Origin of the sequence: Devosia sp. BK (genome assembly GCF_032907385.1) — a bacterium.
GTDB lineage: Bacteria > Pseudomonadota > Alphaproteobacteria > Rhizobiales > Devosiaceae > Devosia.
Genome location: NZ_JAIMBX010000001.1, coordinates 1593977 through 1709319, shown reverse-complemented (window position 1 = coordinate 1709319; position 115343 = coordinate 1593977). Strand labels below are relative to the sequence as shown.

At 60.6% G+C, this 115343-nt stretch carries 101 protein-coding genes and 1 tRNA gene (2 of these 102 running past the window's edge); 56 read left to right on the top strand and 46 right to left on the bottom strand.

Annotation, left to right across the window (positions count from 1 at the left end):
- Positions 1 to 158, bottom strand: the 5' end (the start) of a protein-coding gene (locus DevBK_RS08390) for an ABC-F family ATP-binding cassette domain-containing protein (protein WP_062630996.1). It extends 1714 nt beyond the left edge of the window; the window shows 158 of its 1872 coding nt (coding positions 1-158); it begins with the start codon at positions 156 to 158; its stop codon lies beyond the left edge, outside the window.
- Positions 159 to 372: 214 nt separating this feature from the next.
- On the opposite strand from DevBK_RS08390, the gene DevBK_RS08385 reads away from it, so the two are divergent.
- From DevBK_RS08385 to DevBK_RS08375, 3 genes are all read left to right on the top strand, one after another.
- Complete coding sequence (locus DevBK_RS08385) at positions 373 to 753, top strand: hypothetical protein (RefSeq protein WP_061907139.1); 381 nt, start codon at positions 373 to 375, stop codon at positions 751 to 753.
- 208 nt (positions 754 to 961) lie between these two features.
- Complete coding sequence (gene ndk / locus DevBK_RS08380) at positions 962 to 1384, top strand: nucleoside-diphosphate kinase (protein ID WP_061907138.1); 423 nt, start codon at positions 962 to 964, stop codon at positions 1382 to 1384.
- Positions 1385 to 1716: 332 nt separating this feature from the next.
- Positions 1717 to 3621 carry a DEAD/DEAH box helicase gene (locus DevBK_RS08375; protein WP_317185111.1) on the top strand — a complete coding sequence of 635 codons (1905 nt, stop codon included), beginning with the start codon at positions 1717 to 1719 and terminating at the stop codon, positions 3619 to 3621.
- A 65-nt stretch (positions 3622 to 3686) separates the two neighbouring features.
- Here the strand turns inward: DevBK_RS08375 and DevBK_RS08370 are convergent, their stop codons facing one another.
- Together DevBK_RS08370 and DevBK_RS08365 are read right to left on the bottom strand one after the other, a co-directional pair.
- Positions 3687 to 4901 carry an MFS transporter gene (locus DevBK_RS08370; RefSeq protein WP_317185110.1) on the bottom strand — a complete coding sequence of 405 codons (1215 nt, stop codon included), beginning with the start codon at positions 4899 to 4901 and terminating at the stop codon, positions 3687 to 3689.
- A 76-nt stretch (positions 4902 to 4977) separates the two neighbouring features.
- Positions 4978 to 5592, bottom strand: coding sequence for a MarR family winged helix-turn-helix transcriptional regulator (locus tag DevBK_RS08365; RefSeq protein ID WP_317185109.1), 615 nt, complete (start codon positions 5590 to 5592; stop codon positions 4978 to 4980).
- A gap of 139 nt (positions 5593 to 5731) precedes the next feature.
- Here DevBK_RS08365 and DevBK_RS08360 point away from each other — a divergent pair, with 139 nt between their 5' ends.
- The 3 genes from DevBK_RS08360 (at position 5732) to DevBK_RS08350 (ending at position 10623) form a co-directional block, all read left to right on the top strand.
- Positions 5732 to 7306 carry an MDR family MFS transporter gene (locus tag DevBK_RS08360; protein ID WP_317185108.1) on the top strand — a complete coding sequence of 525 codons (1575 nt, stop codon included), beginning with the start codon at positions 5732 to 5734 and terminating at the stop codon, positions 7304 to 7306.
- Between the two features lie 271 nt (positions 7307 to 7577).
- Positions 7578 to 8195 (top strand): hypothetical protein, encoded by a 618-nt coding sequence (locus tag DevBK_RS08355; RefSeq protein ID WP_317185107.1) that lies wholly within the window; start codon positions 7578 to 7580, stop codon positions 8193 to 8195.
- 322 nt (positions 8196 to 8517) lie between these two features.
- Positions 8518 to 10623 carry a molybdopterin-dependent oxidoreductase gene (locus tag DevBK_RS08350; RefSeq protein ID WP_317185106.1) on the top strand — a complete coding sequence of 702 codons (2106 nt, stop codon included), beginning with the start codon at positions 8518 to 8520 and terminating at the stop codon, positions 10621 to 10623.
- Here the strand turns inward: DevBK_RS08350 and DevBK_RS08345 are convergent.
- Positions 10614 to 11378, bottom strand: a complete 765-nt coding sequence (locus tag DevBK_RS08345; protein ID WP_317185105.1) for a sulfite exporter TauE/SafE family protein — start codon at positions 11376 to 11378, stop codon at positions 10614 to 10616. The two genes, DevBK_RS08350 and DevBK_RS08345, sit on opposite strands and share 10 nt — an antisense overlap.
- A 282-nt stretch (positions 11379 to 11660) precedes the next feature.
- Here DevBK_RS08345 and DevBK_RS08340 point away from each other — a divergent pair, with 282 nt between their 5' ends.
- Together DevBK_RS08340 and DevBK_RS08335 are read left to right on the top strand one after the other, a co-directional pair.
- Positions 11661 to 12101, top strand: coding sequence for a glyoxalase superfamily protein (locus DevBK_RS08340; RefSeq protein ID WP_317185104.1), 441 nt, complete (start codon positions 11661 to 11663; stop codon positions 12099 to 12101).
- A gap of 107 nt (positions 12102 to 12208) precedes the next feature.
- Complete coding sequence (locus DevBK_RS08335; protein WP_061907129.1) at positions 12209 to 12913, top strand: glutathione S-transferase family protein; 705 nt, start codon at positions 12209 to 12211, stop codon at positions 12911 to 12913.
- A gap of 52 nt (positions 12914 to 12965) precedes the next feature.
- Here DevBK_RS08335 and DevBK_RS08330 read toward each other — a convergent pair whose 3' ends face one another.
- On the bottom strand, positions 12966 to 13499 hold the full coding sequence (locus DevBK_RS08330) for a DUF2147 domain-containing protein (protein ID WP_061907128.1): 534 nt from the start codon (positions 13497 to 13499) through the stop codon (positions 12966 to 12968).
- Positions 13500 to 13662: 163 nt separating this feature from the next.
- On the opposite strand from DevBK_RS08330, the gene DevBK_RS08325 reads away from it, so the two are divergent.
- The 3 genes from DevBK_RS08325 to DevBK_RS08315 all read left to right on the top strand — a co-directional run bounded on the left by DevBK_RS08325 (position 13663) and on the right by DevBK_RS08315 (position 17367).
- Positions 13663 to 13752 (top strand) — tRNA-Ser (locus tag DevBK_RS08325).
- 256 nt (positions 13753 to 14008) lie between these two features.
- Positions 14009 to 15040, top strand: coding sequence for a FecR family protein (locus DevBK_RS08320; protein ID WP_317185103.1), 1032 nt, complete (start codon positions 14009 to 14011; stop codon positions 15038 to 15040).
- Positions 15041 to 15072: 32 nt separating this feature from the next.
- Complete coding sequence (locus tag DevBK_RS08315) at positions 15073 to 17367, top strand: EAL domain-containing protein (RefSeq protein ID WP_317185102.1); 2295 nt, start codon at positions 15073 to 15075, stop codon at positions 17365 to 17367.
- A 73-nt stretch (positions 17368 to 17440) separates the two neighbouring features.
- On the opposite strand, the gene DevBK_RS08310 is transcribed toward DevBK_RS08315, so the two are convergent.
- Positions 17441 to 19765 (bottom strand): glucose/quinate/shikimate family membrane-bound PQQ-dependent dehydrogenase, encoded by a 2325-nt coding sequence (locus DevBK_RS08310; RefSeq protein ID WP_317185101.1) that lies wholly within the window; start codon positions 19763 to 19765, stop codon positions 17441 to 17443.
- Between the two features lie 235 nt (positions 19766 to 20000).
- On the opposite strand from DevBK_RS08310, the gene DevBK_RS08305 reads away from it, so the two are divergent.
- The 10 genes from DevBK_RS08305 to DevBK_RS08260 all read left to right on the top strand — a co-directional run bounded on the left by DevBK_RS08305 (position 20001) and on the right by DevBK_RS08260 (position 31307).
- Positions 20001 to 20261: a DUF6894 family protein gene (locus DevBK_RS08305; protein ID WP_317185100.1), complete on the top strand. Its 261-nt coding sequence runs from the start codon at positions 20001 to 20003 to the stop codon at positions 20259 to 20261.
- Between the two features lie 98 nt (positions 20262 to 20359).
- Entirely contained in the window at positions 20360 to 21340 is a 981-nt protein-coding gene (locus DevBK_RS08300; RefSeq protein ID WP_317185099.1) for an SDR family oxidoreductase, read from the top strand.
- Positions 21341 to 21475: 135 nt separating this feature from the next.
- Entirely contained in the window at positions 21476 to 21841 is a 366-nt protein-coding gene (locus DevBK_RS08295; RefSeq protein WP_061907123.1) for a YciI family protein, read from the top strand.
- A 233-nt stretch (positions 21842 to 22074) separates the two neighbouring features.
- On the top strand, positions 22075 to 24762 hold the full coding sequence (locus DevBK_RS08290) for a DUF4344 domain-containing metallopeptidase (RefSeq protein ID WP_061907122.1): 2688 nt from the start codon (positions 22075 to 22077) through the stop codon (positions 24760 to 24762).
- A 180-nt stretch (positions 24763 to 24942) separates the two neighbouring features.
- Positions 24943 to 25323 carry a response regulator gene (locus DevBK_RS08285; protein WP_061907121.1) on the top strand — a complete coding sequence of 127 codons (381 nt, stop codon included), beginning with the start codon at positions 24943 to 24945 and terminating at the stop codon, positions 25321 to 25323.
- A 96-nt stretch (positions 25324 to 25419) separates the two neighbouring features.
- Entirely contained in the window at positions 25420 to 26805 is a 1386-nt protein-coding gene (locus DevBK_RS08280) for a M20/M25/M40 family metallo-hydrolase (RefSeq protein ID WP_317185098.1), read from the top strand.
- A gap of 3 nt (positions 26806 to 26808) precedes the next feature.
- A complete protein-coding gene (locus DevBK_RS08275) occupies positions 26809 to 28608 on the top strand; it encodes an adenine deaminase (protein WP_061907119.1) in 1800 nt (599 codons plus the stop codon).
- A 219-nt stretch (positions 28609 to 28827) separates the two neighbouring features.
- A complete protein-coding gene (locus DevBK_RS08270; protein ID WP_062631017.1) occupies positions 28828 to 29652 on the top strand; it encodes an ABC transporter substrate-binding protein in 825 nt (274 codons plus the stop codon).
- A complete protein-coding gene (locus DevBK_RS08265) occupies positions 29649 to 30485 on the top strand; it encodes an amino acid ABC transporter permease (protein WP_062631018.1) in 837 nt (278 codons plus the stop codon). Before DevBK_RS08270 ends, DevBK_RS08265 begins: the two co-directional genes overlap by 4 nt.
- Positions 30486 to 30551: 66 nt before the next feature.
- Entirely contained in the window at positions 30552 to 31307 is a 756-nt protein-coding gene (locus tag DevBK_RS08260) for an amino acid ABC transporter ATP-binding protein (protein WP_062631019.1), read from the top strand.
- Between the two features lies 1 nt (position 31308).
- Here DevBK_RS08260 and DevBK_RS08255 read toward each other — a convergent pair whose 3' ends face one another.
- The 10 genes from DevBK_RS08255 to DevBK_RS08210 form a co-directional block, all read right to left on the bottom strand.
- Positions 31309 to 32460: a M20 aminoacylase family protein gene (locus tag DevBK_RS08255; protein WP_317185097.1), complete on the bottom strand. Its 1152-nt coding sequence runs from the start codon at positions 32458 to 32460 to the stop codon at positions 31309 to 31311.
- 33 nt (positions 32461 to 32493) lie between these two features.
- Positions 32494 to 33252 (bottom strand): amino acid ABC transporter ATP-binding protein, encoded by a 759-nt coding sequence (locus DevBK_RS08250; RefSeq protein WP_317185096.1) that lies wholly within the window; start codon positions 33250 to 33252, stop codon positions 32494 to 32496.
- Entirely contained in the window at positions 33249 to 33929 is a 681-nt protein-coding gene (locus tag DevBK_RS08245) for an amino acid ABC transporter permease (protein ID WP_317185095.1), read from the bottom strand. The genes DevBK_RS08250 and DevBK_RS08245 overlap by 4 nt, the downstream gene beginning before the upstream one ends.
- A gap of 73 nt (positions 33930 to 34002) precedes the next feature.
- Positions 34003 to 34770 (bottom strand): amino acid ABC transporter substrate-binding protein, encoded by a 768-nt coding sequence (locus DevBK_RS08240; RefSeq protein ID WP_317185094.1) that lies wholly within the window; start codon positions 34768 to 34770, stop codon positions 34003 to 34005.
- A gap of 228 nt (positions 34771 to 34998) precedes the next feature.
- Entirely contained in the window at positions 34999 to 35286 is a 288-nt protein-coding gene (locus tag DevBK_RS08235) for a PRC-barrel domain-containing protein (RefSeq protein WP_061907282.1), read from the bottom strand.
- A gap of 83 nt (positions 35287 to 35369) precedes the next feature.
- Complete coding sequence (locus tag DevBK_RS08230) at positions 35370 to 36449, bottom strand: sn-glycerol-3-phosphate ABC transporter ATP-binding protein UgpC (protein WP_317185093.1); 1080 nt, start codon at positions 36447 to 36449, stop codon at positions 35370 to 35372.
- Between the two features lie 44 nt (positions 36450 to 36493).
- A complete protein-coding gene (locus DevBK_RS08225) occupies positions 36494 to 37324 on the bottom strand; it encodes a carbohydrate ABC transporter permease (RefSeq protein WP_061907111.1) in 831 nt (276 codons plus the stop codon).
- Positions 37321 to 38211, bottom strand: coding sequence for a sugar ABC transporter permease (locus tag DevBK_RS08220; RefSeq protein WP_317185092.1), 891 nt, complete (start codon positions 38209 to 38211; stop codon positions 37321 to 37323). The genes DevBK_RS08225 and DevBK_RS08220 overlap by 4 nt, the downstream gene beginning before the upstream one ends.
- 69 nt (positions 38212 to 38280) lie before the next feature.
- The gene (locus DevBK_RS08215) at positions 38281 to 39570 is read right to left on the bottom strand and encodes an ABC transporter substrate-binding protein (protein WP_062631025.1); all 1290 of its coding nucleotides are present in this window, start codon (positions 39568 to 39570) and stop codon (positions 38281 to 38283) included.
- A gap of 59 nt (positions 39571 to 39629) precedes the next feature.
- A complete protein-coding gene (locus tag DevBK_RS08210; RefSeq protein WP_317185091.1) occupies positions 39630 to 41945 on the bottom strand; it encodes an alpha-L-rhamnosidase in 2316 nt (771 codons plus the stop codon).
- A gap of 234 nt (positions 41946 to 42179) precedes the next feature.
- On the opposite strand from DevBK_RS08210, the gene DevBK_RS08205 reads away from it, so the two are divergent.
- Entirely contained in the window at positions 42180 to 43211 is a 1032-nt protein-coding gene (locus DevBK_RS08205; protein ID WP_061907107.1) for a LacI family DNA-binding transcriptional regulator, read from the top strand.
- 86 nt (positions 43212 to 43297) lie between these two features.
- Here DevBK_RS08205 and chvE read toward each other — a convergent pair whose 3' ends face one another.
- A complete protein-coding gene (gene chvE, locus DevBK_RS08200; protein WP_061907106.1) occupies positions 43298 to 44368 on the bottom strand; it encodes a multiple monosaccharide ABC transporter substrate-binding protein in 1071 nt (356 codons plus the stop codon).
- Positions 44369 to 44999: 631 nt separating this feature from the next.
- Between chvE and DevBK_RS08195 the strand changes: the two genes are divergently transcribed.
- From DevBK_RS08195 to DevBK_RS08155, 9 genes are all read left to right on the top strand, one after another.
- Positions 45000 to 46022 (top strand): LacI family DNA-binding transcriptional regulator, encoded by a 1023-nt coding sequence (locus tag DevBK_RS08195; RefSeq protein WP_317185090.1) that lies wholly within the window; start codon positions 45000 to 45002, stop codon positions 46020 to 46022.
- A gap of 195 nt (positions 46023 to 46217) precedes the next feature.
- Entirely contained in the window at positions 46218 to 47810 is a 1593-nt protein-coding gene (locus tag DevBK_RS08190) for an ABC transporter substrate-binding protein (RefSeq protein ID WP_317185089.1), read from the top strand.
- Positions 47811 to 47951: 141 nt separating this feature from the next.
- On the top strand, positions 47952 to 48926 hold the full coding sequence (locus tag DevBK_RS08185; RefSeq protein ID WP_317185088.1) for an ABC transporter permease: 975 nt from the start codon (positions 47952 to 47954) through the stop codon (positions 48924 to 48926).
- Between the two features lie 3 nt (positions 48927 to 48929).
- The gene (locus tag DevBK_RS08180; RefSeq protein ID WP_244484051.1) at positions 48930 to 49967 is read left to right on the top strand and encodes an ABC transporter permease; all 1038 of its coding nucleotides are present in this window, start codon (positions 48930 to 48932) and stop codon (positions 49965 to 49967) included.
- Positions 49957 to 50928, top strand: coding sequence for an ABC transporter ATP-binding protein (locus DevBK_RS08175; protein WP_317185087.1), 972 nt, complete (start codon positions 49957 to 49959; stop codon positions 50926 to 50928). The genes DevBK_RS08180 and DevBK_RS08175 overlap by 11 nt, the downstream gene beginning before the upstream one ends.
- On the top strand, positions 50910 to 51926 hold the full coding sequence (locus DevBK_RS08170) for an ABC transporter ATP-binding protein (RefSeq protein WP_317185086.1): 1017 nt from the start codon (positions 50910 to 50912) through the stop codon (positions 51924 to 51926). The genes DevBK_RS08175 and DevBK_RS08170 overlap by 19 nt, the downstream gene beginning before the upstream one ends.
- A 159-nt stretch (positions 51927 to 52085) precedes the next feature.
- On the top strand, positions 52086 to 54278 hold the full coding sequence (locus DevBK_RS08165) for a bifunctional diguanylate cyclase/phosphodiesterase (RefSeq protein WP_317185085.1): 2193 nt from the start codon (positions 52086 to 52088) through the stop codon (positions 54276 to 54278).
- A 148-nt stretch (positions 54279 to 54426) separates the two neighbouring features.
- Positions 54427 to 55449, top strand: a complete 1023-nt coding sequence (locus DevBK_RS08160) for a sulfate ABC transporter substrate-binding protein (RefSeq protein ID WP_062631034.1) — start codon at positions 54427 to 54429, stop codon at positions 55447 to 55449.
- A 70-nt stretch (positions 55450 to 55519) separates the two neighbouring features.
- Entirely contained in the window at positions 55520 to 55738 is a 219-nt protein-coding gene (locus DevBK_RS08155; RefSeq protein WP_317185084.1) for a hypothetical protein, read from the top strand.
- 168 nt (positions 55739 to 55906) lie between these two features.
- Here DevBK_RS08155 and DevBK_RS08150 read toward each other — a convergent pair whose 3' ends face one another.
- The 11 genes from DevBK_RS08150 to DevBK_RS08100 form a co-directional block, all read right to left on the bottom strand.
- Positions 55907 to 57196 (bottom strand): amidohydrolase family protein, encoded by a 1290-nt coding sequence (locus DevBK_RS08150; RefSeq protein ID WP_317185083.1) that lies wholly within the window; start codon positions 57194 to 57196, stop codon positions 55907 to 55909.
- A 165-nt stretch (positions 57197 to 57361) separates the two neighbouring features.
- On the bottom strand, positions 57362 to 58309 hold the full coding sequence (locus tag DevBK_RS08145; RefSeq protein WP_317185082.1) for an ABC transporter permease: 948 nt from the start codon (positions 58307 to 58309) through the stop codon (positions 57362 to 57364).
- Between the two features lies 1 nt (position 58310).
- On the bottom strand, positions 58311 to 59384 hold the full coding sequence (locus DevBK_RS08140; RefSeq protein ID WP_317185081.1) for an ABC transporter permease: 1074 nt from the start codon (positions 59382 to 59384) through the stop codon (positions 58311 to 58313).
- The gene (locus tag DevBK_RS08135; protein WP_317185080.1) at positions 59381 to 60922 is read right to left on the bottom strand and encodes an ABC transporter ATP-binding protein; all 1542 of its coding nucleotides are present in this window, start codon (positions 60920 to 60922) and stop codon (positions 59381 to 59383) included. Before DevBK_RS08135 ends, DevBK_RS08140 begins: the two co-directional genes overlap by 4 nt.
- Before the next feature lie 121 nt (positions 60923 to 61043).
- Positions 61044 to 62039 (bottom strand): BMP family protein, encoded by a 996-nt coding sequence (locus DevBK_RS08130; RefSeq protein ID WP_317185079.1) that lies wholly within the window; start codon positions 62037 to 62039, stop codon positions 61044 to 61046.
- A gap of 111 nt (positions 62040 to 62150) precedes the next feature.
- Complete coding sequence (locus DevBK_RS08125) at positions 62151 to 62741, bottom strand: NAD(P)H-dependent oxidoreductase (protein WP_317185078.1); 591 nt, start codon at positions 62739 to 62741, stop codon at positions 62151 to 62153.
- Positions 62741 to 64141: an FAD-binding oxidoreductase gene (locus DevBK_RS08120; RefSeq protein WP_317185077.1), complete on the bottom strand. Its 1401-nt coding sequence runs from the start codon at positions 64139 to 64141 to the stop codon at positions 62741 to 62743. Before DevBK_RS08120 ends, DevBK_RS08125 begins: the two co-directional genes overlap by 1 nt.
- The gene (locus DevBK_RS08115) at positions 64138 to 65451 is read right to left on the bottom strand and encodes a cytosine deaminase (protein ID WP_317185076.1); all 1314 of its coding nucleotides are present in this window, start codon (positions 65449 to 65451) and stop codon (positions 64138 to 64140) included. The genes DevBK_RS08120 and DevBK_RS08115 overlap by 4 nt, the downstream gene beginning before the upstream one ends.
- 363 nt (positions 65452 to 65814) lie before the next feature.
- A complete protein-coding gene (locus tag DevBK_RS08110) occupies positions 65815 to 66684 on the bottom strand; it encodes an ABC transporter permease (protein WP_082511511.1) in 870 nt (289 codons plus the stop codon).
- Positions 66681 to 67445 (bottom strand): ABC transporter ATP-binding protein, encoded by a 765-nt coding sequence (locus tag DevBK_RS08105; RefSeq protein ID WP_317185603.1) that lies wholly within the window; start codon positions 67443 to 67445, stop codon positions 66681 to 66683. Before DevBK_RS08105 ends, DevBK_RS08110 begins: the two co-directional genes overlap by 4 nt.
- 133 nt (positions 67446 to 67578) lie before the next feature.
- Positions 67579 to 68580, bottom strand: a complete 1002-nt coding sequence (locus tag DevBK_RS08100) for an ABC transporter substrate-binding protein (protein WP_317185075.1) — start codon at positions 68578 to 68580, stop codon at positions 67579 to 67581.
- Positions 68581 to 68792: 212 nt separating this feature from the next.
- On the opposite strand from DevBK_RS08100, the gene DevBK_RS08095 reads away from it, so the two are divergent.
- Complete coding sequence (locus DevBK_RS08095; protein ID WP_317185074.1) at positions 68793 to 69182, top strand: RidA family protein; 390 nt, start codon at positions 68793 to 68795, stop codon at positions 69180 to 69182.
- Between the two features lie 8 nt (positions 69183 to 69190).
- Positions 69191 to 69982, top strand: coding sequence for a creatininase family protein (locus DevBK_RS08090; RefSeq protein ID WP_317185073.1), 792 nt, complete (start codon positions 69191 to 69193; stop codon positions 69980 to 69982).
- A 2-nt stretch (positions 69983 to 69984) separates the two neighbouring features.
- Here the strand turns inward: DevBK_RS08090 and DevBK_RS08085 are convergent, their stop codons facing one another.
- Positions 69985 to 70689, bottom strand: coding sequence for a phosphoribosyltransferase (locus tag DevBK_RS08085; protein WP_317185072.1), 705 nt, complete (start codon positions 70687 to 70689; stop codon positions 69985 to 69987).
- Positions 70690 to 70744: 55 nt separating this feature from the next.
- Between DevBK_RS08085 and DevBK_RS08080 the strand changes: the two genes are divergently transcribed.
- Positions 70745 to 71914 carry a M20 aminoacylase family protein gene (locus tag DevBK_RS08080; protein WP_317185071.1) on the top strand — a complete coding sequence of 390 codons (1170 nt, stop codon included), beginning with the start codon at positions 70745 to 70747 and terminating at the stop codon, positions 71912 to 71914.
- Here DevBK_RS08080 and DevBK_RS08075 read toward each other — a convergent pair whose 3' ends face one another.
- The 7 genes from DevBK_RS08075 to DevBK_RS08045 form a co-directional block, all read right to left on the bottom strand.
- Positions 71915 to 72808: a nucleoside hydrolase gene (locus DevBK_RS08075; protein ID WP_317185070.1), complete on the bottom strand. Its 894-nt coding sequence runs from the start codon at positions 72806 to 72808 to the stop codon at positions 71915 to 71917.
- Between the two features lie 37 nt (positions 72809 to 72845).
- Positions 72846 to 74168: an amidohydrolase gene (locus DevBK_RS08070; protein ID WP_317185069.1), complete on the bottom strand. Its 1323-nt coding sequence runs from the start codon at positions 74166 to 74168 to the stop codon at positions 72846 to 72848.
- Complete coding sequence (locus DevBK_RS08065) at positions 74165 to 75226, bottom strand: ABC transporter ATP-binding protein (protein WP_317185068.1); 1062 nt, start codon at positions 75224 to 75226, stop codon at positions 74165 to 74167. Before DevBK_RS08065 ends, DevBK_RS08070 begins: the two co-directional genes overlap by 4 nt.
- 9 nt (positions 75227 to 75235) lie before the next feature.
- Positions 75236 to 76027 carry an ABC transporter permease gene (locus DevBK_RS08060; RefSeq protein ID WP_061907079.1) on the bottom strand — a complete coding sequence of 264 codons (792 nt, stop codon included), beginning with the start codon at positions 76025 to 76027 and terminating at the stop codon, positions 75236 to 75238.
- Positions 76024 to 76848: an ABC transporter permease gene (locus tag DevBK_RS08055; protein ID WP_061907078.1), complete on the bottom strand. Its 825-nt coding sequence runs from the start codon at positions 76846 to 76848 to the stop codon at positions 76024 to 76026. The genes DevBK_RS08060 and DevBK_RS08055 overlap by 4 nt, the downstream gene beginning before the upstream one ends.
- 152 nt (positions 76849 to 77000) lie before the next feature.
- Positions 77001 to 78035 carry a PotD/PotF family extracellular solute-binding protein gene (locus tag DevBK_RS08050; RefSeq protein ID WP_046141457.1) on the bottom strand — a complete coding sequence of 345 codons (1035 nt, stop codon included), beginning with the start codon at positions 78033 to 78035 and terminating at the stop codon, positions 77001 to 77003.
- A 117-nt stretch (positions 78036 to 78152) separates the two neighbouring features.
- A complete protein-coding gene (locus DevBK_RS08045) occupies positions 78153 to 78620 on the bottom strand; it encodes an Lrp/AsnC family transcriptional regulator (RefSeq protein ID WP_317185067.1) in 468 nt (155 codons plus the stop codon).
- 120 nt (positions 78621 to 78740) lie between these two features.
- Between DevBK_RS08045 and putA the strand changes: the two genes are divergently transcribed.
- Positions 78741 to 82112 (top strand): bifunctional proline dehydrogenase/L-glutamate gamma-semialdehyde dehydrogenase PutA, encoded by a 3372-nt coding sequence (putA, locus tag DevBK_RS08040; protein WP_317185066.1) that lies wholly within the window; start codon positions 78741 to 78743, stop codon positions 82110 to 82112.
- A 58-nt stretch (positions 82113 to 82170) separates the two neighbouring features.
- Here putA and DevBK_RS08035 read toward each other — a convergent pair whose 3' ends face one another.
- The 5 genes from DevBK_RS08035 to DevBK_RS08015 are packed head-to-tail and all read right to left on the bottom strand — an operon-like array spanning position 82171 to position 86219.
- Positions 82171 to 82662 carry a GAF domain-containing protein gene (locus DevBK_RS08035; RefSeq protein WP_317185065.1) on the bottom strand — a complete coding sequence of 164 codons (492 nt, stop codon included), beginning with the start codon at positions 82660 to 82662 and terminating at the stop codon, positions 82171 to 82173.
- Between the two features lie 23 nt (positions 82663 to 82685).
- Positions 82686 to 83417 (bottom strand): ABC transporter ATP-binding protein, encoded by a 732-nt coding sequence (locus tag DevBK_RS08030; protein ID WP_317185064.1) that lies wholly within the window; start codon positions 83415 to 83417, stop codon positions 82686 to 82688.
- On the bottom strand, positions 83414 to 84247 hold the full coding sequence (locus tag DevBK_RS08025; RefSeq protein ID WP_317185063.1) for an ABC transporter ATP-binding protein: 834 nt from the start codon (positions 84245 to 84247) through the stop codon (positions 83414 to 83416). The genes DevBK_RS08030 and DevBK_RS08025 overlap by 4 nt, the downstream gene beginning before the upstream one ends.
- The gene (locus DevBK_RS08020; RefSeq protein WP_317185062.1) at positions 84244 to 85146 is read right to left on the bottom strand and encodes an ABC transporter permease; all 903 of its coding nucleotides are present in this window, start codon (positions 85144 to 85146) and stop codon (positions 84244 to 84246) included. The genes DevBK_RS08025 and DevBK_RS08020 overlap by 4 nt, the downstream gene beginning before the upstream one ends.
- The gene (locus tag DevBK_RS08015; protein ID WP_317185061.1) at positions 85146 to 86219 is read right to left on the bottom strand and encodes an ABC transporter permease; all 1074 of its coding nucleotides are present in this window, start codon (positions 86217 to 86219) and stop codon (positions 85146 to 85148) included. Before DevBK_RS08015 ends, DevBK_RS08020 begins: the two co-directional genes overlap by 1 nt.
- Before the next feature lie 129 nt (positions 86220 to 86348).
- On the opposite strand from DevBK_RS08015, the gene DevBK_RS08010 reads away from it, so the two are divergent.
- The 3 genes from DevBK_RS08010 (at position 86349) to DevBK_RS08000 (ending at position 89838) form a co-directional block, all read left to right on the top strand.
- Complete coding sequence (locus DevBK_RS08010) at positions 86349 to 87023, top strand: XRE family transcriptional regulator (RefSeq protein ID WP_317185060.1); 675 nt, start codon at positions 86349 to 86351, stop codon at positions 87021 to 87023.
- Positions 87020 to 88603, top strand: coding sequence for an ABC transporter substrate-binding protein (locus DevBK_RS08005; RefSeq protein ID WP_061907069.1), 1584 nt, complete (start codon positions 87020 to 87022; stop codon positions 88601 to 88603). The genes DevBK_RS08010 and DevBK_RS08005 overlap by 4 nt, the downstream gene beginning before the upstream one ends.
- Before the next feature lie 134 nt (positions 88604 to 88737).
- Positions 88738 to 89838: a M24 family metallopeptidase gene (locus DevBK_RS08000; RefSeq protein ID WP_317185059.1), complete on the top strand. Its 1101-nt coding sequence runs from the start codon at positions 88738 to 88740 to the stop codon at positions 89836 to 89838.
- A gap of 144 nt (positions 89839 to 89982) precedes the next feature.
- On the opposite strand, the gene DevBK_RS07995 is transcribed toward DevBK_RS08000, so the two are convergent.
- The gene (locus tag DevBK_RS07995; protein WP_317185058.1) at positions 89983 to 90456 is read right to left on the bottom strand and encodes an SRPBCC family protein; all 474 of its coding nucleotides are present in this window, start codon (positions 90454 to 90456) and stop codon (positions 89983 to 89985) included.
- Between the two features lie 139 nt (positions 90457 to 90595).
- On the opposite strand from DevBK_RS07995, the gene DevBK_RS07990 reads away from it, so the two are divergent.
- Positions 90596 to 93016 carry a glycosyl hydrolase 2 galactose-binding domain-containing protein gene (locus tag DevBK_RS07990; RefSeq protein ID WP_317185057.1) on the top strand — a complete coding sequence of 807 codons (2421 nt, stop codon included), beginning with the start codon at positions 90596 to 90598 and terminating at the stop codon, positions 93014 to 93016.
- Positions 93017 to 93175: 159 nt separating this feature from the next.
- On the opposite strand, the gene DevBK_RS07985 is transcribed toward DevBK_RS07990, so the two are convergent.
- Complete coding sequence (locus DevBK_RS07985; protein ID WP_317185056.1) at positions 93176 to 94072, bottom strand: N-acetylmuramic acid 6-phosphate etherase; 897 nt, start codon at positions 94070 to 94072, stop codon at positions 93176 to 93178.
- A 191-nt stretch (positions 94073 to 94263) separates the two neighbouring features.
- On the opposite strand from DevBK_RS07985, the gene DevBK_RS07980 reads away from it, so the two are divergent.
- Genes DevBK_RS07980 through nagA form a run of 3 tightly spaced genes read left to right on the top strand, consistent with a single transcriptional unit; the run spans position 94264 to position 97234 of the window.
- Entirely contained in the window at positions 94264 to 95052 is a 789-nt protein-coding gene (locus DevBK_RS07980) for a GntR family transcriptional regulator (protein ID WP_317185055.1), read from the top strand.
- The gene (locus tag DevBK_RS07975; RefSeq protein ID WP_317185054.1) at positions 95049 to 96077 is read left to right on the top strand and encodes an SIS domain-containing protein; all 1029 of its coding nucleotides are present in this window, start codon (positions 95049 to 95051) and stop codon (positions 96075 to 96077) included. Before DevBK_RS07980 ends, DevBK_RS07975 begins: the two co-directional genes overlap by 4 nt.
- The gene (gene nagA / locus DevBK_RS07970; RefSeq protein ID WP_317185053.1) at positions 96074 to 97234 is read left to right on the top strand and encodes an N-acetylglucosamine-6-phosphate deacetylase; all 1161 of its coding nucleotides are present in this window, start codon (positions 96074 to 96076) and stop codon (positions 97232 to 97234) included. Before DevBK_RS07975 ends, nagA begins: the two co-directional genes overlap by 4 nt.
- Here the strand turns inward: nagA and DevBK_RS07965 are convergent, their stop codons facing one another.
- A complete protein-coding gene (locus DevBK_RS07965; RefSeq protein ID WP_317185052.1) occupies positions 97235 to 97975 on the bottom strand; it encodes an SDR family oxidoreductase in 741 nt (246 codons plus the stop codon).
- Between the two features lie 403 nt (positions 97976 to 98378).
- On the opposite strand from DevBK_RS07965, the gene DevBK_RS07960 reads away from it, so the two are divergent.
- Positions 98379 to 99800, top strand: a complete 1422-nt coding sequence (locus DevBK_RS07960) for a hypothetical protein (protein WP_317185051.1) — start codon at positions 98379 to 98381, stop codon at positions 99798 to 99800.
- A 208-nt stretch (positions 99801 to 100008) separates the two neighbouring features.
- Positions 100009 to 101646, top strand: coding sequence for an OmpA family protein (locus DevBK_RS07955; protein ID WP_317185050.1), 1638 nt, complete (start codon positions 100009 to 100011; stop codon positions 101644 to 101646).
- On the opposite strand, the gene DevBK_RS07950 is transcribed toward DevBK_RS07955, so the two are convergent.
- Complete coding sequence (locus DevBK_RS07950; RefSeq protein WP_317185049.1) at positions 101647 to 102573, bottom strand: alpha/beta hydrolase; 927 nt, start codon at positions 102571 to 102573, stop codon at positions 101647 to 101649.
- 239 nt (positions 102574 to 102812) lie between these two features.
- On the opposite strand from DevBK_RS07950, the gene dapA reads away from it, so the two are divergent.
- Positions 102813 to 103688, top strand: coding sequence for a 4-hydroxy-tetrahydrodipicolinate synthase (dapA, locus tag DevBK_RS07945; protein ID WP_156352166.1), 876 nt, complete (start codon positions 102813 to 102815; stop codon positions 103686 to 103688).
- A gap of 6 nt (positions 103689 to 103694) precedes the next feature.
- Positions 103695 to 104195: an SsrA-binding protein SmpB gene (gene smpB, locus DevBK_RS07940; RefSeq protein WP_062631071.1), complete on the top strand. Its 501-nt coding sequence runs from the start codon at positions 103695 to 103697 to the stop codon at positions 104193 to 104195.
- Positions 104196 to 104359: 164 nt separating this feature from the next.
- Here smpB and DevBK_RS07935 read toward each other — a convergent pair whose 3' ends face one another.
- Positions 104360 to 104911 carry an NYN domain-containing protein gene (locus DevBK_RS07935; protein ID WP_061907056.1) on the bottom strand — a complete coding sequence of 184 codons (552 nt, stop codon included), beginning with the start codon at positions 104909 to 104911 and terminating at the stop codon, positions 104360 to 104362.
- A 215-nt stretch (positions 104912 to 105126) separates the two neighbouring features.
- Here DevBK_RS07935 and rpoZ point away from each other — a divergent pair, with 215 nt between their 5' ends.
- From rpoZ to parC, 10 genes are all read left to right on the top strand, one after another.
- Entirely contained in the window at positions 105127 to 105495 is a 369-nt protein-coding gene (rpoZ, locus tag DevBK_RS07930) for a DNA-directed RNA polymerase subunit omega (protein ID WP_061907277.1), read from the top strand.
- A 323-nt stretch (positions 105496 to 105818) separates the two neighbouring features.
- A complete protein-coding gene (locus DevBK_RS07925; RefSeq protein WP_317185048.1) occupies positions 105819 to 108104 on the top strand; it encodes a bifunctional (p)ppGpp synthetase/guanosine-3',5'-bis(diphosphate) 3'-pyrophosphohydrolase in 2286 nt (761 codons plus the stop codon).
- Positions 108091 to 108681 (top strand): orotate phosphoribosyltransferase, encoded by a 591-nt coding sequence (pyrE, locus tag DevBK_RS07920; RefSeq protein ID WP_156352167.1) that lies wholly within the window; start codon positions 108091 to 108093, stop codon positions 108679 to 108681. Before DevBK_RS07925 ends, pyrE begins: the two co-directional genes overlap by 14 nt.
- A 133-nt stretch (positions 108682 to 108814) precedes the next feature.
- Positions 108815 to 109234, top strand: a complete 420-nt coding sequence (gene acpS / locus DevBK_RS07915) for a holo-ACP synthase (RefSeq protein WP_061907053.1) — start codon at positions 108815 to 108817, stop codon at positions 109232 to 109234.
- 30 nt (positions 109235 to 109264) lie between these two features.
- The gene (gene lepB, locus DevBK_RS07910; RefSeq protein ID WP_061907052.1) at positions 109265 to 110089 is read left to right on the top strand and encodes a signal peptidase I; all 825 of its coding nucleotides are present in this window, start codon (positions 109265 to 109267) and stop codon (positions 110087 to 110089) included.
- Entirely contained in the window at positions 110086 to 110793 is a 708-nt protein-coding gene (rnc, locus tag DevBK_RS07905; RefSeq protein WP_317185047.1) for a ribonuclease III, read from the top strand. The genes lepB and rnc overlap by 4 nt, the downstream gene beginning before the upstream one ends.
- Entirely contained in the window at positions 110790 to 111722 is a 933-nt protein-coding gene (gene era, locus DevBK_RS07900) for a GTPase Era (RefSeq protein WP_061907050.1), read from the top strand. Before rnc ends, era begins: the two co-directional genes overlap by 4 nt.
- Before the next feature lie 18 nt (positions 111723 to 111740).
- Positions 111741 to 112346: a Pr6Pr family membrane protein gene (locus tag DevBK_RS07895; protein WP_317185046.1), complete on the top strand. Its 606-nt coding sequence runs from the start codon at positions 111741 to 111743 to the stop codon at positions 112344 to 112346.
- 9 nt (positions 112347 to 112355) lie between these two features.
- Positions 112356 to 113066 (top strand): DNA repair protein RecO, encoded by a 711-nt coding sequence (gene recO / locus DevBK_RS07890; protein ID WP_317185045.1) that lies wholly within the window; start codon positions 112356 to 112358, stop codon positions 113064 to 113066.
- A 284-nt stretch (positions 113067 to 113350) separates the two neighbouring features.
- Positions 113351 to 115343 carry the 5' portion of a DNA topoisomerase IV subunit A gene (gene parC, locus DevBK_RS07885; protein WP_317185044.1) on the top strand. Its footprint extends 308 nt past the window's final position, so the window shows 1993 of its 2301 coding nt (coding positions 1-1993); it begins with the start codon at positions 113351 to 113353; its stop codon lies beyond the right edge, outside the window.

Genomic DNA, 115343 nt, shown 5'->3' with positions numbered 1-115343 from the left:
AGATTGATATGGCCCTGGATCAGGTGAAACAGCGTCGTCTTGCCGGTGCCGTTCTTGCCGACAAAGCCGGTCTTCGAGCCCGTCGGAATAACCACCGACGCGTCCTCGAACAGCTCCCGGCCCTCGATGCGATAGGTAATATTGGTGATGTTCAGCATGGCGGGGAGATATCGATCCGAAATTGGGAAAGGCGCAGGCCAGACCCCAGGATAGGGAAGGGGACGGCAGCAAAGTATTTGGCTGCTGGATAAAGTCCCGATCCGGCCAACGCAACCGGCTTGCGTCCCGCCGCGACATTCTGTCGGCACATTTCATGCATCTTATCGCGCTTTAGGACATTCCTGCATCACATCGAGCCAGAAAGGACGCCCCATGTTAGACGCCCGTATCGCCCTCGCCCTTGTTGCATCCATCGGCCTTGCTGCCCCAGCTTTTGCGCAACAGACCGGCAAGACCCTCGACGATCTTGATGCCACGCGCATCAACCCAAACCAGATCACCATTGATTTCGACTATGATGGCAGCGCCTGCGAACAGGTCGGCCCCGCCGAAATCGGCGACCTCGTCGATGGCACGCTCGCCGTGACCTTCCCGACGATCTCGACCGCCGAAGTCTGCACCCAGCAGATCCAGGAAATCGAAGTCGAACAGACCATCCAGGCCGAAAACATCATCTCGCGCATCGACGTCACCCTGACCGCCCCCGATGGCTCCGTCATCGCCACCGGCACGACAGACGTCGACCACGACTGATCTCCTCTTGCGCCTACAACCGGCCGTCATCCCGGCCTTGAGCCGGGATCCATCTTGGGATCTCAGGATGGGCCCCGGCCTCCGCCGGGGTGACATCGTCAATCCTCCCGGCACCATAGCAAGGCGACAAATGCCCCGTCTTGCCTCCGTCAAACTCTCCCGCTAAAAGGCGCGACCTTTCCCACGCAAATGCAGGATCTTCTCCGCCATGGCGATTGAACGCACCTTCTCCATCATCAAGCCCGATGCCGTCCGTCGTAACCTCATCGGCAAGATCGTGACCAAGTTCGAAGAAGCCGGTCTCCGCCCGATCGCGTTCAAGAAGATCCACATGACGCGCGCTCAGGCCGAAGGCTTCTACGCTGTCCATAAGGAACGCCCCTTCTTCGGCGAACTCGTCGAGCAGATGATCGCTTCGCCAGTCGTCGTTCAGGTCCTCGAAGGCGAAGGCGCTATTCTCAAGAACCGCGAAATCATGGGCGCAACCAACCCAGCCAACGCCGCTGAAGGCACCATCCGCAAGGAATTCGCCCTCTCCGTAGGCGAAAACTCGGTCCACGGCTCCGACGCCCCAGAAACCGCTGCCGAAGAAATCAAGTACTTCTTCAAGGACGAAGAGCTGGTAGGCTAAAGCCCAGCGGCTTTCTATTCCTCTCCCTCTCGGGGAGAGGTGGCCCGGCGCAGCCGGGTCGGTGAGGGGGCCTTGCCGCCAAGCCATGCGATCGGCCGGTGCCCCTCATGCACCGGCTAGCCTTGCGCTTCCGAGGCCCAATCTCTAAAAGCCCATTATCGAGGCCGTCTCGCGAGGCGGCCTTTTCCTATTCCGTGATGCGATCCACCTCGCGCCACGGTTCCGCTCCCGCCAAAGCGGGAACCCAAAAATTGTCAGCCGTTTCGAACGGGAATGTTCCACTTGCACTTGAGGAACGACCGCTCTTTGGCTGCTTGTCTTGAAAGCCAAAGATGGCCCTGCCTGAAACGATTTTCGCCCCGATCGCCGCCACCCTTGCGGCCAAGGGCTATGAAAACCTCACCCCCGTCCAGTCCGCCGTCATCGAAGACGAAGCCGAAGGCCGCGATCTCCTGGTTTCCGCCCAGACCGGCTCGGGCAAAACCGTTGCCTTCGGCATGGCGATCGCGCCGACCCTTCTCGATGGCGCCGAAGTCCTCCCGCGCGCTGAACTGCCCCTTGGCCTCGTCATCGCGCCGACGCGCGAACTGGCCATGCAGGTGCAGCGCGAGCTCGAATGGCTCTATGCCCAGATGGGCGCCCGCATCGTCTCCTGCGTCGGCGGCATGGATGCTCGCACCGAGCGCCGCGCGCTTCAGCATGGCGCCCATATCGTCGTCGGCACGCCCGGCCGCCTCCGCGATCACATCACCCGCGGCGCGCTCGACATGTCCTCGCTCCGCGCCGTCGTTCTCGACGAAGCCGACGAAATGCTTGACCTCGGCTTCCGCGAAGACCTCGAATTCATTCTCGCCGCAGCTCCCGAAGAACGCCGCACGCTCCTCTTCTCGGCCACGGTCGCCAAGCCCATTGCCAAGCTCGCTGAAACCTTCCAGCGCAATGCTCTGCGGATCACCGCCACCTCGTCTGGCGAGCAGCACGCCGATATCGACTATAAGCTCATGGTCGTGCCGGCCGACGAACGCGAAAACGCCGTCATCAACACGCTCCTTTGGTATGAAAGCACCAACACCATCGTCTTCGCTTCGACCCGCGAAGCGGTAAAGCACCTCTCGGCTCGCCTCCACAATCGTGGCTTCGATGTTGTGACCCTCTCGGGCGAACTGACCCAGGCCGAGCGCACCAATGCGCTCCAGGCCATGCGCGATGGCCGCGCCCGCATTTGCGTTGCGACCGACGTTGCCGCGCGCGGCATCGATCTCCCTAATCTCGATCTCGTCATCCATGCCGAACTGCCGATGAATGCCGAAACCCTGTTGCACCGTTCGGGCCGCACCGGCCGGGCAGGGCGCCAGGGCACCTGCGTCGTCATCTCGCCAGCCCATCGCAAGCGGGTCGCGCAGTCGATCCTCCGCACCGCGAAAATCGAGGCCGAACTCACCGCGCCCCCGACCGCCGAGTCCATCGATGCGCGCTATCGCGAGTCGATCCTGACCAACACGCTCCTCAGTGACCCGATCACCGAAGACGAGCAGGTCAGCGTTACCGGATTGTTAACGAAATGGGCGCCGGAAGCCCTGGCTGCAGCCTATCTTCGCATGCAGTTGGCCGCCCGTCCGATCCCCGAAGACGTCTCATCTATCCCCGTCACCGATTTCGACAAGCGCGAGCCGCGCACGCGCGAATCTTTCGCCGGCGGTAGCTGGTTCAAGGTCACGGTCGGCCGCAAGCAGCGCGCCGAGCCACGTTGGCTCCTGCCCATGATCTGCAAGGCCGGTGGCGTCACCAAGTCGGCCGTGGGCTCGATCCGTATCTTCGATACCGAAACCATTTTCGAAGTCGCCGCCGATAAGGTCGATAGCTTCATCAAGAGCGTCGGCAAGAACGGCACCGGCGAAAAGGGTGTCTATATCTCGGCGGTCGATGGCCCCGGCGAACGTTCGGAACGCCCGCAATCCAAGCGCCGCCCGCCCGGCCCACCGGTTGCCTACGATCCCGCCGCTCCCCGCCCGGAAAAAGCCGACCGCAAGCAGCGTTACGGCTCGTCCAACCTCCGCGCCGACGATTTTGCCCCGGCCACGGAAAGCGCCCCAAAGCCGCGCAAGCCCAAGGAAGCCAAGCCCTTCGACAAGAACAAGGGCAAGCCAAAGTGGTCCAAGCCCACGCTTGAAGGCGACGCCCAGCCGCCCAAGCGCCCCAAGGTCAAGGACCACAAAAAGATCCGCGCTCAGGACTGATCCTCAAGTCCATCGCCAATTTATCCCCGCCTCCGGGCGGGGATTTATTCTTGGGTCAAAAACGCCTATGCGGCTTCAACCGGTCTTGGTGCCCCAAGCCGGGACAAATTGCCGAAAGCCATGATCGCGGCACCCAGCAGCGATACGATTGCCCCCACCATCAGCGCGAAGCGATAGTCCCCGCCGGTTGTGAGAAGGCCAAATGCCGTGGCGCCGAGCAGATTGGCTGCGATGGCCACGACATCCATCAGCGACGTCGATAGCCCGACCCGGCCTTTGATCGCGTCTTGGACATAGGCGATATTGACGCTCATCAGCGCCGCGGTGCCAAGGCCATTGAGGATCAGCAGCCAATAGAGCGCTGAAATCTCGGTCAAAATACTGACCATACAGATAAACACCGCCATCACCACGCCCGCCAAAGCGAGCAGCGTTTCCTTGGTCAGCTTGGTCGTGAGATAGGCCAGCAGCAACATGCACGGCGCCTCGACCGCCGCGGTTATCCCGGCATAAAACCCGACATCGCCCACCGATCCGCCGAGATCGCTGACGATGAAAAGTGCAATCGTAAACGTCAGAATGCGCATGGCCGCCGTCATCACGATCAGCCCGACAAGGCCGGCAAGCGTTCCAAACGGCAGAGCAAAGGTCGAGAGCAGTGATGCACCCTCGGCGCGCTTCGGCGCATTGATCTGCACTGCTGTCGCCTCATTGGTCATCAGCGCCGCAAAGATCAGCGCAATCGCCCCGTAGCTCAGTGACGAGGCGAGATAGACGTAGAAAATGCTGAACTGGCCGGCGACCCAACCGGCCACTGGCGGCACCACGATCCAGGCCAGCGTGAACACCGTCCGCAGCGCCGTGACCATAAAGTCCGCCCGCTTCGGATCGCGCGTCACGTAGAAGACGCGGATATAGCCAAAGCACTGCCCATAACAGGCGCCCGCCAGAGGCATGATCAGGCCCATGGCAACGGCAAAGCTCCACTGCGCTGGAAACGCGTAGATCAGGCCATGCGCCAAGACGCCTGCCGCCGCGGTGATCAAAACCAGCAGTCGCCGATCGCGCAATTTGTCGGAGAGAAAGCCGAGCCCGAGCGAAACAAAAGTCCCGATCACTGCGCCAAGGCTCATGATTGAGGCGAACCAGCCCGGCGTCAGCCCCAGCGTGTCGACGCCAACCAGCGACGCATAGGGCATGGTCGCGGCATAGGTCACGCCTGAAAAGAACATGTTTAATCCAAGCAATGCCGTCACCGGCACATGCGAAGTCCCCGCCATCTCATCCTCCCCCGAGAAGGGAAAGACGTAACGTGGCTAGCCGAAAACGTCCATTAAATCGTTTTCATGAGGCCCATCACACATTTTCGGGTTGCGTGACATCCTCTGCGATCGTCTCGGCAATCGCCGCGATCTCCGCACTATGCTTTTCGGTAGCCGGCTCGATACTGTCCATCCAGCTACCGAACCGCTTCAGCAGCGGCACGAAGGCGTCCACCTCCGCTTTCTCCCAGCTCCCAAGAAAATCGCCCATAATCAGATACTTATAGGCCCGCACCGCATCGACCACCGCCTTGCCCTTCGGCGTCAGTTCGATAATCGTCCGCCGTGCATCTGCCTGGCTCACGGCCCGACGCGCAAAACCCTCGTCCACCATATCGCCGACCAGCCGGCTCGCCCGCGACGGATCGATATTGAGCCGTTCGGCCACGGTCGCGACCATCGTCTCGCCCGAAGCCTCGCCATCGAACTCGGAGGAGGGGCCGTCGATGGCAAACAGCACATCGAGCTGCGCCAGGTCGATCCCGATCCTCAGATCCGCGAGTGCCCGATTGCCAAGCTCCCGCTTCATCGCGCGCCGCCGCCATTTCTGCATCAATGCGTCGATATCCATAACCGCCTCCGCGGTGTCATGGGCAATGCCGGCCTTTAGCAGCAGGGCGTTCAATTCGGTCTTGGCGCTGAGAGGCATGGCAGCTTCCATAAAATCGCATGCTTAAGACAATTACATGCTATTGACATGTAATTGTTTGAGGCACATGTGTGCTCTCAGATATCGTTTCGCAAGGGCCGGCTCAATCCCGGACCCGCTTGTTTTAAGGATTGCCTCAATGCCGGACCCCAATCAACCGGACGATGCGATGCAGGACCCATCGACCAAGCTGGTCATCGGGGCCGTCGCCGTCACTCTTCTCCTCGCCTCGCTTGGCCAGACCATCGTTTCGACCGCTCTGCCCTCCATCGTCGGCCAGCTCGGTGGCCTCGATCACCTCACCTGGGTGGTCATCGCCTATCTCCTGAGTTCAACCGTCGTTGCCCCCATCTACGGCAAGTTGGGCGATCTCTTCGGCCGCAAGATCGTGTTGCAGGCCGCCATCGTCATCTTCCTGATCGGCGCCGTGCTCTCGGCCATGGCGACCTCCATGACCTTCCTGATCGCTGCCCGCGCCATTCAGGGTCTCGGCGGCGGTGGCCTCATGGTCGTCGCCATGACTGTCGTGGCGGACATCATTCCCCCGCGTCAGCGCGGCAAGGTCCAGGGCCTTTTCGGCGCCGTCTTCGGCGTCGCCACGGTCGTCGGCCCGCTGCTCGGCGGCTTTATCGTCGAACACCTCTCCTGGCAGTGGATTTTCCTCATCAACTTGCCGGTCGGGGTACTTGCGCTCGCCGTCATCGCCGTGGCTCTCAAGCCCCGCGCTGAACGCGTCAAGCATTCGATCGACTATGCCGGCTTTGTCCTGCTCTCGGGCGGCCTCACCGCCTTCGTGCTCGCCACCTCGCTCGGCGGTAATACCTTTGGCTGGTTCTCGCTCCAGATCATCGGCCTCGTTGTCGGCGCTCTGGTCTTCCTCGGTGCCTTCGTCAGGGTTGAAAGCCGCGCCGCCGAACCGGTCCTGCCGCTCGATCTTTTCCGCAACAACACCTTCGCGGTCACGAGCGCCGTCGGCTTCCTCGTCGGCATGGCCATGTTCGGCTCGATCACCTTCCTGCCCATGTATCTCCAGCTCGCCAAGGGCGTCTCGCCGACCGATTCCGCCCTGCAGCTCGTGCCCATGATGATCGGCCTCATCGGCGCCTCGACGGCCTCGGGCTTCATCATGACCCGCACGGGCCGCTATAAGATGCTGCCGCTGGCCTCGACTTTCGTTCTGGTGATCGGCCTCCTTGCCCTCGCCAATATGCAGCTCGATACGCCCTCGGTGCAGATCGCGGCCTATATGTTCCTCGTCGGCGCCGGCATTGGCCCCGTCAACAGCGTCAGCGTTACGGCAACCCAGAACGCGGTTTCCCGCGACATCGTCGGTGCCGCCACAGCGGGTGTCACACTCTTCCGGCAGATCGGCGGTTCGATCGGTGTGTCGGTCTTCGGCGCCATCTTCTCGAGCGGCCTTGCCGCGCGCCTCGGCGATGTCATGCCCGAAGGTAGCGGCACAAGCTTCAGCGCCAATGCCGTTGCGGCCCTCCCGCCGGAAGTTCGTGAGCGTGTGCTCGAAGCCTTCGCCAGCGCGCTGCATCCGGTGTTCTACACCGCTGCGGGTGCCGCCATCCTCGCCTTCGCGCTCGCTTGGCTCCTCAAAGAACGGCCTCTCGCCAACACACTTCGTCAGGAGCCCGCCGCCGAAATCGAAGCGGAGGAAGCCGCAACCGCCGCCATGGTGGGCGCCCCGGCTCTGGCTGCCCGCTAAACGGCGGAAAATTGGTCCGCGAGGCCAATAATTGCAGATATCTGAAAGGCTTAGGACGGCATGCGGATTCAACTCTGCATGCCGTTGAATCAGTGCTGGAGCCGCTTCTTCAAATAGACGAGGTGGCGCTTTAGCAACACTCGCTGCCGGCCATTGCGGCGCAGCCGCTCCTTGCGGATTTGTGAATGGTCAAATCACTTTATCCCTGTACTCTTCACGATATCACTCGCCGAAATAGCGTCGCCGGCCCCGGACATCTGGAGAAACAAGCGTGCCCTTGCGTTGGCAGGAAGTGGCTTTGCCACTGTTCGTGATTACCGTGCTCATTGCTCTGAAATACCTGCCGCTCACAGCGCATCTACCGCTGTCGCGCGCCGCTGGTGTTGTGGCCTTCGGCTATGCTGCGTTTCTCGCGCTCCGTCTGGTGCAGCCTGAAGATGGCATTACCATTGAGGGCGGCTGGGCCGAACTCCGTCCCTCGCTCGTCGAGTACTTTGCCTGCTACGGCGCCGCCGCGCTCGCCGCCGTTCTGCTTTTCGCCGTGATCTTCATGAGCAGCGCTGCCGACACGACCCAGCTCATCGCCACCTATATCGCCGTCCTTCTCCTCGGTGCAGGCGCCGCCGGCATCGGCATGGTTGGCCTCTTTACCAACACCCGCTGGGACAACCGTCAGGTCACCCATCGTACCGCCATGGGTCGCGAAACCAGCCTCGACTGGTCCGAGGTCCGTTCGGTCCGCCCCAACTGGCGCGGCATCACCATCACCGGCACCACGGGCCGCATTACCTTCTCACAATTCCATGGCGGCGCCTCCCAGCTCGCCAAGCACGCCGCCACCCGTGCCATGCGCAACGCCGAAACCGCCACCAAGGCTTTCGCGGCCTGAGCCATCAACGGTTCCCGCCGCCTGCTAGCGGACTGATCAATCTGGACCGTTGAAGTGTGAGGACATTTTGTCCTCCTCTCCTTCTATACCACCCACCGCGCTTTCCCTCGGGCTTGACCCGACGGCCTGTGCTAGAGCCACAAGCGCCTAGGCTTGTGCGAGCGACCCTCGGGTCAGGCCCGAGGGAAGCCAGGTGGGTTGGCCAGATGCGTGCCAAGTACCTAGCCAAGAGATGCTAGGTGGGGGCGCCATCACGCTCACAAATCACACCCATAACCACAATGCGATTGTCGAGGCGCGCGGCCTCTAATACCTTGGCCCCATGAACGCCCAGATCCCCCAGCGCACCATCCGCTCCGTTTGCCCGCATGACTGTCCCTCGGTCTGCGCCCTCGATGTCGACATCCTCGCCGATGGCACAATCGGCCGCGTCCGCGGCGTCAAGGACGATCCCTACACCGCCGGTGTCATCTGCGAAAAGGTCGCCCGCTATGCCGAGCGCATCCATCACCCCGAGCGTCTGACCCATCCCATGCGCCGCATCGGCCCCAAGGGGGCAGGGCAGTGGCAGCGCATTTCCTGGGATGAAGCCCTCGACGAAATTGCCGCCCGCTTCCTCGAGATCGAAGCGCAGCATGGCCCCGAAGCCATCTGGCCCTATTTTTATGCCGGCACCATGGGCCACGTGCATCGCGACGGCATCGAGCGCCTCCGCGCCGTGCGCGGCTATTCGCACCAATACGACACCATCTGCACCGGCCTCGCCTGGCCCGGTTATATCGCTGGCACCGGCCTTCTTGGCGGGGTAAATCCCGAGCAGATGGCTGAGAGCGACTGCGTCGTCATCTGGGGCACCAATGCGGTGCATACCCAGGTCAACGTCATGACCCACGCCATGCGCGCCCGCAAAACCCGCGCGGCAAAAATCGTGGTCGTCGATATCTATCGCAATGCCACCATGGAACAGGCCGATCTCGGCATCGTCCTTCGCCCCGGCACCGATGGCGCCCTCGCTGTCGCGACGATGCACGTCCTCTTGCGCGATGGCCTCGCCGACCGCGCCTATATGGCCGAGTTCACCGATTTCTCGCCCGAATTCGAAGCCCATCTCGCGACCCGCACGCCCGAATGGGCCGCCGAGATCACCGGCCTCACCGTCGCCGAAATCGAGGAATTTGCCCACCTCATCGGCAAAACGCCAAAAACCTTCTTCCGACTTGGCTATGGCTTCTCCCGCCAGACCAATGGCGCCACGGCCATGCACGCGGCGCTGTCGCTCCCCGCCATGCTCGGCTCTTGGCAGCATCGCGGCGGCGGCGCGTTCCATTCCAATTCCGGCACCTGGAATCTCGACAAATCGCGCCTTGAAGGCACGCACCTGCAAAAGGGCACGCCCCGCGTCCTCGACATGTCCGAGATTGGCCCGATCCTCACGGGCAATGCCGCCGCGCTCCAGAATGGTGCGCCGGTCCATGCCATTATCGTGCAAAACACCAATCCCGCCTGCGTCGCTCCCGATCAGGCTTTGGTGCGCCAGGGTCTGATGCGCGACGATCTCTTCCTCGTCGTCCACGAGCAGTTCATGACCGAAACGGCAGAACTGGCCGATATCGTCCTGCCCGCCACCATGTTCCTCGAACACAACGATTATTACACCCGCGGCGGCCACACTCGCATTCTCTACGGCCCCGCAGTCGTCGAGGCGCCCGGCGAGGCGCGCTCCAACCACGAGGTCATCAACGCCCTGGCTCTCCGCCTCGGCAATACCGACCCGACCTTCACAACCACCGATCGCGAAGTCGTCGCGGATACCTTTGCCCGCTCAGGTCTGCCGACGCTCGAAGAAGTCGAAAAAACCGGTTTCATCGACAAGGAGCGCCCCGACGACGTCGCTCGCTTTGCCAAGGGCTTTGGCTGGGCCGATGGCCGCTATCGGTTCAAGCCCGATTGGGATGAAGTCGCGCGCCGGAAAGGTTATCGCTGGGTCTGCGATCCATCGATCATGCCCCGCTTCGCCGATCATTGGGACATTACCGAAAAGACCGATGCCGAGCATCCGTTCAAGCTCGCGACTAGCCCGGCCCGTGCCTTCCTCAATTCGTCCTTCAACCAGACCGCCGGCAGCCTCAAGCGCGAGGGTGAGCCGTCCGTCTTTATGCATCCTGAAGACGCCGCCCGCCTGACGATATCCGATGGCGATGCCGTCACCGTCGGCAATCACCGCGGCGAAGTTCAGCTGACAGCGCGCATTTTCCCGGGCCTCCCCACCGGCACCCTCATCGCCGAAGGCCTCCACCGCAATAAGGCCCATCGCGGGGGGCAGGGTATCAACATGCTCACCTCCGCCCAACCCGCCCCCCCATTCGGCGGCGTACCGTTCCACGACGCAGCGGTCTGGATCAGGAATTCGGCGCTAAGTCAGGCATAAGCCCGCCAGAAGAAATAGCCCGTCATCGCGATCCCATAGATGATCACGCCGACGCGGATCCACTGCGTCGGAATATGTCGCGCCAACCGCGCCGCGACATAGCCACCGATCGTCACGCCAACCAGCGCGATCGACCCGTGATACCAGTCGATCGTGCCGTTGAAGATGAACCGTACCACGGCCACCAGCGCGATGGTCGAGGAGATGAAGAGCTTCAGCCCGTTCATCGCATGCATGTCGCTCATCCCGGCCAGCGCTAGGAATGCCAGGAGTAGAATGCCGAGCCCGGCATTGAAGAACCCGCCATAGACCGACACCCCGGCGAGCAGCACGAGGATCAGCACCGCCCCCAGCGCCCTCATGCCCGTCCGTCCGCCACCGTGCGACCGCAGCGCCCCGTTGATCCGATTGCCGAAGATGAACAGCGCCACGGCAAAAGCCATCAGCCAGGGCACGACCAGCGAAAACTGCGCGTCCGAAACCACCAGCAGTAGTTCCGCACCGACAAAGCCGAACACAGCCGCGATGATCCCATAGATCAGCAACCGGTCCTTGTAGGGCGCCACCGATTTCCAATAGCCCGCCGCGCCGCTGACATAGCCGGGCAGGGCCGCATAGGTATTCGACGCATTGGCGAGCACGGGCGGCACCCCTGCAAACAGCAGTGCCGGAAAAACGATGAACGAGCCCCCGCCGGCCAGCGAATTGACGGTGCCACCCAAAAGGCCGGCGATGAACAGCAGAAGTTCGGTCATGAGAATTCCGCGAAGGGGAAACACATGTTCCTAGACCGAACGCCGACATTCGCCCAACGCAATTGTCTGATCCGCTCTATCACGGCTAGTGATCCGCGCGTCTTGACTTCCGCATCGCCAAGGCGCATTGACGCCTCCGGTTGCTGGCGCCCGCCGCTCGCGGACATTTGTCCATGGTGAAGCCCAGCCTGAGAAGACCTGACGATCCCTTCGGTTCCTCCGAGGCGCATCATGGCAAAGCGAGCCCCCATGGACCAGTCGCCTCCTCAAGGAGATGACCCGATGGCTTTTTCACTCGATACCCCATCCGCCCAAACTCTGAAATCCGAGGCCAAGAACCTGCGTGAAGAGCGTGCTCGGGCCAATCAGCCGATCACCCATGGCGCAGCCCTCGAAGAGATTGCCCGCGCCCATGGCTTTCGCGATTGGAACACCGCCCGCGCCAGCCTGCCCGATCGCGTCGCCGTCCCCTTCCAGGTCGGCATGCGCGTCAAAGGCTACTATCTCGAGCAGCCGTTCCGCGGCCTTCTCATCGGCCTCCAACTCTCGAGCGACATGCAGCATCATAAGGTGACCATCCAGTTCGATGAGCCGGTCAATGTCACGCCGCACTTCATGTTCGCCGCCACCCGGCAGCGCGTCACCGCCACGGTCGATATCCACGGCATCTCGCCAGCCCTTCGCGGTAATCGTGCGCCCCAAATGCGCCTGATGCGGGAATAGTATTCTGTGCTGGCCTGGTGCGGCGGGTGATCCTCTCCCCGCCACCCATTGCTCACCATCGTAAAACACCGATATACCTATCGCATCCAGAAACAGGACGGTGCCTTATGACCACCCAGACCAATCCGATCGAAGCATTCTCCCTGCCCACGCCGAACGGGCAGAAGGTCCACATCATGCTCGAAGAGCTGGGCGTGCCGTGGAACTATCATCGCATCGATATCGGCAAGGGTGAGCAGTTCACGCCCGAATTCCTCGCCATTTCGCCCAATAATAAGATCCCCGCCATCATCGATCCCGAAGGCCCGGGCGGCGAACCGATCTCGATCTTTGAATCCGGCGCGATCCTGAAATATCTCGGCCTGAAATTCGGCCAGTTCTACCCGACCGACACTCGCGCTCAGGTCAAGGTCGACGAGTGGCTCTTTTGGCAGGTCGGAGGCTTTGGCCCGATGCTCGGCCAGAACAATCACTTCTCGGTCTATGCCCCCGAAAAAATCCCCTACGCCATCAAGCGCTATAGCGACGAGACCCACCGTCTCTTCGGCGTCCTCAACAAGCAGCTCGAAGGCCAGGATTATATCGCCGGTGATTATTCCATCGCCGATATCGCTTCCATCGGCTGGGCCCAGTCGTGGGAGCGCTATGGAATTACGCGCGACGAATTCCCCAATGCGCTCGCCTGGATCGACCGCGTCGGTGGTCGTCCTGCTGTCCAGAGCGGCCTCAACTGGGGCAAGGACGTCCAGGGCAAAAGCCTCGCTGATGACAAGGAAGCGCAAAAGATCCTCTTCAACCAGCGCGCCCGCTGAACACTCGGGAAGGCCATCGGCCTTCCCAACTCCCCAGTTGTGATGAGGCGCCTTACTGCGCTTCCGCCGCCGCCCGCGCATCGAGCTCCCCCTGCGGCACCCGCACCCAATCCTCGCCCCGGCAGATCACGTTATAAAGCACGCAGCCATTGAGGCGCAGCGCATCGGGCCCGAGCAGTTCGACATAACCCGAATAGGTCTTTCCATCCTGCGGGTTATAGACCTCGCCATCGAACACTGTCGGCCGCTCGCCCGACCACAGCGTCAGCATGTGTAGTCCCAGCATCGGCCGATTGCGCAGGGCAGGGTCCTCATTGCGCTCGTCAAAAAACTGCTCAGGGCTCATTGCGGCCGCGGCCTCCGCTTCCTCGGCACTCAAGATATCCTCGGGCACCACGATCTTGGTAAGATAGCCGCAAAATCCAAGCTCACAGGGCGCAATGGTGATCTCTGACTGCAGTTGAGCGCGCCAAACACCCTCTATCGGCGACAAGGGTATTTCCTGCGACGCGGCCGCTCCGACCGACAGCCCGGTGAGAATCGCACTCAGCCGAAGAATGGCCGTGACCCGTCCATGCATCATCATGCCCCGTCCCACCTTTTCGATTCGACTATGAAGGCAAAGCTAGACCCCGCCGCGCTTCTCGCCAATCGCCATGGACAGAAACCCTGCCATCCCAGCCTTTCGCCGGCACCGGTCCAAAAACCGCTTGCCATCCCCCCCGCCGCTCGCTAGACCCAACCCCGCCGGAGAGGTGGCCGAGTGGTCGAAGGCACACCCCTGCTAAGGGTGCAGATCGGGAACGGTCTCGAGGGTTCGAATCCCTTCCTCTCCGCCACTTTCCCTCATTTGCCAAATTGCCTAGCAGCGCATGCAGCTCGTCGACGCCCTGTTTGGCGAAAGCTTTGGTTCACCAGTTCGATAGCTGTGATCTGTGGGTTTAACCTAAGTAACTCCACGATGTTCAGCATGTGAGAGAGTGCCTGATCTGGAGGCCTCTAATGTTTCGCATGCTTGTTGCAGCTCTGCTGTTTTCGCTTTCGTCTGCCGCCATGGCAGCCGCCTGGACCGCCGACCGGGTAAGAGGCGAGGTTTTGGTCGAGGCAGATGGCAGTTGGCAGCCGGTGACGAGGGGCCTCGAGATCGGTGATGGCTCAAGTCTCAAGACCGGCGCCAATGCGCGTGTGGACTTCAGCCGGGGCAACGATCATTTTTCGCTTGGGTCTAACACGGTCGTCCAAATCCGCGATGCCGGCCCTGATCTGATGACCTCCGTCATCCAGGCCGCAGGCGTCGTCTCTGTCGATGTCGAGCGGCGCAACGTGCAGCACTTTTCGGTACAAACGCCCTTTCTCGCCGCCGTCGTCAAAGGCACCAAATTCACCGTCACCTCCGATGGTAGCGGATCTTTTGTCGATGTCGATCGAGGGGTCGTCCAGGTGCAGGACAGCTCAAATGATCTCGTGGCCGACGTCAGGCCGGGACAGGAAGCTGCCGTCACTGCCGAAGCTCCGCTTCAGGTCGAAGGCATGGGTGCGGCCGCGGTCTACACCTCGGACGGCGTCCTCGTCAGCAGCAGCGGAAACAGGGGAACAAAACCGGCCACTGATGCCTCGGCAGATGGAAGCGGCCAGCCTCCTGTTACCAAGCAATCCGGCGAAAATGGCAATAACGGCCGCGGCAATGGGCCTGGAACCGGCAATGACGGCAATGGCAATGGCAATGGTAAGGGAAATAACGGCGGCGACGGGTCGGGAAATTCGGGGAAAGGCAATGGCGGGGGTAACGGCAATGGCAACAACGGCAACGGAAATGGCGAGGGCGGCAATAACGGCAATAACGGCAACGGAAATGGTAACAACGGGAACAATGGAAACGGGAATGGCAACGGCAACAAAGGCAGCGACGACGGCGTAAACAACGGTACCAGCAACGGGAACAACGGAAATAACGGCAACGGAAACGGCAACAACGGAAATAACGGCAACGGAAGCCAGGAAAATAGCGGCAAGGGCGACAACAACGGCAAAAGCGGCGAGGGGGGCGGCAATGGCAATAACGGTAACAATGGCAACGGAAACGGGAACGGCAACGGAAACGGCAATGGCAATGGCAAGAACAATTAGTCCGCTGCGTTCAGCCGACTAAAGGAGCGGCCATGCCGAAGGCGGTGCGTATCGTCGTTACGATCTGCCTGTTGTCGTTTCTTGCAGCGACGGCAACCCTTGGCATTTGGGCGCCCGCCGACGCCAAATTGTGGGATATCCGATTTGCTGCCGCCGATCGTGCACCGAGCGGAGACATTGTCTTCGTCGATATCGATGCCGCAAGTCTTGCTGAAATCGGCACCTGGCCGTGGCCGCGGTCGCTGCACGCTGGGTTGCTCGATCGCTTGCTGGCCATGGGTGCCTATGAGATAGCGTTCGATATCGACTTCAGCACCCGCTCCGACCCGTCGGAAGACGCGGTCTTCGCGAAAAGCCTCGAAGCGGCCGGCGGATACGCTTATCTCGCCGCATTTCGCCAACGGGCCGCATCCGGCGATGAAATTTGGAGCCGCCCCCTTCCGGAGTTCGCAGCCCACGCGGAAGAAGCCCTCGTCAATATCGACGGGCTTAAAGCGGGCCTGATCTGGTCGCTACCGGGCAAGGATGCCGATACCGGCATTAAATCCATCCCTGTCCAGTTCAGCCCTGGCCAACCGATCCCGCCGACCCTGCGCATGGATTACGCCATTGATCTTGGTCAGATCGTGCGCGTGCCCGCCGTCTCCGTGCTCGATGGAACAGTTGATCCCGCACTTCTCGAAAATAAGCAGGTTGTTGTTGGGACAAGTGCCATAGAGCTGCATGACCTGATCATGGTGCCGCGTTTCGGCGTTGTCCCGGGTGCAATTGTCCAGATTGCTGCGGCCGAAACACTCAAGCTCAACCGCGCTCTCACTGAGGTCGGTACATGGCCGGCTTTGATATGGGGCGCGCTTTTCCTCCTCGGAAGCGCACTTCTTCCAAGGCGCCGCTTGGGCCTCGCAATCGCTGTCGCTTTGACCGCGATGATGGTCTTTGAAGCCGCCGCCTTCGTTGCTTATGCGCTAGCAGCGCTCCAATTCGACACCGTTGGTTTCCATGCGCTGGCTTGCGGAGCACTCGTGGTTCAACTTGTCGAGGACCGCATCCTCCGCCGCCGCCAATTGCGCGAACAACATAAAAGGCTGGTCTTCCTCGCAACCCATGATGATGACACCGGAGCCTTATCGGAGCGCGCCTGGTGCGATGCACTTGATGCGAGTAACGAATCTGAGACAGCGGGTGCTCTTCTCCTCCGCGTTGAACAGGCTGAGAGCGCCGGCGCCAGCCTTGGTTTTCATGTTGCCGATCAAGTGATCCGGCAGTTTCATGACCGACTCGCCTTAGCTGTCGCAGGTCCAGTCGCCCGCATCGAAAGTCAGGTTTTCGCCATCGGATTAGACACTGGCTTGAGCGACACCGCCCTCGTGAGGCTGATCGAAAAACTGGAACTGCCCTACGATGTCGAAGGGCATCGGATCGAGCTGAAATTGCTTTGGGGACGGAGCGCTCCGGGCGCCGGAAAATCCTCTGAGGTCCTGTTGCAGGAAGCTCGGACGGCTCTCGCCATGGCGCGCCGAAAGCGTCTCACCGGATGTGTCTACGCGCCCGATTTCGAAGCGCAATTTGAACGGCGCCGTCAGATCGATATTGCGCTGCGCACCGCGGTGGAGAGGGGCGAACTCAATCTGGTCTTCCAGCGGCAGGTTGATGGCAAAACCAGGCAAACCCTTGGTGTCGAAGCGCTTGTGCGTTGGCACTCGGCGGCGCTGGGCCCAGTTTCGCCAGCCGAATTCATTCCTCTCGCTGAGGAAAACGGTACCATCATCCAGCTCGGCAACTGGGTGGCTCACGAAGCGTGCCGACGCGCCGTCGAGAGCGGCTGGATGGGACGGCTATCGATTAACGTAGCGCCCGTGCAGTTTGCTGGGGCCGATGTTTTCGCCATGGTTCAATCGGCGCTGCAGAAAAGTGGATTTCCTGCAGATCGCCTGGATGTCGAGATCACGGAAAGCCTCGTCGCCGATGGCCATTTGTCCATCGTCGAGACACTGCGGCATCTTCGCGAATTGGGCGTGTCCATCGCGATCGACGATTTCGGCACCGGTCACTCGTCGCTCAGTTATCTCGCGACGCTGCCGGTGGACAAGCTCAAGATCGACCAATCCTTCGTCCGTCAAATGGAAACACGCAAGGGTAGCCAGGTGATCAAATCGATCGCGGCCCTGGGCGCTTCGCTTGGCCTCCAAACGATCGTTGAGGGCGTGGAAACCGAGGAGGAACTGGCCCTCCTCGCAGCAATCGACTGCGACATCGTGCAAGGCTTTCTGTTCGGCAAGCCCGGCGATTTACCCACAGACCTTGAGTGCGGCTCGCAAGCCGCCTGACCCTACGGCGGGTACTCGCCATCACTGACGTCTGCATTGGCGGGCAACGCAGACGTCCCCTTTTGAGCCGCCCCTAGGGCAGCGTATAGGCCAGAACATAGTCGCCCGCTTTCGTGCCGATCGACCCGTGCCCGCCGGCCACGATCACAACATACTGCTTCCCATCGACGGTATAAGTCATCGGGGTCGATTGGCCGCCGGCGGGCAAGCGGGCTTCCCAAAGTTGCTGACCGGTCGTCAGATCATAAGCGCGGAAGAAGTCGTCGACCGCTGCTCCGAGGAACGCAACGCCGCCTTTGGTGATGATCGGACCACCGATCCCGGGGACGCCCACCTTGAATGGCAAGGGCAGGGGCGTCATGTCGCGCACTGTTCCGTTGCGATGCTTATAGGCGATTTCGCCGGTCCGCAGATCGGCACCGGCCACAAAGCCCCAGCCTGGAGCCTGGCATGGAACGCCAAGTGGGCTGAGGAACGGGCCCATGAAGACACCATAGGGCGCGCCCTCATTGCGGTTCAGGCCTTGCTCGCTCGCCTTTTCGTCCTCGCCCTTGGGCGGGATTTCGTCAGCGGGCACGAGGCGCGAGGTGAAGGCCAGATAGGTCGGCATCCCGAACATCACTTGCCGTTCCGGATCGACCGCAACCGAACCCCAATTGAACGTCCCGAAATTGCCCGGATAGACGATCGTGCCCTCGAGCGATGGCGGCGTGTAACGGCCCTCGTAGCGATGCTGATGCAGCGAGATGCGGCACATCAGCTGATCGAACATGGTGATGCCCCACATGTCCTTCTCCTGCAGCGATGCAGGCTTGAAGCTGAGGGCAGATGTGGGTTGGGTCGGCGAGGCGAAATCGCCCTCGATCGTTCCCTGCGGCGCTGGCTCCTCGGTGATCGGCAGGATCGGCGTGCCGGTCTGCCGGTTCAGCACATAAATATCGCCCTGCTTCGTTGGTCCCACGAGCGCCGGCACGGTCTGGCCATCGGCTCCTGTCAGGTCGAGCAGTACCGGCTGCGCCGGCACGTCCATGTCCCAGAGATCGTGGTGCACAAACTGCTGAACCCAACGGTCTTGGCCCGTCCCGACATCGAGAGCCACGATCGACGACGAGTATTTCTCGACGCTTTCGCTGCGCCCGATGCCAATCTGATCGGGCACCTGGTTGCCAAGCGGCACATAGACGAGACCTAGGGCAGGATCGACCGAAAACACCGACCAGCTATTGGGCGAGTTCGTCGTATAGGTCTCGCCATCGGCAATATCGATCGGCGCCGTCTGCGTTGGGTTACCCGAGTCCCAATTCCAGACCAGCGCGCCCGTGAGCGCATCGAAGGCACGGATGACGCCCGATTGCGACTGGGTCGAGTAGTTGTCGTTGACGGCGCCGCCGATGATCAGCTTCCCGTCGACAGCAACCGGCGGGGACGTGGAATAGTAATATCCAGCCGGCGAATACTTCATGCCGGCTTCGAGCCGCAGCGTGCCGCCATCTGCAAATGTCGTACACACCTGCCCATTTGCCGCATCGAGCGCAATAAGCCGCGCATCGGCAGTCGGCAGATAGACGCGTGCCGCACAGGCAGCATCGGGCGCCGCAGCAGGGTCGGCCCAATAGGTCACCCCGCGGCATGTCTGGTGCTGCCGGTCCGGATTAAGCCCGGAATTTGCATCGAACCGCCACTTCTCCGTGCCCGTCTGAGCATCAAGCGCGATCGCAAGATTATGCGGCGTACAAATATAGAGCGTGTCGCCGATTTTGATTGGGGTGACCTGATATGTGGTCTCGCCCACATCCTGCGGCAGCTTAACGTCGCCCGTCTGATAGGTCCATGCTGGCACGAGACCCGCGACATTTTGGGTCGTGATCTGGTCGAGCGGCGAATAGCGCTGACCATAATTGGTGCGCCCATATTGCTGCCAATCGCCGTCTTCGAAATCGCCGCCGAGATTGGGGTTGGCGGCCACCTGTTCGGTGTTGAGTGTGCCCGAGATATCCTGCGGATCCTGCGTCATCGAATAGACAGCGACGACAACGGCGAGCACAATGCTCACCGCAAGGATCAGTGACGCGCCGCGCCGTCCGCCCTCGAGCCGCTTCCGTATCCAGGGCATCCACAGCCAGATGCCGAGCACCACGATGATGCCGCCTCGCGCGCCCAACTGCCACCAGTCGAACCCGACTTCCCAGATTGCCCAGATGATCGACCCCACGAGGATGGCCGAATAGAACCAAAGCGCCTCGGCCTTGCGGCGGGAGAGGAGATATCCAGTGATCAGAAAGCCGATGCCGGTGATCAGATAATACCAACTGCCGCCCAGGACGACGAGCCATCCGCCCAGTCCCCCCAGCGCTAACCCCATAAGGGCAAGAAGGAGGGCCGTGAGGAAGATGAGCATAGTGGTGTCTCCGGAATACATCCGCGCGCCAGCGAATGACTTCGCCGTTATCTCGGGCAGAACCTTCCCGCAACGTGCGGCAATGGTCAAGGTTGCGCGCGAAATCAGACCTCCGACCTATCTGCCAATTCCCCCGCTCAGCGCATGGCAAAGTTGAGCATGAGGGGGGGAACTCCGTCGCAGCAAGCGCCGTTTGCTGGCCAAGATACGCCACGCAAATACATGGAGCGCCCAAATGCCACGGTTTTTTTTCAATCATCTCACGCCCGACGACAAGAACGAGATTGATATCGAGGGCCTTAAACTTAACTCTCTCAATGAAGCTATTGAAGAAGCTGCGTTTGCAGCCAAGGGCGCTGTCGCTCTCGCCGATGAACCGGTGCGCGGTGAATTCGTCATCGAAGACGAAGGCCGTGTCCTTCTTGCGCGCGTCCCCTACGCGGCAGAAGGCGAGCCAGTCGCCGATGAAACCAAGGCAGCTTCTGACGTCAAATAACCAAACGACAAAGCATCGCCATCCGACATCTGCCTCAACGCCTTGCGCTCGCGCTCTCAAGCGCGTCCAATGGCTTGGAGGACAATTGAGGAGTTAAAATGTCTTTGCGCGTGTTGTTTGTCGGTGGAACCGGCCAGATTTCCTACCCTTGTGTAGAACGTGCCGTGGCCCAGGGCCATCAGGTGACGGTGTTCAATCGCGGCAAACGCGGCGACACCTTGCCCGCCGGCGTGACCTCGGTCCAAGGCGATTTCAATGGCCCGGAATATGCCGATCTCGCCCAGCAAAACTTCGACGTTGTCGCCCAGTTCATCGCTTTCACGCCCGATCAGGTTCAGCGGGATATCGACACCTTCCGCGGCCATTGCGGCCAATACATCTTCATCTCCTCGGCTTCGGTCTACGAAAAGCCCGCTCGGCACTATGTCATCACCGAGGAGACACCCGCCATCAATCCATACTGGCGCTACAGCCAGGACAAGATCGCCTGCGAAAATCTGCTCAAAGGCGCCGAGGGCCTAAACTGGACCATTGTCCGTCCAAGCCACACCGTTCGCACGGGCTTGCCCATCATGATCGGCGACGCCGATGTGATGGCGCGGCGTATGCTCGATGGCGAACAGACGATCGTCGCCGGCGACGGCCATACGCCATGGACCTTGACCCGCTCGTCCGACTTCGCCGTCCCATTCGTCGGCCTCTTTGGCAAAGCGGCGAGCCTTGGCGAGATCTTCCACATCACCAATGATCGCGCCCACATCTGGGACGATATCCAGATGGCTATCGGCCGAGCCCTTGGGGTAGAGGCCAAAATCGTCCATGTGCCGACCGATACGCTCGTCCGCTACATTCCTGATTGGGTTGGTCCGCTGACCGGCGATAAGGCTTGGAGCGCGATTTTCGACAATTCCAAGGTCAAGAAAGTCGCCGGTGACTTCACCTGCGCTCCCGATCTCGAGACTATTCTCGAAGAACCAATCCGCCACCTCAAGCAGCGTCTCGCGACCAAACGCCCAGAGCGTGGTGATTTCGATGCACTGGTCGACCGCATCTGCCGTGAACAATCGGCGCTCGGCTGATCGAAAAAGCCGGGGCAGACCAAGCGCCCCGGCAAAATTCTCCAGAAAAGTGACGCCGCCTTGTCGAATCTGCCGCCTCCCGCTCGTCGTGTCGCTGTAAGGTTCGGTTCGAGCCGCGTTACTCGGAGACATCACATGCGCTATTTCATGAGCATCATTCCCCCTGCCGACCTCAAGCCGGAGGACGTGCCGCAGCAGCTCATGGACGCCATGGGCCCTTGGATGGAAAAGTGCCTCGCCGATGGCTCCCTGGTTTCGACTGCTGGCCTAAAGCCACAGGCTGAAGGCATCCGACTGTCGGGCGAGAACGGCACGGGCACACCGACCGACGGTCCCTATGCTGAAGCAAAGGAAGTCCTTGGTGGTTATGCCGTTCTCGAAGCGGCCGACTTGAAAGCCGCTTCGGTTCTTGCTGGTGAGTTCCTGCAACTTCACATCGACAATGGCGTGCCGAAAATCGTCCTTGAGCTGCGCCAAATCGCCGGCGGCGTGAACTACTAAATCTGCGGCTCCGCTTTACCGGAACCTCCCTACATTCAGGCGCCACTCCGCGAGGGGTGGCGCCTTTTTAGCGTGGATTTTGTGCAACGATATCAACTTAGGTTGACCTTATTTTTGCGCCGCGCACAAAAAATCTTGCGATCGACCCAAGGATTTGATGGGGAAGGGCGTCCTAGAAGGAGCGGCGGTGGGCATGGGGGCCTGCCATTGCCATCGTAAGGTTCAGACAGTTCATGAAAAAATCTGGTTTTGTCGTTTCGCTTGGCGTCTCCACCATAGCCCTTTTACAGCCCGCCTTGGGCCAGTCGGTGCTTGGTGCGCTCGATGGTGTGGTGGATCAGCAATTACTGCAGGGTTGGCAGGGCGGCGAGCAGGACGGCTGGTTTGTGCTGCGCAATGACAGCCTTGAGGGCGCCGAACAGACGCTGACCATCCCGGCCGGACCCCCAAGCCAAGACGGACGCCACGTATCGGTGAACGTTACGCTTAAGTCCGATCAGCCAAAGGCGGCAATCGGTATTGTTGCCAACAACAGCGCCCAGAACGGCACCTGCATTGCCGAGGTCACCGCTGCTGCCGACGCTAATTTGTTCTGCGTGATCGACGAGAAATTTGAATCCATCGCCACGCTCCCCAAGGCGGCCAAGCTGGATGGCAGCGACGTCATCGAGATGATCGAAGTGCCGGGGCGCGCGACATTCCTAGTCAATGGCGAAGTGCTCGGCGAAATTTCTGCGACGGAAGCGCTCGGGGCCGATCTCGGCGTTATGGCCTACGAACGCGGCACGTTTGGGCTGGCCGATTTTACCATCAGTGACTTGCCCGCGACCAATACCGATGCTGCGCCCCAGCAGCAGGGCTCCGGTCTGCCGCCGCGCGGTGGCGCGACCACAAACACCGAAGTTGATACCTCTGCAGAAGCCCCCGGCGCCGAGACGTCCGACGTTGCCACCCGCATGGCGGCGATCATGGGCCCGCTTACCGATTCCATCATGGACGCGGACAAGCTCGAAGGCTGGGATCTGTTTTTCGAGGATGACTGGATCGTCCTCGTCAATCAGACCGCCGCCTCCACTGAAAACTTCTTCACCATGCCCATGGGCGGACCGGTGCAGTCGGGCGAACGCATCACCCGCGTCAATGTCGGCGTAAGGCCACCGGAAGGCCAAACAGCGCAAGATTTCAAGCTGTCCGCTGCAGGTCTTGTCGTCGAAAATGGCGATGACTCCTGCTTGGGCGAGATTACGCTCGGCGGAGATGGCCTCGTCCTCTGCTTTGGTGCCGATGGCAAATCGCAGGAAATGGGTCGCCTGACCGGTGCTGCCAAGCTCGATGGCAGCGATCTCCTCGAATGGGTTGAGCAGCCCGGCATCGCCGCATTTTTTCTCAATGGCGAAGCCATCGCGACGCTTGAAGATCATCCTGTGCTCGGCGGTGATGTCGGCGTGCTCGCCTATGAGCGCGGAGATTTCTATTTCCGCGATTTCGCCGTCTCGGTAACCGGCGCACCTGCTGGTGCTCCCGCCGGCGGGAAAAGCAAGGGCTCGACTCCGGCAGCAGCCGACGACGCTGCCGCTGGCAATGGTGCTGCGAGCGAAGAAATCCCCTTCATCAACAGCCATGAATCTCGCCTCATCGGCGCCTATCTTGGGGTCACCAACGGCATCTTCATGCACGAGTTCGGCCATGCGCTGATCGGCGAGTTGCAGGTCCCCTCGACCGGCCCCGAGGAAGACGCCGTCGATATTTTCTCGGCGCTGCGCGTCGTCGAGCCGACCATGTATCCGTCGGGCGATGAAGGCATCGATCTCATCGGCCGTGAGGTCGCGCTCTATTCCGTCTTGCCTTGGTATTACGGTGGCATGATCAACGCCGAGAGCGGTCAGGATCTTCCCTGGCAGGATGAGCACACCGGCGATCTCCGCCGCTTCCGCAATACGTTCTGCGTCATCTATGGCGGCAATCCCGGTCTCTATGGCGATATCGCCGAGCAGGTCGGGCTCGAAGAGCGCACGCTTTATCGCTGCGAAGAGGAGTTCAACCGCCAGAACCGCGCTTGGCGCACCATCCTTGCGCCTCACACCCGCCTCGGTGAATGGCATCCAGATGGCCAGCTCGCCGCCGATGCGCCGGGGGCGGCGATCACCGTCAACTTCGAAGAGCCGACCACGCCGATCAGCAAGTTTCTCGTCGAGACCTTTGGCGATACCCTGCGCGGTTTCGCCGTCGATATGGGCAAGACCTATGCCCTGCCGCGCGACATTGCGGTCAATTATCGCAACTGCGACGAGCTGAACGCATGGTACAGCCCCGACGAAGGCACTATCACCATGTGCTACGAACTGATCGAGCACCTCGTGGTGATGATCGCCGATGTCGAACTCGGCGACACAGGCGCCGAGCCACCCGCGGAAACGCCGCAGGCATCGAGTGCGGCAATGGACGATGCGGACATGGCCGTCGCGCCCGGCACGCTGAACGAACTGGCCGATTATGGTGTCCCGGCCACCAATGTTCTTTTTCCCGCGCCTTATCGGGGTCCCACGCCTGCCGCCCATACTCGGGCTGAAACGCTGACCACCAAGGCTGTTGTCGACCTCGTGACCGCCAATGACAATTGGCTTCTGGTCGATACGAGCGGTGGCGCCGAAACCTTGCCCGGCGCCTTCGCCGTCGCCGATGCGGGGCGCGATGGCAGTCTGACCGACAGTTTCCAAAAGCTCGTCGAGGACTGGCTGACCGAAGAAACCAGCGGCGACAAATCCGTGCCGGTGATTTTCTTTGGGTCGGGCATGCAGGATCGCTCAGCTTATAACGCCGCCCTGCGTGCCGGCAATCTCGGCTGGAAAGCCTATTGGTATCGCGGTGGCATCGAAGCCTGGAAGGCCAATGATCTCCCAATGGCAGAACAGACGGAGTAGGGCGCCAACACTCTGGTTTGCTTGAACCCCCAAAATTAGTCTGCACCAAGCCTCAGGGTCTGCCCCAGGTCTGTTGACTTCACGGCGTCCCTGAGGATCGTTTGCGGCATACCCGCGTTCAAATGTCATGCCAGCCGGCGAACGTCACTTCGCCAGCCAAGACGAATACGGAGATGACCGATGTCTCGCTTGCCAATCCTTCTTGTCGAAGACGAGTTTCTCGTCCGCATGGCGCTCATCGATCAATTGGAAGAGGCTGGATACGAGGTGCTTGAAGCAGCGACTGCCGTCGACGCCTGGGCGGCGCTCGAAGCGCGACCGGATATCGCGCTCATTTTCACCGACATTCATATGCCGGGAGACACCGACGGTCTGGCCTTCGCCAAAGACGTCCGCGATCGCCTGCCTGATATCGGGATACTCATCACCTCCGGCAAACAGCCGCTGCAACAAGCCGATCTACCGGCCGGCGGTCTATTTCTGAGCAAGCCCTATCAGTACGAGGATGTCGAACGGGCTCTCGCAACGCTTCTCGAAAAGCATGCGGAGAGCGTGACCTAGCAATCCGCTATCAGCACTGGCGAAGGTCATCAACCTTACCTTTTGCACCAAGATGCCGCAGTGTCGGTGGGTGCTCCAAGGTTGATTCCCTTTTCTATGACCGATCTCGATACCGTACTCGCCAAAGCCGAAAGCCAGTTCGACCAAAGCCTCGAACGGCTCTTTGAGTTCATCCGCATTCCATCGGTTTCGACCGAGCCCCAATATGCCGGCGATTGCCGCCGCGCTGCAGAATGGCTCCGCGATGAGCTGGCAAGCCTCGATTTCGACGCCAGCGTCCGCGACACGGCAGGCCACCCCATGGTCGTCGGCCACGGCCCCAAGGTCGCCGGTCCCCACGTGCTCTTTTATGGCCACTACGACGTCCAGCCGGTCGATCCGCTGGTCCTCTGGAACACACCGCCATTCGAGCCCACCCTCGTCCCCCAGCCCGATGGCGAAACCTTCATCACCGGCCGCGGCGCCTCGGACGACAAAGGCCAGTTGCTGACCTTCATCGAAGCCTGTCGCGCTTGGAAGACCGTCACCGGCAGTCTGCCGATCCAGGTTTCGATGCTCTTCGAAGGCGAGGAAGAGGCCGGTTCGCCCTCCCTCGGTCCGTTCCTCGAAGCCAATGCAGAAGACCTCAAGGCTGACACGATCCTCGTTTGCGACACCGATATGTGGGACCGCGAAACCCCCGCCATCACCACCATGTGGCGCGGCTTCGTCTCCGAAGAGTTCGAGGTCACGACCGCCGATCGCGATCTTCATTCCGGCATGTTCGGCAGCGCCGCCCGAAACGCCGTCCAGCTCCTCGGCACCATCATCGGCGCCCTCCGCAACGAAGACGGCAGCGTCGCCATCCCAGGTTTTTATGATGGCGCCATGGAATTGCCCGCCGCCAACAAAGCCGAGTGGGAACGTTTACCGTTCGACGCCGAAAAATTCCTTGGCGATATCGGCCTCTCCATCCCAGCCGGCGAAGCCGATCGCTCGGTCCTCGAACAGGTCTGGGCCCGCCCGACCGCCGAAGTCCACGGCGTCTGGGGCGGTTATTCCGGCGACGGTTTCAAAACCGTCATCCCCGCCAAGGCTGGCGCCAAAATCTCCTTCCGCCTCGTCGCCGGGCAGGACCCCCACCGCATCCGCGAACTTTTTCGCGATTTTGTCTGCGCCATGATCCCGGCCGATTGCAGCGTCACCTTCAAGGCCTATGGCACCGCCGCCGCCCAATCCATGCCGCTCGATGGCAAATTGCTCACAAAGGCCAAGGACGCCCTCACCGAGGAATGGCAGCGCGAAACCGCGCTTGCCGGCACCGGCGGCTCCATCCCGATCCTCGGCGAATTCAAGGAGCGGCTGGGCATGGACAGCCTCCTCATCGGCTTTGCCCGCTTCGACAATCGCATCCATAGCCCCAACGAAAAATACGACCTGTCGAGCTTTCACAAAGGCATCCGCTCCTGGGTGTGCATCCTTCACGCATTCTCCGAGGCCTGACCCATGGCGATCACCCGCTTTTCAGTAAGCCCGCTCCATAGCCAAATCACGACGCTCGCCGCCGTCGCCGGTGGCCGCGCCCCAGCCGATCTCGTCATCACCGGCGCCCGCGTGCTCTCGACCTATTCCGAACGCATTCTGGCCGATAAGGAAATCTGGCTCTCCGGCGGCCGCATCGCCGCCGTCAAACCGGCAGGCGCTCATAAAGCCGGCCCCGCCCCCAAAAAGTCTTATGACGCCAAGGGCGGCATCATCGCCCCCGGCCTCGTCGATCCGCACATTCACATCGAAAGCTCGATGGTCACCGCCTGCGCCTATGCCGAAGCGGCGCTCCTCAATGGCACCACCACGATCTTCTGCGACAGCCACGAGATCGGCAATGTCATGGACGTTGCCGGTGTCGAAGCCATGTTGGAAGACGCGCGCCTCGCCCCGCTCTCGATCTTTCTCACCGTTCCTTCGACCGTCCCCGCAACCTCGCCGGAGCTCGAAACGGCCGGCGGCGACCTGACGCCCGAAAAGATCGGCGCACTCTTCGACAAGTGGCCCGAAGCCGTCGCGCTTGGCGAAAAGATGGACTTCGTGCCCGTCGCCATGGGCGATCCGCGCAGCCACGCCATCATCGCCGAAGCCCTCAAGCGTGGCCGCCCGGTCTCTGGCCACATCTACGGCCGCGACTTCGTCGCCCCCTATGCGGCCTCCGGCGTCACTGACACACACGAAGCCATCGATCGCGACATCGCCGAAGATTTCGTCGAAGCCGGCATCTGGGTTTTCCTTCGCGGCGGCAATCCCGCAACGCCCTGGAATTCCATCGTCGAAGCCATCAAGCCGATCACCCAACTCGGCGCAAGCCACAAGCGCTTCTGCGTCTGCACCGACGATCGCGACGCCGACGATCTCCTGAGCTTCGGCCTCGATTGGGTCGTCCGCGAAGCCATCCGTTGCGGCGTCAGCCCCGAACAAGCCTGGTCCATGGGCTCGCTCCACGGCGCCACCCGCTTCGGCCTAGGCGACGACATCGGCGGCCTCGGCGGCGGTCGCCGCGCTGATCTCGTCTTGCTCGACGATGAGCTAAAGCCGGTCAATACCTGGTATGGCGGCGAACTCATGGTCGAGGACCGCAAGATCACGCCTTTGCTCGAAGAAACCCTCAACCAGCGCTACCGCTATCCCGAGGCGGCCTACAACACCGTCCACCTGCCCAAAAACCTGAAGCTCACGCCAGAGCTGCCCTCGGCCGGCGTCACCGCCAATGCCATCGGCATTGAAATGCCGGGCATCGTCCTGCCGCACCGCAAGGTCGAAATCGCCCCGGCCAACGATTGGGCGACAATCCTCGAGCGTGACAATCTCAGCTTCGTCACCGTCATCGAGCGCCACGGCAAATCTAATGGCGGCATTGCCCACGGTCTCCTCCACGATTTCGGCATCAAGAATGGCGCGGTCGGCTCGAGCGTCGGCCACGACAGCCACAACATCATTCTCGCCGGCACCAATGAAGCCGACATGCAACTTGCCCTCGACACCATCGAAGCATCAAACGGCGGCGTGGTTGTGGTGCAGGAGGGCAAAGTGCTCGCCTTCGTCGCCCTGCCAGTCGCCGGTCTTATGTCCGACAAGCGCGTGCACGAGGTTGCCGCAGAAAACCAGCTTCTCAAATCTGCCTGGGCGCAGGTCGGCTGCACCATTCCCTATATGGGCTTTAACCTGATCCCTCTCTCGGTGATCCCTGAAATCCGCATCACCGACAAGGGTCTGGTCAAAGTGCCGGAGATGGTTTTGCAGCCGCTATTCGACTAGTCGAGGCCGGACATGCGACAATCGCCATCGTCTTGCAAAACCATCGCTTTTTTACGCGAAAGCCACTAGGTGCAATGAACAACCTCGTGGGTTCACAAATTTGCAATTATCTGGCTGGCGCAATCGGCGTTTGTCGTTAAATTTCAACGCGGGGCTTGGTGGCGAAAATGGGCGAAAGTCCGTACTGCCGGGCAAAACACCACTCGATGAGAGTACAGAATGGCTCAGAAGCATAATGTGATCGTGGCCGGCCTCCTGGCAGCGATCGCGCTGGTGATGCCTGCCGTGGCGCAGGAAAATACGCCCAACGATCCGCGCCTGTTCACGCCAGGCAAGCTGACCGTCAGCACCTCCGAGCCGAGCTATCCGCCTTGGGTGCTCGATAACAATCCGGAAGCCGGTGAAGGCTTTGAAGCGGCGCTCGTCTATGCCCTCGCCGAGCAGCTTGGCTTCAAGCGCGACGATGTCGTCTGGGTCGATGTGACCTTCGACGGCGCCATTGCGCCCGGTCCCAAGAACTACGATTTCTCGATCCAGCAGATTTCGGTCACCCCCGATCGCGCCAAGGTCGCGACCTTCTCCGACGTCTATTATCAGTCGGACAAGGCCGTCATCGCGCTGCCGGATTCGACCGTCGCCAGCGCAAAATCCTTCGCCGATCTTAAGCAGGCGCGCTGGGGCGTTGCCGTCGGCACCACCGATTTCGACTACGTGACCAACGTCCTCGGCATCGACAATGCTGCCGTCTATGACGATCAGGCCGGCGTCTTCCAGGCCCTGCAGGGTGGTCAGATCGACGCGACCATCGCCGCTTTGCCGACTGCGCTCTACGCCACGGCCGTCCAGGTGCCGGAAGCGAAAATCACGGCGCTCCTGCCCAAGGACCCGAAGGATGAAGGTCTCGCGCTCCTCTTCGCCTCAGGCAATCCGATTGTACCCTGGATCAACGAAGGCCTTGCTGCCATCCGCGATAGCGGCAAGATCGACGAACTCGTCCAGAAATATCTCGTTGCCGATCCCAATATTCCGGTGATCAACGAATGACACGACGACCCGGCAAGGGACGCCGGACGATCGCTCTCAAGGATCGGCTCACGCCGGTCCTTATTAGTTTGGTCAGCGTCATCATCGTCTTCGGCGCCATCGCCTATTTCGTCGGCTCTGCCGAACAATGGCCGCGCATCCAGAGCCAGTTTTTCAGCATCGAAGCAATGCTCGAAGCCGCGCCAAGCGTGGCCCGCGGGTTTTTGGTCAGCCTCCAGATCTGGATCATCAGTCTCATCTGCATTGGCATCTGGGCCCTGATCCTCGCGATTTTCCGCGCCATGGGCGGACCCTATTTTGCCCCGCTGCGCATCTTCGCCATTCTTTATGTCGACCTTTTTCGCGGTTTGCCCGCCTTGCTCCTCGTGCTGCTGTTCGGCTTCGGCATTCCAGCGCTCAACCTGCCGGGCCTGCCCAATAATGGTCTCTTCTGGGGCGGCGTCGCGCTGGTGCTGAGCTATTCTGCCTATGCCACCGAGGTTTATCGCTCCGGCATCGAAGCCGTCCACGAAGGGCAGGGCATGGCCGCCAAGGCCTTGGGGCTGACACAGTGGCAGACGCTGCGCTATGCCATCCTGCCGCAAGCGCTGCGCAACGTCGTTCCGGCCATGCTCAATCTCGTCGTCGCTCTGCAAAAAGACGTCGCGCTGCTCTCCGTCCTCGGCGTTCGCGATGCGGTCCGCGAGGCGCAGATCTATACGGCGCGCACCTTCAATTATTCATCCCTCGTCGTCGCCGCGATCCTCTTCCTCCTCGCCACTATTCCGATGGCTCGGCTGACCGACTATGTCGCCCGCCGCGATCGACAACGCCGTCTCCAGAGTGCCTTGTAGTATGTTCGTTTTGTCGCGCTTTCGAACCGAAAAACCGCTTCGCACTTTTTCTGAAAGCGCTCTTGTATGAACCGTATCGAGATCGACAAGCTCACCAAGTTTTATGGCGAGCGTCTGGTGCTGGATGGGATAGACCTCTCTGTTGCGCACCACGAGGTCGTCTGCCTCATCGGCGCCTCAGGCTCCGGCAAGTCGACCCTCCTCCGCTGTATCAACGGCCTGACCGAGTTCGACGAGGGCGCCGTCCGGCTCGATGGCATGGATATCTATGACGAAAGCTTCGGCCGCACCGGCCTTTACAAGCGCATCGGCATTGTCTTCCAGGCCTACAATCTCTTCCCGCACCTGACGGTTCTCGACAACATCACCCTTGCCCCGGTGCGAGTTCATGGCCGCCAGCGCGCCGAAGCGGAGGATGCGGCACGAAAGCTGCTCGATCTCTTTGGTCTCGGCCAGTACGCCAAGTCCTATCCCGAGCAGCTTTCCGGCGGGCAACAGCAGCGCGTCGCGGTCATCCGCTCACTCGCCACCGATCCCGAAGTTTTGCTGCTCGATGAAGTGACCGCAGCGCTCGATCCCGAACTGATCGGCGAAGTTTTGAAGATCATCCGCGATCTCAAGACCCAAGGCATGACCATGGTCATCGTCACGCACGAAATGGCCTTCGCCCGCGATGTCGCCGATCGCGTCTGCTTCCTCGACGCCGGCCGCATCATCGAAGAGGCCCACCCCCAGCGCCTGTTCTCCAGCCCGGAAAACCCGCGCACGCAGAAATTCCTCGAGCGGATTATTGCGTCGGGTCGTCTCGGCGCTTCGGCCTGACCTAAGCCGGCCGGTTGGCGGCGAGGAAATCCTCGACCAGTGCCACCCAATAGCGCGCTGCCGGCGCGATGATGGCGTCATTGAAATCATAGCGAGGGCTATGGAGGTCCGCGCTTGGTCCATTGCCGATAAAGAGATAGCTGCCCCGCTGCTTTTCGAGCATGAAGGCAAAATCCTCGCTGACCAGGAGCGGGTCGAGCGTGCCGACCTGTGCGTCGCCGAAATGGCGAATGGCTACCTGCCGAGCGAACGCGGTTTCCTCGGCATCGTTGTGAAGAGCCGGAAAACCGGGCGGATGGAAAACCTCCGCGACCGCCCCATAGCTCGCAGCTTGCGCCTCCGCCAATGTCTTGATCCGCTCGCGGATGCGGTCGCGCACCGCGTCGCTGAAGGAGCGTACGGTAATCTGCAGCTCGACGCTGTCGGGGATCACATTGGGCATGGTCCCGCCATTCATCATTCCGACCGTGATCACTGCGGTTTCGAGCGGATCGACATTGCGCGACACGATCGATTGCAGCGCCATCACCAGGGACGATGCCGCGACGATCGGGTCGACAGTCTCGTGGGGCAGGGCGCCGTGCCCACCCTTTCCTCTGATGGTGATGATAACGAGATCGACCGATGCCATTGCCGGGCCCTCGATGAAGCGGAGTTGGCCCGCTGGCACGCCGGGCCAATTGTGCAGCCCGAAAATGGCATCGACCGGAAACCGTTCGAAGAGCCCATCCTCGATCATCTGCACCGCACCGCCCGTCTCTTCCGCTGGCTGGAAGATCAGCCTTACGGTGCCCGAAAAATTGCGCCGCTCCGCCAACTCCTTCGCCGCCGCAAGCAGAATGGTCGTGTGCCCGTCATGCCCGCAGGCATGCATCACCCCCGGCGTCTGGCTGGCATAATCCGCGCTGGTCGCCTCGGTAATCGGCAGGGCGTCCATGTCGGCACGCAGCCCGATTATCCGCTCACCAACGCCGTTCTGCAGCGTCCCGACGACCCCGGTCACGCCAAGCCCCGTCGCTACCTCATAGCCCCAGCCTTCGAGGAGTTCAGCCACGAGCTTGCTGGTCGCGACCTCCGCGTGTCCCAGCTCCGGAGCGGCATGAAGCCGACGGCGCAGCGCCACAAAATCATCGATCGTGCTTGGCAGGGACATCGCGGAATAGTCTCTCACTCGGCTCGCGCAGGCTTACTCAATCGCTGCCTGCCCATTGAGCGTCGAAATGAAGCGCTTCGTCCGCTCATCCTTGGGAGAGCCGAAAACGTCCGCGGACGACCCCGCTTCAACCACCTGTCCGGCATCGAGATAGACGACATTGCTGGCAATACTGGCGGCCAGCCGCAGGTCATGCGTAGCGATCAGCATGGTCGTGCCCTCCCGCGCCAATTGCGCCAGCACCTCCACCACCTCGATGGCAAGCTGCGGGTCGAGCGCCGATGTCGGCTCGTCGCAAAGGAGCACGCGGGGCGCCGGCGCGAGCGCCCGGGCAATCGCCACACGCTGTTGCTGCCCGCCCGACAGGCTCGATGGCCAGGCATCGGCCTTGAAGGTCATGCCAACCTTTTCGAGCAGTTCCATGGCGCGAGCCCGAGCGCGGTCCTTTGGCCACTTCAGCACGGTGACCAGCGCCTCCATCACATTTTCCACCACGCTCTGGTGCGGGAAAAGCTGGAAATTCTGGAACACCATACCCGTCTTCCGCCGCAGCGCGAGGATAGTGGCGCGGTCGGGCTTGCCGTTGGGTGTGAACCGGATAGAGGTATCGTCGATCCGCACTTCGCCCGATTGCGGCACTTCGAGCAGATTGACGCAACGAAGCAGCGTGCTCTTTCCGCTTCCCGAAGCGCCGATCAGCGCGGTAACATGACCCTCCGGCACATCCACGCTGACGCCCTTGAGAACGTGGTTGTCGCCGAAGCTTTTTTCGATCCTGTCCAGCGCGATCATGATGCAGCCTCGATAGAACCGCCATAGCGGGAGAGGCGCTTTTCCAGCCACCCCTGCAAACTGGAAAGGGCCGAGCTGACGACGAGATAAATCAGCGCCACTTCGACATAAAGAATAAGCGGCTCATAACTCGTCGCGACAATCCGTTGCCCGGCTCGGAATAGCTCGGGCACCGTGATGGCGGCAGCTAGCGAAGTATCCTTCACGAGCGAAATGAACGTGTTGGAAAGCGGCGGCACGGCAATGCGCGTCGCTTGCGGCAGGATGGTGCGGCGCATCGCCTGCGCCCATGTCATGCCAACGGAATAGGCCGCCTCCCACTGTCCCTTGGGCACGGCCAATAGCACAGCCCGGATGATTTCCGAGGTATAGGCGCCGATATTGAGCGTGAAACCGATGAGCGCGGCTGGAAAAGCATCGAGCACGATCCCGACGCTCGGCAAGCCATAAAAGATCAGGAAGAGCTGCACCAGAAGCGGCGTGCCGCGAATGATCCAGACATAAAACCGCACCACAAGCCCAAATGGCTTTGGCCCGAAGAGCCGCGTGATGGCCGCGAGCAAACCAAGACTGAGCCCAAGCACGAAGGAAAGCAGCGTCAGGGGGACGGTGAACAAGATACAGGCCCACAGCAAAGAGGGCAGGGACTCGATCATCAGGTTCAGCCAATGGGGCATGCATCATCCTGCCAATGAAAAGGGACCGGTCGACCCTCGACCGATCCCTTCTAAACATTCGAAGCGTCTGAGACTACTGGGAGACGTCCTCGCCGAAGTACTTCTGCGAGATTTCCGCATAAGTGCCGTCGGCCTTGATGGCGTCGAGCGCTTCATTGATCGCGGCCAGCAGTTCCGGCTTGCCCTTGGCAAGGATGATGCCGGAGAAATCGGCGTCAGCGGCGGTGGCGACAACCTTCACCGGTGCGTCCGGCTGCTGCTTCTTGAAATCGAAGAACGACAAACTGTCATTGATCGTCGCATCGGCACGGCCCTGAATGACGAGGGCGATCGACTGATCGAAGCCTTCGGTGCCGACGAGTTCAGCACCAAAACTTTCGGCCAGCTTGCCAAAATTGCTGGTCAGGCTCTGGGCCGACTTCTTGCCCTTGAGCGTTTCAAAGCTCGTGATGTCGGTGTTGTCGTCCTTGACGACGAGAGCAGCCTTCGAAGCGATGTAAGGCTCGGAGAAATCGTACTTCGCCTGGCGGTCCGCATTGATACCGACTTGGTTGATCACGACGTCATAGCGGTTGGCGTCGATACCCGCGATCAGGCCATCCCAAGGACCTTCGACAAATTCGGCCTTCACGCCCAGATGCTCGGCAACAGCCTGGCCGATCTCGACGTCAAAGCCCACCAGCGCGCCCGAAGCGTCGTGGAAGGTGAACGGAGCATAGGTGCCTTCGGTGCCGATCTTGAGCACACCGGCTTCCTTCACCTGGTCCAGCGCCGTCTGCGCGAAGGCCGGGGTGGAAAGCGCCAACAGACCAACGGCGACGAGCACTTTGGAAAACTTCATCGATTTCTCCTGTCCGCAAGCCCGCAGTCCGGGCCGCAATTGCAGCGGAATTTGCCCATCTTTCAGGCGGCTTTCAATTGCTTGGATGGATGTTTTTCGTTTGGCGGCTTTGGCCGTCCGCATGTTCTTCTTTTGCCGATTTCCTGAGCCGCCTATTGCTGAAAAGAGACCACGAGTGGACTCTTACAGAACAAAAAAAGAAGCCCGGCGCTAGGCCGGGCTCTTTTCTTAGTGGTGGTGCTCAGGCATCTGCTTGAGCTGATCCTTTGTCCACGAGGTCACGGCGTGAATGTCGCCATCTTCGTCGCGCATGAATTCAAGATCGCTCACCGGCACGGCAACCGGCTTGGCGCCAAGCCCGAGAAAGCCGCCGACATCGATGATCACGGTATCGAGGCCATGAACGTGGTCGACCTTGCCGACCTTATGGTCGTCAGCGCCATAGATCGTGGCGCCCTCGAGGTTCGATGGCGTCAGTTCGGCGGTGGACAGACGGACGTGATTGGTATGGTCCATGATCAAGGCTCCTTGTTTGAGCCACTCCAACCCGCCGGTTGGGCGATCGGTTCCATTGGTCCGCTGCCGCCTTCTATCTCGTCTCAAGAAACCAGCGACTGACCATTCTTGTCGAAGACGACGGCCTTCGACGTCTCCGCATGAAAACTCAGGCTCTCGCCGCGGTTGAGCATATGGTCGCCCGCGAGCACCGCCAGCCATGACGCGCCCGAGGGCAGTTCGACATTGACGATGGTCTCATTGCCGAGCCGCTCGGTCAGGGTTACGCGTCCGATGATCGTCCCGGATGCGGCGATCGCAAGGTCATGCGGCCGCACGCCGAGGGTCAGTGCATCACCCACATTGACGCCGCTGGTTTGGATCGGCAGCCGCAGGTTGATCACATCCTGGCCTGATACCGTTACGCCATCGGCATCGATGGCATCGACTTTGACCGGCGCAAAATTCATCTTCGGCGAACCGATGAAGCCAGCGACAAAGAGGTTGGCCGGTCGTTGGTAGAGCTCGATGGGTGAGCCCACTTGTTGGACGACGCCGGCATCGAGAACGACGATTTTGTCGGCCAGCGTCATCGCCTCGACCTGATCGTGGGTCACGTAGATCATGGTGGCGCCAAGATCGGCATGGAGCTTGGCAATTTCCATCCGCGTATCGACGCGCAGCGCGGCGTCTAGGTTTGAGAGCGGCTCGTCGAAGAGAAAAACTTCCGGCTGACGCACGATGGCGCGGCCGATAGCGACGCGCTGGCGTTGACCGCCCGAAAGCTGCCCGGGCTTGCGATCGAGCAGGTGCTCCATCTTGAGAATGCGTGCCGCTTCGCGGATCTTCTGGTCGCGCACATCCTTCGGCGTCTTCGCCAGTTTGAGACCAAAGCCGACATTGTCGTAGACCGTCATGTGCGGATAGAGCGCATAAGACTGGAACACCATGGCGATGGATCGGTCACGCGGCTCGACATCATTGCAAAGCTTGTCCCCGATATAGAGTTCACCCCCGGTAATGTCCTCGAGCCCCGCAATCATGCGGAGAAGGGTGGACTTGCCACAGCCCGAGGGGCCGACGAAGACGACGAATTCCCCGTCTTCCACCGTGAGATTGACGCCCTTGATGACCTCGACCTGGCCATAGGTCTTCTGGATATTTTTGAGTTCCAAACCGGCCATGGTCAGAATTCCTCGCGTGAAAGTGTCGTTGAGATGCGCATGGTTCAGCCCTTGACCGCGCCGGCCGTCATGCCGGCAACGATCTGCCGGTTGAAGAACATGAAGACGATGAGCGGCGGGATGGTGATGAGCAGGATATTGGTGAAAAGGAGGTTGTAGGCGGTGCTGAACTGGCTCTGGAAATTATAGAGCGTCAGCTGCACCGTCGCATTCTGATTGCCCGGCAGATAATAGAGCGGGTTGGTGAAATCGTTGAAAATACCAACCGACTGCACGACGATATTGGTCACCGTCACCGGCCAGAGCAAAGGCAGGATGATGCGGAAGAACACATCGAGCGGACGCGCGCCATCGATCACCGCTGCTTCGTCGAGTTCGCGCGGAATGGTGGCGATAAAGGCGCGATAGAGAATGATCGAGAAGGGCAGGTTATAGGCCACCTGGATCAGGATCATGCCATGGAGCGTGCCGAACAGTTTTAGGCCTTGCAGCAACCAGATCGTTGGAACCACCGCCGGCGGGATCATGAGGCCCGCTAGGATTAGAAATTCGATCAACCCATTCCAGCGCGTCTTGCGGCGCGCGAGGACGAACCCGACCATGGCTGCAAGAACAATCAGCAGCGTGACGCTGATGACGGTGATCAGCGTCGAGTTGATGAAGGCCGTGATCATCATCCAGTTGCGGGTCTTGACCACCTCATAGACGTTTTCAAAGAGGTGAAAGCCGTTGGGCCAGGAGAAGTCGCGCAGGGCAGACTGCTGTTTGTCCTTGAAGGCCATCAGGATGATGAACAGGAACGGGATGACGAAGACCACGAACGTGGCCGCGATGGCGGCAAAACCGCCAAAAAGAGAAGCGCGCGACGTCTTCATTCGTGACCCTGCTTACGATTGAGGACCATGGTCAGCGGCACGACCAGCACCGCGATGAGGATGAAAAGCACCACATTGCCCGCGGTCGAAAGCCCGTAGAACCCAGCCTGATATTGCTTGTAGATCACGGAGGCGACCGTGTCGGAGGCAAAGCCGGGACCGCCCTTGGTCATGGCCCAGATGAGGTCGAAGGTGCGCAGCCCGCCGATGAAGGAGAGCGTAATGACTGTCGCGGTTGCCGGACGGCTGAGCGGCAGCGTCACATAGAAAAAGTTCTGTAATTTGGTCGCGCCATCGATCCGCGCTGCCTCGTAATAGTCCTTCGGAATTGCAACGAGGCCGGCGATATAGATGACCGTCGCTAGGCCGACACCCTTCCACACATCGACAAGCGCGACGGAGAACAGCGCGAGCTTCGGATCTACGAGCCAGCCCGGCCCCTTGATGCCGATCATGGCAAGGGTCTGGTTGATCATGCCCATGGTCGGGTGCATCAGCACCGTAAAAGTCATGCCGACGCCAATGGTCGAGACCAGCACCGGAAAGAAGATCACCGAACGCAGATAGCCGCGCGCCATGATCTGGCTGGTCAGCATCACCGCGAGCAGCATGCCGATCACCACTTTGAGGCCCGAGGTAATCACGGCATAGATGACGGTGTTGACGAGCCCCTGGATAAGAAATGGCTCGCGGAAGAACTGCGCGAAATTATCGAAACCGATAAAGGTCGCGTCAAAAAGCGTCCAGCGCGTCAGGCTGAAATAGAGCGACGCAAAGGTCGGCGCCAGAAACAGCATGGAATAAACCACTGCCGCCGGCGCGTAGAACCAGCCGGGATAAAGAGACCGACGCTGCGTCTTGAGCGTGGCAACAGCCGATGCTGTCATGGAAACCTCGCAATGCCTCGCGGCTCCGAAAGGTTTTCGCCTTCCGGAGCCGCGGCAAGTCAGAAACGATTACCAGCCGGCAAGACCAAGCTGCTGAGCCTGCTTGCGCACGTCTTCGTCGTAAAGTGCGGCGCCTTCCGCTGCCGGACGAATACCCGAGCCGACTTCGACGGTGATCTGCTCGAGAGCAGGACCCTTGATCGGCGAGAGGAATTCAAGCGCCGGGCCGTTGTGGCCGCCTTCCTGGAAGTAGGGCAGCATGTCGGCAACGGCAGGCGGCACGTCGGCAGGAAGCTCACAGCCGGCGATCATATAGGGACCAGTGGCGCCCACGGCTTCGTTGCGAACATCGCAGCCTTCGGGCGAAGCGACGAAAGCGACGAAGTCCTTGGCGAGGTCAGGGTTGGCCGTGCTCTTGGCGACATAAATCGAGTCAGGCATCCAGGTCGTCAGGCCATTGGTCTCGGCGCTGTCACCAGGCTGGGCGAAGAAGCCGACGTCCTGGATATGGTCCGGAACGGTTTCGGCAATGGCGCCGATACCGAATGTCAGCATGGGATAATGCGCACCTTCACCCGTTGCGACCATGCGCAGGCCATCGGGATAGGTTGCCGCGCCGAAATCGGCATTGAAGAAGCCGGCGTCGTGCGTTTCCTGCAGTTTCTCGAAACCACGGAGAGCGGCCGGGGTCGTCGCAAATTTGGCTTCGCCCGCGGTGTACTTCTCGGCGAAATCTGGCACCTCGGTCAGCACATTGTAGAAATCGGCGAGAACGAAAAGCTGGCTGCTCCAGGTGTCCCCATAGGTCTGGATCACGGCCGTCTTGCCCGCCGCCTTGATCTTTTCGTTATTGGCCATGAACTCGTCCCAGGTCTTGGGAATTTCAAGGCCCAGTTCTTCATAGATCGGCTTGTTGTAGAAAATGCCGCCGCCCATTGCTGGCGCAAATGGAGCGCCATAGACTTCGCCGCCGGCCGAAACCACCGATTTGAAACTGTCCTGCACATTGGCCTGGAATGGCTCATTGGTCAGCGGCAGGAGGTTCTGCACCGGATTGATCGCCTGGAACAGCGAGCCCGAGTTGTAGAAGAACACATCGGACATTGCGCCGGTCGCAAGGCGCGTCTTGACGATATTGTCGCCTTCGCCGCCGCCGGGGCGCACTTCGATGTCGATGGTGACATCAGGATTCTTCTCGGTATAGGCAGCCACCCAGGCTTCGGCGACGGCAACCGATTGCGGGCCATTGTCGATCAAAAATGACAGATTGCCCGATTGCTGCGCGTTGACGGCATTGGCCGTCATCAGCAGGCCGATCGTGCTGGCGCCCATCAGCGCGAATAATTTGGTCTTGGTCATGCGTCTACCTCCCTGATAAGGCCTGTTTTTGAGGCCCGGTTGAATGTGCCGAAACAGCCTTAGGGCGTGTTGGCGTTTACCCGCGACTTTTCGAGCTTGGCGGCTTTGGGTGCGGTGTAATTGAACGTGATTGTATGTTTGCCTGGGATCAGCGCGATGTCCTCGTGGCCGATGGCTTGGCCATCGAGCGTCGCATCGCGGTAGACTGAGGCGAGACGCAGCACGCCCCGGCTTTGCGCTGGCACTTCGATATCGTAGCGCACGGCCTCGCCGTTGATCGTCCAGGCTGCAGCGATCTTGCCTGCAGGGCTATCGTGATCGGCCTTCACCGGCGAGAGCTGGGGCAAAATGATCGGTTCGAAGATGATCGTCTTGAAGGCCGGATCCTTCTCGTCGGGACGGAAGCCGGCAACGCCCTCGAGCAGCCATTGGCACACAGCGCCATAGGCATAGTGATTGTAGGAATTCATCTGCGGATTGTAGATCGAGCCATCGGGCTGGATCGCGTCCCAGCGCTCCCAGATCGTCGTTGCGCCCATCTTGACCTGATAGAGCCAGCCCGGCACCTCTTCCTGCAGGAAGACTTCGCTGGCCAAACCCCATTCGCCGATTTTGATCAGGGCCGGCAACAGAGCTGGTGTGCCGATAAAGCCCGTGCCGATCCGCCGCGCCGCGCGATCGATCGTGTTTTTGAAATAGCCTTTGGCTGCCTCAAACTTGTCCGCCGGGATCAGGTCATGGACGATCGCGAGGGCATAAGATGTCTGGTCGTCATAGGCGAGACGGCCAGAAGCCGTGATGAACTCGCCGGCAAAAGCCGTCTTGACCGCCTCGGCCATCGTATCGAGACGCGTTGCGATTTCGGCGTCGCCAACGATCCTGGCGATCTCCGCAACGCGGCTGGCCGCGATATGAAGATAAATCGTCGCTGCAGCATCGTCGCCAATGGTCGGCAGCGGCTTGGCGCTCGGCCCCTTGGGCTGCAGCCAATCCCCAAACGAGAAACCCCGTGCGCCCCATTCGCGCGGCGGCGAAACGATCGGACCGTCGCTGATCGACCAGACGAAGTCGACCCACTTGACCATATTGGGCAGCGCTTCGCGCAACAGCGCCGTATCGCCATAGTGGAGATACATCTGCCAAGGGATCTGGTAGATCGCATCGCCCCAGCCGGTCGAGCCATAAAAGCCCGGATAATGCTCCGGCTGCATGCGCGTCGGATCAGGACAGACGTGTGGCACTGCCCCCTCCTCCCGCTGATCCGCCATCAGATCGCGCGTCCATTTCTGGAAGAAGCTGTGCACGTCGCCAAGATAGGCCGCGGTCCCCGCAAAAACCTGCGCATCGCCTGTCCAGCCGAGCCGCTCGTCGCGCTGCGGACAGTCCGTCGGCACTTCTATAAAGTTGGCGCGCTGCGACCAGACCGTGTTGAGGAACAACCGGTCGACCAGCGGATTGGCCGATGAAAAACTGGCCCTTATCTCGGTCACTGAGCTGATCGGCTCGGAGACGATGTCGAGCACTTTAGCTGCGCCATCGATTGTCACCCTGACATAGCGATAGCCCTGGAAGGTAAAGACCGGACGGTAATGTTCTTCGCCCGTACCTGCGAGGATGTATTCGAGCCGCGCCGTCGCCGTACGGTAATTGCCGTTATAAAACTGCTTGTCCTTGTCGAGCACTTCGCCATGCTCGACACTGACCTTGGAGCCCGCTTCACCCTTCACGGTGAAGGCGACATTGCCGCCCGCATTCTGGCCAAAATCATAAACCGTCCGACCCTCGGCATCGGTCCAGGAGTTCTGCACCGTGAGCGGCTCGAGCATTCGCACGGGCGTCGTTTCATGCGGGATCAACACCGCCGTATCGAACGCCAAGACTTCGGTTCCCGCCGTCACCTTCGGGGTGACGCGCGCATCGAAGATTTCGCCGAAATAAATTCCGGACTTGCGGATCGGCAGCTCGCCGCTTTCCCAGGTGCTGTCGGTAACAAGCAGCGGCGCGTCGTCGCCCGGCGTCGCCACAAGCTCGGCAATCGCGGCAATATGCTTGCCCCAGGTATCGAACAGCGGCGCTTCGCCCCACATCATCTGCGAGCGCAGCCAGCCATCGGCGAGCCAGATCTCGATCCGGTTTTCGCCCGTCTTCAAAAGGTCGCTGACCTCGTAGCTCTGGAATGACAGCCGCTTGTCATAAACAGTCCAACCGGGCGTCAGCAGATCGTCGCCCACGCGCTGCCCATTGATGAATGCACGATAGAGGCCAAGAGCGCTGATATGCAAAATCTCGCCGCCACCAACCTGATCGATCGAGAAAGTCTTGGCTACAAAACTGGCAGGCGTTCCTTGTCCCTGATCGGCGAGGGGGCGGATCATGTCAGCGGTCCACACCCGGCTAAACGGTGCGGAATCCTGAGTACGAAGTGCCGATGCGTGGTTCACGCCTGTCCTCCCATATATCTGCCGCCTCTGCGGTCTTGTAGAATGTTCTACGTGTATCGTTCTACAGATTTCATCTTTTGGCAATCCACTTTTTTCAGATAGTGTAAGCGGACGATTTCCGCGCCTGAAGATCATCCTGTTGCGGCGAAAACCAAGGGTCACAGCACGATGAAAACGAGCGATGGCGATCGAAAAACGGGCCGCGTCACCATTCGCGAAGTGGCCGAGGATGCGGGGGTTTCCGTCGCCGCCGTCTCAAAAGTGCTCCGCGATGCTTATGGTGTGTCCGATACTCTCCGCGCCAAGGTGCGCGTCTCGATGGATCGGCTGGGCTATCGGCCGCTCGCAGCCGCCCGAGGCATGCGCGGCCAGACCTATACGCTAGGGCTCATCATCCCCGATCTGCGCAACCCGTTCTTTGCCGATATCATGGTGGGCGTGAACCAGGCCCTTGAGCGCACGCAATATCGTGCGCTGATGGGCATCAGCGAAAACTCGGTGCGCACCGAAATGGCGCTTGTCGAGTCCATGCTCGATCGCCAGATGGATGGCATCATCCTCATTGGCTCGACCGAGGATCGCGCCAATCACGATAAGATCGCCGCCCTCAAGCCTTTGGTGACAATCGGACACCATGACCCGCAAGCGGATCATTTCGACACGGTCAATAACAACGATCAGCAGGGCGCCATGCTGGCGGTTCGACACTTGGCGGCCAACGGCTACAAGAATATCGCCATGCTCAGCCTTTTCAGCGGCACTTCGACCATTCTGGCCGAGCGCGAACTTGGCTATCGCCGCGCCATGCTCGAGGCTGGAATTGCCAAGAACATCAACATCATCCAATCATCCCAATCGCTGCGCGACGTGCAGCTCGCTGCGCGCCATTTGCTGGAAGGGCCAAATCGGCCAGATGCGATCTTCTGCTGGACCGATTTCATCGCGCTCGAAGTCATCAGCGTCGCGACCGAAATGGGTCTCTCCATTCCGGGCGATGTCGGCATTGTTGGCTACGACAACACCATGTATTGCGATCTCGCGCAGAATGGTTTGTCGAGCATCGATCAGTCCGGCGAGCTCTTGGGCTTGCAGTCCGCGCGCTTGCTGATCGAGCGGATCAAGGGTCGGCAAGAGGCAGAGCATTTCGTGGTCACGCCGCGGCTGGTGTCGCGCCGAAGCTCGATGCGCTTGAGCCGCTAATCCGGCTGCCCCCGGCAAAACGACCTAGCCCTAAAAACAAAAAAGGCTCCGCGCGCACGCGGAGCCCCATTTCGCATTTCCAGAAATTACTGGAGATCGGATTCCTTGATGTAGCCCGAGTCGACGACCAGTTCCTTGTAATTGGTCTTGTCGACTTCATACGGGGTCAGCAGCAGCGAGGGGACAACCTTGACGCCGTTGTTGTATGTCGTGGTGTCGAGATCAGCCGGTTCCTGGCCATTGAGCACGTTGTCGACGAGGTCGGCAGTCACGCGAGCCAGTTCACGGGTGTCCTTGTAGACGGTCGAATACTGTTCGCCGGCAATGATCGCCTTGATCGAGGGGACTTCGGCGTCCTGGCCCGAAATGATCGGGTAGGGGAGGTCGGCAGAACCATAGCCGATGCCCTTGAGCGAGGAGAGAATGCCGCGAGCAACGCCGTCGTTCGGTGCGAGAACGGCGTCGACATGGCTGCCGTCCGAATAGTAGGCCGAAAGAAGGTTATCCATGCGAGCCTGTGCGGTGGCACCGTCCCAACGGAGCGTACCAACCTGATCCATGCCCTTCTGGCCCGACTTGATGACCAGGTCACCCTTGTCGACCAGGGGCTGCAGCACGCTCATGGCGCCATCGTAGAAGAAGAAGGCGTTGTTATCGTCCGGCGAACCGCCGAACAGTTCGATATTGAACGGACCCTTCTTTTCCGGATAGCCGAGACCCTTGAGGATCGAATTGGCCTGGAGCACGCCGACCTGGAAATTGTCGAAAGTGGTGTAGTAGTCGACATTTGGCGTGTCGCGGATCAGGCGGTCATAGGCGATGACCTTGATGCCGGCAGCGCCAGCCTGTTCGAGCGCAGCGCTCAGCGTCGTGCCGTCGAGCGCGGCGATGATCAGGGCCTTGGAGCCCTTGGTGATCATGTTTTCGATCTGGGCGAGCTGGTTCGGGATATCGTCACCGGCATATTGCAGGTCGACGGTGTAGCCCTTGGCTTCAAGCGCGGCCTTCAGTTCGGCGCCGTCCGAGTTCCAGCGGAGCGTCGTCTGCTCCGGCATGGCGATACCGATCGTGCCCTTGTCCTGCGCAGAGGCGGCGGTCACACCCAGCGCAAGCGCGCTGACCATGACGGTCGCTGCGAGAGACTTCAAAAAGTTCATGTCTTCACTCCCTGTTTTCAATGCTGGTGGAGGTCGCGGCCAAGCTGCTGACGAGTCGGACCCATGAGGCGCGGGGCCCTACGGGTGACGACTTGAACGATGGTGATTGGTCATCTCAACGCGGCGACGTTGCGCTCCGGCCCTCCCAAGCCAGCGAGAAGAGACTACGAGCAGAACGCCTCGTCCGCAAGAGGGCATGAGGTACGTACGTCCCGAATAGTGAACGGCGCATCTCCCTTTCCGAAGCGGAAATTTATAGTGGTATTTCAGATAGTTGCTGGTTTAGAATAACAGGACGACGACTTCACGAGTGAAGACGCTGTGCCGAGAAACAGCAGTTTTTTCTAATCATCGAAATTAATCGATATGCATCTGCGGTCCACTCCAGATGGCGTTGGCCTATTGCCGTCATCGCTAGGGCCGATCCGACTTGGGCCGCGGAATAAAAAACAGCAAAACACCGGTGTGAAGTGAGACTAAACACGGCGATGAAGCCGAGGCCATCGGTATTTCCCCAAAGTCAGCGACCTTGTTCACACCTCTATCTCGCTGCCTTGACAGGAAATTTAAATCGATATCCCATAGGTGGGATCGGTCCCATAGAGGTTCGGCAGTGGAAGGGAGGGAGAGCATGGCAACGATTGACGACGTATCGAGACGCGCCGGTGTCTCCCGTTCCACCGTGTCGCGCGTCGTCGCCGGCAATGGCTACGTTTCCGAATCCAAGCGCAAGGCCATCGAGCAGGCCATCGCCGATTTGGGCTATCGGCCCAACACCCATGCCCGCGCGCTGCGCTCCAATCGATCCAATGTCATCGGCGCCGTCGTCGTCGATATCGGAACGCCCTATTTCGCGAGCATCATTTTTGGCGTGCAGCGCGCCGTCCGTCCTTCCGGCAAGTCGCTCATGGTGTCGTCTGGCTATGCCGACGAGGATCAGGAATCTCGCGCCATCCTCGAACTCATCGATCGCTCCTGCGATGGCATCGTGCTCTATCTCGAGCATCCCATGCGCCCCGACGTCGTCGAAATTCTGCGCGCCGCGCGCATCCCCGTCGTCACCATCGGCAAGGATCATTGTCCACTCTCGCGTGGCAATGTCGTGCTCGAGAACTATCAGGGCGCCCGCGATGCGATGACGCATCTGTTGGAACAGGGTCACCGCGACATCGTCTATCTCTCTGCTAATCTTACACTCGGCGATAGCCAGGAGCGCCTGCGCGGCGTCACCGATGCGCTCGCAGCCTTCGACCTGACTTTGGACAACATTCACGTCGTCTACGGCATGTTCCTCGAGCGGTTCGGCTATGGCGCCACCAAGGCGCTGATCGAAGAGGGCAGGGCCTTCACCGCCATATTCGCGGGCGACGATGACATCGCCGCAGGCGTCTATGAGGCGCTCCGTGAATTCGGCCGCTCCGTTCCAGGCGACGTCTCCGTGATGGGGTTCGATGACGCGTTCTTCGCCAAATACCTGACGCCGCCGCTCAGCACCGTCCGCCAACAGGTAGATGCACTGGGTCAGCAAGCGGCCAACCTTTTGCTGCGCCTCATGGATGATCCGACCTCTGGCCCTCTCAGTGCCAGCGTCGAGACGAGTCTCGTCATCCGTACGAGCGTGGCGCCTGTCGAACCGATCAAGGAGGTCGCGTAACCGTCTGACTGCCCGGCAACTTGGAGGACGCCGGCTTAGAATGACAAATGTGGGATCGATCCCAGAATTTCTGCCAACGAGGAGGAGAATCAATTGGCGGTTAAAAATCTGAAGTCCATCAAAGCCCTGGCACTTCTAGGCGCAGGCGCGGCCACTTTGGCCCTTTCCATGCCAACGTTCGCTCAGGATAGGGTCGTGCTCACCCTGCACCCCATCGATAGCGATGCCCTGGTCGAAAATTTTAATCCTAACAATCCCACCGGACCGCAGCAGATGGTCCGCGACTTCGCTTATGAGCCGCTCTGGATCGACAATATCTGGAATCCGGACAAGGATTACCCCGCGCTCGCGACCTCCTACGAGATCGCCGACGATCTGATGTCGATCACCTACAAGCTGCGCGAAGGCGTCAAGTGGAGCGACGGCGAGGATTTCAACGCCGACGACGTGGTCTTTACCTTCGACTATGCCAAGGCTCATCAAGATTACCCGATGGGCATCGACGTCTATGTCGAGGATACCGATACCGGCTCCGTAGTCAGTGCCGAAAAAATCGACGACTACACCGTCAAGTTCAACCTCAAGGAACCGGATTCCCTCGCCAAGTTCGCGCTCGGCGCCATCTATACACTGCCCCAGCACATCTGGGCCGATATCGAAGACCCGAAGAACTACGCCAATACCAAGCCAGTGGGCACCGGTCCCTGGACCGAAGTCACCAATTTCTCGCGCTCGTCAGTAGAGCTCTGCCGCAACGAGACCAGCCGCTATAACGCAGAAAACGCCATCGACTGCCTGCGCTTTCTGCAGCTCAACGGCAATGAGCAGATCATCGCCGCCATGTCGGCCGGCGAAGTCGATTGGCTCGGCACGGGCCTCACCGATCCCGAGATCACCTTCACCCCGCAGAGCGAGTTCAACAATTATTGGCTCCCGCCCGGCGGCGACGTGAATCTCCAGATCAACACCACCAACGCACCCTTCAACGATCTCGAATTCCGCAAGGCCATCTCAGTCGCCATCGACCGCGACACCATCGTCGATATCTCGACCTTTGGCCTCACGACCCATACACGCTTCCCCGTCGGCACTGGCGAGACCTATGCCAATTGGTTCGATGAAGCCGCCCTCGAGCCCTATACCTGGCTGATGCAATACGATCCCGACAAGGCGATCGAACTGCTCGATGCCGCCGGCTTCGTCGATGCCGATGGTGACGGTTTCCGCGACAATCCCGATGGCACGCCGATCTCCTTAGAGATCAACATCCCCAATGGCTGGACCGACTGGATCAATACCGGGCAGACCATCTCGGAAAACCTGCAAGATGTGGGCGTCAATGCCGTCGTCCGCACCATGGATCAGGGTGCCTGGAACGACAAGGCCCGCACCGGCGATTTCGACAGTTACATCATGTGGACCAATGGCGGCCCGACGCCCTACAACACCTATAATCCCATGTTCAATCCGCGGAACATGGAAAAGGGCCGCGTCGATTATCAGGCCATGCACCAGATGCGCCTGCCAGAAGTCGAAGCCGCGCTCGACGCCTTCCGAAGCACGGCTGACCCCGCCGAGCAGATGGCGCAGATGAAGAACATCCACGTCGCCGTGGCCGAAAATCTGCCCGTCATCGGCCTCTTCGCCAATCCGACCTGGTACGAATATTCGACCCGCAATTTCGAAGGCTGGGTGACCGAGGAAAATCCCTATGTCCGTCCCGTCGTCTTCGAAGGCACACGAGAGCGCGTCATCCACGCTCTCTCACTAAAGCCCATCGCCAAGTAGCCTGCGCTCCTGCGGCCTCGCCGCAGGGACCGGACCCGACAGGCGCGGTCTCGCGAGACCCCGAAAGTCCCGTGCGAACGCTGCCCAGGCCGAGGCGGGATTCACTCCCGGTCCCGCCCGGCTCCTTCGAGGATTGGACAGATGCTTTACATCTTGCGGCGCGTCGCCTTTTACCTGGCCGCGTTCTTTGTGGCGGTGACGCTCAATTTCTTCATCCCGCGCATCATGCCGGGCGACCCTTCGGCGCGCATCATCGCCTCGTTCCAGGGTCGCCTCAATGAAGCGCAGATCGAAGCCATCCGCGCCTCCTATGGCACGACGGGCTCCATGTGGGAGCAATATCTCGGCTATTTCGGCCAGGTCATGCGCATGGATTTCGGCATCTCGACCGTCCAGTTTCCCGAGCCGACCTCGTCGCTCCTCTTCTACGGCGCCACCTGGACTCTCGTCCTCGTCGGCATTGCCATCACCTTTGCCTTCCTCATCGGCACCATGATGGGCATTCACGCCGCCTGGAATCGCAGTGGCTTCTTCGACAGCGTCTTCACGCCAATCAACGTGATGCTCAATGCCTTCACGCCCGCCGTCGTCGCGCTCCTCCTCTTTTACGCCTTCTCGCTTCAGCTCCAGTGGTTTCCCCTCGGCCGCGCCCACTCGACCGGCCTTTCGCCCAATTGGAGTTTCGAGTTCATCGGCAACGTCCTCTATCACGCGACCTTGCCGGTTCTTTCCATCCTCATCGTCAGCTTCGGCGGCTGGCACCTCGGCATGCGCAACGTGATGATCAATCTCCTCAACGAGGATTTTGTCATTCTCGCCCGCGCCAAGGGCCTGAGCGATCGCCGCGTCCGCTATCGCTACGTCGCCCGCAACGCCATCCTGCCGCAGATCACATCATTGGCTCTCTCGGTCGGCTTCCTCCTCGGCGGCGCCCTCGTCACCGAACAGGTGTTCAATTACCCCGGCCTTGGCAAGTTTACCGTCACCGCCATCGAGAGCCGCGACTATTCCTTCATCCAGGCCCAGTTGCTGCTGCTCACCATGTCGGTGCTGGTCGCCAATTTCCTCTCCGACATCGCCAACGTCGTTCTCGATCCGCGCTTGAGAAAGGGCTGACCCATGGCCGACATTACCCAAACCGCCTCCAGTTCCTTGCTCGATCGCCTCGACGACGCCGCGCTTGCCAGCGTCGCCCCCAGCCAGGTCGAACTGATGCGCGAACTCCGCATCAAGCAAAAGCCAGGCTGGACCAGCCGCCTCTCGCCCTCGGTCGCCGCCTTCGTTACCAACAAGAAGGGCATGGCTGGCGTCATCATTCTCCTCGCCATGATCCTGTTCTCGATCCTCGCGCCCATGTTCAGCGAGTACAATCCGCACCGCCGCGCCGGCAAACCCCATGTCGCGCCAGGCTATGAGCACGTCCTCGGCACCACCCGTATGGGCAAGGACGTATATACCCAGGTTGCCTATGGCGGCCGCATCAGCCTCGCCGTCGGCTTCGGTGCCGGCATCGCCGCCGCGGTCATTGGTCTCGCCATCGGCATTTCCGCCGGCTATTTCGGCGGCCGCGTCGACGACATCCTCACCTTCTTCGTCAATGTCGTGCTGGTCCTCCCCGGCCTCCCCCTCATCATCGTCATAGCCAGTCTCGTGGATAGTGCAGGGCCCCTTGTCATCGGCATTGTCCTCGCCCTCACAGGCTGGGGCTGGCCCGCCCGCACCATCCGCACGCAGACCCTCTCGCTGCGCACCCGCGAATTCGTGCTCTCCGCCGAACTCATGGGTGAGAAAAAGTGGCGGATCATCTTCAAGGAAATCTTCCCCAATATGCTGAGCTTCTTCATGGGCGGGCTCGTGCTCGGCACCATTTCGGCCATCCTGGCCGAAGCCGCCCTGAGCTTCATCGGTCTCGGCGATCCCAATGCCGTCACCTGGGGCACCATGCTCTATTGGGCCCAAAACAACATGGCGCTCCAGACCGGCGCCTGGTGGGAGATCTGGCCACCTGCCGTTGCCATCATGCTCACGGGCGCCGCGCTTGTGATGATCAATTTTGCCGTAGACGAAATCACCAATCCGCAGCTCAAGGCCTCGCGCGGCATAGGCCGCATCAAGCGGTTCCTGCGCAGCCGGGGGAGAAGCGCCGATGTCTTCTGATCGTGCTTTGCTCGAGGTGCGAAACCTCACCGTCGATTATGTCGGCGAACATTCCATCGCCCGCGCCGTCAATGGCATCGACTTCGATATCCGCGAGGGCGAGGCCTTTGGTCTCGCCGGCGAAAGCGGCTGCGGCAAATCCACCGTCGCCTTCGCCCTGGCGCGTCTAACCCGTCTCCCCGGTCTCGTCTCCGGCGGCGAAGTCCGCTTAAACGGCGAAAACGTCCTCAAATTCGATAAGGCACGGCTCAAAGCCTACCGCTGGAACGAGGTCAGCTTCGTCTTTCAATCGGCGATGAATGCGCTCAATCCCGTCATTCCCGTCGCCGAGCAGATCACCGACGTCATCGAAACCCACAATCCCGCCCTCGGCGCCGATGGCGCCCGGGCCCGCGCCGAAGAACTCTTCGAACTCGTCGGCATTCCGCCGGCCCGCCTCGACGATTTTTCCCATCAGTTCTCCGGAGGCATGCGCCAGCGCATCTGCATCGCCATTGCCTTGGCGCTCAATCCGCGCCTTATCATCATGGATGAGCCGACCACGGCGCTCGATGTCGTCGTCCAGCGCGACATCATTGAGCAGATCGTCGACCTCAAAGCCAAGCTCGGCTTTTCGGTGCTCTTCATCACCCATGATCTCGGCTTGATGATCGAATTCTGCGATCGCATCGGCATCATGTATTCGGGCGAGCTGGTCGAAGTTGCGCCATCCGAAGCCATTCTCACCAATGCGCTTCATCCCTATACCCGCGCCTTGGGCAATAGCTTCCCGCCGTTGACTGGCCCGCGTCTCCGTATGGAAGGCATTCCAGGCTCTCCACCGGATTTGCGCTCCTTGCCGCAAGGCTGCCGTTTCGCGCCGCGCTGCCCGCACGCCATGGACATTTGCCGTGTTGAAAATCCCGAACTGCGTCTCTACCCCGAGCACAGGAGCCAGGCTGCATGTCACTTGCTGAACTAGAAACGGCTAGCCCGACATCCGCTCTCGCCGAGCCCGCCATCATCGAGATGGACAATGTCGATAAAGAATTCGTCCTCGGTGGCGCCTTCCTCAACCAGACATTTTTGAAAGCGCTCTCCGGCGTCTCGCTCCGTCTCACCCGCGGCCGCGCCTTGGCGTTGGTCGGCGAATCCGGCTCCGGCAAATCCACCTGCGCCCGCATGCTTGCCCGCGTCTATGAACCCACCAACGGCTCCATTCGCTTCCACGGCGAGGACATCACCAGCTTCCACGGCGACCGCATGCAGCAATATCGCTCGCAGGTGCAGATGGTTTTCCAGGACCCCTTCGGCTCGCTCAACCCCACCCAAAGCATCGGCTACCACCTCGAACGTCCCCTGCGCCTCCATCGTCCCGATCTCAGGGGCAAGGCGGCGATCAAGGCTGAAATGCTCCACCTCCTCGAAGGCGTCGGTCTCCGTCCCGCTGCTGATTATCTGACCCGCCGTCCCCACGAACTCTCCGGCGGGCAGCGTCAGCGCGTCGCCATCGCCCGCGCGCTTTCCGTTCGCCCGCAAGTCCTCCTCGCCGACGAACCCACCTCCATGCTCGACGTCTCGGTGCGTCTCGGCATTCTCAATCTGCTCGAAGACTTGAAACGAGAGCGCAATCTCGCCGCGCTCTACATCACGCACGACATTGCCACGGCGCGTTACTTCGCCGAAGACGCCGCCGTCATGTATGCCGGGCATGTGGTGGAGCAGGGGCCCAGCACATCGATCACCGACAACCCCTCGCATCCTTACACACAGCTCCTCATCGAATCCGTGCCCAACCCGATGCGAAAGGTCACGACAGGAAACAAGCGCCGCGCTGCTGATATCCCTTTGTGGACCCGCGATAGCCGCGGCTGTCCCTTCGTGTCGCGCTGTCCGCGCGCCACTTCAATCTGCAAGGAGAACATGCCGGCGCCCGTCGCGGTCGGCCCGGGCCACATCGCACGGTGCCATCATCTCTAGTGATGTGGGTTAAGGTTCAGCCTTAACTTGCGCAACAGATGCAAAGCGCCGAGACAACTTTCTTGATCAAATAACTCTGCGCTTTGCATTCTTTCTCTCCGAATTAAACCAATTCCTCATTTGCGTGGCCCTACAACCTCTCTGATCAGAGGCAGCAACATGGCGGTTTCATCTTCCTTCGTTGATCGGGGCGCGTCCGCACAGATCGTGTGGACATCGGCCATTCTCGCCTTGTGCATGGCCGCCGTCGCCATGGTCGCAGGCTGGTGGGCCGTCCAGAGCATCGATGGCCGCTGGCTCAACGAAGAACGCACGGCGATTGAAACCGGCATCTTTCAGATCCGGACCCAGCTTGCGACAGATCAGAACACCGCAATTATCGTTGATGGCGATATCGGCTTTGACGGCAATGGATATATCGATCGGCGCCTGACGACCGTCGCCGGCCACAATCGCGCTTACATCATCGGTCCCCGCGGCCGCATTCTGCGCGCCTCCGTCGATGGTCACTTCGCGGGCCGCACGCTTCTCATGTCGGACGCCTTCGTCCTCAAGCCCATCATCGATGAGCTGCGGCTCAAATTGGCCCGCATGCAGTTCGACGATCCGAGCCTGATGCGCGGCAATGCCACTGGCCTGACCGCCCTTGAGACCGTTGGCTTCTCCAATGGCGACCAGGGTTTTATCAGTATTCGCCCTATCGATCGGCCGAGCAGCGAGCCGGGCAGTTCACTGCTTCTCGTCTCGATCAAACTGATCGATCAGGCTGTCATCAAAAAGCTCGGCACCGATCTCAAGGTCGCCAACCTCCATCGCACCACCGATCCGACATCGAGCCCTCTGATCGTCCTGCGGGATTCGAGCGGCAAGACAGTCGCCAACCTAACCTGGACGCCGTCGCGGCCAGCCCAGGCCCTGCTGCGCGAAACCGCCCCCGCGCTCATCACGCTTGCTGCTTTCTGCGCCGGCATGTTCATTGCCATTCTGCTCTGGCTCTACAAAACGACCCTGGTTCTCGAAGCCAGCCGCGCCCAAGCCACCTATCTCTCGCTCCACGACACCCTGACCGGTACCGCCAATCGCGCCCTGTTCGAGCGCCGCCTGCGAGAGGCCAAGGAATATCAGTTCCTCGCCGAGACCAAGGTGCTGCTCATCTCGGTCGACGTCGATCATTTCAAATCGATCAACGATACGCTCGGTCATGCTGCCGGCGACATCATTCTGAAAGAAGTCTCCCGCCGCTTGACTCTCGAGATGCCGGAAGACGCGACCGTCGCCCGTCTCGGCGGCGACGAATTCGCCGTGATCCATCCCGGCATCATCAGCGAGGGCCAGGCCCGCTGGATCTGCCAGCGCCTCGTCCAGTGCACCAAAAGCCCGATCGTCCTCGGCAACGAACGCATCACCATCACGCTCAGCATCGGTGCTGCGCTCGAAAAGGCCGAGGAAATGAGCGGCGAGGAAATGCTCCGCCGCGCCGACGTGGCTCTCTACGTCACCAAGCAGGATGGCCGCGACGGCTTCTCGCTCTATAACGAGGAAATGGACCGGACCCGCCGCGAACGCCGCGCCCTCGAGGTCGAGTTGCGCAACGCGCTCATCACCAATGAAGGCCTGCACCTCGCCTACCAGCCCGTCTACGACGCGAAGAGCAAGACCATCGCAGGCGCCGAGGCCTTGGTGCGTTGGGATAATCCCCGCCACGGTCGCCTTACTCCCGATGCGTTCATCGCCCTTGCCGAGGAAACCGGCATCATCGATCAGTTGGGTGAGTGGGTGCTTCGCCACGCCTGCCGTTTTGCGCTCGAGGCTGGCCTGCCGCAGGTCGCGGTCAACTTCTCGCCCATCCAGTTCCGCAATCCCAAGCTCCCCGCCACCATCCTCGCGGTCCTTGCCGAAGAAGGCCTCCCGCCGGAACGCCTCGAAGTCGAAATCACCGAAGGCACTTTGCTTCAAAATTCCGAGGAAGTGCAGGCTGCGCTCGGCGAGCTCCGCAGCGCCGGTATCAGCGTCGCCCTCGACGATTTTGGCACCGGCTATGCGTCCATCAGCTATTTGCGCAGCTATGCCGTCGATAAGCTCAAGATCGACAAGTCCTATGTTCAACGCATCGATGCCGAGCCCGCCATCGGCCACATCGTCCGTCTCATCGTCGGCACGGCGTCAGCGCTCGGCATGAAGGTCACGGCCGAAGGCGTCGAGGACACGCTCCAGAGCGACGCCATGACCGAAATGGGCTGCACCTATCTCCAGGGCTATCTCTATTCCCGCCCGCTGACGCCAGAAGCGATGACCGATCTCCTGACAACCGAGGCCGGCCAAAGCCAGCGCCCCACGCACCTCATCGCCTGACCCTCGCCAGCATAGATTTGCGCTTCCTTGCGCGATGGCATCCGCCGTCAGAAATATTTTCTAATTCGTTAAGCTCCCCAGCAAGCCCGCGCCTTCCCAATCACTACCGAGTTGATAGGGTTTATTCAGTCTCATGAGGGAGCCTTCGATGAACCGAACTGCCAGGCTTTTTGCCTATACCGCCCTAGCGGCCTCTTTGGTCCTCGGCTTTGCCGCGACCGTCCAGGCGCAGGACCGCACGTTGATCAACGTGTCCTATGACCCCACCCGCGAACTCTATCGCGATTACAACGAAGCCTTCATCAAGCACTGGCAGGAAACCAAGGGCGAGACCGTCGCCGTGCAGGTGACCCATGGCGGCTCCGGCTCCCAGGCCCGCACCGTTATCGATGGGCTCGAAGCCGACGTCGTCACCCTCGCGCTTGAAAGCGACATCAACGCCATCGCCGATGCCGGCCTGATCCCAGAAGATTGGCGCGGCACGCTCGAAAACAACAACGCGCCCTATACCTCGACCATCGTCTTCCTCGTCCGCAAGGGCAATCCGAAGAACATCAAGGACTGGGGCGATCTCGTCGGTGATGGCGTCGAAGTCATCACTCCAAACCCCAAAACCTCGGGCGGCGCCCGCTGGAATTTCCTCGCCGCCTGGGCTTGGGCCCGTCAGGCCAATGGTGGCGATGACGCCAAGGCGCAGGAATATGTGACCAACCTCTTCAAGCACGTCCCCGTGCTCGATACCGGCGCCCGTGGCGCGACGACCACTTTCGTCCAGCGCGGCATCGGCGACGTTCTCCTCGCCTGGGAAAACGAAGCCTACCTCGCCCTAGAAGAACTGGGCCCCGACGCTTTCGACATCGTGACCCCCTCGGTCTCGATCCTCGCCGAACCTCCGGTCGCGCTTGTCCCCGGCAATGCCGAGAAGAAGGGCAATACCGATCTCGCCCAAGCCTATCTTGAATATCTCTATTCCGATGAGGGCCAGGCGATCGCTGCCAAGCACTACTACCGCCCCTTCCGCCCGGAAGCGGCAGCCGCCGAAGACATCGCCCGCTTCGGCGACGTCAACCTCGTGACCATCGCCGATTTCGGCGGCTGGCGCGAAGCCCAGCCAAAATACTTCGGTGACGGCGGCGTCTTCGACCAGATCTACACTGGCCCAACCCAGTAACATTGCTCCAGCGGCCGGCCCCAAAGCCGGCCGCACCTGTTTTCAGCCCTAGAACCCTATGGAGGACGACATGGTAAACTTCTTTGGAATTTTCGATCCCGGCCGCTTCAAGCGCCGCGCAGTCGATGAGGCTCCGGCTAAGGCCAATTTCTTCGGCAGCGCCGGTCCCGAACTCGCTTGGGGCCTCGTTCCCCTTAGCCGCGCCGAAGTCGAAGCCTGCTACCTCGCCGGCAAAGCCCCAGAGCCCGGTGAAATCCCGTCGAGCAAAACGCCTGAGCCTATCCACTAGGCCATCGGCATCACACCCAAAACGAAAGGCCCCGATCGGGCGAACGATCGAGGCCTTTATACACGAGCCGGGGACAGGTTCTGTGCATTCAGCAAACGCCCGTCCCGCAGCATGGTTCCGAAAAAACTTCGCCACATCCAAACTTTTTTCTGCCGGGGTTAAATCCGCTTAATTCGCGCTCGGCCCCACGCGCGCCGGATCAAGCCGCGTCGGCCGATCGGGCAGCGCAAGAGCCGTCTGCCGCGGCGCCGTCCGCGCGATCACCCGCCCGCCCTTTATCACCGCCATCCGTGTCGCCCGCAGCCGAATGGCTTCGATCGTGTCCGTTGCCTGCAGTAGTACCATATCGGCCTTCTTGCCCACCTCGACGCCATAGCCTTCGAGATGCATGACTTTCGCCGGTCCGGTCGTTACCGCGTCGAAACACTGCCGCATCGCCTCGCGGCTCGTCATCTGCGCCACATGCAGCCCCATAGAGGCAACATCGAGCATGTCTGCCTGTCCGAGCGAATACCAGGGGTCCATCATGCAATCCTGCCCAAAGGCGCAGGTGATCCCATAGGTCAGCATTTCCGGAATCCGCGTCATTCCGCGGCGCTTGGGATAAGTGTCGTGCCGCCCCTGGATACCGATATTGATATTGGGGTTCGCCGTCGCCGAAACATCCGCCTCCGCCATCAGCGGCAGAAGCTTCGAGACATAATAATTGTCCATCGAATGCATCGAGGTCAGGTGCGAGCCATTTACCCGCCCCTGCAGCCCTAGCCGCTGTGTCTCATAGGTCAGCGTCTCGATATGGCGGCTCAGCGGATCGTCCGTCTCGTCGCAGTGCAAATCGACCAGCAGCCCGCGCTTCTCGGCAATCTCGCAGAGGGCCGTAACGCTCGCCGCGCCGTCCGCCATGGTCCGCTCGAAATGCGGAATGCCACCGACCACATCGACGCCCAGATCGAGCGCCCGGTCGAGCAATGCCACCGCGCCGGGCGAGCGATAATACCCATCCTGCGGAAACGCCACGAGCTGCAGATCGATATAGGGCGCTACCCGCTTCTTGACCTCGAGCAGCGCCTCGACGCCCAGCAGCCGATCATCGCAAATATCGACATGCGTGCGGATCGCCAGCAGCCCCTGCGCCGCCGCCAGATCGCAATAAGCCAGCGCCCGCTCGACCACAGCTTCATGCGTCAGCAGCGGCTTCAACTCGCCCCAGATCTGAATGCCCTCAAGCAGCCGCCCGCTCTCATTGAACCGCGGCTGTCCCAGCGACAGCGTCGCATCCATATGAAAATGGCAATCGACAAACGGCGGCGACACCAATTGCCCATCCGCATCGATCACCTCGCCAGCCTCACCGCCCAAATTGGCCTCGATCGCCGCGATCCGTCCATTCCTAACGCCGATATCGACACCCTTCCGCCCATCCGTCAGCGTCGCATTGGTGATCTTCAGCTCGAACATTTTTTGGTCCTTGTCGCGTGCGGAGGTTGTGCTCAAGCGCCTCCAAAAATTCTATTGTCACCCCGGCGTAGGCCGGGGCCCATCCTGAGATCTGAGGTGGATCCCGGCTCAGGGCCGGGATGACAGTCAATGGGCAGTCGCCAACTCAAGCGAGCGCCCCTAGCCCTAATGGCGCTGCCCCTTGGTCCAAGGCTGCAAGAGCGCTCGCGGATAGTCCGCCCGCCGAGCCACCAGGATCAGCGCCACGATCGAGAGCAAATACGGCATCATCAGGAACACCTGACCCGGCACCACTTGCCCAATCTGCGCCTGCAACCTGATCTGGAACGCATCGAACGCGCCAAACAGCAGAGCCCCCAACAGCGCCTTGCCCGGCTGCCAGGACGCAAACACCACGAGCGCAATGCAGATCCATCCGCGCCCATTGACCATGCCGAAGAAGAAGGCATCGAACGCCGACATGGTGAGAAATGCCCCGCCCAGCGCCATCAGCGCCGACCCGACAACCACGGCACCAACCCGCAACCCGACCACCGAAAACCCCTGCGCCTCGACCGAAGCCGGATTGTCCCCAACCGCCCGAATGGCGAGCCCCAGCGGCGTCCGATACAGCACGAGTGCTACCAGCGCGACAAACACCAGCGCCAAGAAAGTAAGAGGCGTCTGCTGAAACAGCGCCGGCCCGATAAACGGCAGGTCCGAAAGCCCAGGGATCGACACCGGCTGAAACGCAGCAATCCGCGGCGGCGAACTCACATCGGGCAGGGCAGTGCGATAGGTGAAATAGCTGACGCTCGTCGCCAAGAGCGTAATCCCGATCCCCGACACATGCTGCGACAGCCCCAAGATGACAGTCAGAAATGCATGCAGCAGCCCAAACAGTGCCCCAGCCAGCGCAGCGATCAGCACGCCGCCCCATAACCCTGCGCCGAGATAAACCGCGAGCCAGCCAGCCATGGCCCCGGCCACAAAAATCCCCTCGATCCCGAGATTGAGCACCCCGGCGCGCTCGCAGATCAGCGCCCCCAAGACGCCAAAGATCAGCGGCGTCGCGATGCGGATGGCGGCTGCCCAGAAATTGGCCGAGCCCAGAATGTCGAACAAAACGTCCATCTCAGGCCACCACGCTCTGGCGTTCCCACTTCACGCGGAACCGTAGGAAAAAGCTGCCAACCAGCACGCATAGCAGCGACAGCGCCACAACGAGATCGGCGATATAGCTCGAAATCCCCGTCGCCCGGCTCATCGAATCCGCCCCCACGAACACGGCCGCCACAAACAACGCCGCGATCACCGTTCCGATGGGTGAAAGCCTGGCGAGCATGGCGACGACAATCCCCGAATAGCCAAAACCCGGCGACAGGTCCGACGAGAGATAGCCCTTCACTCCGGCCACTTCACCGACACCCGCCAGCCCTGCCAGCCCACCCGAAATCAGCGCCACTTTCAGCATTGTAGCGTCGACCGGAATGCCGGCAAACCGCGCCGCCGCCTTGTTCTCGCCCACGGCCCGGATTTCAAAACCGAGCACGGTCTTGCGCACCATAAGCCAGAGCACCAGCGCCGCCACGAGCCCGACGATCAGCCCCCAATGCATCCGCAGCCGCGGCAAAAGCTTGGGCAGCTTGGCCTCGGCAATCAGCGGCACCGATTGCGGCCAGCCCATCGAGAGCGGATCCTTGAGCGGCCCCTCGACCAGCATTTGGATGAAGAGAATGACGACGAAGTTGAGCAGCAGCGTGATGACCACTTCATCGGCCCCAAACCGCTGCTTGATCACCGTCGGAATCACCATCATCAGCCCACCGGCCAAAAATCCGGCGATCATCACCGTCGGGATCATCAGGGCAGGGGGCAATTGCAGGAGCCCGCTGCCGACGCACACTGCCGCCAGCGCACCGATATAAAGCTGCCCTTCGGCCCCGATATTCCAGAGCTTGGCGCGAAACGCGACGGCACAGGCGAGTCCCGTCAGGATCAGCGGCGTCGCCCGGTTCAGTGTTTCGCTGAACGCGAACATCGAGCCGAACGCCCCCTGGATCATTAGGACATAGGCCGTCAGCGGCGACCCGCCGGCAAACAGCACCGGAATGGCGACCAGCAGCAGTGCCACGAGGCCCGCCGCCAGCGACACCCCCATCTTGAGCCCCAGCCCGGCATCCTCGCGCGGTTCAAGCCGAATAGTCATGACGCCATCTCCGCCCGCGCGTGGCTCTGCCCCGCCATCATCAACCCGATCGTGCCGCGATCGAGCCCTTCGCTCGGCCCCGCATCGTGCAGCTCGCCCGCATGCACCACGACGAACCGGTCGGCGAGCGCAAAAAGCTCGTCCAGATCTTCCGAAATCACCAGCACCGCCGCACCACGATCCCGCGCCGCGAGAATGCGCCGATGCACCTCCGCCTGCGCGCCGACATCGAGCCCGCGTGTCGGCTGGTTGGCCAGGATCACCCGCGGCCCGCGTTCAAGCACGCGCGCGAGGATCAGCTTCTGCACATTGCCGCCCGAGAGCAGCCGCGCTTCCGCGTCTGGTCCCTGGCAGCGCACATCATAGCCCGCAATCGCCGCCGTCGCCCGCTCCCGCATCGCTTTTCGGTCCAAAAATCCCATTTTGGAAAAAGCAGCGCTGCGCACCTCTTCGATGGCGATATTGTCGGCAACGCTCATCGTGCCCACCACGCCATCATGCTGCCGATCCTCCGGCATGCGCGCCACCCCATTGGCCACTAGCGCGCGCGGATCGGCTCGCGTCACCGTCTCACCATAGAGGCGCATCGTCCCGCTCGTTGGCACCGCCAGCCCCGAAATCAGCGCCGCAATCCCCGATTGCCCATTGCCCGAAACGCCCGCAAGTCCAACGACCTCACCCGCGCGTAATTTGAGATCGACCCCGCTCAGCGATCGGCCACCGGCCCCATGCAGCGAGACATTTTCGAGCGCAAACAAAACCTCGCCTGGGCTCGCCGGCGTCCGCACCACCGCCGCCACGGCCTTGCCCACCATCAGATCGGCAATCGCCCGCCGATCGGCATTGGCCGTCACCAGCTCACCCGCCTTCTTGCCGCCGCGCAGCACCAGAATGCGATGCGACACAGCCAAGACCTCGCCCAGCTTATGCGAGATGAAAATCACCCCGAGCCCATTGGCCGCCAGCCGCCTTAAGACGACAAACAGCCCATCGGCCTCCTGAGGCGTCAGCACGGCCGTCGGTTCGTCGAGAATGAGCACTTTCGCATCGCGATAAAGCGCCTTCAAAATCTCGATCCGCTGCTTCTCGCCCACCGTCAGATCGGCCACGCGCCGATCGAGATCGACATCAAGCCCACTCTCGGCAATGATTTTTTGCACTTTTGCCCGCGCCGCACCTTCGCGCCCGAACGACAAAAGCGGCTCGGTACCAAGCCGGATATTGGCCAGCCCCGAGAGGTTTTCCGCCAGCGTAAAATGCTGGTGCACCATGCCGATCCCGGCCTTCAGCGCCGCGCCGGGCGAACCCGGGGGCAGGGCGGTCAGCCCACCCTCGCTCAAAACCCGCACATCCCCCTCGTCCTGCACATAGTGCCCGAAAAGGATATTCATCAGCGTCGTCTTGCCCGCCCCATTCTCCCCGAGCAGCGCCAGGATTTCTCCGCGATGCAGATCGAGCGAGATCCCATCATTCGCGGTCAAGGCGCCAAAGCGCTTGGTGATATTTTGCAGCGACAGGAGCACAGGGGCATCAGTCATAGTCGGGGTGCTCCGCATTGGCGTCCAGATAAGCCTGAGGCGAGCCCAAGCCCGCCTCAAAACTCGATGCTATCCCTCCCCCTACCAGGGGGAGGCTAGGTGGGGGTAAAACCCCCAAAACTCACTGCGACGACGTCGGCTCGCTATCGTCGATCTCGACCGTAAACGTCTTGGCCAAAATATCTTCTTCCTTGGCCTTGGCCGCCGCAACCGCTTCCGGCCCAGCCAGCGCCTCGTCGATCACGACGCTCGAACCGCCATATTCCATGAAGGCATAAATGCCGTAATCCGACGCGGTGAACGAACCGGCCTTCACATCGGCGATGGCCTTATCGATCATCGGCTCACCATGCCAAAGCGCGCTCGCAAGGATCGTGCCCGGGTAATCCGCCGCCGTATCGATCACATTGCCGATCGCCAGAATGCCGCGTTCCTTGGCCGCATCCGAAACGCCAAACCGCTCCGCATAAAGAATATCCGCGCCCGCATCGACCATGGCGAAAGCGGCTTCCTTGGCCTTCGGCGGATCATACCAGGAGTTGATGAAGCTCACCGAAAAGGTCACGTCCGGATTGACCGACAGCGCGCCCGCCTTGAAGGCGTTCATCAGCCGGTTCACTTCCGGAATGGCATAGCCACCCACCATGCCGATCTTGTTGCTCTCGGTCTTCATGCCCGCGACGATACCCGTCAGGTAGCTCGGCTCGTGGATGAAGTTGTCAAAGGTCGCAAAGTTTGGCTCTGCCGGCGGCAGGCTCGACCCCATCAGGAACGAAATCTCGGGATATTCCGAAGCCACGGCGCGCGCCGGCTGCTCGACACCGAAGGCCTCGCCGACGATCAGGCCCACGCCCTGCTCGGCATATTCGCGCATCACGCGCTCATAGTCGGTGTTGGAGATATTTTCCGAATAGACATATTCGATCTCGCCGCGCTCATCGGCCGCGGTCAGCGCATTGTGCAACCGGCTCGCCCATTGCTGCTCCACCGGCACAGTCCAGATCGCCGCGACCTTGGTCAGGTCCTGCGCAAAGCTCACGCCGCTCATCGCCAGCGCCATGCCGGCTGCCAGCACCGAAACGAACACGCGCCGTCCGGCAACGAATTTCTCTGTCATATCATCCCTCGTGTCGAAAACTTCATCCGGCTTCCCTGCTGCTCATTCTCTGAGCAAGAACCGGTTTCAATGCAAGCGCACAGCATCCGTTGTGCACTCAACTTTAGTGGCTCAAAACCGCGCAAGCTCGCTCCGCACCGTGCCCAGAAACCCTTCGAGCCCGGCTGGCGAAACATTGTTCATGTCATAAAGCGCCAGATATTTCGGCCGCGTCCGGAACGTCGCCCAGCCCCAGCGCATAGCAATTCGCCGCGGCGGATCGCCCATCACGAACGTCCGCCACCGGTTGCCACCATAAGTGGTGACGAAAGCAACCTTCTTGATATTGGTGAGGCACGGCACGAGCCGCCCGCGATCCCCGCCACCCTCCATGATGAAGGACACGCCGGGCACAAACACCCGGTCGAAATACCCTTTCAGGATCGCCGGATACCCATAATTCCAAACCGGATGCACCACGACCAGCGCATCCGCCGCCTGCAACCGATCCGCATAGGGTTTTATAGCCGGCGTCAAATTCCCCGGCACATCATGATAATTCAGCCGCTCTTCCCGCGTCAGAACCGGCGAGAAACCCTCGTCATAAAGGTTGAGCGCATCGACCTCATGCCCCGCGCTCTTCAGCCCCTTGATCGCCGCCCCGTAAAGCGCCCGGTTGAAACTCGTCTCGACCGGATGCGCGTGAATGACATGGACGCGCATCAGGCCGCATGCACCGGATTGAGCCCATCAAAGAGCCAAGCCTTGCCCGAGGAAAAATCGAAGTCCGGATTTTCCCAGGCGATCATCTTGCCCGGATTGAGAATGCCCTTTGGATCAGCCTCTCGCTTGAACGCCAATTGCTTCTGGTCCGTCCGCTTCATCCCGCCTTCTTCGAGCGTGAACCGGTGCGGGTTGAACACGTCGCAGCCATTCTCCTCGTGAATGCGGATGATCTCCTCTAGCCGCTCTTCACTCGTATACCGCACCATCGGCAACCCGGCATATGTCACCAGCCCATCCTGCCGCGTCATCTCGATATGCATCGGCAGTTCGTCGCCGAGCAGCCCAACGATCTTCTTCACATGCTCGATTGTCGGATACCGCGTCTGCAAATAGGTGATCGTCGGATCGACCTTGAGCGCCCGCAGCGTCGTGTGGTTCCAGGCCAGTTCATAGATCGGCGGCAGGCGCTTCAGTTCGTCCTCGCTCGCCTTGTCCGAGCGATAGAGCATCTCGCCCCCATGGTGCGATACGAACAGCGCCAGCGCCTCGACCGAAACCGGCGCCACCATGATCAACACGACCGATTGCCCGTCCTTGATGTAAGGCTTGTGCCGGTTGAAATAGGCCTGCGGAATAGGCGCCGCGCAGGGCGAAAGCTCCTTGAGCAATATCCCATCTTGCTTCGCTAGCTTTTCCGAAAACGCCGCCGCTTCGATGAAATCGTCGAACCCGACCATGACATCGATCCAGTCATGCGCCTCGGTCAGCGGCATTTCCGCTTCGACGATAATGCCATTGGTCCCATAGGCATGCGCGACCTTGAGGATATCCTCGCCCACAAGATCGAGCTCCCGCGGCTCCGCCTCGCAGGTGATGATTTTTAGCCCAAGAATAGACCCCAGCGCCCGCAACCCGCCCCAGCGAATCGAGCCGACCCCGCCCGAGCCACCAGCGATAAACCCGCCAAGCGAAGCCATGCGATAGGTCGAGGGATGAAACCGCAATTCGCCGCCCACAGCGGCCTTGGTCTCATGATCGAGCTTTTCGAGTACCGCCCCCGCCTGCGCCCGAACCCGGTCCTTCTTGATCTCCAGAACCTTATCCATGTTCATAAGGTTGAGCATGGCGCCACCCGAAAGCGGCATGGCCTGCCCATAATTGCCCGTTCCCGCTCCGCGTGGCGTGATCGCCACGCCATGCCTATACGCGGCGCGCAACACGGTTTTGACTTCCTCATTGCTGCGTGGCGAAACCACCACCTCGGCCGCCACATGGTCGAGCTTGGCCTTGAGCACAGGCGAATACCAATAATGGTCGCGGCTGCGCTGCTGCACGATGCGCGGATTGTCTTCTTGCGGAATGTCGCCCAGTTCGGCGCGGAATGCTGCAATGCTCATGCTTGGCCCATCAAGTCGTCGAGTTCACGGTAATCGGGGAGGGTGGTGTCGATCGCCTGTCCGGCGCGGATCACGGTCCGGTCGGCCTGCGGCCGCGACATCAGTTCGGTCCAGCTGCGCCCCTTGAAGAGCACGAGATCAGCCGGCGCCCCTGCCGCCAGCTCACCGGTGTAACCAAATCCGGCAATCGCAGCCGGATCAGCCGAAACTGTCCGCGCCCAGGCAAAAGCCTCGGCCTGCGGATGATCGAAGTGCAAAATCCGCGCGCCTTCGCGAAACACCTCGAACCCGTCGAGATCGCCATAGGCATAAAAGGGGTCGCGCGTATTGTCCGAGGCAATGGCGACTTTTACGCCCGCCGCCTTCAATTCATTGAGCAGCGTCACCCCGCGCCAGCGCGGCGTCCGCACGCCGTCACTATTGTCCCGGTCCTGCAGATACATATTGCACATCGGCAACGACACGACGGCGATCCCCGCCCGCGCCACCTTATCGATCACGCGCTTGGCCGTTTCACTGTCCTGCACCGCCAGCGAACAGCAATGCCCCGCCGCCACCGAGCCGGTAAACCCACTGGCGATAACCGCATCGGCGAGACATTCCAGCGCATTCGCCTGCGGGTCCGGGCTTTCATCGGTATGCAGATCGATATCGAGCCCCAGCTCGCCCGCGATCTCCACCAGTTTCAGCATGATCAGCGGATTGTCCGGATGCACCGCGGTCGATCCGCCCAGAATGCCACCAGCCGCCTTTGTCGCCGTCGCAACTCCCCGAAGCTTCTCCCCATCGAGGATCGTATCCGGCCCCATCAGTCCGGCGCCCTGCAGTTCGATCCGCCCGGCCCAGCGCTCGCGCATGGCCGAAAAAACGTCCCAGGTGATTTCATGCTGCGGTGGCGCCATGTCGAGATGGGTGCGGATCGCCGCCGTGCCATGCGCAAAGGCACAGCGCAGCGAAAAATCCATGCGTCGCTCGACATCGATCGCCGCCCAATTGGCCTCGCGATCGGCGAGCACTGCCTTCAGCGCCCCCATCCAGGTGCCGTCCGGATTTTCTTTCCGCGCCCAGATATGCCCCTTGTCGAGATGCGTGTGCAGATCGACAAAAGCCGGCAACACGATATCGCCGCGCATATCGATCTTCTGCGGCAAAGTCGCCGACCCCGCTTCGCCGATCGTCGCAATTCCGCCATCGGCAATCGTGATATCGACGGTCTTCAATGCACCCGAAGCAGGCTCACCCAACAGCGAAGCCGGCACATTGGCATTGACCACGGCATAATGGCCATCTGCCGGAACCGAAACACTCACAACCCAACCCTCCCACGCAGCAGGCAGTATTCCCTCAACCGCCTTGTCTGCTCAAAGCCTTCATCGAACCCGCAGTGTCCGTTCCCACCCTTTCGCGGGAATGACATCGCGATAGCCTTGAGCGCTCCGGCGATAGTGAGCCACGCTTCACCTCTCCCTCTGGGGGAGAGGTCGGCCCGCAGGGCCGGGTGAGGGGGCCTTTCTCGGGCGAGGTTTTTGCCAAAGGCCCCCTCACCCGCCGCTTCGCGTCGACCTCTCCCCCCAGGGAGAGGTGCCGCGCCCGCCACGCCAATTGGCAAATCCATACCCGGCGGGATCGGCAGCGCCGCGCCCCAGCCCATGAAAATCGCCTGAACCCCCATCTCAGTTCTCCCGCTTCAGTGCACTTTCGTGCCAGCGATGCAGCATCGCCCAGGAGATCAGCGAGGTGAGCGCAAAGATTGCGACACCGGTCATCATCAGCAGCACCAGCGCCGCATAAAGCCGCGGATAATTCAGCCGATAACCGGATTCGAGCAGTCGGAACGCCAGTCCCGACCCCTTGCCAGCCGAACCCGCCGCAAATTCCGCCACCACCGCCGCGATCAGCGACAAGCCCCCACCGATCCGCAGTCCCGCCGCAAAATAGGGCAGGGACGATGGCAGCTTGAGGTGGATCAGCGTCTGCCAGCGGCTCGCGCCATAAAGCTCGAAGAGGTTGAGGAGGTTATGGTCGACGCTTTTAAGGCCCGCGACCATGTTGGAAAGGATCGGAAAGAAAGCCACGACAAAGGCGCAGGTCAGCAGCGCCGATTGCGTATCGGGCATGTAGATGATGAGCAGCGGCGCGATGGCGATCATCGGCGTCACCTGCAGGATCACCGCAAACGGAAACAGCGCCAGCTCGATCCAGCGGCTCTGCACCAGAATGATCGCAAGCCCAACCCCACCGACCAGCGCAATCCCGAGTGCCATGACGGTAATGCGCAGGGTTACCAGCAGCGATGGCGCCAGCGTCCCCCAATCGGTGAAAAGCGCATTCACCACATCGAGCGGCGCCGGCATGATATAGCGCGGCACCTGGTTGATCATGATATGCGCCTGCCAGGCGGCAATCGCCAACAACACCATGAAAACCGGCACGACGATCGAGAGCACGCGCTCGGCGGTGCTCGACCGGCTGATCGGAATGACGACCTGGCTGTCGGTGCCGGCTTCGGTCGAAGCCTTGTCAAAAGAAACGGCGTCGCTCATTTCGCCTGGGCTCCCCGCATGATGGCTTCCTGAAGCGCGCGCGACACCGTGTCGGTCGTCACGCGATATTCTTCCGAAGTGCGATAGTTCTCGTCTCGTACCGCCGAGGTCTCGAGCGGCAGGTCGGCATAGACCTGTCCCGGCCGGGCGCGCATGACGACGATGCGATTGCTCAGAAAGGCGCTCTCGAACACCGAATGCGTCACGAAGATCACTGTGATCCCGGTCTCGCGCCAGAGGCGCAGCACATCGTCGTTGAGTTTTTGCCGCGTGATCTCGTCGAGCGCCGCAAAGGGCTCATCCATCAACAAAAGCTTTGGCTTTGTCACTAGCGCCCGCGCTATCGACACGCGCATCTTCATCCCGCCCGAAAGCTCGCGGGGATAGGACTTGGTGAAATCGGCAAGGCCAACCGAGGCCAGAACTTCCATGATTGCCGGATTGGCATCGGCCTTGGAGACGCCGCGCAGCCGCAGCGGCAGATAGACATTGCCCCAAACCGTCTGCCAGGGCATCAGCGTCGGCTCCTGAAAGACGAAGCCGACATCGCCCTCCGGCAGTCCTTTCTTGCTGATCTGCGAGGATGGCCAGTCGATCGTGCCCGAGCTTGGCGCGCCCAGCCCGGCAATGATGCGCAAGGCGGTGGATTTGCCGCAACCCGAAGGCCCGAGCAGGCTCAAAAACTCGCCGCGCTGCACATCGAGCGACATGTCCTTGAGCGCCAAAGTGCCGTTGGAAAAAAGCTTGCTGACATGCCGCATGGACACGACAAATTTGGAAGTACTCGGTGGCGCCGCTGTCGCTGGCGCGGAAATCGTCAAATCAGTCAAAGTAAATCGCCCACTCTAGGGTCGGAGCGGCGCGGACATCGTGTCCGCGCCGGTGTCGGAACAATTACTTGAAGAGGTCGACGCCAAGGCCCTGGCAGACATATTCAGTCGTATAGGCCTGGGTAATGTCGATCCCGGCTTCGAAGACGCCAGCGGTGACCATCGAGTCGTAAAAAGTCTTCCAGCCGGCATCGGTCATGCAGCCGATCCCCTTGGTTTCGGCATCGCCGGAGACGGCGATCCCATATTCCTTCATCTTCTCGATGCCATAGGCGATCTGGTCGTCCGTCATTTCCGGATTGTCGGACTTGATCAGGTCGTTGGCGGCTTTGTTGTCGCCATAAAGATAGTTGGACCAGCCGATGATCGTCGCTTCAACGAAGCGCTTGGCAATATCCGGGTGCTCGTCGACCCATGGCTTCATTGCTTCGATCGTGGTCGAGTAAGGCGCATAGCCACTGTCGGCGAGCAGCCATACGTCGGGCGCAAAATCGGCCTCGCGTTCGATGGCCAGCGGCTCCGAGGTCAGGTAACCCTGCTGGATCGCCATGTCGTCGGCTAGAAACGACGCCGGATTGAACTGGTAGGGCTCATATTTTTCGTCGACGAATTCGGGCCATTGCGACTTCATCCAGGTGAAATAGCCGCTAAAGCCATCGGCGCTGAGGATGTATTTTGAGGCACCAGCCAGTTCCGGAAAGCTCGCGAACTTGCCCGGATGCGACATCAGGATCTGCGGATCTTTCTGGAAGATCGCGGCCAACGTGATCGTCGGAATGCCTTCCTTGACCGCGTTGATCGCGCCCGTCGCGCCGCCCATGTAGAATTGCACCTGACCCGAAACCAGCATCGGCCGACCCGGCGATTGCGGCCCGCCTTGCATGATGGTCACATCGAGCCCGTACTTTTCATAAGTGCCGTCGGCGATCGCTTGGTAGTAGCCACCATGTTCCGCCTGAGCGAGCCAATTGGTCGCGAAGGTGACCTTGTCCAATTCCTGGGCCGAAACCTGCGTGGCGGCAAAGGCCATGGCGGCCAGAATGGTCGTCTTGAGTGTTGCGTGCATCTGCTGCGTTCCCTTGCTCCGATCGTTGCGGAGCTGATTGATTGGGCGATCTCCTTCACCCTGCGCCCACCCTTCCGCACTTGGCTGCAGATGAAAACCCAAAAAATAGGCAGCTTAAGTGAATGCCTGCTATGCGTGCAATTTATGTCTGAAAGGGCTGGTCAAGCGCTTTACCTTTGGCTTAGCATTCGCCTCGCAAGCTTTGGATAACCATGACCACCGTCCTAGACCCGACCGATATCCATCCGCCTTTCGCGCCCTATAGCCACGGCATCGTCGTCCCGCCCGGCCAGCGTCTCGTCTTCTGCTCCGGCCAATTGGGCATCGCCGCTGATAAAACCGTCCCGCCCGATTGCGCAGGTCAGACCAAGCTCTGCTTCGACAACATCGCGGCTATCCTCCGCGAAGCCGGCCTCGGCCTTCAACACATCATCCGCATCAATGCCTATGTCACCGGCCGCGAGCATCTCCCCCACTATATGGGCGTCCGCAATGCGCTCTTTGCCGCTCCCTATCCCGCCTCGACCCTGATGATCGTCTCCGGCTTCGCCCGGCCCGAATTCGTCATCGAGATCGAAGTCATCGCCGCCGGCCCAGCCTGAGGAATTCTATGATGCGCAAAATCTGGTGGACCGATTTCTCGGCGAGCGAATTCGAAGGGCTCGACCCTATGAAGACCATCGCCATCCTGCCCATCGCGGCGGTCGAGCAGCATGGTCCGCACCTGCCGGTCGGCACGGACAGCATAATCAACGCTTCCATGCTTTCGATGTTAACGGAATGTTGCCCGAACGACCTCGATATCCGCATCCTGCCAGTGCAGCAGATCGGCAAATCCAACGAGCACATTTGGGCCAAGGGCACCATCACCCACACGGCCACCAACCTCATCGACGCCTGGACCCAGATCGGTCTCGAAGTCGCCCGCGCCGGGGTTAAGAAGTTGATTTTCATCAACTCTCACGGCGGCAACGAAGAAATCATGGGCATCGTCGCCCGCGAACTCCGCGTCCGCGCCGGCATGCTCGCCGTCAAAAGCGGCTGGCGGTTCACCCCACCGGGCGTTTTGAGCGACCTTGAGCGCCGCCACGGCATCCACGGCGGGGACGCCGAGACCTCGCTCATCCTCCACTTCAAACCGCACCTTGTCGACATGTCGAAAGCGGAGAATTTTGTCTCTACCGCAGCGCGAGACGAGCAGCAATTTCAATATCTTAGGCCAACAGGCGCGTTCGGTCACACCTATGCCTGGATCGCCTCGGACATAAACCCATCCGGCGCCGTCGGCGACGCTTCCCTCGCCACCGCCGAGAAGGGGAAAATCATCGCCGAAGCAAATGTCGCCGGCATGATCGAAGTCCTCAGAGAGATCGAAGCCATGCCTCTCCCCGGCACGCGATAGAGCTAAACCTCTGGCACCCAACGCTCTTTTTCATTGAGCACAAACCGCGGCGACCGCAACGGCGCAACAATCCGGTCGCGCCACGCCGCCAGCGGCTCCTCCCAATGCCGCCCCTGCAACATCGCGCAGCCGATCGCCACCGGCTCGATCTCCGCCTTCGCCAAAAGCCGCAAAACCGCGCCCATCGACTGGCCCGAGCTGATCACATCATCCACCACCGCAACCCGTTTACCCCGCAAAAGCGGCAGCATACGGGGATCGATATAGAGCGTCTTGGCTGCGGTCGGGCTGGTGATCGATTTCATTGGCTCCGAGAGGTCATCGCGGTACCAAAATTTCCGCGACGTCCCGAGCGGCACCATCCGCGTATGCCCCAGCCGCCGCGCCACATTGGACGCCAGTGGCAAGCCAAGTGTCGGCACGCCAATGATAAATTCCGGCGCCTTCGCTCGCAGCAGCATGACAAGGGCCGCTGCCAAACCGTCCTCAACGGTAAAACTCGCCTGGTTCAAGATCAGCGAAGAGACGGCCGATTTGCCATCACCCGGCAGCACCCGTAGCGGCAAGCAGAGCTGCCGCCCGTCCGCCAGCTCCGCGGGATAAAAGCCCAGATGACCATACGCCGGGCTGGGATCGAAACTGCCTGGCGCGGCAAAAGCCTGCCAGAATTCATGCGGCTCAAAACTCGCGCCAAGTCCTTGATTCATCGGTGTGTAACCCGCAAGCTATGTCTCTCAATTCTATCGCAAGACGGTAAGGCCAATGCAATCGGGCAGCAACGATCCCTTCGAACTCGAAGCCATGACCGCGCTGCGTCGCGACCTCCACGCTCACCCCGAACTCGGCTTCGAAGAGCTCCGCACCAGCGCCATCGTCGCGGAAAAGCTCAGTGAAGCGGGCATCGAAGTCCATCGCGGCCTCGGTAAAACTGGTATTGTCGGCACACTCAAGATCGGCACCGGCACCCGCCGCATTGCCCTGCGCGCGGACATGGATGCGCTTGCCATGCCCGAGCTTGCCGACCGTCCTTATAAGTCGGAAACGCCCAACACCATGCATGCCTGCGGTCATGATGGCCACACCGTCATGCTTCTCGCCGCCGCCCGCCATCTCGCCCGCACGCGCAATTTTTCCGGCACCGTCCACTTCATCTTCCAGCCTGCCGAAGAGGGCAGGGGCGGCGCCAAGGCCATGCTGGACCAAGGCTTTTTGCAACTGTTTCCCGTGGACGCTGTCTACGGTCTCCACAATATGCCCGGCCTCGCGACCGATGAAATGGCTGTGGTCGCCGGCCCGCAATTGGCATCATCGGACAGCTGGACCGTGACCTTCACCGGCATCGGAACCCACGGCGCCAAGCCCCATCTCGGCCGCGATGCCATAACCGCCGCCGGCCATTTTCTCGCCGCCATCCACACCATCGTCGCCCGCGTTGTCGACCCACTCCAGCCCGCCGTGATCAGCGCCTGCGCGCTCGACGCCGGTGACTTCAAGGCTCTCAACGTCATCCCCGACACGGTGCGCATCGGCGGAACTGCCCGGGCCTATACGCCTGAGGTGCGCGATCAGCTCGAAAAGGAAATCGGCCTTGTAGCTCAAGGCATTGCGGCCACCTTTGGCATCGAAGCCGACTACAATTTTGTCCGCCGCATCCCGCCTGTGGTCAATCACCCCGACGCGACACAGCGCGCTCTCCGCGCCGCCGCCGCCGCAACAGGCCGCCCCGTCGTCACCGACTTTCCGCCATCCACCGCTGGCGATGACTTTGCCTTCTTCAGCGCCGAAGTCCCCGGCGCCTATGTCTGGCTCGGCAATGGCCCCGCCGTCGATGGCGCGCTGCATCACAATTCGCGCTATGATTTCAACGACGAAGCGATCCTGACTGGAGCGCGCTTTTGGACGACGCTCGTCGAACAGGAACTCCCGGTCTGATCAGACAAAACCGGTCCGCAACAGCGCCAGAGCGCGCTCTGCGTCCACGCCCAGCGCGACGTTGACCAGCGATCCGCGCTTGTCCACAAGCAGTCGGCCGGCATCCGGTGGCTCGCCGAGATCGACATCGAGCGCCAGCTTTTCCAGCCTGAAAATGTCGGGCTCAAGCGCGAGGAGCATCACGCACGGGTCGTGCAGGGCCCGACTTTGCCGGCCATCCTGCATATATTGTCCCAGGACTTCGCGCGCCAATGTACCATGCGGCGTGTCCGGCAGCGCCTCGACATAGGCCAATTGCGCCCGAACTTTTCGGGTTACGTCGAGCGGCACGACCGTCACTTTGGCGCCGCTGCCGAGCACCACCGACACTGCCTCCGGGTCGGTCGCAAAATTGAACTCGGAATTCGGCCCCGAATTGCCTGGCTCATTGAGCGTCCCGCCCATGACGATGATCTCGCCAATCAGGCCGACGACCTCGGGATGTTCGGTCACGAGATGCGCGATATTGGTCAGCGGTCCCAGCGCCAGAATGTCGATGCTGCCGGGCTCTGCCACGGCCAAGGTCGAGGCAATCCAGGCCGAAGCGCCGTCAGATGCGGGAGCCAAAGGCTCGGGCAGGGTGATACCCTTGAGCCCATCCGCGCCATGTACAATGGCGATGATGTCCTGCTGCTCGCGCGTCAGCGGCACATCGGAACCGCGGATAACCGGGATATCACCACGCTCCATAACGGCCAGCAGGCCGCCTGCATTCAGCGTTGTCCGATCAAGTCCGATATTGCCGCCGACCGTGGTCAGCCCAAGCACCTCGAAGCGACCGCACCCCAAAGCGAACAGAATGGCCAGGGCATCGTCGAGGCCGGGATCGGTGTCGATGATAACGCGCTTCTTCATGATCGCACCATTTAACCACCGCACCGCGCTTTGCGCGCTAGTTCAGGCGGTCGATCCTTTCCATCTCGGCTTTGAATTGCCGCGCAATCTGATTTGCATCGGCAACGACCTTATTCTTATCCATGGTTTGGATCTGCCGGTCACGCATCAGCCAGCGGCCCGCCACCATCGTGTCGGTCACGTCCGATGGCATGGCTGCAAAAACCAGCGTCGAATAGGGATCATACACGGGATGCAGGCGCGGCGCCGCCAGGCTGATGCGGATCAGGTCCGCCTGCTTACCGACTTCGAGCGATCCGGTCTTGAGGTTGAGGCTTAGCGCTCGCGCCCCTTCAATCGTTGCCATCCGAATGACTTCGACGGCCGGAAGCGGCTTGCGCGATCCGGCCAGGAGCTTCGCAAACATCGAGACTGGCGCAAATTGGCTGAAGAGATCGAGCGTATTGCCGCTCATCGCGCCATCGCTGCCGATACCGGCAGGCAATCCCGCATTGCGCATCCTCTCGACCGGCGCAATCCCGCGTCCCGCCTTGCCGTTCGAGCGCGGATTGGTGACGACGCAGACCTGCTCGATCGACATCTGCAGGATATCCGTATCATCAAGCTGTAGACAGTGCGCGCAAATCAGGTTTGGCTTGAGGAGCCCAGATTCCGCGGTCACCGCCACGCTCGACTTGCCATGATTGTCGAGCGCCCATTTCACCTCGAGAGTACTTTCAGCAAGGTGCATCTGCACCGGCACATCGGGATGGGCGGCCGACCATTCGCCCACCCGCGCCATGGTCTTTAGCCCAGTGGAATAGGGCGCATGCGGCGCGATCGACGGCGTCACAAGTGGATGATCTTTGTACCTATCAACTAGTTCTTCGACGCGCGCAAAACCCTCATCGAAATTCTTATGATCCGGCGGATCGAAGTCCGCCAGCGTCTGCCCGACAATGGCCCGCAAGCCCGCCTCGGCGCAGACAGCACCCACTTCGGTTTCGAAGTAATACATATCCGCGACCGTCGTCACGCCGCCCTGGATCATCTCCAGAGCCGACAGCGCCGACCCGGCCCGCACCATTTCCGGCGACACGAATTTGCGTTCGAGCGGCAGGATGTAGCGATAAAGCCGATCGTCGACATCTTCGCCCAAACCGCGGAAAACCGACATCGCCATGTGGCAGTGCGCATTCACCATGCCCGGCATAACGATATCACCGCCGCAATCGACGATCTCGGCGCCCGGCACGTTGGGTGGCGTTCCTGAGCCCAGCGCCTTGATAACCGTCCCTTCGATCTCAACCCAGCCGTTCTCATGAACGGTCAGGTCATCGTCCATGGTGACAACCAAGGCATGGGTCAGAAGGATGGTCATTCCACGGCCAGAATCGTGCACTGATCAGGCACCGGCACGAGCTTCGCTGCCGAACCTGGCTCGAGCGGCCGCGACAGCGGACAATTGGCGACCAACGTCCCAGCCGCCGTTTCGCTCTGATACTGATAGGCGCGGCCGAGATAGGTTCGCAGCCCCAGCGTTGTCGGGATGCCTTCGATGGCAATGTTGTCGGTGACTGAAAGTCCATCGGCACGGCAGGCGAGCACGAACGAATCAGGGATCGCGCCAAAGTGCTCGAGGCCGAGCGTCAGCTTCACGCCACCCGCCGCCTCGGCTGTCACCTGCGCCCCATCGCGCGCCACGACCTTCATCGGGATAAGGTTCTCAAATCCGACAAATCGCGCCACGAAAGCATTGGCCGGACGCTGGTAGAGGTTTTCCGGCGTATCGAGCTGCATGATCTTGCCCGCATGCATGATCGCCACGCGGTCCGAGATCGAAAACGCCTCTTCCTGGTCGTGGGTCACATAGACCGACGTCGTGCCATTGGCGCGCTGCAGCTGGCGAATTTCGACGCGCATATCGACGCGCAGCTTGGCGTCGAGGTTTGAAAGCGGCTCGTCGAACATCAGCAATGGCGGTTCGATGACGAGGGCACGCGCCAGCGCTACGCGCTGCTTCTGCCCACCGGACAATGCACCGGGTAGGCGCTCGGCAAGATGGGCAAGACCGACGCGCTCGAGCATGGCATTGACCCGCTTGGTCTTGTCCGCACCGGAAACGCCGCGCTGCTTGAGGCCAAAACCGACATTGTCGGCGACACTGAGATGCGGGAACAGCGCATAGTTCTGGAACACGAGTCCGATATCGCGCTGATGCGCGGGCAACCGTGTCAGGTCCTTACCGCCAAGCGTGATCGTGCCCGAGGTCGGTTGCAAAAATCCCGCAACAAGGCGAAGCGTCGTGGTCTTGCCGCAGCCGGAAGCGCCGAGAAGCGAGACGAGCTCACCCTCGCCGATATCGAGCGAGAGGTCCTCAAGCACCTTGGTCTGGCCGTAGTGGGCGGTGATATTGCGAATGGACAGTGGCTTGGTCACGGCAGACCTCTATTTGGCAAGGAAGGTGAGGCCCAGCGTGCGCTCGACAATGGCCATCACGGCCACGGTGAGCACCATGAGCATGACCGAAACCGAAGCGACGGTAGGATCGAAAAACTGCTCCATATGCGCAAGGAGCTGGATAGGCAGGGTGGAAATGCCCGGTCCGGTCAGGAAGATCGAGATCGACACATCGTTGACCGAAGTGATGAAGGCCAGAATGAACGCCGCGATGACCCCAGACCGCACATTGGGCAAGAGCACCGTGAAGAAAGTCTTCAGCGGCGGCGAACCTAGGCTGATCGCAGCTTCCTCGATGGAGAAATCGAACGAGGCCAGCGAGGCCGAAATCACCCGGATCACATAGGGCAGGATCAGGATCGTGTGCCCAATGATCAGCGATAGGTAGATCGGCGCATTGAACTGGAAGGCCAGGTTTTTGAGCAGCGAGAAGCCCAGAACCAATTCGGGCACCAGCACCGGCAAAATGAACAGCGTCGACAGCCAGCGCGGCAGTTGGATGCGATAGCGGCTCATCGCATAGGATGCCGGAATGCCGATGATTAGAGCGACGAAGGTCGAAATCACTGCAACTTGCAGACTGGTCAGGATGGTGCGCCGAAACGCGTCGATTTCAAAGATATTCTGAAACCAGCGCAGGCTCAGGCCCTGCGGCGGGAAGGTGAGATAGGTCGTGTCGCTCAGCGCCGAGCCAACGACGATGACCAGCGGCCCCACAAGGAAAATGAAGACGAGGACGGTGAAGCCGATCAGGGCAGGGTGGAGTTTTGTCGGCATCATACAGTCATCGGGTTGAGGCGCCGCGCTGCGGCATTCATGGCGGCCACGATGGCGATGGTTATCACCACCATGATGGCGGCGATGGTCGAGGCGCTGACCCAATCAAAGGTCACCATGGCCTGCTGATACATCAGCGTGCCCATCATCATCACCTGCTCACCGCCCAGCAATTGCGGTGTGGCGTAAGAGGTAAAGCTACCGGTAAAGACAAGCACGGCGCCGACGATCAGGCCCGGCACGGCGAGCGGCAGGATGACCTGGGTGAATGTCGCCCAGGAATTGGCGCCAAGCGAAGCCGACGCCTGGATCAGGTCATCGGGAATGGCTTCGAGCACGCCAACGAGGGTAAGAACCATCAGCGGCACGAAGAGATAGACCATCGCGACGATCACGGAGCCCTGCGTGTAAAGCATCTGCAGCGGCTCGCTGATGATCCCGAGATTGATCAGCGACGAATTGAGAATGCCGTTCTTGCCCAAAATAATCAGCCAGGCGAACGAGCGCACGACCACACCGGTCAGCAGCGGAAACACCGCCGCGACGATCAGGATGGATTTGAGCCAGCCTGGCGCGCGCGACACGACATAGGCGGTGATGAACCCGATCACCAGCGCGATGACGGTGACAATCAGCGACACATTGATTGTGCGCAGTAAAACAGTGCGGCGGAAACCACTGGCAAAGAATGCCTGATAGGTGGCGAGGGGACCGCCGGGCGTACCGAACGTCGTATAAATTGTCGCCGCTACCGGGGCGACCAGCCCGAGCAGCACGAGGAGAGTGGCGGGCGACGCGAGCGTCCAACCTGCTAAGCGTTTCATTGGCCTTGGCCTTTGCTGCGGTGGTCCCTCAACCACCGGCTCATTCCCAAAGAACGGGAATCTCTATTTGGGCGTGCATATGGGATTCCCGACGCGGCGGGAATGAAAGAGTGGGCGTCGGGGCGTTTTGCACACCCTGACACCCCAAAATCTTACATGCCGAAGATTTCGTTCCAGCGATCCACCCAGCCGCCCTTGGCAGCATTGAGCTTGGCGGAGTCGATGCTCTGGAGGCCGGCGATCACGTCCGCGCCATAGGTCCAGAGCGAAGCCTGTTCTGGCGTCAGTTCGACCGACTTCACCACCGGCGCGTCAACGCCCTCCTCGGCCAGCTTCTGCTGGATTTCCGGGGAGAGGATGAAGTTGATGAACTGGTAGGCCAGTTCCGGCTCGGCAGCGCCCTTCGGAATATTGACGGTGTTGAGCGTCGCGATCGAGCCTTCCGAGAGATCGGCCCAGACGACGGACGGCACGGCAGCCTGGATCTGGCCGAGTGTGAAGTCCTGCGCCACGGCAGCGGTCACTTCGCCGGTCGAGAACAGGTTGATCATCTCGGAGCCGGTGTTGTAGTTCTTCACCACGTTCGGCTTCAGTGCTTCAATGCCGGCAAAGGCGCCATCGGCATCGGCGAAGGCATCGACGCCCTGGTGCTCACCGGCCTTGACCACAACCATCGGACCGGCCGTGGTCGTGATGCCCGGCAGCGACAGCGACGAGGCGAGATCTTCGCGCCACAGGTCGTTCCATGAGGTGATCGGCGTCGTTACCTTGGCCGAGTCATAAACGATGCCAACGCGGCCGATCGTATAGGCCGGGCCATAGCCGCCCTGCGGATCCTTGGCGAGGTCGTAAAGACCATCGAGGTTCGTCAGCTTGCTGCGATCGAGCTGCTGGAAAAGACCGAGCTCGATGCCCTGCTGCGAAAAACTGTCGGAGAAATAGGCGACGTCGACGCCGGCACCATTGCGAATCTGCAGCTTGTTGAGGCGCTCGCCATTGTTGCCGGTCTCGAACTGGATTTCGCAGCCGCACTGCTCGCGGAAGGGCGCGAGAACGAATTCTTCGAGCTTTTCGCCATTAAAACCCCACCAGGAAATGGTGAGAGTCTTGCCTTGTGCAAAGGCTGGCGTGGCAAGGCTGGCGGAAGCGAGGCCCAGGAGCAGGGCGGCTTTGATGGTGCGTGACATATCTTGTTCCTTGCCAGGCGGGGCTCCTGGCTTCTGGTGATTGCTGCGCGAGCCTATTTTTGTGGCGCAGCGCGCACAAGTCCAATTTTTAGGCTTGTGTTCACTTCGCACACAACTTTAGTCGGCATCGTCCTTCACGGCTTCCATTGACACATGTGTGCTCGTATGGGCGACATGCGGCAGGGCGGAAATCTTCTCGCCCAATACCTCGCGATAAGCGGCGATATCCTTGGTGCGCACCTTGAGCAGGTAATCGAAGCTAGAGGCGATCATATGCGCCTGCTCAACCTCGGGCAGCGCACGCACAGCCTTGTTGAATGCAGCCAATGCGGCCTTCCGCGTGTCCGAAAGTTTGACTTCCACGAAGGCGACATGCGGCAGACCCAAGCGCTCGGGATCGATGACAGCCCGATACCCCAAAATATACCCTTCGGCTTCCAGGCGCTTGATGCGAGCTTGGCACGGCGTCTTCGACAGATTGACCCTTCGACTGAGCTCTGCAACGCTCAGGCGTCCATCGCGCGCCAGCTCATCGAGTATTCGGCGGTCAATCTGGTCCAAAGTTTCGAGAATAACCGTCTTCATGGTTCATTCGCCTGTCCAACGCTCACGAATTATCATGGCAGTCACGAGGCGGCCAGAAAAATAGGCGAAACGCCTTTCGCGGTTCTGGCATTTTGAGGCAACGCTTTTGAGTGCACCTCCATGACCGATACCACTGCCTTTCGCGATGCCATGCGCGCCCGCATCTATGCGGATGAAAACACCCTCGTCCCTCAACTGATTGAAGCCACCGGCCTCGACGATGCCACGCGCAAAACGATCTCAGCGCATGCCGAAAAGCTGGTGACATCGGTGCGCTCGGGCAACAAGCTCGGCCTCATGGAAAGTTTCCTCGCCGAATATGGCCTCGCGACCGACGAAGGCGTGGCGCTGATGTCACTCGCCGAAGCACTGCTGCGCGTGCCCGACGCCGAAACCGTCGATGCGCTGATCCACGACAAGGTCGGCGGCTCCGATTGGGCCAGCCATTTCGGCGGCTCGTCCAGCACGTTGGTCAATTTCTCGTCCTGGGCCCTCAACCTCACCGCAGACGTGCTCGGTGATCCAGAAGTCGGCCCCAAGAACGCCCTCCATCGTGCCATCGCCCGTCTTGGCGAGCCGGTCATCCGCACCGCCGTCGGTCAGGCCATGCGCCTCCTCGGTAGTCAGTTCGTCTTCGGCCGCACCATCGATGAAGCCGTCACCAATGCGAAAAAGCCCGAAGCCCTCGGCTATCGCTACTCCTATGACATGCTCGGCGAAGCCGCTCGCACCTTGGAAGATGCCCAGCGCTATTTCAAGGCTTATGCCGATGCGATCGCGACGCTCGCCCCGCATTGCACGTCTCCCGCCGTGCGCGACAATCCCGGCATTTCCGTAAAACTCTCGGCCCTGCACCCGCGCTACGAATATGCCCAGCGCGACCGCGTGCTGACCGAGCTGGTCGATGCCACCCGCAAGCTGGCTCTCGCAGCCCGGCAAGCCAATATGGGCTTCAACATCGACGCCGAAGAAGCCGACCGGCTCGATCTCTCGATGGAAATCATCGAAGCCGTGCTGGCCACACCCGAGCTCGCTGGCTGGGAAGGCTTTGGCGTCGTCGTCCAGGCCTATGGCAAGCGCGTGCTGCCGTTGATCGACTGGCTTGAAGCAACGGCAGAAAAGTACGATCGCAAGATCATGGTGCGTCTGGTGAAGGGCGCCTATTGGGACGCCGAGATCAAGCGTGCGCAGGTCCTCGGTCTGCCGGGCTTCCCGGTTTACACCCGCAAGGCCATCACCGACGTCAGCTATATCGCTGCCGCGCGAAAACTGTTCTCCAAGAAGCGTATCTATCCCCAGTTCGCCTCGCACAATGCCCACACCGCAGCAGCGGTGTTGAATCTCGCCGCCGAGGCGGGGCGCATGAACGACACCTTCGAATTCCAGCGCCTCCATGGCATGGGTGAGCGCCTCCACGAAGTGCTGCGCACCAATCACGGCACCCGCACGCGCATCTATGCACCGGTCGGTCCGCACAAGGACCTCCTCGCCTATCTCGTGCGCCGCCTTCTCGAAAATGGCGCCAACGGTTCCTTCGTCTATCAGATCGCCGACGAAGACATCCCGGCTGCCAAGGTCGCAGAAGACCCGATCGCCAAGCTCCTCGCCCTCGACACCTTTGCCAATCCCAACATCCCGCTGCCCGACGCCATCTTCGGCGCGCGCCGCAATTCGGCCGGTCTCGACCTGACCGATCCCGTCGCCCTCGGCGAAGTGCATGCTACCCGCGAAGCTTTCCGCCAGACAAAGTGGCTCGCCACGCCTCTGCCGCTCGCCGACGCTGCCAACGAAACGACCCTTGTTGTCAATCCGGCTGACCCCACTGACATTGTCGGCCAGGTCATCTCAGCGTCCACGGCAGGCGTCACTGCGGCGATCTCGGCGGCCGTTGCCAGCACTTGGCCCCAGACCGCAGTCGGTACCCGCGCTGAACTTCTGCGCAAGACCGCCGACCTCTACGAGGCCAACCGCGCCGAACTCTTCGCACTCCTCGCCCGCGAAGCCGGAAAGTCCTCGGCAGACGCGGTGGCCGAAGTCCGCGAAGCGGTCGACTTCCTCCGCTATTACGCAGCCGAGGCAGAAGCCAAGCCGCTTGGCGCCGCCCGCGGTCCTTTCATTGCCATCTCGCCGTGGAATTTCCCGCTGGCAATCTTCTCCGGCCAGATCGCCGCGGCACTCGTAGCCGGCAATCCTGTCGTGGCCAAACCCGCGCCACAGACCCCACTCATCGCCTTCCGCGCCGTGCAACTCATGCACGAAGCCGGCATCCCAACCGACGCCATTCAGCTCATGCCCGGCGGCCCCGATGTCGGCACCGCGCTGACCTCAGATCCTCGCATCGCCGGCGTCGCCTTCACGGGCTCCTTGCCGACCGCCCATCGCATCGACCGCGCAATGGCCGACCATATCGACGCCAAGGCGCCCCTGATCGCCGAAACTGGCGGCCTCAACGCCATGATCGTCGATTCGACGGCGCTTCCCGAGCAGGCCGTTCGCGATATCCTTGCTTCGGCTTTCCAGTCCGCCGGCCAGCGCTGCTCCGCGCTCCGCATCCTCTATGTTCAGGAAGACGCCGCCGAACGCACGATCGACATGCTCAAGGGCGCGATGGAAGAGTTGACCATCGGCAATCCATGGGATCTCGCCACCGATATCGGCCCGATCATCGATGAACCGGCGCGCAAGAAAATCCAGTCTTACGTGGATCAGCATGCCGCCAAGGTCATCCACGCCATGAAGGCGCCCGCCACCGGCACCTTCGTCGCACCCACCGTCATCCGCGTCGGCGGCATCGAGGACATTCCCGAAGAAATTTTTGGGCCCGTCCTCCACGTCGCAACCTTCAAGGCTGAAGAGATCGACCGCGTCATCGATGCCATCAATGCCTCCGGCTATGGCCTCACCTTCGGTATGCAAACCCGCATTTCGAGCCGCGTGAAAAAGGTCTCGGCCGCGGTCCACGCCGGCAATATCTACATCAACCGCAATCAGATCGGTGCGGTGGTCGGCTCGCAGCCGTTCGGCGGTGAGGGCCTTTCCGGCACTGGCCCCAAGGCAGGCGGCCCGAACTATCTTCCGCGCTTTACCAAGAGCCATGCGCCCCTTCAGGCCAGCGCCGAAACCCTGCCGGGCCCCACCGGCGAGAGCAACGTCCTCCACGTCCTGCCGCGCGGCACACTCCTTTGCCTCGGCCCCAACGAAGCCGATATCGCGGCGCAAAAGGTCATGGCCGATCAAGCCCGTTGCATCCCGATGGTCACCGCGCTTGACAATTTCCAACTGGCCAACGCGACCAATTTCGACGCCATAGCCTGGTTCGGCGACGATGCCACCCTGGCACGGATCCGCAAGACCCTGGCGGGGCGCGATGGCGCTATCTTGCCCCTGCTGACCAGCACCGACGACGTCGGCCGCCTCCAGCACGAGCGCCACGTCTGCATCGACACCACCGCAGCCGGCGGCAATGCCACGCTGATCGCAACGGCGAGCTAATGCAAAGAGGCCCGCGAAATCATCGCGGGCCTCTTGAGTCTCTACGTGAACTTCAAGCTCAGCGAGCAGCTACTGCCGCGGCGAGCTTCGCCGGGACCGACAACACTGTCTTGATCTCTGCCACGCGCTCTGGCGTATAAAAATCCGTCTCGTGCAACATGTTGACGGTGCCGACCAATTCGCCGCCGACGATCACCGGCATATTCACCACCGACTGGCAGCCGAGTGAGTTGATCAGTTCATAGTCCGGAAACACCTTGGCGATGTCTTCGATGGTGTTGGCGACGAAATAGGCGTGCTGCTTGTGCACGATGTCGAACCAGGCGTCGTAGTGGATCGGCTTGGTGCCCGAAGTCGGATAGCTGGTCGCATCGCTCGTGTAGGCGCGACGCGCCAGCTCATTGGCCATATCGACGGTCATATAGGTGAAAAGCTTTACGCCCACGGTCGCTTCGGTCAGCGTCTGCAGCGCGGCAAACGCCGCTTCGACACCCTTGGCCTCGGCAATGGCCGCATCGAATGCGGCGAGGGCAGCGGAATGGTCAGTCATTGAATAGTCCTTAGCATGAAATATCAGGCGGCCGTCGCGGCGAGCAGTTCGCGCGAATAGGGCTCCTTGAGGTCGCCTTGCTTGAGCTGGGCGACGTCGGCAATTTCGACGATCCGGCCGTGACGCATCACGGCGAGGCGATCGCAGAGAAAGCTGACGACGGGAAGGTTATGAGTCACCATGAGGAAAGTGAGGTTTTGCTCCCGGCGGAGGCGCTTGAGGAGGTTCAGGATTTCTGCCTGTACAGAAACGTCGAGCGCCGAAGTCGGCTCATCGAGCAGCAGCACCTTGGGCTCAAGCATCAACGCGCGGGCTATAGCCACGCGCTGGCGCTGGCCGCCCGAAAGCTGATGCGGGAAACGGAAGCGAAAACGCTGGTCGAGACCCACCTGCTTGAGCACCGCTTCGACCCGCTCGCCGCGATTGCCGATGCCGTGAATGGCGAGCGGCTCGGAGAGGGCAGAGTCGATGGTCTTGCGTGGATGGAGCGACCCATAGGGGTCCTGGAACACCATCTGCACCTGGCGCGACACATTGCGATCGACGCGATGATTGCGTGGCTGGCCCAACACCGAAATTTCTCCGGTCCATTCCGGCGCGAGCCCGGCAATGGCGCGGAGGATGGTCGATTTGCCCGAGCCGCTTTCGCCGACAAGCGCGAAGCTTTCGCCGGTTGCGACGTCAAGGTTCACCTGGTGGACGACCTTGGTGTCGCCATAGGAAATGTCGAGGTTTTTAAAGTTAAGTGCGCTCATGTGCCCGCCCATAGTGTCCGGTCGAGCACCGGGAGTTCGTCGCGTGTTTCGTCGATCACCGGCATGGCGGCGAGGAGCCCGCGGGTATAGGGGTGCTCAGCCTGATCGAGCTGGCCGGCCGCGCATTCTTCGACCACCTGGCCCGAATTCATCACCAGAATGCGGTCGCAATAGCGGCTCACCAGCGCCAGATCGTGGCTGATCAGGATCAGGCCCATGCCCTTGCGCGTGACGAGATCATCGATGATGTCGAGCACCTGCGCTTGCACCGAAACGTCGAGCGCCGAAGTCGGCTCGTCGGCGATGAGCAGTTCCGGCTCAGGGATCAACATCATGGCGATCATGATGCGCTGGCCCATGCCGCCTGAAACTTCATGCGGATAGAGTTTAGCTACGCGCTCGGGATCGTTGATGCGCACGGCGACGAGCATATCGAGAATGCGCTGCTGCACTTCCTTGCGGCCGAGCTTCTGGTGCGTCACCAGCGCTTCAGCGATCTGCTCGCCCACGGTCATCACCGGATTGAGCGAGAACTTTGGGTCCTGCATGACCATGGAAATGCGCGCGCCGCGAATGGCGCGCATCTGCTTTTCGTTTTGGTCGAGAATATCGATCCCTTCAAAACGCAGCTTGTCGGCGGTCACTTCACCCGGCTTGCGGATGAGTTTAAGGATCGAGCGGCCAGTCATAGACTTGCCCGACCCGCTCTCGCCCACGATGCCTAGACGCTCGCGGCCAAGGGTGAAGGACAGTCCCTTCACGACCTCGACGCGGCCGGAATGGATCGGGAAGCTGACGCGGAGATTTTCGACTTCGAGTAGCGTGCTCATGACTTGCCCTCGCTCTTTGGGTCGAGCACATCCCTCAGCCCATCGCCAAGAAAACAAAAACCGAGCGAGACGATGATGATGGCAAAGCCCGGCATGGTCGCGACCCACCACTGATCGAGAATGAAGGTGCGGCCACGCGAAATCATTGCGCCCCATTCAGGGAGCGGCGGCTGCGCGCCAAGGCCGATAAAGCCAAGGCCCGCCGCAGTCAGGATCACGCCGGCCATGTCGAGCGTCACGCGCACGATCATCGACGAGGTGCAAAGCGGCAGGATGTGTTGCACGATGACGCGGATAGGTCCGCCGCCGGCAAGCTGGACGGCCGAGATATATTCGGCATTGCGGATGGTCAGCGTCTCGGCGCGAGCGATACGCGCATAGGCCGGCCACGAGGTGATAGCGATGGCGATGATGGCATTGTTGATGCCCGGCCCGAGCGCCGCGACGAAAGCCAGCGCCAGGATCAGTTTTGGCAGCGACAGGAAGATGTCGGTAAAGCCCATCAGGATCTTGTCGACCCAGCCACCAAAGTAGCCGGCAATGGCGCCGATCAGCAGCCCCAGCGGCGCCGAGATCAGTGCAACCAGCAAGACAATGGTGAGGGTAATCTGCGAACCCCAGACGACGCGCGAAAAGATATCACGGCCGAGTTCATCCGTGCCCATCCAGTTGACGCCGGACGGCGGCAGGAGGCGCTGGCTGAGGTTTTGTCCGGTTGGCGAAAATGGAGCAATCCACGGGGCAAACAGAGCCGTCAGCAGGAGGACGAGGATGATCACCCCGCCCAGCACCGAAAGCGGATTGCGGAGGAGGGCAGTGAAGACTCGATAAGTCCGGCCGGCATTGGCCTGCCATCGCGAGGTGGGAGAATCGGCGAGAAGCCAGTCACGCGTCGTCATTAGCGAGCCCTCGGATCGAGGACGCGGTATAGCACGTCCGAAACTTTATTGATGACGATGAAGACGGCGCCGATGACGAGCGTCGAGCCGAGCACCGCGTTCATGTCGGCATTGAGCAGGGCCGTCGTGAGATAGTTGCCGATGCCGGGCCAGGAGAACACGGTCTCGATCATCACCGAGCCCTCGAGCAGCCCGGCATAGGAGAGGCCAATGACGGTGATCAGTGGAACGCGGATCGGGTTGAAAGCGTGGCGCCATATGACGATCCGCTCCGGCACGCCCTTGACGCGCGCCGTGGTGACAAATTCCTGGCTCAACTGGTCGAGCATGAAACTGCGCGTCATCCGGGCGATATAGGCGAGGCTGAAAAAGCCCAGCACGGACGCCGGCAGAATGATGTGCCAGAGCGCATTCATGAAGATCTCGAACTCGCCCTGGATAAGGCTGTCGATCAGGATCATGCCGGTGATCGGCGTCACGAGGCCATCGAAGAAAATATCGAGACGGCCGGGGCCACCCACCCAGCGTAGGCGTGCGTAGAAGAGGGCAAGGCCTACGAGCCCGAGCCAGAAGGCGGGCACAGAATAGCCTAGCAGCCCTACCACACGAATGGCCTGATCAAGCCATGAGCCCTGCCGCGCAGCTGCGGTGACACCGAGCGGCACGCCGAGCGCGACCCCAATCAAAATGCCGAGCGTCGCCATTTCAAAGGTGGCTGGAAAGAACCGGCTGAGATCATCCGCAACTGCCCGGCCCGTCGAAACCGAGCGACCAAGATCGCCGGAAAAGACGTTCACCACATAGGTGAAAAACTGCTCATAAAGCGGCCGATCGAGGCCCATGGCGATCTTGGCGGCATCATATTGCGCCTGCGTTGCCCGGTCGCCAACCACTGCGAGCACCGGATCGATCGGGATCACCCGGCCGATGAAGAAGGTGATGGCGAGCAGCCCCAAAAAGGTGAGGAAAAGCGTAACGAGAAAGCCGCCAATGGCCAGCGCGCGTCGCTTTGTACGCTTGCTGGTAAAATTTCGAGGCGCGGGCGAGGGTAACGCCGACTGGTCAGTTGTCATGCGAAATCCTCTCGCAATAACAAGGTTTTATTGCCGCAGGCTGACTCTCCTGCAGATTGCAAAACCTTCACATTTCACTTCCACCATACAAGAAACTTTGCTTATATCAAAAAAATTTTGGTGGGACGCATGGCGCAAAACGCTTTGGCAAAAGAGGATGAGGGGCACCCGAAAGTGGGTGCGCTCATTCGTGCCCGTCGCCGCCAGCAGCAAATGACGCTGATGGATCTTGGCGCCGCCGCCGAAGTTTCGGTCGGTTATCTCAGTCAGGTCGAGCGCGATCATGCCACGCCCTCGCTCGGCACGCTCGCCCAGATTTCGCGGGCGCTCGGTGTTTCCATCGACTACTTTGTCGCAACTCCGGCGCCGCACAATGCGCTGACGCGGGCAGGGGAGCGCAATCGCTTCTCAATCGATGGCTCTTCCATCGTCTATGAGCGCCTTGGCGCCGAATTTCCCGGCAATCAATTGTCCAGCTTCGTCATGAGCGTGCCGCCGGGCTATCGGTCTGAAACCGTCGCCCACGAGGGGGAAGAAATCCTCTACGTGCTAGAAGGCGCGATCACCCAGCGCCTCGATGGCGAGGAAATGGTGATGAATGCGGGCGACAGCCTCCATTTCCGTGGCAACCGGCCCCATTCTTGGTCCAATCACACCGATCGGCCGGCGAAGCTCTTATGGACCGGCACGCTCGCCCTTTTCCGCTCCACCGCACGCCCCGCGCGCCAGGTCGCAGCGAAATCCAAAACCGGCGCCAACAAGCCGGTCCGCAAAAAAGTCATTCCAAAGGAGAAACGCACATGAAGATTTTCCGCGCCGCCCTGTTGGCGACTGCGCTCAGCCTGCCGCTGGCAGCTGGCGCCGTCTATGCCGCCACCCCGGCCGATGCCCTCGTCATCGCCCAGAACATCGACGATATCGTCGCGCTCGACCCCGCCCAGGCCTATGAATTCTCGGCCGGCGAGATCAACACCAATGTCTATGACCGCCTCGTCCAGTACGAAGCCGAAGACACCTCCACGCTCGTCGGCGGCATTGCCGAAAGCTGGGAAGCTGACGACGCCAACAAGTCGATCACCTTCACCATCCGCGACGCAAAGTTTGCCTCGGGCAATCCGGTCCGCGCCGAAGACGTGCTCTATTCCTTCAAGCGCGTCGTCACGCTCAACCTGACGCCCGCTTTCATCCTGACCCAGCTCGGCTGGACCGTCGACAATATCGACGACATGGTCACCGTTGACGGCAACACCGTCACCGTGAAGTGGGATGGCGATTTCGCCTCCGCCTTCGTGCTCAACGTCCTTGCTGCCCGCCCGGCCTCGATCGTCGACGAAGCTCTAGTCTCCCAGCATGTCGAAGGCGAAGACTGGGGCAATGCCTGGCTCAACACCAACTCGGCTGGTTCTGGTCCGTTCGTGATGACCGACTACCGCCCGGCTGAACTCGTGCGTCTCACGGCCAACGAGAACTACTTCCGTGGCGTCCCCGCTATGAAGCAGATCCTCATCCGTCACGTCGCCGAAGCTGCCACCCAGCAGCTTCTGCTGACCTCGGGCGACGTCGATATCGCCAAGAACCTGACCCCGGACCAGATCTCGGGTCTCGGCGAGAACGTCAAGGTCGAGACCTATCCGCAGGCCGCCGTCCACTTCCTGTCGTTCAACCAGAAGACCGACTCGCTGACCAATCCGGCCATCTGGGAAGCCGCGCGTTACCTCGTCGACTATGACGGGATGACCGAGACTTTCCTCAAGGGCCAGATGGAAAAGCACCAGGCTTTCTGGCCCAAGGGTTTCCCGGGTTCCTATGACGAAACTCCGTTCACCTACGACGTCGAAAAGGCCAAGCAAATCCTGGCTGACGCTGGTGTCGAAACTCCGATCAACGTCACCCTCGACGTGATCAATTCGACCCCGTTCACCGACATTGCCCAGTCGCTGCAGGCTGGTTTCTCGGAGGCTGGCATCAACTTCGAAATCCTGCCCGGCACCGGCGCTCAGGTGATCACGAAGTATCGTGAGCGTACCCACCAGGCCATGCTGCTCTATTGGGGCCCGGACTTCATGGACCCCCATTCGAACGCCAAGGCTTTCGCCTATAATTCGAACAATGCGGACGACAACTACACTGCAACCACGACCTGGCGTAACGCCTGGGCCGTGCCCCAGGAAATGAACGACGAGGTCAATGCTGCTCTCGCCGAGCCCGATCAGGCCAAGCGCAACGAGCTCTATGTCGATCTGCAGAAGAAGGTTCAGGCCGAAAGCCCGATCGTCATCATGTTCCAGGCCGCCCTCACGATTGCCATGGCGAACAATGTGGAAGGCTATGTCAACGGCGCGACCTCGGACTTCGTCTACTATCGCCTCGTGACCAAGAACTAATCCGAACGGCGTCGCGGAGCCCAAACTCCGCGACCATCCTTGGCGGCGACAAGTCCCTCGTGCCGCCGCCTGCGGAGCCGGGCATCCTCCTCCCGCTCGGCTCCGCCCATCTTTTCCAACTTCGCGAGCCCGTCATGAATCCCACGCTCACCACCCGCATGGCCAATCTCCGCCGCCGCATGGCCGAGACCTCGACCGATCTCGTTGCCATCGGCCCCTCGAGCCACATGCGTTGGCTTGCTGATCTCTCGCCCCATGGCGATGAGCGTCCGGTCATGCTGCTCGTGAGCCAGACCTATGCCGGCTTCCTGATGCCAGCGCTGAACGTCGATAGCTCCCGCCAGTACACCGATCTGCCCTTCTTCCCTTGGGCCGATGCCGATGGCCCAAGCGCCGCACTCGAACAGTTGATCGACGCCACGGGCATTTCCCGCGAAAACCCGTCGATCGTTCTCGACGAAACCATGCGCACCGATTTTTCGCTGCTGCTGCTCGATGCCCTACCGGACTCAGAGCGCCGCTTCACCCAGGATACTGTCGGCTATCTCCGTTCGCGCAAGGACGAGGACGAATATAAGCGCCTCAAGGCCGCGCATCTCCTCAACGATCGCGCCGTCGCTGCCGCCTTTGCCGCCCTAAAGCCCGGCATGACCGAACTCGACGTCGCCGCCTTCATCGGCGACTTCTACAAGGCCAATGGCGCTACAACCGAATTCTGCTCGGTCTGCTTCGGTCCCAACGGCGCCTTCCCACATCATCACACCGGCGCGACCCAACTTAAATCCGGCGATGCCGTGCTGATCGATACCGGCTGCCGTCTCGATGGCTACCCCTCGGACATGACCCGCATGGGCTATTTCCAATCGGCGCCGGAAGGCTACGGTCAGATCCACTCGATCATAGACCGCGCCGTCGAAGCTGCCATCGCAGCCGCCGTTCCCGGCGCCAAAGCCAGCGAAGTCGATAGGGCGGCCCGCGACGTCATCACCAATGCCGGCTACGGCCCCAATTTCCTCCACCGCACCGGCCACGGCCTCGGCATCGACGTGCATGAAGCGCCCTACATCACCGGCACCAGCGAAACCGTGCTCGACGAAGGCATGGTCTTCTCCATCGAGCCGGGGATTTATCTCCAGGGCCAGTTCGGCCTGCGGCTGGAAGAAATCGTCATCATCCGTGATGGTAAGGCGGAGATATTTTCCGAGATGCCGCGCACGGCCGTGGCTGCCGGTTGATCTTTCTTCACCTCTCCCTTTGGGGGGAGAGGTCGGCTTGCGTAACAAGCCGGGTGAGGGGGCCTTCAAGCGGGCAGGGGATTGCCAAAGGGCCCCCTCACCCGCCGCTACGCGTCGACCTCTCCCCAAAGGGAGAGGTGAAGATCAAAGCCCCTTCGCGACTTCCTCAAGCTGCGCGGCAACCATGCCCCAGCCCTCGTGGAACCCCATCTTCTCGTGGGCCTCCTTGTCTTCCTTATTCCAGTGCCGCGCGACTGCCGTATACCGCGTCTTGCCGCCTTCGTTCTCGAAGGTCAGCGAGCAGGTAAAGAACGGCTTGGCCGAAGGCTTCCAGTCGCCGACATAGGCGTCAGTGAAAACCAGCTTCTTGTTCGGTACGATCTCAAGATATTGGCCGGGATTGGGATATTCATTGCCCGCCTCGTCAGCCATCACCACCACATTGCCACCGCCGACGCGGAGGTCGACGGTCGCCCGTGGCGTCGACCAAGGCTTTGGCGCAAACCATTGTGTCATCAGTGCCGGCTCGGTCCAGCAGCGATAGACAGTTTCCGGCGGCGCGTCGATCAGGCGGGTCAGAACCAGGTCGCGGTCGGTATCGATAGTGTCATTGCTCATTTGAATGCCCTCTGTTGGGTTGGATCTGTCCTGGCGACGAAAGGGCCACAGGTGCTTCGACATTTCCAACTGAAAATTTCGTCCGGACCGCCAAACTTCTGTTGTATGGAAGCGTCGTCGAGTGGGTGAGGAGTAGGACATGGCGCGAAACGAACAAGTGCTAAACAGCGGCTGGACCCTAACCTGCCTCGACGGTCCAAGTGCCAGACCGGGCCTCCCCAGCACGATCCCCGCGACCGTGCCGGGCACGGTCCACACCGATCTTCTCGCCGCTCGCCTCATTCCTGATCCCTATCTCGATCTCAACGAAATCGCCGTCGACTGGGTCGGCAAATGCGATTGGCGCTACGAGACGACATTCGACTGGACCGATGACGGCTCCGAAATCGTCGACCTCGTCTTCGCAGGCCTCGACACCTTCGCGACCGTCGTGCTCAACGGCGTCACGCTCGGCGAAACCGCCAACATGAACCGGACCTACCGTTTCGCTGTTCGCGATCATCTGCGTGCCGGGGAAAACCACCTCGCGGTCACCTTCCAATCCGCCTGGACACGCGGCGAAGCGCTCGACAACATCTATGAGCCACGGCCGAACAACTATCCCGGCCCGGCGAACCTGATGCGAAAGATGGCCTGCAATTTCGGTTGGGACTGGGGCCCCACCCTGGTCACGGCAGGTCTCTGGCAGGGCGTCACGCTGAAGTCCTGGTCAACAGCGCGTCTCGGTGCGATCCGTTCGGAAATCACCCTGAAGGGCGCCGACGGCCACGTACGCATCCACGCCGAGATAGAAGGCGCCACTTCCGACCTGATGCTGCGCGTCTCAGTCGCTGGCGAAACGGTCACGTTGCCGGCCGGCTTTGCGGAACTAACCATTCCCAGCCCTCAACTTTGGTGGCCCACCGGTCTCGGCAATCAACCGCTCTATGACCTGGCGATTGAGCTGCTCGCTGGTGATACCGTCTTGGACACCTGGCAGCGAAAGATCGGTTTCCGCTCCCTCCGCCTCGACACTACGCCTGATGCCGAAGGCGCTCCATTCACCTTCGTCATCAACGATGTGCCCGTCTATATCTGCGGCGCTAACTGGATCCCCGACGATTGCTTCTTGCCGCGCGTCACGCCTGAGCGCTACGCCGCCCGGATCGCCCAGGCGAAGGCTGCCAACATCAACATGCTCCGTGTCTGGGGTGGCGGCATCTATGAAACTGACGCCTTCTACGAGGAATGCGACCGTCAGGGCATGCTTGTCTGGCAAGACTTTCTGTTCGCCTGCGCCGCCTATCCGGAAGAAGGCGATCTCCCCGCCGAAATCGAAGCCGAAGCGCGCGACAACATAGTCCGCCTCATGCCGCATCCCTCGCTGGTGCTTTGGAACGGCAACAATGAGAATATCTGGGGCTGGTTCGATTGGGGCTGGCAGGAAGCGCTTGATGGCCGAACGTGGGGCCTCGGCTACTATCTCGACCTCTTGCCGCGCCTCGTCGCCGAACTCGACCCGACGCGACCCTATTGGGCTGGCAGCCCCTATTCGGGCTCGATGGACATCCACCCCAATGATCCCGACCACGGCTGCACCCACCTTTGGGATGTCTGGAACGAGATCGGCTACGAGCATTACGCCGACTCTGTCCCGCGCTTCTGCTCCGAATTTGGCTGGCAAGCTCCGCCGACGTGGGCAACGCTGATCCAATCGGTCCACGACAATCCGCTGACTCCGACGTCGCCCGGCGTTTGGCATCACCAAAAGGCGACCATCGGCAACGACAAGCTTTTGCGTGGTCTCAAGGGCCACTTGCCCGAACCGCAAAATATGGATGATTGGCACTTCGCCACGCAGCTCAATCAGGCTCGCGCCATCACGTTCGGCATCGAACACATGCGCAGCCATCGCGGCCGCAATATGGGCGCCATCGTCTGGCAATTGAACGACTGCTGGCCCGTCAATTCTTGGGCCGCGATTGACGGCTATGGGCGCTTGAAACCGCTCTGGTACGCGCTCCGAGCCGTCTATCATCCGCACCTGCTGACCATCCAACCACGCGGCGAAGGCCTCAGCGTCATTGCAATCAACGAACGCACGCTCTTCTGGCGCGGTCCCGTTACCATCAAGCGCCTCCGCTTCGACGGCACGGTCCTCGCAGAATGGACCCACTGGCGCCTATGCGCAGATCGTCTTTCAGCGGCCGAACTCCCGATCCCCGCCGATGTTGCGACGCCCAGCGACAAATCCAACGAACTGCTTGTCGCCACAATGCACGACAGCACGGCCTTCTACTATTTTGCCGAGGACATCGACCTCGCGCTGCCCGAACCAAAGTTCAGCCTAACGGTCGAACGCGCGGACGAAAGCTGGAAAGTGACAGTGGCGGCCGAGAGCTTCCTCAAGGACATCTGCCTCTTTGTGGATCGCCTTCATCCGGACGCAGAAATCGACGATATGCTGCTCACACTACTGCCGGGGCAGGGGCATGTCTTTATGGTTCGATCGCTCATAGAGCTGGACGCAAAGACGCTGTCGAGCGCGCCCGTCTTCCGGTGTGCCAATCAATTGAGGTAGCCCTCAGCAGTCCTCATGGTGAGGTGCGCAGCGTAGCGAAGCCTCGAACCACGAGGGCGTGGCACTTAAATATCGGTGCACGCCCTCGTCCTTCGAGGCTCGCCTGTGGCGAGCACCTCAGGATGAGGGCTACTTGACCATTTGAATAGACGCAGTGGCTCAGCCTTGCAGTGCAGCCAGAGCCGGCCGCAAATGTCCCTTGTGCTCAGCTAACATCGCTTCGGCCGTGCGGAGGTCTGCCGCGCCAGCGGCCAGCAACACCGCCGGTTTTACCGCTCCCTCGCTCGTCTCCAGCACCGCCGCAGCGCGTTCAGCACTGGCCCCCGAAATAGCCGCAACAATACCCTTCGCTCTTTCTCGCAGCTTAATATTGTCCGCCACCACATTCACCATGTAGCCGTCATGCACATGGCCGAGGTGGATAGCCATCATGGTTGAAAGCATATTGAGCGCGATCTTCTGCGCAGTGCCTGCCCCCATGCGCGTCGATCCGGCAATCACCTCAGGCGGCGTTGGCAGGCAGATACCCACATCTGCGATTTCGAGAATGCGCGTCCCGACATTATTGGCAAAGCCGATCGTCTTCGCCCCACGCTCCTTCGCCGTACGCAATGCCTCAACGGGGTAGGGTGTCTGGCCACTAGCAGTAACGCCGATCACGCAATCCCGGCTATCGAGCTGCAATGTCTCAATGGCCTGTCGCGCTGCGTCGCCGTCGTCCTCCGGGCCGCCTGTCATGTTCACAAGCGCATCGGCCCCACCAGCCAATAAGACAACGATCTGCTCTCGCCTGATTCCATACGTGCCAGGCAGTTCCAGTGCATCGGCCAAAGCCATCAGGCCCGAACTGCCTGCCGCCGCGTAGACGAGCCTCCCACCTGCCTCGATCGTTTCCGCTGCGAGTGTGGCGGCGCGCGCCAGATCTGCTACAGCCGAACGCACGCTCAGCGCAGCCTTGGCTTGCCCTTCTGCCAAGACATCCAGCACCTCTTCGGGCGGTCGAGTGTCGAGCCCCGTTGCAGCGGCGTGACGATTTTCGGTGCGGCGTGATGACATTGATTGCTCCATGCCCGGATAATGCCAAAAAAATACCACTTGTCCAGTTGTGGTCCACTTGGCATAACGCCAAAGGCTCGTTAGCTTAACTTGTGCAGCAAAATCATGGAGCGTCCGACCTTTGGGGCGACCTGATCGGCGCCTAGCTTCTGCCAATGGTATTTCATTGGTATTTAATTACCGGGGGGAGCATGACTGAAGCCTATGAAGCCTTCTTCTCTGATCGCCCCATTGCGCTTTCGCAGTCCGGTCCGCTCTATCTCCAGCTCAAGCGTTGGATAGAGGATGCAATAAACAATGGCGCCATCAACCCCGGCGACGCTCTACCGTCTGAACGCGATCTGGCGCTAAAAGTCGATGTGTCCCGGGTCACAGTCCGTAAGGCCGTGACGCAATTGGTCCAGGAAGGTGTTCTGGTTCAGCGCCACGGCTCCGGCACGTTTGTCGCCCCGCCCACGCAGCGCGTGGAACAGTCCCTGTCTCAGCTCACCTCATTCACCGAGGATATGGCGCGTCGCGGCATGGAAGTGCATGCCGAGTGGCTCGATCGCGGTCTCTATGTGCCGTCCCCCGAAGAAACGGTCATTCTCGGCCTGTCCTCAGGCGAAAAGGTTGCGCGGATCGCGCGCTTGCGCCTGACCGGAGAAACACCCCTCGCCATCGAACGTGCCAGCCTATCCGGCACGATACTTCCTGAGCCGGTCGCGATCGGCGATTCTCTTTATAAGCACCTCGATCTCTCTGGAAATCGGCCCACTCGCGCTATCCAGCGCATCCGCGCCGCCAATCTCGGTGAAGACGATGCACACCTTTTGCAGGTGCCGGTCGGATCGGCTGGGCTCAATATCGAACGCACGTCCTATCTGCCATCGGGCCGCGTCATCGAATTTACCCGCTCCATTTATCGGGGCGACACCTATGACTTTGTCGCCGAACTTCGGCTCGGCGATGGCATACCGAACGGAGCAAGCAAGCCATGACCACCCAGACCCACATGCGCCGTGAAGTAAACGAGATCCCTCAGGTCGTCTCCAACTTCCTCAGCCAGTCGGCCGGTACGCTCGACGCCGCAGCGAAACGCCTTCGCGAAGAAAACCCAGCAGTCGTCGTGACCGTCGCCCGAGGCTCCTCCGATCACGCTTGCTCGTATTTGAAATACGCCATCGAACTTACCCTGGGCCTGCCGGTCGCCTCCATCGGTCCATCCATTGCCTCGATCTATGGCAAGGATCTGCGTCTTCCGAGCGCTGCCGCTATCGCCATTTCCCAATCCGGCAAGAGCCCCGATATTGTCGGCATGGCGCAGTCAGCGCGTCGCAGCGGTGCAACGGCAATCGCCATCACCAACACGGCTGGTTCCCCTCTCGCTGAAGCAAGCGATTTTACCGTTGATCTCCATGCCGGGCTCGAGCAGAGCGTGGCGGCCACCAAGACTTTCGTGACGTCCGTGGTAGCCGGGCTTGCGCTCGTGTCGCGCTGGAGCGGCGATGCCGAACTGTCTCGCGCGATCGATGCATTGCCGGAAAGTCTCGCCAAGGCAGTCGCCTGCGATTGGTCTGAGCTCATCGGCGCCCTCGACAGGCACAATGCGCTCTACGTCCTTGGGCGCGGGCCAGGCTTTGCCATCGCCAATGAGGCCGCGCTCAAGTTCAAGGAAACCTGCAACATTCAGGCAGAATCCTACAGCGCCGCCGAAGTCATGCATGGTCCGGTTGCCATCGTTACCCCCGGCTATCCCGTGCTCGGGCTTGCCGCCCGCGATGCGGCCGAAGTGTCGGTGGCTGACATGGCTCACAAACTGGCCGGGCAGGGCGCCTTGTCCTTCCTCACCAGCGATCGACCCGGTGCAGCCAAGGGTCTGCCATTCGCAGCAACAGGACATCCGATCACTGATCCGCTGTCGCTGATAGTTTCGTTCTATGGCTTCGTCGAGGCCCTGTCTCGACATCGTGGTCTCAACCCTGACGTGCCGCCGGCGCTGAAGAAGGTGACCGAAACGGTATGAGCGATCTTCTCGCCATTTCTGGCGCCCGCATCTTCGATAGCCGAGATTGGCATGACGATGCTGCGCTGCTGATCGAGTTTGGCTACATCTCTGGCATCGCGCGTGCAAGCGATATTCCGACCAATGCGGAGCCTGTTCGGCTTGATGGGGGCATGATCGTCCCGGGCTTCATTGACCTGCAGGTCAATGGCGGTGGCGGCGTCCTGCTCAACAACGATCCATCGATTGACGGCATCCGCACGATATGTGCCGCGCACGCGCAATTTGGCACGACTGGCCTTTTGCCGACCTTGATTACGGATACCGTCGAGGTCAACGAGGCCGCTATAGCGGCGGGCAAGGCGGCGGCTCAAGCACATGTGCCTGGATTTCTGGGGCTTCATCTTGAAGGGCCACACCTCGCGATTTCGCGTAAAGGCACCCATGACCCCGCACTCATCCGGGCAATGACGGATGCCGACCTCGCTCGGCTCAAGTCTGCGGCAACAGATTTGCCGAACCTTCTGTGTACTGTTGCCGCTGAAACCGTCTCTGCCCAACAAATCGAGGAGCTGGTCAAAGCGGGCGCCGTCGTCAGTCTCGGCCATTCGGACGCAAGCTATAACGAGGCGATCGCCGCGTTCGACGCAGGCGCAACCATGGCTACGCATCTCTTCAATGCTATGAGTCAGATCGGCAACCGCGAGCCGGGGCTTGTCGGTGCGGTGCTCGATCGTCCCGACATCTTCGCTGGATTGATCGCTGACGGCATCCACGTTCACGTTGGTAGCATCGGTATTGCCCTGCGCGGGAAGCGAGGGGACGGGCGCATTTTTCTTGTCACCGACGCCATGTCGCAAACCGGCACCGATATACAAACACTGACCCTCAACGGACGAACCATCACGCGCTCAGATGGTGCGCTACGCTTGGCCGACGGCACCCTGGCCGGCGCAGACCTCGACATGATCGACGCCGTCAATTTCATGATCGATACAATTGGCCTGGACCCAGGCGAAGCGCTCCGAATGGCATCGCTTTATCCCGCAGAATCTATGAACATTGCAGATGCCCATGGCACTCTTCTGAAGGGCGCCGTCGGCAGTTTCGTTCACCTTTCTGAGGAGCGTTCAATCCGCTCGACCTGGATCAATGGCGTAAAAGCGTTTCAAGCTTGATCAGCCGCGCCCGATATAGGGCATCTTGGTCGCCATCACCGTCATGAACTGAACGTTCGCGGAAAGCGGCAGGCTTGCCATATAGGTAATGGCGTCGACCACATGCTGGAGGTCGAATGTGGGCTCCGGCATCATTTCGCCGTTTGGCTGCAAGGAGCCGGAATTCATCTGGCTCGTCATGTCGGTTGCCGCGTTACCGATATCGATTTGCCCGCAGGCAATGTCGAATGTCCGACCATCGAGCGATATCGCCTTGGTGAGCCCCGTGATGGCATGCTTGGATGCAGTATATGACGCGGCCTGTGGGCGCGGCGCATGTGCGGAGATTGATCCGTTATTGATGATACGCCCCCCTTGCGGTGTTTGCTCCCGCATCAGTCGGAACGCCTCGCGCGCAACGTAAAAGGCGCCGTTGAGATTGGTGTCGATCATCTCGCGCCAGGTTGCGACGTCGAGATCCCCGAAAATCTTGGCTGGAGCGAAGCGGCCGGCATTGTTAAAGACCAGATCAAGCCGCCCGTGCCGCTGACGAATCTGCGCGAACATGCTTGCGACCGCGTCCGGGTCCGTAACGTCGCAGACAAAACCGTCAACGCGTATTTCCGACATCGCTGTTTCGACGAGCTCGGTGCGCCGCCCGCAGATGATGACCTGCCAACCTGCAGTGACCAAGCCTGAGGCGACCGCCCGCCCGATTCCTGATGTGCCCCCGGTAACCAATGCAATTCCTGTCGTGCTCATCGCGCTCTTCTCCACATAGCGGCCATGGTTATGCCATGTCTCATGGACTAGGGCCGCTCTGTCAAATCATGGGTCCGGGGTACAAGGAGTTTCGGGTTTCTTGCTGCAAACCCCCGAGAGTCCGGGGTTTTTAACGACAGGTTCACAAATCTTACCAGAAGGTTTCGATCTGTGTGCTGAATCTGCAACATCCGAAACGCAACCATATTGTGGCGGCCAAAATGGCGTTTTGTTCGATTGCGTCCAATTCCGGCATGCGTAGAGTGGGTCTTGCGAATCCATGCATGGGATCGTTTGTCGGTCGCAACGCGACGGCAACACACTGCACCACGAATAGTGTGGTCGCGTTACGACAAACCGCTGGGTAACCGGCACCAAAATGACTGACTTTGGAGGTCAACTAATGAAACTCAAGAGCCTTATCCTCGGTTCTGTTGCCGCCGCTGGTCTCTCGACCGCTGGCTTTGCCGCCGATCTGGGCGTCCTCACCTCGCTGGACGTCTGCGACGCTCTCGGTCTTTCGGGCCTGACCATCTCGTCCGAAACCAACTGCCTGCAGCTCTCGGGCGGCGTTTCCTATGAATTCAACTACGGTGATTACCGCACCGAAGGTACCGTCGCTGCAACTTTTGACAGCAACCGTGCGATCTCGATTGACGATGGTGCCGCTGACTGGGCAACCAAGGTTGAAGCTTGGCTGAAGGCCGTCGGTACCGCTGACTCTGATTTCGGCCCTGCTAAGGCAGTTATCAAGATCAAGGAAGTCGATCTCACCCGTGTTTATCGCAATGTTAACGGCGTTGCTGGCGTAAATAGCGTTGACAATGACGGCGAGCGCGTTGGTCTCTACATCGATGAAGCTTATGTTTCTGTCGGTGACACCACTGTCCTCATGGCCGGTAAGAAGAGCTCGATCGCGGAACTCGGCGATGACGCTCCGTTCAACTTCCTCGGCCTGTTCAGCTCGGACGGTATCGATGGCAAGGGTGTTGGTATCGACGGCGACTATACCGGTCTCGGTGGTCACTCGATTCAGGTAGTTTCTGATCTTGGCAACGGCGTTCGCGTGGGCGCGGGTCTTGAGAATCTAAACGACGAGACGCCAAACTTCGGCTCTGGCGGTCTTCAGAACGCTGTTAATATTGCTCGCGCAGGCACCCTCGTTGGGGTGGTCTCTTACGCTGGCGAGGGCCTCACTGCACACGTCACTGGTCTGGGCTTCGGACTCCTCGATGGCAACATTGAGTCGTGGGCTGTCCATGCTGGTGCCACGGGTACGTTCGATGCATTCAAGGTTCGTGGCGCAGTTTCCTACTGGGATAACTTCAAATTCGGCACGCAGAATGGTAACAATGACCTCCTCAATGCGCTGCTGAGCGTTGAAGGCACGTTTGACCTCTTCAAGATCGCTCTGTCGGGTGAAGTTGCAAACAACACCGGCGGCGCTGCTGGTGATTACACCGACTACGGCTTTGGCGGTTCGGTTGGCGTGAACGTTTCTGAAGGCGTTGATATCAACCTCGGCGCTCGCTACTTCTTCGACGATGTTACCGCTGCTGGCGTGAACGCGGACAAATCGACCTGGCAGGTTGCTGCTCAGATCGTTGCTGCTGTCACCCAGACCATCAAGGTCACCGGTGAAGTCGGTGGTTACTTCGGTAACGCCATCGCTGACAACGCTGCCTTCGCAAACGACAACGTGTTCTACGGTTCGGCTGAACTCGCTTGGGCTCCAGGCGGCGGTTTCACCTCGTCCGTCAAGGGCGAAGTCAACTCGGAATCGGCCTACAAGGTCACTTTCAAGGCTGCCAAGTCCTTCGAATAATCGAAGTCTGGGTTTCCAATTGGAAAGGCCCGGCGCAAGCCGGGCCTTTCTGCTTTTGAAAGTCTGCGCTTTTGCCGATCGCTGCCTTTTTCGGGGCGGGTAATTGATTTAGCGTCAGGCAGTTGCGTCACTCATTGGAATCGTCATGAAGAGCAAAATCCGTCACCTCGCGGCGCCTAGCATCCTTGCGCTCGGTTTTGCTCTTGCTGTGGCTGCGGCGCCTGTTGTCGCGCAGTCGTCGGTCGTGACTGTTCCTCCGCCGGTCGTTCAGGACTATTGGGTCAGTATTTCCCGGCAGCCAAACGGAATACTGGTGTTCGATGGATATGCACCAAGCGACGCTGCCCGCACCAGTTTCGCTCAAACTCCGTCGGTCGATGTGTCATTCCTGAAACTTGGTAGCGGCGCACCAGCCGGCTACGACGCCGCGGTTGCCTTCGGTCTCTCGGCACTCGGTCGTATGAGCGAAGGGCGGTTTGCCCTCCGCGACGATGTCATAACCCTCAGCGGCATTGCTGCCACTCAAGCGGACTTTTTAGGTCTGACAGGACCGCAGGCGCCAAAGCCGGCGTCAGGCTTGATCCTTGCAAAGTCCGAGGTCACTGCTCCTCTCGAAAAAAACTATACCTTCAGTTTGCGCAAGCAAGGAAATGGGTCGGTTGTTGCCTCCGGATTCGTGCCGCAGCCTAGTTTCGAACAACGCGTTCTTGCTGCCGTCGGACCGCGGTCCAGTTCAACGCTCCGCTTCGCCTCGGGTGAGCCTGTCAACTTCGAACGCGCTGTCGATGAGGCGCTCTCCCTCCTTGATCGGCTTCAAACGGGTGAGGTGAAGCTCGAAAACGGCTCGTGGCTTATTTCAGGCGCGCCCAAAAGCGCCGCCGATGCGAACGCCATACGAACCAGTTTCTCCGATGACCGGATGGCAGAAGGCGGCTGGAGCCTTGCCCTAAGTGACCCTGCGCCTGAAGCGGCTGCATTCAACTGGCGGCTTGAGAAAAGCGACACTGGCGCGATCACAATGACAGGTGCGGTCCCAACAGAAGCCTTCAAGCGCGTCATCGCGCTCCGTCTTGGGAATCAACTCCGAGATGAAGCTTCCATCGCTGACAACGCACCGGACGGTTTCATCACCGAGGCGCTCGCGGCTGCTGACGCACTGACATTGCTGAATGCGGGCACGGTCTCTTACGAAAACGGCAAGTGGTCGATCGTCGGTGAAGGTGAAAGCTCGGAAGCGGATCAGCAGATCACACAAGCAATGTCCGCCTTTGATGGCTGGACCATAGAAGTGAGTGCTCCAGCAGAATCCAGCGTGGCAGCGCAAGATCCGGATGCCCCGGCAGATCAGCCTGTACCCGCTGATGCCGAAGCGAGTACGCCGACCGCAACTGCCGAACCAATCCTCGCGAACCCGGAAGTTGACGTCGCAACCTCAGTCGCTCCAGCGACGCCGCCTGTCTTGAATGCAGACGACATAGCGGCTTGCAGCGCGTCGCTCAGTCAACTGTCCGCGCAAAACGGCATTCTGTTCAAATCCGGTGCGGCCGTCCTCGCCGAAGGAACCGACGTCATCCTTCGCGCGATGGCCACTGCCGCCAACCAGTGTCCCAGCGCAGCGCTCGACGTTGCTGGCCATACGGACTCCGACGGTGTGGCATCAGCTAATTTGGCGCTGTCCGTCTCGCGCGCCGAAGCCGTCATTAATGCCCTGATTGCTTTGGGTGTCGATGCGAGCCGGCTTTACGCCATCGGCTATGGTGACGCGCAGCCTGTTGCCGATAACGATACCCAGGCTGGCAAAGCTCAAAACCGGCGCATTGTGGTGTCTGTACGCCAGCCCCAGTGATCAGGCAGCGCGCTTCTTCTTGATGGCTGTCACATCAGTGACGAAGCGCAGCACCGCCTCGATCTCTTCGTGCTGATCGAACAGGGCAGGGGACCCCTGGCCGGCGATCGTCAATGCCAGCGCATCGGGACGGCGTCGAACCATTTCGTCATATGTTTCGCGCCGCAACTGGTCGGTGAGTTGCGTCCGGAGAAGCATCACCGGCACCGAAGCCAGCGCGTCGAACAAGGGCCATTGCGGCGTCAGAACGTCGTCAACGCCGATGTTCTCAAGCTGCGACAAGAGCTTTTCGTCGAAAAGTGGTCGAGCGCGCCCGCGCTTGTCGATGAAATGGCTGCGCAGGGCGAGCGCGTCGAGCGCATCTTCGGATAGCTCGGGATAATCGCCGGCCAGCATCCGCCGAAATCCAGACGCCACGCGCTGGCTACCCTTCAGCGAAGAAAGATGCGCAAGATTGTTTCGAAGTCGAACGATACCGCGGGAATCGACCATGGGCCCAGAATCGAGCAGCACCACGCCGCCAATCAGCAGCGGATGCTCAGCGGCTAGCGATAGAACGACCTGCCCACCTTGCCCCTGACCCAGAAAAATCGCCCGCGGAATTCCAAGTGCTGCAAGAATATCGGCTACGTCTCTGGCATCGGCCAAGGTGTTGTAGTGGTCGGCTTTTACCCTGTCGTCGGCTCGGCCGCGGCCCGGAAGATCGATCAAAACAAGCGCACGCGCATTGTCAGAGGCGCGATTGAAGTAACTGGCAAAGTCGGTGAAGTCGCTCATGTTGCGTTGGAGGCCAGGCAGACAGACAAGCGGCATGGCGGTGTTTGAAAGCGAACCACTGACATGCACAGCCGCATGGACGCCGGCCGCGCGAGTCTCGATAAGTCGAACCGGAAATGCCGCAAAAGGCTTGTGATCTGCTGGGATCACTCGTTTCCTTGCCAATGCAACCTCCTCTTCAACACCTGGCGCATTTGCGCCCGCTGGCACCGCTCGTGCAAGTCGCTGATGCATTTGCGCAGCAGCTTTTTAGGATGGCTAAAACACCGCCGCCATGCGCCTTGTGACACGGCGAAACAAAAAGTATGGTGCGCGTCCTGAGGGGTAACTGCACGCCTCTCTCTGCGATAGACCCGGATTGGCCGGGCAATTTGAGGAATACCGACAAAATGCTGCGAGGTTCGATTACGGCGCTCATCACTCCCCTCCGTGATGGGGTTGTGGATGAGAAAGCCTTCGCCAGCTTTGTCGAGTGGCAGATTGCCGAAGGCACGCATGGCCTCGTTCCCGTCGGCACGACAGGCGAAAGCCCGACCGTCAGCCACGAGGAACACCGTCGCGTCGTCGAAATCTGCGTCGAAGTGGCTAACAAGCGCGTGCCGGTCGTCGCCGGCGCCGGCTCCAATTCGACTGCGGAAGCGGTCGATCTCGCCCGCTTCGCTGAAAAGTGCGGCGCTGATGCCGTGCTGTCTGTCGTGCCTTATTACAATAAGCCGAACCAGGAAGGTCTCTTCCAACATTTTTCGGCAGTCGCCAAGGCTATCGGCATCCCGGTCATCCTTTACAGTGTGCCGGGGCGCACAGTGGTGGACCTGACGGTCGACACAATCGTTCGTCTGCGCGATGCGCATTCCAATATTATCGGCGTCAAGGATGCGACGGGCAGTCTGGAGCGGGCGACTATGGAGCGCGTCAAGCTCGGCGAGGATTTCATCCTCCTCTCGGGCGATGATAGCACCGCGCTCGGTTTTAACGCCCATGGCGGCAATGGCTGCATTTCGGTCACCGCCAATGTTGCGCCGCGCCTCTGTTCTCAGATGCAGGAATTTTCGTTGGCCGGCGATTTCAAGGCTGCGCGCGCCATCAATGAAAAGCTGTCCTATCTTCACAAGGACCTTTTCATGGAGCCCAATCCCGCTCCGGCCAAGTATGTCGCAAATCGCCTCAATCTCTGCGCCAATGAAATGCGCCTGCCTTTGACTCCTATCAGCAAGCCAACGCAGGACGCGATGGACTTTGCAATTGCCCATGCAGGTCTTATCTAAGCCCTCATGGTACAGGCAAAGAACGACAAGAAGAAAAACGGTGTGATCAGCCACGGCCTTGTGGCTGAAAACCGCCGCTCGCGCTACGATTACGCCATTGGTGAAACCATGGAAGCGGGCCTCGTGCTAACCGGCACAGAGGTCAAGTCGCTCCGCTTGGGTAAGGCGCAGATCACCGAGTCTTATGCGTCGCCGGAAAAGGGCGAGCTGTGGCTGATCAATTGCCACATCCCCGAATATCTGCAGGCCAATCGCTTCAATCACGTCGAAAAGCGCCCGCGTAAGCTGCTGGTTTCCAAAAAGCAGCTGGCACACCTCGAAACCGAAGTCTCGCGCGCTGGCAACACCATCGTACCGCTAAAGCTGTTCTTCAATGACCAGGGCCGCGCCAAGCTTTTGATTGGCATCGGCAAGGGCAAGAAGAACTACGACAAGCGCGAAACCGAGAGGAATCGCGACTGGAATCGCGACAGGTCTCGCATCATGAAAGAGGGCGGACGCGGTTAGGCTGCTGCCGTCGCCCCCCATATCGTCAAACACCCGTCATCCCCGCGAAAGCGGGGATCTCTGTTTCAAATCGAATTCTCGCTTACGCAGAATGAATTTGTGACGGGGTGGGCACGCCCATCAGCATTAAGGCGCGAAGAGAGAATTGTTGCGTGTGGAGAGGCTCAAACCTCAACCGGCCTCTGCACCTGCGGCCGGCCCACGGTCTTTGCCAGGTCTGCGACATCAAGGAAAAAGTCGGCTTGGCGGCGCAGATCGTCCGAGATCATCGGCGTGGATGTGGTCAGCGTCGAGACAACCGTCACCCGCTTGCCCTTGCGCTGCAGGGCAGCCACGAGAGCGGTGAAATCGCCGTCGCCTGAAAAGAGTATAAGGTGGTCGAAGAAGGGGGACAGTTCCAGCGCATCGACGCAGAGTTCGATGTCCATATTGCCCTTGATCTTGCGGCGGCCGAGAGCGTCGGTGAACTCTTTGGCTGGCTTGGTGACAACGGTATAGCCGTTATAGTCGAGCCAATCGATCAGTGGCCGGATCGAGGAATATTCCTGATCTTCCACGAGCGCCGTATAATAGTTGGCGCGCAGCATATAGGCCTTGCTGCCGAACTCCGTGAGAAGCTTGCGGTAGTCGATATCGATGCCGATCGCCTTGGACGTCGCATAGAGATTAGCACCATCAATGAAGAGCGCAATTTTCTCCCGCGGATCTACCGTCATGATTTGAATGTCCCCAAATGAAAAAATACATGGTCTTGAAAATACGACGGCGCAGCAGCTGTTTTAGGCCAGGGCGCAGGGTAATCCAGGTTTAATTATCGGCCTCATATATTTTTCGGTGAGAAACAATGCAAGCGGGCTATGCCCGTTACCCTTGCCAGCAGCGTTAACCTGGTGTATGCGGACGGTTCATCCCCACAAGTTTGGAGACGTTCGTGGCACGCGTCACCGTTGAAGACTGCATCGAGAAGGTCGACAATCGCTTCGACCTCGTCCTCATGGCCGCTCATCGTGCGCGCATGATTTCCTCCGGCGCTCAGATCACCGTCTCGCGCGACAACGACAAGAATCCTGTCGTTGCGCTGCGTGAAATAGGCGATGGCACCATCTCTCCTGATGACCTGCACGAGGACCTGATCCACTCGCTGCAGAAGTATGTCGAAGTCGACGAACCCGAAAGCCATGCCGCTCCGCTGCTCGAAGGCTCGGGCGACGATGACTCCATGAATTTCGACACGATCAGCGAAGAAGAACTTCTCCGCGGCATCGAGAGCCTTGCGCCGCCAGAACGTCGCGACGACTAACTTCGAGCCGTACCGCAGGGGAAATTGCTCCGGTGGAGCAATTTAAGGCGAGAAGGCCATGAGAGCTATGCTCGAATGGCCGAGCCAAGCGCATAGAATTAAAGAACCCTCGGCGAAAGCCGGGGGTGTTTTTTTAGCGGGCACTGAGCTCTCACTTGGTCGCGTTTGACTCAGTTGTTTGTGGGGCCGCCCTTCGATCCCTCCCCCTACCAGGGGGAGGCTAGGTGGGGGTCTATCGCCTTCACGCGCACATACTTCACGCGCGCCCTTCCCATTTCCATTCAACGCGCTAAGTATGGATTGTTCCGAGAGCGGCGACTTCCATGATGCGTCAGTATGAGCTCGTTGAACGCGTTCAGGCCTATAACCCGAACGCCGACGAGCAGTTGTTGAATAAGGCCTATGTTTACGCCATGCAAAAGCATGGCTCGCAAAAGCGCGCCTCCGGCGACCCCTATTTCAACCATCCGCTCGAAGTCGCGGCCATCCTCACCGAACTCAAGCTCGATGACGCCTCGATCGCTGTCGGTCTTTTGCACGACACGGTCGAGGACACCGATGCGACGCGCGCCGAAATCGACCAGATCTTTGGCGGTGAGATCGCGACCATCGTTGATGGCCTGACCAAGATCGAGCGCCTCAATCTCGTTAGCCGCGAAGAGGCGCAGGCCGAAAACCTGCGCAAGCTGCTGCTCGCCATAAGCCAGGACGTCCGCGTTCTCCTGGTCAAGCTTGCCGACCGCCTGCACAATATGCGCACCCTGCAATATATGCGCGCCGACAAGCAGCAGCGCATTGCGCAGGAAACCATGGATATCTATGCCCCGCTTGCCGGTCGCATGGGTATGCAGGATATGCGCAATGAGCTCGAAGATCTCAGCTTCCGCATTCTCCAGCCCGACCACTACAAGGCGATCATCGAGCGCCTCGATTTTCTGCAGGCCGAGAACAAGGAAGCCATCGACACCATCACGCGCGAGCTAACCGAGCGCCTTGCTGCCGAGGGGATCGCGACTCGCGTCAAGGCGCGGGTCAAGTCGCCCTATTCCATCTTTGCCAAGATACAGCGCAAGTCGATCGCGCTCGAACAGCTCTCTGACATGATCGGCTTCCGCGTCATCGTCAATTCCGTGGAGCAGTGCTACCGCACCGTGGGGCTCGTCCACACCACCTGGAAGGTCGTGCCGGGGCGGTTCAAGGACTATATCTCTGTCCCCAAGCACAATGATTATCGCTCCATTCATACGACGATCGTTGGCCCCAGCCGCCAGCGCGTCGAGCTGCAGATCCGCACCGAGGAAATGGATCGCATCGCCGAATTCGGCATCGCGGCACATGCGCTTTATAAGGATGGTGCTTCGGCCAACCTGACGCGCATCGAAAACGAATCCCATGCCTATGGCTCGCTGCGTCAGTCGATCAGCCACCTGACCTCGGGCATTTCGGCCGAGGATTTCCTCGAATATACCAAGCTTGAACTATTTCAGGATCAGGTCTTCTGCTTCACCCCGCGCGGGCGCCTCATCGCCCTGCCGCGCGGCGCAACCCCCATTGACTTCGCCTATGCGCTCCATACCGACATCGGCGATACCTGTGTCGGCGCCAAGATCAATGGCCTGATCCTGCCGCTCGTTACCCAGCTCCGCTCGGGCGACGAGGTAGAAATCCTTAGGGATCAGAACCATCGTCCGCCGTCGAACTGGATCGGCATCGCCGCCACCGGCAAGGCCCGCGCCGCCATTCGCCGTGCCGTCCGTCAATCCTCGATGCAGCGCGCACTAGCGCTTGGCGAACATGTGCTCAACATGATGCTCGAGCGAGAAGGCGTCATGCTCGACGATTCCGAAACAAAGACGCTCGCCGACGAGATGGGTCAGTCCGGCAAGCGCGAATTCCTCATCGCCGTGGGCGAAGGGAAGATCGGCAGCGAAGACCTTGGCAATGCGCTCGCCAAGGTAAAAGGCATCCGCAAGCGTCGCCGCAAGCTCGATCTGCCTGTCGCTGACACTGCCGATGGCTGGTTTGCCCTCCGCGCCACCGATCAGTTCAAGTTCCGCGTTCCCGGTGGTCAGCACGCCGGCCCCGCAGCCAAGACCGCCTTGGCCCAGCTCGATTTCCACACGCCAGTCACCATCTCGGGTGAAGGCGTCGTGCCCGGCGATCGCCTGGTTGGCATCCTTGAGCCACAGGCTCCGCTCATGGTCTATCCGATCCATTCGGAAGCTTTGATCGAAAAGCACGATGGCGATCTCGCCTGGGTCGATGTCCGCTGGGATGTCGCTGCCACCGAGGATAGGCTCTACGCGACGGTGGTGTCTATGGAATCGGTCAATAAGCCCGGCTCCCTCGCCCAAATCTCCTCGGCCATCGCTGCCTGCGATGCCAACATCAACAATCTCGTCATGCGGATGATTTCGCCCGACTTCCACCAGATGATTTTCGAAATCGAAGTCCGCGATCTTGCGCAATTGACCGATGTTCTGGCAACGCTCAAGCGCAGCCCCGGCCTTTCCGCCGTCCAGCGGGCTGGCATTCGGGAAGCGAGCATGATTTCGACCCTCGAATGGGATGGCAAAGTCGACAGGAGTGCGCGCCGTGACGAAAGATGAAGTGCTGGATATTTTCCGCAAATGTGGGGCCCTGCTCGAAGGCCACTTCATCCTGTCCTCCGGCCTCCGCTCGCCGCTGTTCCTGCAAAAAGCAAAAGTCTTCCAATACGCCGCCGAGACCGAAAAGCTCTGCAAGGCGCTGGCCGAAAAGATCAAGGCCGAAGTCCCCGGCGTGACCAAGGTCGTTTCGCCGGCCATCGGTGGCATCATTCCCGGCTATGAAACCGCGCGCCAACTTGGTCTCCCCGCTCTCTACACCGAGCGCGTCGAAGGTCAGTTCGAACTCCGCCGCGGCTTCGAGATCTCGCCCGATGACAAGGTGATCGTCGTCGAAGACATCGTCTCGACCGGCCTTTCCATCCGCGAATGCGTCGCCGCCCTCCGCGCCATCGGCGCCAATGTCGTGGCCGCCGCCTGCCTCATCGACCGCTCCGGCGGCGAAGCCGATGTCGGCGTGCCGCTCGTTTCGCTGATCGAGTTCAAGGTTCCGGCCTATCCGGCGGATCAACTTCCCCCTGAACTGGCGGCAATCCCGGCGGTGAAGCCGGGCAGCCGTGGTATTCAGGGTGTGAAATAGGCGACTGCTGACACCCCCACCCAGCCTCCCCTGAGAGGGGGAGGCTGGGTGGGGGCCGATCGAGGCAAACACTGCCGCAATCCCTCCCACTTCCAGGGGGAGGTTAGGTGGAGGTCCTTCAAGGAATAAAAGAATGATCATCGGCCTCGGCTCCGACCTCATCCAGATCCATCGCATCGCCAACACCATCGAGCGCTATGGCGACCGTTTTACCAACCGCTGCTTCACCGAACTCGAGCGGAAAAAGTCCGATCGCCGGGCCCAGCGCGCCGCCTCTTATGCCAAGCGCTTCGCCGCCAAGGAGGCGTGTTCGAAGGCGCTCGGCACCGGCCTTAGTTTTGGCGTTTATTGGCGCGACATGGGCGTTGTAAACCTGCCATCGGGCAAGCCCACGATGAAATTGACCAACGGTGCCCTGCGCGCTCTTGAGCGCCTTATCCCACCGGGCCACGAGCCCCATATCCATATTACCATCACCGACGATGCAGGCCTCGCGCAGGCTTTCGTCATCATCGAAGCGCTGCCGATTGACCCGTCGCGGGCAAGCGTCTAACGCTCTCGTCAGCGCTATCCTGGAACTGCAATGACCCAACCCGCCAATAAGACAGTGAACAAATCAGCCGCCAGCGAGTGGTGGGATACTTTCGTGGTCATTGTTGAAGCGCTGCTGATCGCCATCGTGCTGCGCTTTTTCCTCTATCAGCCTTTTTCGATCCCGACGGCATCCATGCAGCAGACCCTGATGATCGGCGATTATTTCGTCGCCAACAAGTTCGTCTGGGGTTACGGCAAGCATTCCTTCTCGCTCGGCCGCTATGGCGATTTCAGCCTCCTCGATTTCGAGCTGCCGATTTCCAATCGCATCCTTGGTCGCGAACCGAACCGCGGCGACATCGCGGTGTTCCGCCCGGTCCCGCAGACCCAGGAATATATCAAGCGAGTCGTGGGCCTGCCGGGCGATCGCATCCAGATGAAGGAAGGGCGTCTCTACATCAACGACGTCATGGTCGAGCGCGAACTGGTTGGCACGACGACCGATACCGACAGCACGGGCGATGCCCGCGAGGTCCAGGTCTATCGCGAGACCTTCCCCGAAGGCACGACCCACATCATCCAGGAAATCTCGGACAACGCGCCGCTCGACAACACGCCTGAATATGTCGTGCCCGCGGGCCATTATTTCATGATGGGCGACAATCGCGACCGCTCGGCCGATAGCCGCGTCCTTTCCCAGGTCGGTTATGTCCCTGCCGTCAATCTGATCGCCAAGGCTGAAGCGCGCTTCTTCTCGATCCGCGACAACCTGCCGCCGTGGCAGATATGGCAGTGGCCGGCCAATGTCCGTTGGGATCGCATGTTCCAGTCCGTCTATGGCAACCCGCCATATGACACGACGGCTGCCCCGTGAGCCGGCGCGACAAGAGCCACGAACAGCTTCAAAACCGTCTCGGCTATAACTTTGCCGATCCGGACCTTCTCTCGCGCGCCTTGACCCATTCGAGCGCCGTCTCGCCGGGCAAGCGCGTCGAGCGCTCCTATCAGCGGCTTGAGTTCCTGGGCGATCGCGTCCTCGGCCTCGTCGTGGCGGATATGCTCTATGCCCGCTTCCCCAAGGCCAATGAGGGCGAGCTGAGCCGCACGCTCAACACGCTCGTGCGTAAAGAAACCTGCGCCATCATTGCCCGCCAGCTCAATCTCGGGCCGGAAATGATCCTTGGCGAAAGCGAGGCCCGCACTGGCGGCGCCGAAAAGGAAGCCATTCTCGGCGACGTCACCGAAGCCATCATCGGCGCAATTTTTCTCGACGGTGGCCTCGATCCCGCCGCGGACTTCGTGCGCAAGCATTTCGAAGAATTTATCGGCGAAGGCCAGACCCATCGCGCCGACGCCAAGACCACGCTGCAGGAATGGGCTCAGGCCCGCGGCCTCGAACCACCGACCTATCTGCTCGTCGAGCGCACCGGCCCCGACCACGCCCCCGAATTTACCATTGCCATCGATCTCGTCGGCTTCGACCGCATCTCGGCGACCGGCCCCTCAAAGAAAATAGCCGAACATAAGGCCGCCGAGGATTTCCTCAAGCGCCAGAATGTTTGGAAGGACCGTACATGACCGACCCAATCGCGCCCGTCGATCTCGCCAACACCGCTTGCGGCTTCATTGCTCTGGTCGGTGCGCCCAATGCCGGCAAGTCGACGCTGCTCAATTCGCTGGTCGGCACCAAGGTCTCCATTGTCACGCACAAAGCGCAGACCACACGCAGCCAGGTCCGCGGCGTGCTAACGCTTGATCAGACCCAGCTCGTTTTCGTCGATACCCCCGGCGTCTTCACACCCAAGCGCCGGCTCGATCGCGCCATGGTCGATAGCGCCTGGGGCGGGGCAGGGGATGCCGACATCGTCGCTTTCCTCATCGATGCCGACCGCGGCCTCACTCCCGATATCGAGCTTCTCATTGAAGGCCTCGATAACATTCCACACCCAAAAGTCCTGATCCTCAACAAGATCGATCAGGTGAAGCGCGAAAAACTCCTCCAACTTTCTCAGGACCTCAACGAGCGTCTCCGGTTTGAAGCCACCTTCATGCTCTCAGCGCTCAAAGGTGATGGCGTCACCGATTTCATCGATTGGTGCGTCAAGCACGTGCCGCCCGGTCCCTGGCATTTCCCGGAAGATCACCTCACCGATCTCACCATGGCCATCACCGCCGCCGAAGTGACCCGCGAAAAGCTCTTCCTCCGCGTTCACGACGAGATCCCTTATACCTCGACCGTCGAGACCGAGAGTTTCAAGATCCAGAAAGATGGCTCCTACAAGATCGACCAGGTGGTCTACCTCGCCCGCGAAAGCCACAAGAAGATCGTCCTTGGCGCCGGCGGCCAGACCATCAAGGCGATCGGCGCGGAGGCCCGCAAGGAACTGATGGAAATGTATGAGGTGCCGATCCACCTCTTCCTCTTCGTCAAAGTCCGCGAAAAGTGGGCCGACGACCCCGAGCGCTATCAGGAAATGGGCCTCGAATTTCCCCACGAGAAAAAGTAAGGCGAACGCGAGGAAAGCATGCGGACAGCTACGGTTGTAAGGCTATTTTCCTCGGTGATTGCCGCCATAGCCTGGGTGGGTCTCGGCATTCACATCGGAGCCCAATGGCGCCTGAGTGGCTCGCTCCTTGGCGGGCTCTGGGTGCTGGCCGACTATTTCACCGTTACGACCAATCTGATCGTGGCCCTGGCCTTCACGCTCCACGCCCTCCGCAAGGGTGGCGTGGGGCCGCGCCTCCTCGGTTTCGTCACCATAAACATTGCCTTGGTCGGCGTCATCTATGCCCTGCTGCTGCACGGCCTTGTCGAACTGACGGCAGGCGCGGCCGTCGCCAACGTGCTGCTGCACATGGTTACCCCGGTCTTGGTCCCGATATTCTGGCTGTTCTGCGTCCGGCGCGGCGCGCTCGACATGCGCGATCCGCTCGTCTGGGCGATCTATCCGATAGCCTACCTCCTTTACGCCCTCATCCGCGGCGCGGCCCAAGGCCACTTCGCCTATCCGTTCATCGACTACGTTAAGTATGGCATCCCGCAGGTCACGATGACGGTGATTGTCATCACCGTGGCCTATCTCGCGGCCGGCGCCCTGATGGTCCTCCTCGACCGGCGTTTGGCGCGGTAGCGAGCCCATATGGAATGGACCGGTGAAGCCCTCCTCATAGGCGTCCGCCGCCACGGCGAGACCAGCCTCATTATCGAGGCCATGGTTGCCGGGCGCGGGCGCAATGTCGGCCTCGTGCGCGGCGGCCGCTCGTCAAAGCTCGCCCCGACCCTCCAGGTCGGCAACACGATCCAACTCACCTGGCGCGCCCGGCTCGAAGACCAATTGGGCACCTTCACCGTCGAATTGATGCGCGGCCGCGCCGCCGACCTCATGACCGACCGGACCCGACTCTATCTCGCCCAACTCGTCTGCGAGCACCTGCGCCTCCTGCCGGAGCGCGATCCCCATGATCGATTACTGGGTCAGGCCCTGTCGCTGCTCGACCATCCGCCCGATGGCGTGGCGCTGGCGCGGTTCGAACTCAACCTGCTCAAAGAACTCGGCTTCGGCCTCGATCTCTCCAGCTGCGCTTCGACCGGCGCCACGACCGACCTGACTCATGTCTCCCCCAAATCCGGCCGCGCCGTCTCCCGCACCACCGCCGAACCCTATCGCGACCGCCTCCTGCCACTCCCCAGCTTCCTCAACGCCCGCGGCAACGCCTCCCCCGACGACCTCCGCAACGCGTTCCGGCTAACCGGCCATTTTCTCGACCGCCACGTCTGGTCTGCCCGCCAAATGGATCATCCCCCTATCCGGGATGCTCTAGTTGATCTCCTCAGCCGAGAGAGGCACTGAGCCCACCCTCGCCCCTTGTGGGAGAGGGACAGAAATTTCTTCGTTCAGAGGAAATTCCAGGGTGAGGGGTTCTCTCCCCAGGCGCCGCACTCACAAAAAAATCGTATACCCTCATCCGCTCCTGCTGGGCACTTCTCCCACAAGGGAGAAGGAAGGTCGCGCCGCCGCGCATTTCAGAGCAACCAATGGCAGAAATCCCCAAGAAATCCGCGCCTTTCCTGTCTCTTTCCCGCGCGCCCGTTATACTGTCTTCCTGATTCGTTCTCCATGAACCTGAGCACCGCATGTCCGACGCCGATACCCTGCCACCACCCGATGATCAGCGCATCGTCGATCTCAAGCAGGCGCTCGAAGAACGGTATCTGAGCTACGCCCTCTCGACGATCACGCAGCGCGCCCTGCCGGACGCGCGCGATGGCCTCAAACCGGTCCATCGCCGCATCATTCACGCCATGCGCCTTCTGCGCCTCGACCCCGGCCAGGGCTACAAGAAATCCGCCCGTATCGTCGGCGACGTGATCGGTAAGTTCCACCCCCACGGCGACCAGTCGATCTACGATGCCCTCGTGCGCCTCGCTCAGGACTTTGCCCTGCGCTATCCGCTCGTCGATGGCCAGGGCAATTTCGGCAATATCGACGGCGATAGCGCCGCGGCCATGCGCTACACTGAATCCCGCATGACCGAAGTCTCGATGCGCCTTCTCGAAGGCATCACCGAGAACGCCATCGACTTCCGCCCGACCTATGACGGCGAAGACGAAGAGCCCGTCGTGCTCCCGTCCAACTTCCCCAATCTTCTCGCCAATGGCTCGACCGGCATTGCCGTCGGCATGGCGACCTCGGTGCCCCCGCACAACGTCGTCGAACTCTGCAATGCCGCGCTCAAGCTCATCCACAATCCCGCGGCAACGACCGAAGAGCTGATCCACGCCGATCTTTCGGCCCCGCCCAGCATGGACGACCTCGTCCGTGGCCCCGATTTTCCGACCGGCGGGCACCTGGTTGAATCCCGCTCCTCCATCGTCCTTTCCTACCAAACCGGCCGCGGCGCCTTCCGCCATCGTGCCGTCTGGTCCAAGGAAGAAAAGGGCAGGGGTGTCTATCAGATCGTCGTCACCCAGATTCCCTATGGCGTGCAAAAGTCCCGCCTCGTCGAAAAGATCGCCGAGCTGCTCCTTGCCAAGAAGCTGCCGCTGCTGAAAGACGTACGCGACGAGAGCGCCGACGACATCCGTCTCGTCCTCGAACCGCGCGCAGGCACTGTCGACGCCGTTATCTTGATGGAACAGCTCTTCAAGCTCACCGAGCTCGAACTGCGCTTCCCGCTCAATCTCAACGTCCTCGATAAGGGCACGACGCCCAAGGTCATGAGCCTTGCCGATGCGCTCCGCGCCTGGCTCGATCACCGCAAAATCGTTCTTGTCCGGCGCTCCGAGCACCGGCTCGAGCAGATCGCCAATCGCCTCGAAGTGCTCGAAGGCTATATCGTCGCCTATCTCAATCTTGACGAGGTGATCCGCATCATCCGCGAGGAGGACGATGCGAAAAAGAGCCTGATGGCGACCTTTGACCTGACCGACAATCAGGCCGAAGCCATCCTCAACATGCGCCTGCGGTCTCTCCGCAAGCTCGAAGAAATCGAACTCCGCAAGGAGCACGAAAACCTCACGGCTGAACAAGGCAAGCTTCAGGCGCTGCTGGCTTCCGAAAAGAAGCAGTGGGGCGAGATCGCCAAGCAAGTCGAAGCGCTGAAAAAGGCCTATCCGCTGTTCGAAGCCGATGGCGTCACGCCCCACGCGCTCGGTGCCCGCCGCACCATCTATTTCGATGCGCCAACCGCCGACGCCGCCGAAATCACCGAAGCTTTTATCGAGCGCGAGCCGATCACCGTTATCCTATCTGAAAAAGGCTGGATCCGCGCACCCAAGGGCCATAATGCCCCGGCCGACGAAAAGGGCTTCAAGACAGGCGATCGCCTGAAACTCGCACTCAATTGCGAGACCACGGACAAGCTTCTGATGCTGACGACAGGCGGCAAGGTCTACACCCTTGGTGCCGACAAGCTCCCCGGCGGCCGCGGCCAGGGCGAGCCGGTCCGCATCATGGTCGATATGGAAGAAGGGCAAGATATCGTCGCGCTCTTCGTCTACAAGCCCGGCGCCAAGCGCATCATCGCTTCTTCAGCGGGCTATGGCTTCATCGTTCCTGAGGATGATCTCATCGCCAATACCCGTAAGGGCAAGCAGATCCTAAACGTCTCCCTACCCGAAGAAGCGC

What these genes read in the sequence shown, in the direction of transcription:
- DevBK_RS08050 (WP_046141457.1), bottom strand. Translation starts at nt 78,035, where the DNA reads ATGTCACGCACCATCAAAGCCGCCCTGCTCCTGGGCCTCGCTTCCGCC.
- DevBK_RS08250 (WP_317185096.1), bottom strand. Translation starts at nt 33,252, where the DNA reads ATGATCGCGCTGGACAGGATCGAAAAAAGCTTCGGCGACAACCACGTT.
- DevBK_RS08195 (WP_317185090.1), top strand. Translation starts at nt 45,000, where the DNA reads ATGGCAACGATTGACGACGTATCGAGACGCGCCGGTGTCTCCCGTTCC.
- DevBK_RS08185 (WP_317185088.1), top strand. Translation starts at nt 47,952, where the DNA reads ATGCTTTACATCTTGCGGCGCGTCGCCTTTTACCTGGCCGCGTTCTTT.
- DevBK_RS07990 (WP_317185057.1), top strand. Translation starts at nt 90,596, where the DNA reads ATGGCGCGAAACGAACAAGTGCTAAACAGCGGCTGGACCCTAACCTGC.
- DevBK_RS08075 (WP_317185070.1), bottom strand. Translation starts at nt 72,808, where the DNA reads ATGAAGAAGCGCGTTATCATCGACACCGATCCCGGCCTCGACGATGCC.
- DevBK_RS08085 (WP_317185072.1), bottom strand. Translation starts at nt 70,689, where the DNA reads ATGAATCAAGGACTTGGCGCGAGTTTTGAGCCGCATGAATTCTGGCAG.
- DevBK_RS08375 (WP_317185111.1), top strand. Translation starts at nt 1,717, where the DNA reads ATGGCCCTGCCTGAAACGATTTTCGCCCCGATCGCCGCCACCCTTGCG.
- DevBK_RS07975 (WP_317185054.1), top strand. Translation starts at nt 95,049, where the DNA reads ATGACCACCCAGACCCACATGCGCCGTGAAGTAAACGAGATCCCTCAG.
- DevBK_RS08060 (WP_061907079.1), bottom strand. Translation starts at nt 76,027, where the DNA reads ATGATGCCGACAAAACTCCACCCTGCCCTGATCGGCTTCACCGTCCTC.
- DevBK_RS08145 (WP_317185082.1), bottom strand. Translation starts at nt 58,309, where the DNA reads ATGGACGTTTTGTTCGACATTCTGGGCTCGGCCAATTTCTGGGCAGCC.
- DevBK_RS08305 (WP_317185100.1), top strand. Translation starts at nt 20,001, where the DNA reads ATGCCACGGTTTTTTTTCAATCATCTCACGCCCGACGACAAGAACGAG.
- DevBK_RS08335 (WP_061907129.1), top strand. Translation starts at nt 12,209, where the DNA reads ATGACCACCCAGACCAATCCGATCGAAGCATTCTCCCTGCCCACGCCG.
- DevBK_RS08120 (WP_317185077.1), bottom strand. Translation starts at nt 64,141, where the DNA reads ATGAGCATTGCAGCATTCCGCGCCGAACTGGGCGACATTCCGCAAGAA.
- DevBK_RS08110 (WP_082511511.1), bottom strand. Translation starts at nt 66,684, where the DNA reads ATGAGCGACGCCGTTTCTTTTGACAAGGCTTCGACCGAAGCCGGCACC.
- DevBK_RS08245 (WP_317185095.1), bottom strand. Translation starts at nt 33,929, where the DNA reads ATGCCCCATTGGCTGAACCTGATGATCGAGTCCCTGCCCTCTTTGCTG.
- DevBK_RS08125 (WP_317185078.1), bottom strand. Translation starts at nt 62,741, where the DNA reads ATGCGCGTCCATGTCATTCACGCGCATCCGGTCGAGACGAGTTTCAAC.
- DevBK_RS08025 (WP_317185063.1), bottom strand. Translation starts at nt 84,247, where the DNA reads ATGAGCACGCTACTCGAAGTCGAAAATCTCCGCGTCAGCTTCCCGATC.
- ndk (WP_061907138.1), top strand. Translation starts at nt 962, where the DNA reads ATGGCGATTGAACGCACCTTCTCCATCATCAAGCCCGATGCCGTCCGT.
- nagA (WP_317185053.1), top strand. Translation starts at nt 96,074, where the DNA reads ATGAGCGATCTTCTCGCCATTTCTGGCGCCCGCATCTTCGATAGCCGA.
- DevBK_RS08015 (WP_317185061.1), bottom strand. Translation starts at nt 86,219, where the DNA reads ATGACAACTGACCAGTCGGCGTTACCCTCGCCCGCGCCTCGAAATTTT.
- DevBK_RS08330 (WP_061907128.1), bottom strand. Translation starts at nt 13,499, where the DNA reads ATGATGATGCATGGACGGGTCACGGCCATTCTTCGGCTGAGTGCGATT.
- DevBK_RS08290 (WP_061907122.1), top strand. Translation starts at nt 22,075, where the DNA reads ATGAAAAAATCTGGTTTTGTCGTTTCGCTTGGCGTCTCCACCATAGCC.
- DevBK_RS08160 (WP_062631034.1), top strand. Translation starts at nt 54,427, where the DNA reads ATGAACCGAACTGCCAGGCTTTTTGCCTATACCGCCCTAGCGGCCTCT.
- DevBK_RS08225 (WP_061907111.1), bottom strand. Translation starts at nt 37,324, where the DNA reads ATGAAGACGTCGCGCGCTTCTCTTTTTGGCGGTTTTGCCGCCATCGCG.
- DevBK_RS08045 (WP_317185067.1), bottom strand. Translation starts at nt 78,620, where the DNA reads ATGAAGACGGTTATTCTCGAAACTTTGGACCAGATTGACCGCCGAATA.
- DevBK_RS08370 (WP_317185110.1), bottom strand. Translation starts at nt 4,901, where the DNA reads ATGGCGGGGACTTCGCATGTGCCGGTGACGGCATTGCTTGGATTAAAC.
- DevBK_RS07965 (WP_317185052.1), bottom strand. Translation starts at nt 97,975, where the DNA reads ATGAGCACGACAGGAATTGCATTGGTTACCGGGGGCACATCAGGAATC.
- DevBK_RS08365 (WP_317185109.1), bottom strand. Translation starts at nt 5,592, where the DNA reads ATGCCTCTCAGCGCCAAGACCGAATTGAACGCCCTGCTGCTAAAGGCC.
- DevBK_RS08300 (WP_317185099.1), top strand. Translation starts at nt 20,360, where the DNA reads ATGTCTTTGCGCGTGTTGTTTGTCGGTGGAACCGGCCAGATTTCCTAC.
- DevBK_RS08270 (WP_062631017.1), top strand. Translation starts at nt 28,828, where the DNA reads ATGGCTCAGAAGCATAATGTGATCGTGGCCGGCCTCCTGGCAGCGATC.
- DevBK_RS08170 (WP_317185086.1), top strand. Translation starts at nt 50,910, where the DNA reads ATGTCACTTGCTGAACTAGAAACGGCTAGCCCGACATCCGCTCTCGCC.
- DevBK_RS08295 (WP_061907123.1), top strand. Translation starts at nt 21,476, where the DNA reads ATGCGCTATTTCATGAGCATCATTCCCCCTGCCGACCTCAAGCCGGAG.
- DevBK_RS07895 (WP_317185046.1), top strand. Translation starts at nt 111,741, where the DNA reads ATGCGGACAGCTACGGTTGTAAGGCTATTTTCCTCGGTGATTGCCGCC.
- DevBK_RS08090 (WP_317185073.1), top strand. Translation starts at nt 69,191, where the DNA reads ATGATGCGCAAAATCTGGTGGACCGATTTCTCGGCGAGCGAATTCGAA.
- DevBK_RS08255 (WP_317185097.1), bottom strand. Translation starts at nt 32,460, where the DNA reads ATGTCCCTGCCAAGCACGATCGATGATTTTGTGGCGCTGCGCCGTCGG.
- era (WP_061907050.1), top strand. Translation starts at nt 110,790, where the DNA reads ATGACCGACCCAATCGCGCCCGTCGATCTCGCCAACACCGCTTGCGGC.
- DevBK_RS08350 (WP_317185106.1), top strand. Translation starts at nt 8,518, where the DNA reads ATGAACGCCCAGATCCCCCAGCGCACCATCCGCTCCGTTTGCCCGCAT.
- acpS (WP_061907053.1), top strand. Translation starts at nt 108,815, where the DNA reads ATGATCATCGGCCTCGGCTCCGACCTCATCCAGATCCATCGCATCGCC.
- DevBK_RS08340 (WP_317185104.1), top strand. Translation starts at nt 11,661, where the DNA reads ATGGCTTTTTCACTCGATACCCCATCCGCCCAAACTCTGAAATCCGAG.
- DevBK_RS08240 (WP_317185094.1), bottom strand. Translation starts at nt 34,770, where the DNA reads ATGAAGTTTTCCAAAGTGCTCGTCGCCGTTGGTCTGTTGGCGCTTTCC.
- DevBK_RS08345 (WP_317185105.1), bottom strand. Translation starts at nt 11,378, where the DNA reads ATGACCGAACTTCTGCTGTTCATCGCCGGCCTTTTGGGTGGCACCGTC.
- DevBK_RS08135 (WP_317185080.1), bottom strand. Translation starts at nt 60,922, where the DNA reads ATGACTGATGCCCCTGTGCTCCTGTCGCTGCAAAATATCACCAAGCGC.
- DevBK_RS08030 (WP_317185064.1), bottom strand. Translation starts at nt 83,417, where the DNA reads ATGAGCGCACTTAACTTTAAAAACCTCGACATTTCCTATGGCGACACC.
- lepB (WP_061907052.1), top strand. Translation starts at nt 109,265, where the DNA reads ATGACCCAACCCGCCAATAAGACAGTGAACAAATCAGCCGCCAGCGAG.
- DevBK_RS07960 (WP_317185051.1), top strand. Translation starts at nt 98,379, where the DNA reads ATGAAACTCAAGAGCCTTATCCTCGGTTCTGTTGCCGCCGCTGGTCTC.
- DevBK_RS08055 (WP_061907078.1), bottom strand. Translation starts at nt 76,848, where the DNA reads ATGAAACGCTTAGCAGGTTGGACGCTCGCGTCGCCCGCCACTCTCCTC.
- DevBK_RS08150 (WP_317185083.1), bottom strand. Translation starts at nt 57,196, where the DNA reads ATGTTCGAGCTGAAGATCACCAATGCGACGCTGACGGATGGGCGGAAG.
- DevBK_RS08210 (WP_317185091.1), bottom strand. Translation starts at nt 41,945, where the DNA reads ATGATCCGCCCCCTCGCCGATCAGGGACAAGGAACGCCTGCCAGTTTT.
- recO (WP_317185045.1), top strand. Translation starts at nt 112,356, where the DNA reads ATGGAATGGACCGGTGAAGCCCTCCTCATAGGCGTCCGCCGCCACGGC.
- DevBK_RS08165 (WP_317185085.1), top strand. Translation starts at nt 52,086, where the DNA reads ATGGCGGTTTCATCTTCCTTCGTTGATCGGGGCGCGTCCGCACAGATC.
- DevBK_RS08080 (WP_317185071.1), top strand. Translation starts at nt 70,745, where the DNA reads ATGCAATCGGGCAGCAACGATCCCTTCGAACTCGAAGCCATGACCGCG.
- DevBK_RS08275 (WP_061907119.1), top strand. Translation starts at nt 26,809, where the DNA reads ATGGCGATCACCCGCTTTTCAGTAAGCCCGCTCCATAGCCAAATCACG.
- DevBK_RS08035 (WP_317185065.1), bottom strand. Translation starts at nt 82,662, where the DNA reads ATGACTGACCATTCCGCTGCCCTCGCCGCATTCGATGCGGCCATTGCC.
- DevBK_RS08095 (WP_317185074.1), top strand. Translation starts at nt 68,793, where the DNA reads ATGACCACCGTCCTAGACCCGACCGATATCCATCCGCCTTTCGCGCCC.
- DevBK_RS08310 (WP_317185101.1), bottom strand. Translation starts at nt 19,765, where the DNA reads ATGCTCATCTTCCTCACGGCCCTCCTTCTTGCCCTTATGGGGTTAGCG.
- DevBK_RS08265 (WP_062631018.1), top strand. Translation starts at nt 29,649, where the DNA reads ATGACACGACGACCCGGCAAGGGACGCCGGACGATCGCTCTCAAGGAT.
- DevBK_RS08315 (WP_317185102.1), top strand. Translation starts at nt 15,073, where the DNA reads ATGCCGAAGGCGGTGCGTATCGTCGTTACGATCTGCCTGTTGTCGTTT.
- DevBK_RS08130 (WP_317185079.1), bottom strand. Translation starts at nt 62,039, where the DNA reads ATGACAGAGAAATTCGTTGCCGGACGGCGCGTGTTCGTTTCGGTGCTG.
- DevBK_RS08005 (WP_061907069.1), top strand. Translation starts at nt 87,020, where the DNA reads ATGAAGATTTTCCGCGCCGCCCTGTTGGCGACTGCGCTCAGCCTGCCG.
- DevBK_RS08205 (WP_061907107.1), top strand. Translation starts at nt 42,180, where the DNA reads ATGAAAACGAGCGATGGCGATCGAAAAACGGGCCGCGTCACCATTCGC.
- DevBK_RS08175 (WP_317185087.1), top strand. Translation starts at nt 49,957, where the DNA reads ATGTCTTCTGATCGTGCTTTGCTCGAGGTGCGAAACCTCACCGTCGAT.
- DevBK_RS07925 (WP_317185048.1), top strand. Translation starts at nt 105,819, where the DNA reads ATGATGCGTCAGTATGAGCTCGTTGAACGCGTTCAGGCCTATAACCCG.
- DevBK_RS08070 (WP_317185069.1), bottom strand. Translation starts at nt 74,168, where the DNA reads ATGACCATCCTTCTGACCCATGCCTTGGTTGTCACCATGGACGATGAC.
- DevBK_RS07980 (WP_317185055.1), top strand. Translation starts at nt 94,264, where the DNA reads ATGACTGAAGCCTATGAAGCCTTCTTCTCTGATCGCCCCATTGCGCTT.
- DevBK_RS08105 (WP_317185603.1), bottom strand. Translation starts at nt 67,445, where the DNA reads ATGCGGCATGTCAGCAAGCTTTTTTCCAACGGCACTTTGGCGCTCAAG.
- DevBK_RS07985 (WP_317185056.1), bottom strand. Translation starts at nt 94,072, where the DNA reads ATGTCATCACGCCGCACCGAAAATCGTCACGCCGCTGCAACGGGGCTC.
- chvE (WP_061907106.1), bottom strand. Translation starts at nt 44,368, where the DNA reads ATGAACTTTTTGAAGTCTCTCGCAGCGACCGTCATGGTCAGCGCGCTT.
- DevBK_RS08285 (WP_061907121.1), top strand. Translation starts at nt 24,943, where the DNA reads ATGTCTCGCTTGCCAATCCTTCTTGTCGAAGACGAGTTTCTCGTCCGC.
- DevBK_RS08220 (WP_317185092.1), bottom strand. Translation starts at nt 38,211, where the DNA reads ATGACAGCATCGGCTGTTGCCACGCTCAAGACGCAGCGTCGGTCTCTT.
- putA (WP_317185066.1), top strand. Translation starts at nt 78,741, where the DNA reads ATGACCGATACCACTGCCTTTCGCGATGCCATGCGCGCCCGCATCTAT.
- DevBK_RS08235 (WP_061907282.1), bottom strand. Translation starts at nt 35,286, where the DNA reads ATGGACCATACCAATCACGTCCGTCTGTCCACCGCCGAACTGACGCCA.
- DevBK_RS08155 (WP_317185084.1), top strand. Translation starts at nt 55,520, where the DNA reads ATGGTAAACTTCTTTGGAATTTTCGATCCCGGCCGCTTCAAGCGCCGC.
- DevBK_RS08100 (WP_317185075.1), bottom strand. Translation starts at nt 68,580, where the DNA reads ATGCACGCAACACTCAAGACGACCATTCTGGCCGCCATGGCCTTTGCC.
- DevBK_RS08360 (WP_317185108.1), top strand. Translation starts at nt 5,732, where the DNA reads ATGCCGGACCCCAATCAACCGGACGATGCGATGCAGGACCCATCGACC.
- DevBK_RS08280 (WP_317185098.1), top strand. Translation starts at nt 25,420, where the DNA reads ATGACCGATCTCGATACCGTACTCGCCAAAGCCGAAAGCCAGTTCGAC.
- DevBK_RS07935 (WP_061907056.1), bottom strand. Translation starts at nt 104,911, where the DNA reads ATGACGGTAGATCCGCGGGAGAAAATTGCGCTCTTCATTGATGGTGCT.
- DevBK_RS08260 (WP_062631019.1), top strand. Translation starts at nt 30,552, where the DNA reads ATGAACCGTATCGAGATCGACAAGCTCACCAAGTTTTATGGCGAGCGT.
- DevBK_RS08230 (WP_317185093.1), bottom strand. Translation starts at nt 36,449, where the DNA reads ATGGCCGGTTTGGAACTCAAAAATATCCAGAAGACCTATGGCCAGGTC.
- DevBK_RS08180 (WP_244484051.1), top strand. Translation starts at nt 48,930, where the DNA reads ATGGCCGACATTACCCAAACCGCCTCCAGTTCCTTGCTCGATCGCCTC.
- DevBK_RS07995 (WP_317185058.1), bottom strand. Translation starts at nt 90,456, where the DNA reads ATGAGCAATGACACTATCGATACCGACCGCGACCTGGTTCTGACCCGC.
- DevBK_RS08385 (WP_061907139.1), top strand. Translation starts at nt 373, where the DNA reads ATGTTAGACGCCCGTATCGCCCTCGCCCTTGTTGCATCCATCGGCCTT.
- dapA (WP_156352166.1), top strand. Translation starts at nt 102,813, where the DNA reads ATGCTGCGAGGTTCGATTACGGCGCTCATCACTCCCCTCCGTGATGGG.
- smpB (WP_062631071.1), top strand. Translation starts at nt 103,695, where the DNA reads ATGGTACAGGCAAAGAACGACAAGAAGAAAAACGGTGTGATCAGCCAC.
- DevBK_RS08010 (WP_317185060.1), top strand. Translation starts at nt 86,349, where the DNA reads ATGGCGCAAAACGCTTTGGCAAAAGAGGATGAGGGGCACCCGAAAGTG.
- DevBK_RS08020 (WP_317185062.1), bottom strand. Translation starts at nt 85,146, where the DNA reads ATGACGACGCGTGACTGGCTTCTCGCCGATTCTCCCACCTCGCGATGG.
- DevBK_RS08000 (WP_317185059.1), top strand. Translation starts at nt 88,738, where the DNA reads ATGAATCCCACGCTCACCACCCGCATGGCCAATCTCCGCCGCCGCATG.
- DevBK_RS08140 (WP_317185081.1), bottom strand. Translation starts at nt 59,384, where the DNA reads ATGACTATTCGGCTTGAACCGCGCGAGGATGCCGGGCTGGGGCTCAAG.
- DevBK_RS08215 (WP_062631025.1), bottom strand. Translation starts at nt 39,570, where the DNA reads ATGACCAAGACCAAATTATTCGCGCTGATGGGCGCCAGCACGATCGGC.